This is a genomic window from Hymenobacter sp. R533113, assembly GCF_056835965.1.
The window spans coordinates 1,429,305-1,544,647 of record NZ_JAKWBD010000013.1 but is presented as its reverse complement, the minus strand read 5'-3'; the positions used below and the strand labels follow the sequence as shown (position 1 = coordinate 1,544,647).

At 54.8% G+C, this 115,343-nt stretch carries 98 protein-coding genes and 7 pseudogenes (2 of these 105 cut by a window edge); 57 read left to right on the top strand and 48 right to left on the bottom strand.

The window, feature by feature from the left end; genetic code table 11:
- Together MKZ35_RS16080 and MKZ35_RS16075 are read left to right on the top strand one after the other, a co-directional pair.
- A protein-coding gene (locus MKZ35_RS16080; protein ID WP_482514222.1) for an amino acid permease crosses the window boundary here: on the top strand, positions 1–207 show its 3' portion. 1,545 nt of this gene lie to the left of the window's left edge; only the last 207 of its 1,752 coding nucleotides appear in the window; its start codon lies beyond the left edge, outside the window; the stop codon is at positions 205–207.
- Between the two features lie 83 nt (positions 208–290).
- Positions 291–1,274, top strand: coding sequence for a lipid A deacylase LpxR family protein (locus tag MKZ35_RS16075; protein ID WP_482514221.1), 984 nt, complete (start codon positions 291–293; stop codon positions 1,272–1,274).
- A gap of 437 nt (positions 1,275–1,711) precedes the next feature.
- On the opposite strand, the gene MKZ35_RS16070 is transcribed toward MKZ35_RS16075, so the two are convergent.
- Positions 1,712–2,650: a DMT family transporter gene (locus MKZ35_RS16070; RefSeq protein WP_482514220.1), complete on the bottom strand. Its 939-nt coding sequence runs from the start codon at positions 2,648–2,650 to the stop codon at positions 1,712–1,714.
- A gap of 100 nt (positions 2,651–2,750) precedes the next feature.
- Positions 2,751–3,743, bottom strand: a complete 993-nt coding sequence (gene dusB / locus MKZ35_RS16065) for a tRNA dihydrouridine synthase DusB (RefSeq protein ID WP_482514219.1) — start codon at positions 3,741–3,743, stop codon at positions 2,751–2,753.
- Positions 3,744–3,901: 158 nt separating this feature from the next.
- Between dusB and MKZ35_RS16060 the strand changes: the two genes are divergently transcribed.
- From MKZ35_RS16060 to MKZ35_RS16045, 4 genes are all read left to right on the top strand, one after another.
- A complete protein-coding gene (locus tag MKZ35_RS16060; RefSeq protein ID WP_482514218.1) occupies positions 3,902–4,957 on the top strand; it encodes a CPBP family intramembrane glutamic endopeptidase in 1,056 nt (351 codons plus the stop codon).
- A gap of 27 nt (positions 4,958–4,984) precedes the next feature.
- Complete coding sequence (locus MKZ35_RS16055) at positions 4,985–5,956, top strand: phosphatidate cytidylyltransferase (protein ID WP_482514217.1); 972 nt, start codon at positions 4,985–4,987, stop codon at positions 5,954–5,956.
- A 317-nt stretch (positions 5,957–6,273) separates the two neighbouring features.
- Positions 6,274–7,560, top strand: coding sequence for a Glu/Leu/Phe/Val family dehydrogenase (locus tag MKZ35_RS16050; protein ID WP_482514216.1), 1,287 nt, complete (start codon positions 6,274–6,276; stop codon positions 7,558–7,560).
- A gap of 267 nt (positions 7,561–7,827) precedes the next feature.
- Positions 7,828–8,508 (top strand): phosphatidylserine decarboxylase family protein, encoded by a 681-nt coding sequence (locus MKZ35_RS16045; protein ID WP_482514215.1) that lies wholly within the window; start codon positions 7,828–7,830, stop codon positions 8,506–8,508.
- A gap of 60 nt (positions 8,509–8,568) precedes the next feature.
- Here the strand turns inward: MKZ35_RS16045 and MKZ35_RS16040 are convergent, their stop codons facing one another.
- The 3 genes and pseudogenes from MKZ35_RS16040 to ribD all read right to left on the bottom strand — a co-directional run bounded on the left by MKZ35_RS16040 (position 8,569) and on the right by ribD (position 10,775).
- Positions 8,569–9,102, bottom strand: coding sequence for a dihydrofolate reductase family protein (locus MKZ35_RS16040; RefSeq protein ID WP_482514214.1), 534 nt, complete (start codon positions 9,100–9,102; stop codon positions 8,569–8,571).
- A gap of 13 nt (positions 9,103–9,115) precedes the next feature.
- A pseudogene (locus MKZ35_RS16035) lies at positions 9,116–9,597 on the bottom strand (GAF domain-containing protein).
- 137 nt (positions 9,598–9,734) lie between these two features.
- Positions 9,735–10,775, bottom strand: coding sequence for a bifunctional diaminohydroxyphosphoribosylaminopyrimidine deaminase/5-amino-6-(5-phosphoribosylamino)uracil reductase RibD (ribD, locus tag MKZ35_RS16030; RefSeq protein ID WP_482514213.1), 1,041 nt, complete (start codon positions 10,773–10,775; stop codon positions 9,735–9,737).
- 52 nt (positions 10,776–10,827) lie between these two features.
- Here ribD and prmC point away from each other — a divergent pair, with 52 nt between their 5' ends.
- The 7 genes from prmC (at position 10,828) to rfbA (ending at position 17,988) form a co-directional block, all read left to right on the top strand.
- The gene (prmC, locus tag MKZ35_RS16025; protein ID WP_482514212.1) at positions 10,828–11,796 is read left to right on the top strand and encodes a peptide chain release factor N(5)-glutamine methyltransferase; all 969 of its coding nucleotides are present in this window, start codon (positions 10,828–10,830) and stop codon (positions 11,794–11,796) included.
- Positions 11,797–11,808: 12 nt separating this feature from the next.
- Positions 11,809–12,408 (top strand): acyltransferase, encoded by a 600-nt coding sequence (locus tag MKZ35_RS16020; protein WP_482514211.1) that lies wholly within the window; start codon positions 11,809–11,811, stop codon positions 12,406–12,408.
- Between the two features lie 29 nt (positions 12,409–12,437).
- Positions 12,438–13,733 carry a nucleotide sugar dehydrogenase gene (locus tag MKZ35_RS16015; RefSeq protein WP_482514210.1) on the top strand — a complete coding sequence of 432 codons (1,296 nt, stop codon included), beginning with the start codon at positions 12,438–12,440 and terminating at the stop codon, positions 13,731–13,733.
- Positions 13,734–13,819: 86 nt separating this feature from the next.
- Positions 13,820–14,848 carry a UDP-glucose 4-epimerase GalE gene (galE, locus tag MKZ35_RS16010; RefSeq protein ID WP_482514209.1) on the top strand — a complete coding sequence of 343 codons (1,029 nt, stop codon included), beginning with the start codon at positions 13,820–13,822 and terminating at the stop codon, positions 14,846–14,848.
- An 81-nt stretch (positions 14,849–14,929) separates the two neighbouring features.
- Positions 14,930–15,982 carry a dTDP-glucose 4,6-dehydratase gene (rfbB, locus tag MKZ35_RS16005; protein ID WP_482514208.1) on the top strand — a complete coding sequence of 351 codons (1,053 nt, stop codon included), beginning with the start codon at positions 14,930–14,932 and terminating at the stop codon, positions 15,980–15,982.
- A 66-nt stretch (positions 15,983–16,048) separates the two neighbouring features.
- Positions 16,049–17,056 (top strand): SDR family oxidoreductase, encoded by a 1,008-nt coding sequence (locus tag MKZ35_RS16000; protein WP_482514207.1) that lies wholly within the window; start codon positions 16,049–16,051, stop codon positions 17,054–17,056.
- Positions 17,057–17,109: 53 nt separating this feature from the next.
- Entirely contained in the window at positions 17,110–17,988 is an 879-nt protein-coding gene (rfbA, locus tag MKZ35_RS15995; protein WP_482514206.1) for a glucose-1-phosphate thymidylyltransferase RfbA, read from the top strand.
- Between the two features lie 73 nt (positions 17,989–18,061).
- Here the strand turns inward: rfbA and chrA are convergent.
- Together chrA and MKZ35_RS15985 are read right to left on the bottom strand one after the other, a co-directional pair.
- Positions 18,062–19,272, bottom strand: a pseudogene (gene chrA, locus MKZ35_RS15990) (chromate efflux transporter).
- 176 nt (positions 19,273–19,448) lie between these two features.
- Complete coding sequence (locus tag MKZ35_RS15985; RefSeq protein ID WP_482514205.1) at positions 19,449–20,426, bottom strand: isopenicillin N synthase family dioxygenase; 978 nt, start codon at positions 20,424–20,426, stop codon at positions 19,449–19,451.
- A 127-nt stretch (positions 20,427–20,553) separates the two neighbouring features.
- Between MKZ35_RS15985 and MKZ35_RS15980 the strand changes: the two genes are divergently transcribed.
- The 3 genes from MKZ35_RS15980 (at position 20,554) to MKZ35_RS15970 (ending at position 24,430) form a co-directional block, all read left to right on the top strand.
- Positions 20,554–21,381, top strand: a complete 828-nt coding sequence (locus MKZ35_RS15980; RefSeq protein WP_482514204.1) for a hypothetical protein — start codon at positions 20,554–20,556, stop codon at positions 21,379–21,381.
- 287 nt (positions 21,382–21,668) lie between these two features.
- Positions 21,669–23,699, top strand: coding sequence for an OmpA family protein (locus tag MKZ35_RS15975; RefSeq protein ID WP_482514203.1), 2,031 nt, complete (start codon positions 21,669–21,671; stop codon positions 23,697–23,699).
- 314 nt (positions 23,700–24,013) lie between these two features.
- Entirely contained in the window at positions 24,014–24,430 is a 417-nt protein-coding gene (locus MKZ35_RS15970; RefSeq protein ID WP_482514202.1) for a response regulator, read from the top strand.
- A 126-nt stretch (positions 24,431–24,556) separates the two neighbouring features.
- Here the strand turns inward: MKZ35_RS15970 and floA are convergent, their stop codons facing one another.
- Positions 24,557–25,558, bottom strand: a complete 1,002-nt coding sequence (gene floA / locus MKZ35_RS15965; RefSeq protein ID WP_482514201.1) for a flotillin-like protein FloA — start codon at positions 25,556–25,558, stop codon at positions 24,557–24,559.
- A gap of 84 nt (positions 25,559–25,642) precedes the next feature.
- Positions 25,643–26,209: an NfeD family protein gene (locus MKZ35_RS15960; protein ID WP_482514200.1), complete on the bottom strand. Its 567-nt coding sequence runs from the start codon at positions 26,207–26,209 to the stop codon at positions 25,643–25,645.
- A gap of 29 nt (positions 26,210–26,238) precedes the next feature.
- Between MKZ35_RS15960 and MKZ35_RS15955 the strand changes: the two genes are divergently transcribed.
- Positions 26,239–26,493 (top strand): hypothetical protein, encoded by a 255-nt coding sequence (locus tag MKZ35_RS15955; protein ID WP_482514199.1) that lies wholly within the window; start codon positions 26,239–26,241, stop codon positions 26,491–26,493.
- Between the two features lie 67 nt (positions 26,494–26,560).
- Here MKZ35_RS15955 and proS read toward each other — a convergent pair whose 3' ends face one another.
- The gene (gene proS, locus MKZ35_RS15950) at positions 26,561–28,036 is read right to left on the bottom strand and encodes a proline--tRNA ligase (RefSeq protein ID WP_482514198.1); all 1,476 of its coding nucleotides are present in this window, start codon (positions 28,034–28,036) and stop codon (positions 26,561–26,563) included.
- Between the two features lie 193 nt (positions 28,037–28,229).
- Here proS and MKZ35_RS15945 point away from each other — a divergent pair, with 193 nt between their 5' ends.
- Positions 28,230–29,411 carry a hypothetical protein gene (locus tag MKZ35_RS15945; RefSeq protein WP_482514197.1) on the top strand — a complete coding sequence of 394 codons (1,182 nt, stop codon included), beginning with the start codon at positions 28,230–28,232 and terminating at the stop codon, positions 29,409–29,411.
- 62 nt (positions 29,412–29,473) lie between these two features.
- The gene (locus tag MKZ35_RS15940; protein WP_482514196.1) at positions 29,474–31,027 is read left to right on the top strand and encodes an OmpP1/FadL family transporter; all 1,554 of its coding nucleotides are present in this window, start codon (positions 29,474–29,476) and stop codon (positions 31,025–31,027) included.
- Positions 31,028–31,123: 96 nt separating this feature from the next.
- Here the strand turns inward: MKZ35_RS15940 and MKZ35_RS15935 are convergent, their stop codons facing one another.
- Positions 31,124–32,074: a hypothetical protein gene (locus tag MKZ35_RS15935; protein WP_482514195.1), complete on the bottom strand. Its 951-nt coding sequence runs from the start codon at positions 32,072–32,074 to the stop codon at positions 31,124–31,126.
- A 185-nt stretch (positions 32,075–32,259) separates the two neighbouring features.
- Here MKZ35_RS15935 and MKZ35_RS15930 point away from each other — a divergent pair, with 185 nt between their 5' ends.
- Both MKZ35_RS15930 and MKZ35_RS15925 read left to right on the top strand, forming a co-directional pair.
- Positions 32,260–34,482, top strand: a complete 2,223-nt coding sequence (locus tag MKZ35_RS15930) for a S9 family peptidase (protein WP_482514194.1) — start codon at positions 32,260–32,262, stop codon at positions 34,480–34,482.
- A gap of 82 nt (positions 34,483–34,564) precedes the next feature.
- Positions 34,565–36,052 (top strand): energy transducer TonB, encoded by a 1,488-nt coding sequence (locus tag MKZ35_RS15925; protein ID WP_482514193.1) that lies wholly within the window; start codon positions 34,565–34,567, stop codon positions 36,050–36,052.
- A gap of 23 nt (positions 36,053–36,075) precedes the next feature.
- Here the strand turns inward: MKZ35_RS15925 and MKZ35_RS15920 are convergent, their stop codons facing one another.
- Together MKZ35_RS15920 and MKZ35_RS15915 are read right to left on the bottom strand one after the other, a co-directional pair.
- A complete protein-coding gene (locus tag MKZ35_RS15920) occupies positions 36,076–37,080 on the bottom strand; it encodes a glycosyltransferase family 2 protein (RefSeq protein ID WP_482514192.1) in 1,005 nt (334 codons plus the stop codon).
- Between the two features lie 139 nt (positions 37,081–37,219).
- Positions 37,220–39,523: a DUF6311 domain-containing protein gene (locus MKZ35_RS15915; RefSeq protein ID WP_482514191.1), complete on the bottom strand. Its 2,304-nt coding sequence runs from the start codon at positions 39,521–39,523 to the stop codon at positions 37,220–37,222.
- A gap of 177 nt (positions 39,524–39,700) precedes the next feature.
- Here MKZ35_RS15915 and MKZ35_RS15910 point away from each other — a divergent pair, with 177 nt between their 5' ends.
- The 13 genes from MKZ35_RS15910 to MKZ35_RS15850 all read left to right on the top strand — a co-directional run bounded on the left by MKZ35_RS15910 (position 39,701) and on the right by MKZ35_RS15850 (position 51,070).
- Positions 39,701–40,228 carry a hypothetical protein gene (locus MKZ35_RS15910; protein WP_482514190.1) on the top strand — a complete coding sequence of 176 codons (528 nt, stop codon included), beginning with the start codon at positions 39,701–39,703 and terminating at the stop codon, positions 40,226–40,228.
- A gap of 39 nt (positions 40,229–40,267) precedes the next feature.
- The gene (locus tag MKZ35_RS15905) at positions 40,268–40,810 is read left to right on the top strand and encodes a carbohydrate binding domain-containing protein (protein ID WP_482514189.1); all 543 of its coding nucleotides are present in this window, start codon (positions 40,268–40,270) and stop codon (positions 40,808–40,810) included.
- 173 nt (positions 40,811–40,983) lie between these two features.
- Positions 40,984–41,412 (top strand): hypothetical protein, encoded by a 429-nt coding sequence (locus MKZ35_RS15900; protein WP_482514188.1) that lies wholly within the window; start codon positions 40,984–40,986, stop codon positions 41,410–41,412.
- A gap of 110 nt (positions 41,413–41,522) precedes the next feature.
- Positions 41,523–42,524 carry a hypothetical protein gene (locus tag MKZ35_RS15895; protein WP_482514187.1) on the top strand — a complete coding sequence of 334 codons (1,002 nt, stop codon included), beginning with the start codon at positions 41,523–41,525 and terminating at the stop codon, positions 42,522–42,524.
- Between the two features lie 74 nt (positions 42,525–42,598).
- Entirely contained in the window at positions 42,599–42,748 is a 150-nt protein-coding gene (locus MKZ35_RS15890) for a hypothetical protein (protein WP_482514186.1), read from the top strand.
- A gap of 112 nt (positions 42,749–42,860) precedes the next feature.
- The gene (locus MKZ35_RS15885; RefSeq protein ID WP_482514185.1) at positions 42,861–44,351 is read left to right on the top strand and encodes a hypothetical protein; all 1,491 of its coding nucleotides are present in this window, start codon (positions 42,861–42,863) and stop codon (positions 44,349–44,351) included.
- Between the two features lie 347 nt (positions 44,352–44,698).
- A complete protein-coding gene (locus MKZ35_RS15880) occupies positions 44,699–45,457 on the top strand; it encodes an FkbM family methyltransferase (RefSeq protein WP_482514184.1) in 759 nt (252 codons plus the stop codon).
- Positions 45,458–45,549: 92 nt separating this feature from the next.
- Positions 45,550–46,080: a 3-hydroxyanthranilate 3,4-dioxygenase gene (locus MKZ35_RS15875; protein WP_482514183.1), complete on the top strand. Its 531-nt coding sequence runs from the start codon at positions 45,550–45,552 to the stop codon at positions 46,078–46,080.
- Positions 46,081–46,134: 54 nt separating this feature from the next.
- On the top strand, positions 46,135–47,421 hold the full coding sequence (gene kynU, locus MKZ35_RS15870) for a kynureninase (RefSeq protein WP_482514182.1): 1,287 nt from the start codon (positions 46,135–46,137) through the stop codon (positions 47,419–47,421).
- Positions 47,422–47,499: 78 nt separating this feature from the next.
- Positions 47,500–48,159: a hypothetical protein gene (locus MKZ35_RS15865; protein WP_482514181.1), complete on the top strand. Its 660-nt coding sequence runs from the start codon at positions 47,500–47,502 to the stop codon at positions 48,157–48,159.
- A gap of 43 nt (positions 48,160–48,202) precedes the next feature.
- The gene (locus tag MKZ35_RS15860; protein WP_482514180.1) at positions 48,203–48,793 is read left to right on the top strand and encodes an alpha-ketoglutarate-dependent dioxygenase AlkB family protein; all 591 of its coding nucleotides are present in this window, start codon (positions 48,203–48,205) and stop codon (positions 48,791–48,793) included.
- Between the two features lie 144 nt (positions 48,794–48,937).
- A complete protein-coding gene (locus MKZ35_RS15855) occupies positions 48,938–50,344 on the top strand; it encodes an FAD-dependent oxidoreductase (protein ID WP_482514179.1) in 1,407 nt (468 codons plus the stop codon).
- 333 nt (positions 50,345–50,677) lie between these two features.
- The gene (locus MKZ35_RS15850; RefSeq protein ID WP_482514771.1) at positions 50,678–51,070 is read left to right on the top strand and encodes a LytR/AlgR family response regulator transcription factor; all 393 of its coding nucleotides are present in this window, start codon (positions 50,678–50,680) and stop codon (positions 51,068–51,070) included.
- A gap of 87 nt (positions 51,071–51,157) precedes the next feature.
- On the opposite strand, the gene MKZ35_RS15845 is transcribed toward MKZ35_RS15850, so the two are convergent.
- The 5 genes from MKZ35_RS15845 to rpoN all read right to left on the bottom strand — a co-directional run bounded on the left by MKZ35_RS15845 (position 51,158) and on the right by rpoN (position 57,545).
- Positions 51,158–52,309, bottom strand: coding sequence for a response regulator (locus MKZ35_RS15845; protein ID WP_482514770.1), 1,152 nt, complete (start codon positions 52,307–52,309; stop codon positions 51,158–51,160).
- On the bottom strand, positions 52,306–54,666 hold the full coding sequence (locus tag MKZ35_RS15840; RefSeq protein ID WP_482514178.1) for a PAS domain-containing protein: 2,361 nt from the start codon (positions 54,664–54,666) through the stop codon (positions 52,306–52,308). The genes MKZ35_RS15845 and MKZ35_RS15840 overlap by 4 nt, the downstream gene beginning before the upstream one ends.
- Before the next feature lie 88 nt (positions 54,667–54,754).
- Positions 54,755–55,369 (bottom strand): hypothetical protein, encoded by a 615-nt coding sequence (locus MKZ35_RS15835; RefSeq protein ID WP_482514177.1) that lies wholly within the window; start codon positions 55,367–55,369, stop codon positions 54,755–54,757.
- Between the two features lie 74 nt (positions 55,370–55,443).
- Positions 55,444–55,932 carry a copper resistance protein NlpE gene (locus tag MKZ35_RS15830; protein WP_482514176.1) on the bottom strand — a complete coding sequence of 163 codons (489 nt, stop codon included), beginning with the start codon at positions 55,930–55,932 and terminating at the stop codon, positions 55,444–55,446.
- Between the two features lie 47 nt (positions 55,933–55,979).
- Entirely contained in the window at positions 55,980–57,545 is a 1,566-nt protein-coding gene (rpoN, locus tag MKZ35_RS15825) for an RNA polymerase factor sigma-54 (protein WP_482514175.1), read from the bottom strand.
- A gap of 192 nt (positions 57,546–57,737) precedes the next feature.
- Between rpoN and asnS the strand changes: the two are divergent.
- Positions 57,738–59,146 (top strand): annotated as a pseudogene (gene asnS, locus MKZ35_RS15820) (asparagine--tRNA ligase).
- Positions 59,147–59,351: 205 nt separating this feature from the next.
- On the opposite strand, the gene MKZ35_RS15815 reads toward asnS, so the two are convergent.
- The gene (locus MKZ35_RS15815) at positions 59,352–60,380 is read right to left on the bottom strand and encodes a hypothetical protein (protein WP_482514174.1); all 1,029 of its coding nucleotides are present in this window, start codon (positions 60,378–60,380) and stop codon (positions 59,352–59,354) included.
- 337 nt (positions 60,381–60,717) lie between these two features.
- Between MKZ35_RS15815 and MKZ35_RS15810 the strand changes: the two genes are divergently transcribed.
- The 3 genes from MKZ35_RS15810 to MKZ35_RS15800 are packed head-to-tail and all read left to right on the top strand — an operon-like array spanning position 60,718 to position 63,936.
- Positions 60,718–61,812 (top strand): HlyD family secretion protein, encoded by a 1,095-nt coding sequence (locus MKZ35_RS15810; RefSeq protein ID WP_482514173.1) that lies wholly within the window; start codon positions 60,718–60,720, stop codon positions 61,810–61,812.
- 36 nt (positions 61,813–61,848) lie between these two features.
- On the top strand, positions 61,849–62,517 hold the full coding sequence (locus tag MKZ35_RS15805) for a DUF4956 domain-containing protein (RefSeq protein ID WP_482514172.1): 669 nt from the start codon (positions 61,849–61,851) through the stop codon (positions 62,515–62,517).
- Positions 62,518–62,541: 24 nt separating this feature from the next.
- Positions 62,542–63,936 carry a TolC family protein gene (locus MKZ35_RS15800; protein ID WP_482514171.1) on the top strand — a complete coding sequence of 465 codons (1,395 nt, stop codon included), beginning with the start codon at positions 62,542–62,544 and terminating at the stop codon, positions 63,934–63,936.
- A gap of 95 nt (positions 63,937–64,031) precedes the next feature.
- Here the strand turns inward: MKZ35_RS15800 and MKZ35_RS15795 are convergent, their stop codons facing one another.
- The 4 genes from MKZ35_RS15795 to MKZ35_RS15780 all read right to left on the bottom strand — a co-directional run bounded on the left by MKZ35_RS15795 (position 64,032) and on the right by MKZ35_RS15780 (position 67,479).
- The gene (locus MKZ35_RS15795) at positions 64,032–64,277 is read right to left on the bottom strand and encodes a hypothetical protein (RefSeq protein WP_482514170.1); all 246 of its coding nucleotides are present in this window, start codon (positions 64,275–64,277) and stop codon (positions 64,032–64,034) included.
- Positions 64,278–64,347: 70 nt separating this feature from the next.
- Positions 64,348–64,827: a TolB-like translocation protein gene (locus MKZ35_RS15790; RefSeq protein ID WP_482514169.1), complete on the bottom strand. Its 480-nt coding sequence runs from the start codon at positions 64,825–64,827 to the stop codon at positions 64,348–64,350.
- Between the two features lie 57 nt (positions 64,828–64,884).
- Complete coding sequence (locus MKZ35_RS15785; protein WP_482514168.1) at positions 64,885–66,057, bottom strand: alginate O-acetyltransferase AlgX-related protein; 1,173 nt, start codon at positions 66,055–66,057, stop codon at positions 64,885–64,887.
- A 3-nt stretch (positions 66,058–66,060) separates the two neighbouring features.
- The gene (locus MKZ35_RS15780; RefSeq protein WP_482514167.1) at positions 66,061–67,479 is read right to left on the bottom strand and encodes an MBOAT family O-acyltransferase; all 1,419 of its coding nucleotides are present in this window, start codon (positions 67,477–67,479) and stop codon (positions 66,061–66,063) included.
- A gap of 338 nt (positions 67,480–67,817) precedes the next feature.
- On the opposite strand from MKZ35_RS15780, the gene uvrA reads away from it, so the two are divergent.
- Positions 67,818–70,754 (top strand): excinuclease ABC subunit UvrA, encoded by a 2,937-nt coding sequence (uvrA, locus tag MKZ35_RS15775; protein WP_482514769.1) that lies wholly within the window; start codon positions 67,818–67,820, stop codon positions 70,752–70,754.
- Between the two features lie 89 nt (positions 70,755–70,843).
- Here uvrA and MKZ35_RS15770 read toward each other — a convergent pair.
- Positions 70,844–71,856 (bottom strand): annotated as a pseudogene (locus tag MKZ35_RS15770) (IS701 family transposase).
- A 66-nt stretch (positions 71,857–71,922) separates the two neighbouring features.
- Complete coding sequence (locus MKZ35_RS15765) at positions 71,923–72,456, bottom strand: hypothetical protein (protein ID WP_482514166.1); 534 nt, start codon at positions 72,454–72,456, stop codon at positions 71,923–71,925.
- Between the two features lie 398 nt (positions 72,457–72,854).
- Between MKZ35_RS15765 and MKZ35_RS15760 the strand changes: the two genes are divergently transcribed.
- The 4 genes from MKZ35_RS15760 to MKZ35_RS15745 are packed head-to-tail and all read left to right on the top strand — an operon-like array spanning position 72,855 to position 76,429.
- Complete coding sequence (locus tag MKZ35_RS15760) at positions 72,855–73,382, top strand: RNA polymerase sigma factor (RefSeq protein WP_482514165.1); 528 nt, start codon at positions 72,855–72,857, stop codon at positions 73,380–73,382.
- Positions 73,379–74,077 (top strand): hypothetical protein, encoded by a 699-nt coding sequence (locus tag MKZ35_RS15755; protein WP_482514164.1) that lies wholly within the window; start codon positions 73,379–73,381, stop codon positions 74,075–74,077. The genes MKZ35_RS15760 and MKZ35_RS15755 overlap by 4 nt, the downstream gene beginning before the upstream one ends.
- Positions 74,074–75,009 carry a hypothetical protein gene (locus tag MKZ35_RS15750; RefSeq protein ID WP_482514163.1) on the top strand — a complete coding sequence of 312 codons (936 nt, stop codon included), beginning with the start codon at positions 74,074–74,076 and terminating at the stop codon, positions 75,007–75,009. Before MKZ35_RS15755 ends, MKZ35_RS15750 begins: the two co-directional genes overlap by 4 nt.
- A gap of 22 nt (positions 75,010–75,031) precedes the next feature.
- Complete coding sequence (locus MKZ35_RS15745; protein WP_482514162.1) at positions 75,032–76,429, top strand: hypothetical protein; 1,398 nt, start codon at positions 75,032–75,034, stop codon at positions 76,427–76,429.
- 85 nt (positions 76,430–76,514) lie between these two features.
- Here the strand turns inward: MKZ35_RS15745 and MKZ35_RS15740 are convergent, their stop codons facing one another.
- The 6 genes and pseudogenes from MKZ35_RS15740 to queA form a co-directional block, all read right to left on the bottom strand.
- Complete coding sequence (locus tag MKZ35_RS15740) at positions 76,515–77,222, bottom strand: DUF4142 domain-containing protein (protein ID WP_482514161.1); 708 nt, start codon at positions 77,220–77,222, stop codon at positions 76,515–76,517.
- A 151-nt stretch (positions 77,223–77,373) separates the two neighbouring features.
- Positions 77,374–77,616, bottom strand: coding sequence for a hypothetical protein (locus tag MKZ35_RS15735; RefSeq protein ID WP_482514160.1), 243 nt, complete (start codon positions 77,614–77,616; stop codon positions 77,374–77,376).
- A 30-nt stretch (positions 77,617–77,646) separates the two neighbouring features.
- Positions 77,647–78,026 (bottom strand): annotated as a pseudogene (locus MKZ35_RS15730) (DUF4142 domain-containing protein).
- A 435-nt stretch (positions 78,027–78,461) separates the two neighbouring features.
- Positions 78,462–79,241, bottom strand: a complete 780-nt coding sequence (locus MKZ35_RS15725; protein WP_482514159.1) for an enoyl-CoA hydratase-related protein — start codon at positions 79,239–79,241, stop codon at positions 78,462–78,464.
- A gap of 140 nt (positions 79,242–79,381) precedes the next feature.
- Positions 79,382–80,062: a 2-C-methyl-D-erythritol 4-phosphate cytidylyltransferase gene (locus MKZ35_RS15720; RefSeq protein ID WP_482514158.1), complete on the bottom strand. Its 681-nt coding sequence runs from the start codon at positions 80,060–80,062 to the stop codon at positions 79,382–79,384.
- Positions 80,063–80,198: 136 nt separating this feature from the next.
- Positions 80,199–81,248, bottom strand: coding sequence for a tRNA preQ1(34) S-adenosylmethionine ribosyltransferase-isomerase QueA (gene queA, locus MKZ35_RS15715; protein ID WP_482514157.1), 1,050 nt, complete (start codon positions 81,246–81,248; stop codon positions 80,199–80,201).
- 235 nt (positions 81,249–81,483) lie between these two features.
- On the opposite strand from queA, the gene MKZ35_RS15710 reads away from it, so the two are divergent.
- From MKZ35_RS15710 to MKZ35_RS15700, 3 genes are all read left to right on the top strand, one after another.
- Complete coding sequence (locus MKZ35_RS15710) at positions 81,484–82,749, top strand: ABC transporter permease (protein ID WP_482514156.1); 1,266 nt, start codon at positions 81,484–81,486, stop codon at positions 82,747–82,749.
- A gap of 200 nt (positions 82,750–82,949) precedes the next feature.
- Positions 82,950–83,813 carry an LOG family protein gene (locus MKZ35_RS15705; RefSeq protein WP_482514155.1) on the top strand — a complete coding sequence of 288 codons (864 nt, stop codon included), beginning with the start codon at positions 82,950–82,952 and terminating at the stop codon, positions 83,811–83,813.
- A gap of 70 nt (positions 83,814–83,883) precedes the next feature.
- A complete protein-coding gene (locus MKZ35_RS15700) occupies positions 83,884–85,059 on the top strand; it encodes a lycopene cyclase family protein (protein ID WP_482514154.1) in 1,176 nt (391 codons plus the stop codon).
- A 160-nt stretch (positions 85,060–85,219) separates the two neighbouring features.
- On the opposite strand, the gene MKZ35_RS15695 is transcribed toward MKZ35_RS15700, so the two are convergent.
- From MKZ35_RS15695 to MKZ35_RS15675, 5 genes are all read right to left on the bottom strand, one after another.
- Positions 85,220–86,218 (bottom strand): acyltransferase family protein, encoded by a 999-nt coding sequence (locus tag MKZ35_RS15695; RefSeq protein WP_482514153.1) that lies wholly within the window; start codon positions 86,216–86,218, stop codon positions 85,220–85,222.
- Between the two features lie 118 nt (positions 86,219–86,336).
- Positions 86,337–87,086 (bottom strand): ABC transporter ATP-binding protein, encoded by a 750-nt coding sequence (locus MKZ35_RS15690; protein WP_482514152.1) that lies wholly within the window; start codon positions 87,084–87,086, stop codon positions 86,337–86,339.
- 92 nt (positions 87,087–87,178) lie between these two features.
- Positions 87,179–87,400 (bottom strand): DUF2795 domain-containing protein, encoded by a 222-nt coding sequence (locus tag MKZ35_RS15685; RefSeq protein WP_019948259.1) that lies wholly within the window; start codon positions 87,398–87,400, stop codon positions 87,179–87,181.
- 139 nt (positions 87,401–87,539) lie between these two features.
- Positions 87,540–87,845, bottom strand: coding sequence for a hypothetical protein (locus tag MKZ35_RS15680; protein WP_482514151.1), 306 nt, complete (start codon positions 87,843–87,845; stop codon positions 87,540–87,542).
- Positions 87,818–88,843 (bottom strand): DUF349 domain-containing protein, encoded by a 1,026-nt coding sequence (locus tag MKZ35_RS15675; protein WP_482514150.1) that lies wholly within the window; start codon positions 88,841–88,843, stop codon positions 87,818–87,820. Before MKZ35_RS15675 ends, MKZ35_RS15680 begins: the two co-directional genes overlap by 28 nt.
- Positions 88,844–89,220: 377 nt before the next feature.
- Between MKZ35_RS15675 and ettA the strand changes: the two genes are divergently transcribed.
- Both ettA and MKZ35_RS15665 read left to right on the top strand, forming a co-directional pair.
- Positions 89,221–90,882 (top strand): energy-dependent translational throttle protein EttA, encoded by a 1,662-nt coding sequence (gene ettA / locus MKZ35_RS15670; RefSeq protein WP_482514149.1) that lies wholly within the window; start codon positions 89,221–89,223, stop codon positions 90,880–90,882.
- Between the two features lie 409 nt (positions 90,883–91,291).
- Entirely contained in the window at positions 91,292–91,957 is a 666-nt protein-coding gene (locus MKZ35_RS15665; protein WP_482514148.1) for an HNH endonuclease, read from the top strand.
- A 393-nt stretch (positions 91,958–92,350) separates the two neighbouring features.
- On the opposite strand, the gene MKZ35_RS15660 is transcribed toward MKZ35_RS15665, so the two are convergent.
- The 6 genes from MKZ35_RS15660 to MKZ35_RS15635 form a co-directional block, all read right to left on the bottom strand.
- Positions 92,351–93,829 (bottom strand): Dyp-type peroxidase, encoded by a 1,479-nt coding sequence (locus MKZ35_RS15660; protein WP_482514147.1) that lies wholly within the window; start codon positions 93,827–93,829, stop codon positions 92,351–92,353.
- A gap of 806 nt (positions 93,830–94,635) precedes the next feature.
- The gene (locus MKZ35_RS15655) at positions 94,636–95,121 is read right to left on the bottom strand and encodes a hypothetical protein (protein WP_482514146.1); all 486 of its coding nucleotides are present in this window, start codon (positions 95,119–95,121) and stop codon (positions 94,636–94,638) included.
- A gap of 11 nt (positions 95,122–95,132) precedes the next feature.
- Positions 95,133–96,233, bottom strand: a complete 1,101-nt coding sequence (locus tag MKZ35_RS15650) for a hypothetical protein (protein ID WP_482514145.1) — start codon at positions 96,231–96,233, stop codon at positions 95,133–95,135.
- Between the two features lie 124 nt (positions 96,234–96,357).
- Positions 96,358–96,852: a hypothetical protein gene (locus MKZ35_RS15645; RefSeq protein WP_482514144.1), complete on the bottom strand. Its 495-nt coding sequence runs from the start codon at positions 96,850–96,852 to the stop codon at positions 96,358–96,360.
- Entirely contained in the window at positions 96,849–97,622 is a 774-nt protein-coding gene (locus MKZ35_RS15640; RefSeq protein WP_482514143.1) for a hypothetical protein, read from the bottom strand. Before MKZ35_RS15640 ends, MKZ35_RS15645 begins: the two co-directional genes overlap by 4 nt.
- An 88-nt stretch (positions 97,623–97,710) precedes the next feature.
- Entirely contained in the window at positions 97,711–98,337 is a 627-nt protein-coding gene (locus tag MKZ35_RS15635; protein WP_482514142.1) for a helix-turn-helix transcriptional regulator, read from the bottom strand.
- A gap of 401 nt (positions 98,338–98,738) precedes the next feature.
- On the opposite strand from MKZ35_RS15635, the gene MKZ35_RS15630 reads away from it, so the two are divergent.
- The gene (locus tag MKZ35_RS15630; RefSeq protein WP_482514141.1) at positions 98,739–99,857 is read left to right on the top strand and encodes a PAS domain-containing sensor histidine kinase; all 1,119 of its coding nucleotides are present in this window, start codon (positions 98,739–98,741) and stop codon (positions 99,855–99,857) included.
- 103 nt (positions 99,858–99,960) lie between these two features.
- The gene (locus MKZ35_RS15625) at positions 99,961–100,464 is read left to right on the top strand and encodes a cupin domain-containing protein (protein WP_482514140.1); all 504 of its coding nucleotides are present in this window, start codon (positions 99,961–99,963) and stop codon (positions 100,462–100,464) included.
- Between the two features lie 96 nt (positions 100,465–100,560).
- On the opposite strand, the gene MKZ35_RS15620 is transcribed toward MKZ35_RS15625, so the two are convergent.
- Both MKZ35_RS15620 and MKZ35_RS15615 read right to left on the bottom strand, forming a co-directional pair.
- Positions 100,561–101,013, bottom strand: coding sequence for a DUF2141 domain-containing protein (locus tag MKZ35_RS15620; protein ID WP_482514139.1), 453 nt, complete (start codon positions 101,011–101,013; stop codon positions 100,561–100,563).
- Between the two features lie 156 nt (positions 101,014–101,169).
- A pseudogene (locus MKZ35_RS15615) lies at positions 101,170–102,371 on the bottom strand (acetate/propionate family kinase).
- Positions 102,372–102,665: 294 nt separating this feature from the next.
- On the opposite strand from MKZ35_RS15615, the gene MKZ35_RS15610 reads away from it, so the two are divergent.
- Complete coding sequence (locus MKZ35_RS15610) at positions 102,666–103,181, top strand: hypothetical protein (RefSeq protein WP_482514138.1); 516 nt, start codon at positions 102,666–102,668, stop codon at positions 103,179–103,181.
- A 197-nt stretch (positions 103,182–103,378) separates the two neighbouring features.
- Here the strand turns inward: MKZ35_RS15610 and pta are convergent, their stop codons facing one another.
- A complete protein-coding gene (pta, locus tag MKZ35_RS15605; RefSeq protein ID WP_482514137.1) occupies positions 103,379–105,469 on the bottom strand; it encodes a phosphate acetyltransferase in 2,091 nt (696 codons plus the stop codon).
- A gap of 235 nt (positions 105,470–105,704) precedes the next feature.
- Between pta and MKZ35_RS15600 the strand changes: the two genes are divergently transcribed.
- The 6 genes from MKZ35_RS15600 to MKZ35_RS15575 all read left to right on the top strand — a co-directional run bounded on the left by MKZ35_RS15600 (position 105,705) and on the right by MKZ35_RS15575 (position 111,826).
- Positions 105,705–106,271 carry a family 43 glycosylhydrolase gene (locus tag MKZ35_RS15600; RefSeq protein ID WP_482514768.1) on the top strand — a complete coding sequence of 189 codons (567 nt, stop codon included), beginning with the start codon at positions 105,705–105,707 and terminating at the stop codon, positions 106,269–106,271.
- A 41-nt stretch (positions 106,272–106,312) separates the two neighbouring features.
- Positions 106,313–106,735, top strand: a complete 423-nt coding sequence (locus MKZ35_RS15595) for a family 43 glycosylhydrolase (RefSeq protein ID WP_482514136.1) — start codon at positions 106,313–106,315, stop codon at positions 106,733–106,735.
- A 396-nt stretch (positions 106,736–107,131) separates the two neighbouring features.
- Positions 107,132–108,868 (top strand): serine hydrolase domain-containing protein, encoded by a 1,737-nt coding sequence (locus MKZ35_RS15590; protein WP_482514135.1) that lies wholly within the window; start codon positions 107,132–107,134, stop codon positions 108,866–108,868.
- A gap of 286 nt (positions 108,869–109,154) precedes the next feature.
- On the top strand, positions 109,155–110,399 hold the full coding sequence (locus tag MKZ35_RS15585; RefSeq protein ID WP_482514134.1) for a trehalase family glycosidase: 1,245 nt from the start codon (positions 109,155–109,157) through the stop codon (positions 110,397–110,399).
- Positions 110,396–110,689, top strand: coding sequence for a trehalase family glycosidase (locus tag MKZ35_RS15580; protein WP_482514133.1), 294 nt, complete (start codon positions 110,396–110,398; stop codon positions 110,687–110,689). Before MKZ35_RS15585 ends, MKZ35_RS15580 begins: the two co-directional genes overlap by 4 nt.
- Before the next feature lie 450 nt (positions 110,690–111,139).
- On the top strand, positions 111,140–111,826 hold the full coding sequence (locus MKZ35_RS15575) for an SOS response-associated peptidase (RefSeq protein WP_482514132.1): 687 nt from the start codon (positions 111,140–111,142) through the stop codon (positions 111,824–111,826).
- 604 nt (positions 111,827–112,430) lie between these two features.
- Here the strand turns inward: MKZ35_RS15575 and MKZ35_RS15570 are convergent.
- The 3 genes and pseudogenes from MKZ35_RS15570 to MKZ35_RS15560 all read right to left on the bottom strand — a co-directional run.
- Entirely contained in the window at positions 112,431–112,775 is a 345-nt protein-coding gene (locus MKZ35_RS15570) for a hypothetical protein (RefSeq protein WP_482514131.1), read from the bottom strand.
- A 191-nt stretch (positions 112,776–112,966) separates the two neighbouring features.
- A complete protein-coding gene (locus tag MKZ35_RS15565) occupies positions 112,967–114,556 on the bottom strand; it encodes a DUF1501 domain-containing protein (RefSeq protein WP_482514130.1) in 1,590 nt (529 codons plus the stop codon).
- 99 nt (positions 114,557–114,655) lie between these two features.
- A pseudogene (locus MKZ35_RS15560) lies at positions 114,656–115,343 on the bottom strand (DUF1800 domain-containing protein); it runs 784 nt beyond the window's last position.

The window sequence follows — 115,343 nt, the reverse complement described above, 5'->3', positions numbered from 1 at the left end:
GGCTTCTGCGTGTACCTCAGCATTGCTTCCTTCCGCAACCGGCTGTCGTTGCTGCCGGTGCTGGGCCTGCTCACCAATCTGTACCTGATGACGCAGCTGGGCGTGAGCAACTGGCTGCTGTTTTTTGCCTGGCTGGTGATGGGCCTCGGCGTGTACTTTGGCTACGGCTACAAGCATAGCAAGCTGGGCTTGAAGAAGGCTGCCTAAAGTCGTACGTATGTTCGCGGCTACGCTACCGGCACACACCAGCGTCAAACTACATAGCCAGCGGGCTGCGTACGTAATGCACTATGCGCTACTGGCTAAGCACTTTGCTACTGATTTTTACTATCGCTGAAACGAGTTGGGCCCAAAAAATGCCCCCCGACAGTAGTACTCTCAGCCCTGACCGTATTATCGCCTATTCCTTCGCCAACGACGCCTTTTTTAAGACTGACTATTACTTTACCCAAGGGATGACCCTGAATGTGGTGCTGCCCATTCTGGCTAAGTCGCCGGTGAATAAAATCCTGCTGGGGGGCAAAATGGCCGCGGTGCGCTACCATGGCATAAAGCTGTTTTACGACGGATTTACGCCCCTGCGAATACAGGATGCTTTTATCCGGGTGGGCGACCGGCCATATGCTTCCTACATTTATGCTTCGCTGTATCGCACTGCAAATCAGCCCCAGCGGCGGCAGCGACTCACCGCTGGCCTCGACCTGGGCTTTATCGGGCCAGCCGCCGGGGCCAAGGGCTTTCAAACCAAAGTACATGAGCTGCTGGATGCGCCCACGCCGCGGGGCTGGGACTTTCAGGTGCAAAACGACCTGGTGCTGGGCTATCAGGTGGCAGTCGAAAAGCAATTGGCCGCGGGGGGCAGATTTGCCGAGCTGATTGGTACGGCGCGGGCCTCTGTTGGGACGTTAAACACGCTGGCAGCCAGCGGTTTGCTGGTGCGCGCAGGCAGGATGAATCCGTATTTCAGCAACCTGGGTGTAAGCTCAAAGGCCGGACGAGCTGGGGGGCAAAAGTTTCAGATGTATGCCCAAGGCCGCCTGGAAGGACGAGTAGTAGGATACAACGCTACGATGCAGGGCGGAATGCTTAATCGCCACAATCCTTATACGCTGAAAGCCAGCCAGCTAAAGCGCGGTGTAGTGCAAGGGAGCGGCGGCTTGGTGCTCGCCTACGGTGGGGTACGCTTCGAGCCGTCGGCTACCTGGGTTTCGCCGGAGTTTCGGGGCGGGCGCACGCACCGTTGGTTTCAGCTCGACTTCTGGGGGGCTTTTTAGAGCGTGTTTAGGAATTTGCCAAACATGCTGTTTGTGTCATGCGGAGCTTGTCGAAGCATCTCTACCGCTTCGTTTGGATTACCATTGCGGTAGAGATGCTTCGACAAGCTCCGCATGACACGAAAATCAAAATCCCCAACGCGCTCTTAGTAGTTGAAGCCTAGTTGTTTGTCAGGTGCCAGAGCATAGAATATAGGCATAAAATCCGCCGCTAACCTCTGGTACGTACGTTCTGTTATGCCAAAAGCAGTGCGGAAAAGCAGACATAAATCGACTAAGTGGCGGCGCGTTATAAAAGCGAACTGGCCGTGGGGCTTAGCGCTTGCAGCCTTCACGATGCTAGGGCTGTTGGTGTGGCGCCACGGCTGGTAGTGAGAGGTGCTAGAAATACTGCCTAGTGCTACCCAAGGCAATAAAACCAGCGGCTTAAGCGCAGTTTATTTCGCTCTGTTCACCATAAAAACGCCCCCCAGAATAATGACCATCCCCAGGCAGTGCAGCAGGTTGATGGTTTCCCCATCCAATACGCCCCAGCCCAGCGCCACAATCGGCACCAGATAGGTATTGGAGCTGGCAAAAAGCGCCGTAGACTCCTGAATCAGCTTATTGAATAGCACCATCGCGACGGCCGTGCTCATGAAGGCCAACAGCGCAATGTAGCCCAGAGCCGTCCACGCGCCGGGTACGGAGGCAAGCTTCGTGAGAAAATCAGTAAAGCCGAAAAGGAAAATCAGCGCCGGCCCACCGATAAGCAAGAGGAGCAAGCTGGTAACCGCCAGCGACGACATGCCCTGCAAATGATGCTTAATGACGTTCACACTGACTCCGTAGCCCATCGTGGCCAGCACAATGTAAAGGCCGTACCAGGCATTACCCAAACCAGTAGGCGTAGCCGAGCCCCCGCTACCGCCCAGGCCCATCAGGACCACCGTGCCCACAAACCCGAGCCCGATGCCCAACGCGCGCATGGGTGTGATGCGCTGCCGGAAGAATAAGGCTCCCACCAGCAGTGTAAATACCACCGTCAGGGCGTTGAGTACGCCGGCCAGCCCCGAGGCCAGCTTGGTTTCGGCGTACGCGAAGAGGAAGGCCGGAATAAACGTGCCCACCACCCCACTTAGCAGCAGATACTTAAATCGGCCACGCTCTACGCGCCGCACATGGCGCAGCCCAAACGGCAATAGCACCAGCGCCGCAATGCTCACCCGCGTCGCGCCCAGTTCCAACGCTGAAAAAACCTCCAGCCCCTTTTTCATCAAAATAAAGGAAGTGCCCCAGATGCAGGCCAGTACAACCAGCAACACCCAGGCCGAGGCTGAAATACGTTGGACAGGCGCGATGGTAGCTGCCGGAGCAGCAGTAGTAGAAGAAGGCATTAAACGGCGTGCTGGGGGGCTTTTCTAAAGAATAATAAGAGGACGTCATGCTTCGCGCTGCTCAGCATGACCGCCTTTATTGCTTCGCTTTCGCTTCGCGCTACATTCCGACCATCACGGGCTCGGCGGCGGCTATTTCCTCCAGAATCTCCAGAATGATTTCCGGCTGCTCGGCATCTACGAGGCGACTACGCCATTGCTTGGCGCCTTCCAGACCGCGGAAATACTGGGCATAGTGGCGACGCATCTCAAATACGCCCACGCGAGGACCTTTCCACTCGATGCTCTTCTCGAAATGCATGCGGCACATGGCCACGCGCTCCTCTATCGTGGGTGGGGCTAGCTTTTCGCCGGTAGCCAGGTAGTGCTTCACTTCGCGGAAAATCCAGGGGTAGCCAATGCTGGCGCGGCCTATCATAATGCCATCCACGCCGTAACGGTCTTTATAGAGCGCCGCCTTTTCGGGCGAGTCGATGTCGCCGTTGCCGAAAATGGGAATGTGGATGCGCGGGTTATTTTTGATGCGATGAATCAGGGTCCAGTCGGCCTCACCCTTATAAAGCTGTGCGCGGGTGCGGCCGTGCACGGTGAGGGCCTCAATGCCAATATCCTGCAAACGCTCGGCTACTTCCTCTACGTTTTTGGTGTCGTCGTCCCAGCCCAAGCGGGTTTTTACCGTCACGGGCAAGTGCGTATTACGCACGACAGCCGACGTCATTTCGACCATTTTCGGAATGTCACGCAGCAGGGCGGCACCGGCACCCCGGCAGGCTACCTGCTTCACGGGGCAGCCGTAGTTGATATCAATCAGATCGGGGCCGGCGGCGGTGCTGATGGCGGCGCACTCACCCATAGTTGCCACGTCGGAGCCAAAAAGCTGAATGCCGATGGGCCGCTCATAGTCAAATACGTCGAGCTTTTTCCGGCTTTTGGCCGCGTCGCGGATCAGGCCTTCCGAGGAAATAAACTCGGTGTACATCAAATCGGCCCCGTTGGCTTTGCATACGGCCCGAAAAGGCGGGTCGGATACGTCCTCCATAGGAGCCAAAAGCAACGGGAAATCGGGCAGAGCTAAGTCGCGGATGTGTACCACAAGTAGGCGGTTAAAGGAATTTGCGCAAATTTACGACACTTCCCTTCTTTAGAAGCGAGTACGGAGAAGTGAGAGGTGAGACTTTCGCTCTACGTCAGTGAAATAGAACAACGTCTCACCTCTCACCTCTAAGCTCCCACCTCTACACTCTGACCCCAATGAAAGGTTTCGTGTCCAGTCGCTTGCACCCGTTGCTGACCCTGCTCTTGCTCGTTGGCCTGATGGTGGGCGCGCTGTGCATAGCTACTTTTTTCATTGCCGTCCTGGCCAGTAGCATCTATGGCATCGGCTTGCTGGAAATGGGCAACGTGACGCGCCAGCCCAACTCGCACCCCGATGGGTGGGCACTGCTTATGCTCAGCCAGGGACTGACGCTGTTTATTGGCTTTGCCGGTTCGGCCCTGGTGTTGGCCTGGATGCAGGGTTACCGTTGGGCCGATTATTTTGCCCCCCGCCGTCCCACACCTACCGAATGGCTGCTATTGGCCGGGGTGCTCGTCATCGTCAGCCTGCCTGCCATGTCGAGCCTGGTAGAGTGGAATGCCAAGATGCATTTCCCGCCTTTCATGCAAGGCTTTGAAGCGTGGGCCCGGCAGCTGGAAGATCAGGCGGAAGCCATGACCAAGTCGCTCACGCAGTTCAACTCCGTTACGCGCCTGCTGGTGGCCTTGCTCGTTATTGCCATTGTGCCCGCCATTAGCGAGGAGCTGGTATTTCGGGGAGTAGTGCAGCGCAACCTAGTGCGTTGGACGGGCAGTCACCACGTAGGTATCTGGCTGGCGGCGGCTATTTTCAGCGCCATTCACTTCCAGTTTTTTGGCTTCATTCCGCGCTTGGCGCTGGGTGTAATCTTTGGTTACCTGTACGCCTGGAGCGGTAATATTCTGGTGCCCATGGCGGCTCATTTCACCCAGAATGCCTTTCAGCTGTTGCTGCTGTACTTAGTGCAGCAGCGTGCCCTGACTACCGCTGCCTTCAATCCTGACTCGACGGAAAGCCTGCCGTGGCCGCTCGTGCTAATCTCGGCCTTACTCACCGCTGGAATACTCTATCATTTATATCAAAAAATGGCCCCCACCGCCGAGCCCACCGAAGTCCACACCATTGGCAGTACCGGGGTAGCCGTGCGCGCCGCCAATGCTCCCGTTCCGCAGGAGCGCCACACGCTTAGCGGCCGGGGCATCGAGGTCGATAATGACAAGTCGGCTTCCTAGCTTCACCTTTTAATTAGCCCCGCTATTTTGCCCCCCACGCCCGCCCCAGCCGAACCGATTCTGACCGACCAGCCGCCGGGCAAGAAGCCGATGTCCAACCTCGCGCAACGCGTTATTTTCGGGGCCCTGGGAGCGGCCCTATTACTCGGCTGCATCTGGTACGGCGCGTGGAGCTTCGCGGTGTTCTTTGCCCTGGTGCAGGCCAAAATGCTGCTCGAATTTTACCGTATGATGCGCCAGACCGGCTACGCGCCGGTCGCGGCTATTGGCGTAGGCGTAAGTGTGCTGCTCTTCATAGGGGTGCACTTAATAGCAGGAGCCGGTCACTACAATACGGCGGGCAATTCTGCCATTCAGATTTATAACGCTGATACTGCGGCGGGTAGTCCAGTAGCCTACTACTCTTTTGGGTTTCTGGTTCAACGGGTCTTGCTTAGTAGCCTAGTCCTCATACCAGTCCTGCTGATTTTGCGGGAAATGATCCTCTGGCCACGGTCTAAGAACCCGTTTGGCAACATTGGGGTGAATCTGCTGGGCTTGTTTTACGTGAGCATCCCGATGAGTTTGCTCAGCGTGCTGGCTTTCACCGAAGAAGGCTATGACTACCGCCGGGTTCTGGCTCTGCTTTTCCTCGTCTGGACCGCCGATACGGGTGCTTACATCGCCGGCAAAACTATGGGCAAGCACAAATTGGCCCCCAACATCTCGCCCGGCAAAACGTGGGAAGGCTGGATTGGCGGCGCGCTGCTCACGCTGGTTATGGGCTGGGCCTTAGGCTATTTGCTGCCCGATATGCCCCTCGCGCACCGCCTGGTGGCCGCCGCTGTAGTCGCCGTATTTGGCGTGCTCGGCGACTTGGCCGAATCGATGCTAAAGCGCAGTGTAGGCGTAAAGGACTCCGGCCGGATTCTGCCCGGCCACGGCGGGTTGCTCGACCGGTTCGATGCCCTGCTGCTGGTGCTGCCGGTGCTGGTGCTGCTGCAATTATTAATAGAGTAGGGGTCTTAGTTAGTATGTTCCTCGGTTTATGAGGATTAATGCCTGGAAATATTTTATATACCTCTAATTTTCAATAAGTTAATTAAAAGTCTCCACGGTTTTCAGCTGTGGAGCTAAAACCTGTTTCCACGTCTTAAACGAGGCGTAGCATCTGGATTGGGGCAATTATTGCACAGCGAAGCACCACGGCGGTTTATTTAGCGTATGCGCAAACCTAGTACCTTTGACCACCCCAAACACAAGGGGCATTTAGGGCTCCACCCGGCCTTGATGCGCCTCCAATTATAATCCCACCCTTTCTCAATCCTCCCTCTTCTATGGCTGTCACCACGGTGTACAAAGAGCCGGCCCCTATCGTGGACCGCGAAAATCCGCTGGAATCAATGATGTCGCGCTTTAACATCGCGGCTGAGATTCTGGGTTTAGACGAATCAACTTATAACGTGCTGAAAGCACCTGATAAGCAGGTAATCGTCAACATTCCTGTGACCATGGACAATGGCCAGATTCGGGTATTTGAAGGTTACCGCGTGGTGCACAACACGATTTTGGGCCCGTCGAAAGGCGGTATCCGCTACGACATGCACGTGCACCTCGACGAGGTAAAAGCCCTGGCCGCCTGGATGACCTGGAAGTGCGCCGTAGTCGATATTCCCTATGGCGGAGCCAAAGGCGGTATTATCTGCGACCCAACGAAGATGAGTGCCGGTGAAATCGAGCGGATGACCCGCGGCTACACGCTGGCGCTGAAAGATGTATTTGGCCCCGACCGTGACATTCCGGCCCCCGATATGGGTACTGGTCCGCGCGAAATGGCTTGGCTCATGGACGAATTCTCCAAGACTACGGGCGCAACTTCGCCCGCCGTCGTGACGGGCAAGCCGCTGGTAATGGGTGGCTCGCTGGGCCGGGTAGAGGCTACGGGCCGGGGTGTAATGGTGTCGGCCATTGCCGCCATGAAAAAGCTCGGTATGGACCCCACCAAGTCATCGGCAGCGGTGCAGGGCTTCGGCAACGTAGGCTCGTGGGCGGCAAAGCTGCTCTGCGAGAAAGGTGTGAAAATCAAGGGCGTATCCGATATCAGCGGTGCCTACTGGAACGAAGAAGGCATCAACATCGACGAGGCCATTGCCTACAAAAACGCGCATAATGGCCGGTTGGAAGGCTACACGGGCGCTACCTCCATGGACCCAGATGACCTGCTGATCAGCGCCGTAGATGTGCTGGTGCCCGCCGCCGTAGAGGACGTAATCACGGAGCACAACGCCGAGCAGATTCAGGCGAAGCTGATCGTGGAAGGTGCCAACGGGCCCACCTCGGCCAGCGCCGACGATATTATCAATCGCAAGGGTATCATGGTAGTGCCCGACATTCTGGCTAACTCCGGCGGCGTTACCGTATCTTACTTCGAGTGGGTGCAGAACCGCCTGGGCTACAAGTGGAGCGAGAGCATGGTGATTGAGCGCGCTGCGCGCATCATGAATGATGCTTTTGAGAAGGTGTATGCCACCAGCCAGAAATATAATGTGCCTATGCGCATCGCGGCTTATATAGTTGCTATCGATAAAGTAGCCCAGACGTACAAGTTCCGCGGCGGCTACTAAGCTCAAGCGCGTATATGCCAGTGTCGGTTTCCTTGGTTAATAGACCAAGCAGCTGAATTGTGCGTATGCAAACAGAATAGTTGTAAAACTGTCTACCTGATAGCCCGGACCATTTGGTCCGGGCTATCTTTGTCAGGCTTTTGTACATTCGTGACTAAACCTGGCAACTAAATCAGTTTCCTTATCTGTTTGATTAACTGAACCCCCATAGCCGCGCATTTTGCCGGTTGAGTTCAGTCTTAGGTCAGCGCAGCTAATCTGCGATTTATGAAGATTCACAAAGAAGGACGACGTATACTATTCTTCACGCTGCTGGCCTTGCTAGCCGTTAACTTGTTGCTGTTCCGGTTTAATAGTCGCAACGAAACCTTCAATTTTATATTTGTAGGGGCATCGGCAGTGGCATTTTTGCTGTTGCTGCAATTTTTCCGCAGTCCTTATCGCAACCTGCTCACCCACGAAGATCTGCTCATTGCCCCCGCCGATGGCAAAGTGGTCGTGATCGAAGACGTACACGAGCCTGAGTATTTTGATGATACGCGCAAGCAGATCAGCATCTTTATGTCGCCCATCAACGTGCATATCACCCGCAACCCTATATCGGGTGTGGTGCGCTATTTTAAGTATCATCCTGGCAATTACCTAGTTGCCTGGCACCCCAAAAGCAGCACCAAAAACGAGCGTACCACGGTTGTGGTGCAGTCGGAAGCTGGCCCTATGGTGCTCTTCCGGCAGATTGCCGGCGCTATGGCCCGCCGCATTGTATGGTACGTGAGCGAAGGCGACGAAGTAAGCCAGGGCGAAGAGTTCGGCTTTATTAAGTTCGGCTCCCGCGTCGACATATACGTGCCTCTGGACACCGAATTGAGAGTACAGCTCGGGGATAAAGTGAAGGGCGGCGAAACAGTCATTGCCCAGTTGAAAACGCAAACGCCAAGTCTTTTTTAGCTTGTTCATACAAGCTCTTATATTTAAAAAAGCCCCCCAGAATCATTCTGGGGGGCTTTTTTATTCAATGTTGGTTAGCTGGTAATGCAACAGTGCCATGCCGTCGGGCCAGGTATGACTGTGGAGCAGCTTAAGCGGCTGTGCGTGTTTTGGAGCCTGCCACAGCACAATGCCTTCATCTAATAGCCTCGGAACGACAAATAGCATCAACTCATCAACTAGCCCTACGGCCAGCAACGGTGCAGCAAGCTTGCTGCCGCCAATTAGCCAGATGGTGCCGCCTGCTTCCTGCCGCAATTCTCCAACAAACGCGGCTGTGTCTGTCGTCACAAATCTGACGGATGGATGCGGCGGTTTGGCGGGAGGGTTACTGGTAAAAACGTAATTAGTAAGCCCTGGATAAGGCCATTCACCAAAGGTAAGCACCTGCTCGTAGGTGGTGCGGCCCAGCAACGTGGCATCAACAGTGGCAAGAAATTCGGCATAGCCGTAGTCTTCGTCTGGCGGTGGAGCTGGCAGCCAATCCACTGAGCCGTCGGGTGAGGCGATGTACCCGTCGAGGCTGGCGGCTATGTAAAGCACGACTTTGCGCATACTGATTGCGTGTTTAAAACCAGCTTGCCATTAGCCCCGCCAACTGTTCCAACGCCTGCTGGTCGTCCTGGTCAAAGTCGTTGAGCTGGTCGCTGTCGACATCAAGTACCATGACTACCCTTCCATCCTTGCGCACCGGCACCACGATTTCCGACTTGGACTCGCTGCTGCACACAATATGACCGGGAAAGCGCGCTACGTCGGGCACAAGAAGCGTCTGAGCCTGGGCCCAGCTGGTACCACATACGCCCTTGCCGTGTCGGATACGGGTGCAGGCAATGGGTCCCTGAAAAGGCCCGAGTACCAGTTCAGCGTCTTTTACCAAGTAAGCGCCCACCCAAAAAAGCCGAAAGCTTGCTTTAAAGCGCCCATCGTGTTGGCCAAGTTGGCAATCAGGTCGGGTTCGCCAGCGGTTAGGGCTTCTATTTGGGGCAGGAGCTGACGGTATTTTTCGGCTTTGGTGAGCGTGAGGTCGAGAAGGAGTTCTTCAGCCATGAGTGTAAAATCGGGAAGTTGCTTGTAAGGTCAATTAGAGGGTCGTAGAGACGCATACCTGTGTCCGGCCGTTAAACAACCTCAACAGATATAGTAAACGCATATTGACGGCTCTACATCTGCCGGTAGCAGGCCTATTATGTGCGATAATGATGATAAATAAACAGCATATCATCGCCGAGAGTTACCTGTTCGTGCAAATGCCTGATGCCCAATTGGGGGGCAGCAATGCCCGCGCCCAGGGTTTTGGGGCTGCGCAATATGCGCGCTTCATCCCACAGCCCATCTTTTAGTAAAGACGTCAGCACGGTAGGGCCGCCTTCCACCAGCACCGATTGTATCTGACGCTCAAATAGATTGGCTAAAATGCAGGGGAATAAGTCTTCCGCTTCGGGCAGCCTGATGTAATCGATGTTGGGCCGGGTGGCCCGCTCGCGGTAGGTGTAGACCAAGGTCGGCTGCCGGCCATCCAGCAGATGATGGCTGGGGGGCAAACTGAGGTTTTTGTCGATGACTACGCGCACGGGGTTTTGGCCGGGCCAATCACGCACGTTCAGGTTTGGGTTGTCGTGCAGAGCCGTGCGGGTACCGACCAGGATAGCCTGCTCCTCGGCTCGCCACTGGTGCACCGCCACGCGGGCTAGCTCGCCACTGATTTGAATGGGCTGATAAAACCGTCCGGCCAGTAGTCCGTCGGCCGTTTCGGCCCATTTCAGGATTACATAAGGTCGTTTTTTCTCCTGAAAAGCAAAGAAGCGCCGATTCAGCCACCGGCCTTCCGCTTCCAGCACGCCCGTTTCCACGCGCACGCCGGCGGCTTGCAGCTTGTCGATGCCCCGGCCGGCTACCAGTGGGTTTGGGTCGAGGTTGCATATTACCACGTCGCGTACACCGCTGCTAATCAATAAGTCAGCGCAGGGCGGCGTTTTGCCAAAGTGGGCGCAGGGCTCCAGCGTCACGTACACGCGGCTTTCGGGCAGCAGACTTTTGTTGGCAACGGCCGCCAGGGCATTTACCTCGGCGTGCGGACCGCCGTAGCGCTCGTGCCAGCCTTCACCGATGATACGGCCCTGGTGGGTGACCACGCAGCCAACTACAGGGTTGGGGCGCGCATAGCCTAAGCCCCGCCGGGCCAAATCGAGGGCGCGGCGCATTATCAGTTCATCAAAATCACGCATACGGGGTGGGAGGAACGTAGCTTTATGGCCGAAGGTACAAACCCCGCTTCGTATGATCATCCTGGAGCTAACATGCCGCCTCACCGCCGAGCTGGGGGGCATTTATTCCGAGCAAGAAGCCGCTGCTATTGCCGGGCAGATGCTAGAGCATTACCTGGAATTGACTCCATTGAAGCGCCGTATGCAGGCCACCGAGCTGGTTCCGCCGGAGAAGGAGCAATTGATAGAAGCCGCCCAGGTTCGGCTACTGCGTCATGAGCCTCTGCAATATGTACTGGGCACAGCGCATTTCGCCGGTCTGGAGCTGGAAGTAACGCCCGTCACGCTCATTCCCCGCCCCGAAACCGAAGAGCTGGTGATGCTTATCAGTAAAGAACAGAAAAATGTCCCCCAGCTTATTATTCTGGACATCGGAACCGGCTCGGGCTGCATTCCGATTGCCCTCAGCCAGGCGCTGCCGGAAGCGCGGGTAATAGGAATAGATATTTCGGCTGAGGCGCTGGCCGTGGCCCGGCGCAATGCGGCCCGCTACGCACCGGGCGTCGAGTTTCAGCAAGTCGACATTCTGCGAGCCACGCCAACCGAAATTGCCCCCCACAGCCTGGCGGTGCTGGTGAGCAATCCGCCCTACGTGCTGGAGAGTGAGCGGCCCCAAATGCGGGCCAACGTGCTGGAATACGAACCTGCTACCGCGCTGTTTGTGCCTGATAATGACCCACTGCTTTTCTACCGCCGCATCGCTGAGCTAGGGCAGGAACTGCTGCGGCCGGGGGGCAAATTGTACTTCGAAATAAACGAGCAGTATGCGGAGGCAGTCCTCAAGCTACTCGCGGAGCTAGGGTACGCGGGGGGCAAATTCAGCAGGATATGTTTGGTAAAGACCGCATGGCGAGCGGGGTTTTCGGCGCGTAAGCATACCCTCGCTCGCGGAATCAGAACTTCTCAAAGTTGCCCTCTTAAATTTCTCAAACGTAAAAAGTCCTACCTTTGCGGGCTCAAAATCGGCGGCCTGCCGAGCTAGCTATCTGCTTTCGTGACTGATACGGTTGCTTATTTTGCTCACCCTACCGCCGTGCTCGACGACGGCTGCCGCATTGGCGCCGGGTGTCGCATCTGGCACTTCACCCACCTGATGGCGGGCTGTGAGCTAGGCGACAATTGCACCATCGGTCAGAACGTGATGATAGCTGACGGCGTCCGCCTGGGCCGCAACGTGAAAGTGCAAAACAACGTGAGCCTGTACACGGGCGTAGAGTGCGCCGACGACGTTTTTCTGGGTCCATCTGTCGTATTCACCAATGTGCGCAACCCGCGCAGTGCCGTGCCGCGCCGCCACGAATACCAGCCAACGGTGCTGGAGCGCGGCGTAAGCGTGGGGGCCAATTCTACCATTATATGCGGGGTTCGGCTCGGTGAGTACGCCTTTGTAGGTGCTGGCTCCGTAGTAACCCGCGACGTGGCTCCTTACTCCTTGGTATATGGCAATCCGGCCCGCCCCCAGGGCTGGATGAGTCCTGCTGGTCACCGCCTTACGTTCGATGTAAACAACCGTGCGACCTGCCCCGAAACCGGCGCGCAGTACGAATTAACCTTTGATAATCAGGTGCTACCTGTTATTTCAATCCAGAATTAATAAGTTAATATTTAGAATTTCCTCTCCCTGTGTACGAGCAATTACTTCAGAAAAAAGCCAAGCTAGCCGTTATCGGTCTCGGGTACGTGGGCTTGCCTATCGCCCTTGAGTTTGCCCGCAAGCTCAGCGTTATCGGCTTTGATATAAACGCCGCCCGCGTCGACCTGATGCGCAACGGCATAGATCCCAGCGGTGAGCTGGAGGCCCAGGATTTCGAGGGCTGCGACATCACGTTCACCGACTCGCTGGAAGTACTGCGTGAGGCTAACTTCTACATTGTAGCCGTGCCCACGCCCATCGACGAACACGCCATGCCCGATTTGAAGCCTCTGTTGGGCGCCTCAACCAGCGTGGGCAAAGTGCTCAAAAAGGGTGATTACGTGGTGTTTGAAAGCACCGTGTACCCTGGCTGCACCGAGGAAGACTGCATTCCAGTAATGGAAAAGCTGTCGGGCCTGTCATTTCCCCAGGATTTCAAGGTGGGCTATTCGCCCGAGCGCATCAACCCCGGCGACAAGGAGCACACGCTGACCAGCATTATCAAAGTAGTAGCAGGCTGCGATGAGGAGTCGCTGGACATCATTGCCAAGCTCTATGAGCTGGTGGTGAAAGCCGGTGTACACCGGGCCAGCAGCATCAAAGTGGCCGAAGCCGCCAAGATTATCGAGAACACCCAGCGCGACGTCAACATTGCGCTGATGAATGAGTTGTCGCTAATTTTTGACCGCATGAACATCAACACTTATGAGGTATTGGAAGCGGCTGGCACCAAGTGGAACTTCCTCAAGTTCTCGCCCGGCCTGGTAGGTGGCCACTGCATTGGAGTCGATCCTTACTACCTGACCTACAAAGCGAAGGAGTTAGGGTTTGATGCTAAGGTTATCCTTTCGGGGCGCAGTACCAACGATAATATGGGAGCTTACATCGCCCGCAAAACGGTGCAGATGATAATCAAGCAAGGGAAAGATGTAGCCAAAAGCCGGGTGCTGGTGATGGGCGCTACCTTTAAGGAAAACGTGGAAGACATTCGCAACTCCAAGGTAGCCGACGTAATTCAGGAGTTGAAAAACTTCTCGGTGAATGTGGACATCGTGGACCCCCACGCCGACTCCGACGAGCTACACCATGAGTATGGCTTCCGCCTTACGTCCGCTGAAGAAACCCGGACTGACTATGATGCCGTCATTGTAGCCGTAGGACACAAGTCCTACCTCGACAAGAACGAGGCGTATTTCAAGGCCATCACGGCCGAGAACGCCATTTTGGTTGATATTAAAGGCTTGTATCGCAGCAAGATGCAGGATCTGCACTATTGGAGCTTGTAAGATCAGTGGGCGAATGAGTGAATGGCCGGACATTCAGCTCTACATCAATCACCCATTCACTCAATCACCTATTCATCTATTCAGACATGGAAAGAACGAAAATACTGGTAACGGGCGGCGCTGGCTACATTGGCTCCCACGCGGTGGTGGAGCTGTACGAAGCAGGTTATCAACCCATTATTGTGGATAACTTCAGCAATTCTGCCGAGTCGGTGATGCTCGGGCTGGAAGAGATTCTGGGTATGAGCATTACGTGCTATGCCATCAACTGCGCTGATGAGCTAGCTCTGCGGGAGGTTTTTGCGCACGAAAAAGACGTGCGCGGTGCCATCCACTTTGCCGCTTACAAAGCCGTTGGCGAGTCGGTGCAGAAGCCGCTGGCTTACTATCAAAACAATGTTGGCTCCTTACTCACGCTCCTGAAAGTGATGCGGGAATTTGAGGTGTCGAACCTGGTGTTTTCTTCTTCCTGCACCGTGTACGGCATCCCTGATCAGTTGCCCGTGACGGAGGAAACGCCTACCAAGCCGGCCACTTCGCCGTACGGCAACACCAAGAAGGTTTGCGAGGACATATTGCGTGATGTAGTAGCTGCGCCTAATAGTGCCGTGCGCACCATTTTGCTGCGCTACTTCAATCCTATCGGCGCCCATCCTTCGGCCCTGATTGGCGAGCTGCCCCTGGGCATACCCAATAACCTAGTGCCTTTTGTGACCCAAACGGCGGCTGGTATTCGGGAGAAGCTTACCATCTTCGGCAATACCTATGACACGCCCGATGGCACCAACATCCGTGACTACATCCATGTGGTAGACTTAGCGAAGGCGCATGTGGTGGCCGTGGAGCGTCTGTTGAAGGGGGAAAGCGAGGCGGTTGAAACTTTCAATGTGGGCACCGGCCGCGGCAACAGCGTGCTGGAAGTAGTACAGACGTTTGAGAGGGCCACGGGCCAGAAACTCAATTACGTTATCGGCCCTCTCCGCCCCGGCGATGTTCCGGCCATCTATGCCGATGTAACGAAGGCTAACCAGGTGTTAGGGTTTCAGACCACAACCACCCTAGAAGAGAGCTTGGCCAGCTCCTGGAAGTGGCAGCAAAAACTAATGGGTGAATGAGTGGATAGGCCGATGAATGTTGAAGTACCCTCATCCGCCCATTCACCCATCTACCCATTCACTCATTCACCCATTGAAAACATGAAAATTATTATCACCGGCGGGGCTGGGTTTATTGGGTCGCACGTGGTGCGCCTATTTGTGGCCAAATACCCGGAGTATCAGATACTTAATCTGGATGCGCTAACGTACGCAGGCAACCTTGAAAACCTGCGCGACATAGAGCATGCGCCTAATTATCGCTTCGTAAAAGGTGACATTGCCGACCAGCAGTTTGTGGACGAGCTGTTTGCCCACGAGGAGCCCGATGCGGTGATTCACCTCGCTGCCGAGTCGCATGTGGACCGCTCCATTACCGATCCGCTGGCTTTCGTGAAAACCAATGTGCTCGGGACAGTTCATTTGCTGAACGCGGCCAAAAACCTGTGGAAACCGCTGGGGTATGAGGGCAAAACGTTCTACCACGTAAGCACCGACGAAGTATACGGCTCCCTGGAAATGGGTCCTGACATGTTCACGGAGGACACTTCCTACGACCCCCGCTCACCCTACTCCGCTTCCAAGGCCAGCTCCGACCACTTTGTGCGGGCTTGGTATCACACCTACGGCCTGCCAGTAAAGCTGAGCAATTGCTCGAATAATTACGGCCCTAACCACTTTCCTGAGAAGCTGATTCCATTGGCTATTCACCGCATCCGCACTCAGCAGCCGGTGCCCGTGTATGGTAAAGGCGAAAATGTGCGCGACTGGCTCTTCGTAAAAGATCATGCGACGGCCATCGACGCGGTATTCCATAAAGGCAAAGTGGGCGACACCTATAATATCGGGGGCGTAAACGAGTGGCAGAACCTGGAGCTGATTCATCTGCTTTGTGATGTGGTCGATGAGAAAACCGGTCAGGCCCCCGGCACTTCGCGCAAGCTTATCACCTTCGTGAAAGACCGTGCCGGCCATGATTTGCGCTACGCCATCGATTCCAGCAAGATCATGAATGAGTTGGGCTGGAAACCCTCCGTCACATTTGAGCAAGGCCTGGCCCAGACCGTAGACTGGTACTTGGAGAACACCGAGTGGCTGGAACGCGTGACCACTGGCGCCTACCAGGACTATTACCAGCAGCAATACAGTAATTAATGTTGGAAGAGGATCTGTATACAGCATGGTAGTGGCTCCTCTTTCCTTCCTCATTTTCTCGATAACGTGTACGAAACCCCCTTCCACGACCAGCCACTTGACAACCTAACCTTTTTGGTGACGGGCGGAGCTGGCTTCATTGGCTCCAATCTGGTCGAGTACCTGCTGAAGTACGGCGCCGGGCGTGTACGGGTGCTGGACAACTATTCCAATGGCTTCCGCAAAAACGTGCGTTTGTTTGAGGGGCACCCCGCGCTGGAAGTTATCGAAGGTGACATCCGGGACCCGCAGGTGTGCCGGGCGGCTTGCCGGGGGGCAAATGTGGTGTTGCATCAGGCTGCGCTAGGCTCGGTGCCGCGCTCCATTAATGACCCCATCACCAGTAATGATGTGAACGTAGGGGGATTTGTGAATATGCTGGTGGCTGCTAAAGAGGCTAACGTACAGCGTTTTGTGTATGCCGCCTCCTCCTCCACTTACGGCGACTCGCCCCACCTGCCCAAGGTAGAAGACCGCATCGGTAAGCCCCTGTCGCCGTATGCCGTGACCAAGTACGCGAATGAGCTGTACGCCGACGTGTTTGGTAAAACTTACGGGTTGCCCATTATCGGCCTGCGCTACTTCAATATTTTTGGCCCCCGGCAAGACCCAAACGGTGCCTACGCGGCCGTAATTCCGTTGTTTATTGACGCGGTTTTGCAGGGAAAAGCCCCCCGCATGAATGGCGACGGCGGCCAGACGCGCGACTTTACCTTCGTCGAAAACTGCGTACAGGCCAACATCAGAGCGGCTTTAACCACCAATCCGGCGGCGCTGAATGAGGTCTACAATATTGCCGTCGCCGACCGCACGTCGCTTAACGACCTTTTTAATATTCTCAAGGAAGAGGCCGGCTCCGACATCACCCCCGAGTACGGCCCCGACCGTCCCGGCGACATCCGCGACTCACTGGCCGATATTTCAAAAGCCAAAAACCTGCTTGGCTACGATCCTCAGATTCGTATTCGGGAAGGCTTACAGCAAACACTGGCGTGGTTTAAAGCAAACCAAGCGTTTATTCGCGAAAGCAATTAGGCACTCTAAGTGCCTCCACAGAGATTTTCTTCGATATTTAGCAAGACTAACCAATGAAAGGTATTATCCTCGCCGGTGGCTCCGGCACTCGGTTGCATCCCCTCACGCTGGCCGTTAGCAAGCAGCTTATGCCCGTGTACGACAAGCCAATGATTTATTATCCGCTATCGATTTTGATGATGGCCGGAATTCGGGACATCCTGCTGATCACGACGCCCCACGACCAAGAGCAGTTTAAGCGTCTGCTCGGCGACGGCACTAGCTTGGGATGCAACTTCCAATATGCCATTCAGGAAGTGCCCAACGGCTTGGCGCAGGCTTTCGTAATTGGCGCCGACTTTATCGGTGATGATAAAGTCGCCTTGGTATTGGGCGATAATATTTTCTATGGCGAAGGTTTGGAACAGCTGCTGCAGAACAACAGCAACCCCGACGGCGGCGTGGTGTATGCCTACCACGTAAATGACCCCGAGCGCTACGGCGTCGTGGAGTTTGATGCTGATAAGAAGGCCCTCAGCATCGAGGAAAAACCGAAAGTGCCGAAAAGCAACTACGCGGTGCCAGGGTTGTATTTTTATGATAATGAAGTGCTTGAGATTGCTCGCAATCTAAAACCCAGTCCCCGGGGCGAGTACGAAATCACGGACGTGAACCAGGAGTACCTGCGCCGCGGTAAGCTGAAGGTTGGTATTCTGGGCCGAGGCACGGCTTGGCTGGATACGGGTACGTTTGAGAGCCTGATGCAGGCCTCAGAGTTTGTGCGCGTAATTGAGCATCGGCAGGGCCTGAAGGTCGGCTCTATCGAGGAGGTTGCTTACCGGCAAGGGTTTATAACGGCTGATCAGCTACGCAAAATAGCCGAGCCCCTGCGCAAAAGCGGCTATGGCGATTACCTGATTCGCTTGCCTGAGACGCAGATGCTGGAAGAGTAAACTCGCAGAAGCAACCACTAAAAAGCCTCCCAGAATAATTCTGGGGGCTTTTTAGCTGACTGCCAGAGCAATGTTAAAGCAAAGCGCCAGCTACCAATCCAGCGCCGATAATAACATAAGACGGGATCTTATTCCACAGCAGCAGCAGAAACGTAGCGGCTACCAGTATCAGATTAACGGGTGTATCCGGCAAGGGGTGATAAAGCAGAAAGGTAGCTGCCCACACCAGGCCGGCACTCACGGCATTAATACCCTCCAGCGACGCTTTCACCACCCGGTACTGCTTGAGTTGGTCCCAGAAGCGAATCAGGAAGAAGATCAGAAAAGTGCCCGGTAGAAAAATACCCGCCGAAGCTACCAGCGCACCCAATAGCTGCCCGCTTACACCGGCCTCTTCCCGGCGCATGGCCAGCGCACCGATGTAGGAAGCAAAGGAAAAATTAGGCCCCGGCATAGCCTGCACCAACCCCAGCCCCGATAGAAACTCCGGGGCCGTGAGGTAGCGCTTGAACTCCACGAACTCCGCAAATAGCAGCGGCGCCAATACTTGCCCGCCCCCGAATACGAGGCTGCCGTTGCGGTAAAAATTCTCAAAAAGCCGCACGGGTAGCCAGCGCGTGTAATGGCCAAGTACGGCCGCGGTAATGAGTACACCCAGCCAAAGAATAAAATTGGCCCACTCAACGCGTAGGGGCTGCTTGTGCTGCACTTCAGGCAATTTACTATAGCGAAAGGCCGTAATTAGCCCCCAGCCAACAATAGCAAAGGCAATACGGCCGGCAGCTGGAAGGAATAAGCCAACATGGCCCCCGACACCATCAGGGCTACGGAGGTCTTGGTATGAATTACCTTTTCGGCGATTTTGTAAGCTGAATAAGCCACGAAGCCAATAGCAATCGGCTGTACGAATTGCACCAGTCGAGCTACCAGACTAGGGTCTAAATAGCTGATGCTGAGCGCAAAAATGGTCATGAACGTCACGGCGGGCGTCATCCAGACCAGCAGCGTGAGATAAGCCAGATTGGGGCCGCCCAGCCGAAAGCCAATAGCAGTAATGGTTTGGGTGGAGGAGGGCCCGGGCACAATCTGACACAAGGCCGTGATTTCTATCAGCTCAGCCGACGTGAGATAGCGCCGCTTATCTACCAGCAGGCGGAACATCATGGCTAGGTGCGCTTGCGGCCCACCGAAAGTGGTGAGAGCCAGCACGGCCACATCCTTCAGGAAAATAATGCCGCGTACGCGCTTGGTGCGGCTACCGCTCCGCCGGGGTGGGGGAACCAAGCTGACCTCTTCCGTTTCCACTTTTTTGGGCTTGGTAGTTTTAACAGCCAGATACGAAGGCCTTCATAGTTTGAAGAAAAGATACGGTATTACCAGAAAAAAGCCCCCCAGAAAAATACCGGGGGGCTTTTTTACCTCAAAAATGTTGGCTACCAGATACTAGCTGACAACAACGGCTACTTTTTCTTCAAGCCAAGCTCGATCAAACGCTCATTAAGAAATTCGCCGGCCGTGATATCTTCTTCCTGCTTAGGATTGTCGGGCGTAACGCAGCTTTCCAACGCCGCCAAACTCATCTCGGAGCGCGGATGCATGAAGAACGGGACCGAGAAGCGCGAAGAATTCATTTTCTCGCGGGGCGGATTGACCACGCGGTGAATGGTGCTCCGAAGTACGCCATTGGTCAGGCGCTGGAGCATGTCGCCCACGTTTACCACAATCTGGTCGGGCAGGGCCGTGATGGGAATCCACTTGCCATCCCGACGCAATACTTGCAGGCCGTCGGCCGAGGCTCCCATGAGCAGCGTAATCAGGTTGATGTCGCCGTGTTCGGCGGCCCGCACGGCATCGGCCGGCACCGCGTCGGGGTTCTCGATGGGGAAATAATGGATGGGCCGCAGAATGCTGTTGCCGTTGCGCACCTTATCGTCGAAATAATTTTCGGGCAGATTCAGATACAAAGCAATAGCCCGCAATACGTCCTTACCCGCCGCTTCCAGCGTTTTGTAGGTGGTCAGCGTGGTCTGGTGAAAGCTGGGTACTTCATTCGGCCAGATATTGTCCGGGTACTCGTTTTTGATGGGGTCGTTCGCGTCATCTACCTCTTGGCCTACGTGGTAGAATTCTTTCAGGTCGCCGGTGTTGCGGCCTTTGGCGTGCTCTTTCCCTTTACCGATATAGCCGCGCTGGCCGGCCAGCGCAGGGTTCTCGTAGCTTTGCTTGACCTCATCAGGCAGTGAGAAAAAGGATTTTACGTCGGCGTAGAGCTGGGTGGTTTGCTCTTCGGTTAAGCCGTGGTTACGCAGCGCCACGAAGCCGATGCTTTGGTAAGCATCACCGAGTTGTTGAACGAAGCGCTGCTTGCGCTCCGGGTCGCCCGACCGGAAGTCGGCTAGGTCGAGGGATGGAATTTCTTCCAGCAATGTTGGGTCCATAGCGGAAAATGAAGATACTTTTGAGCAATCATTTCGTATCCTGCAAGGTACTCAAAAATCAAATGTCATCTTTGTAGCTCAACGAGACCGGATAGTCGGCTCTTTTGGTACTATTCCACTTTTCATTATGAAAGCATCAACTTTACTCCTTAATGGCGCCATGTTACTGAGCATCGTAGCCTGCGACACAACCCGTCAGCAAACCGAAACCGCGGCTCAAACTATAGCGGAGAATACGACTCCGGGCGGTTTGTCCAGCATAGAAAAGAATGGTATTCGTCTGACGCCTTTCAATGACTCACCTAAATACCCGGAGTCGCAGATGCGGCTGAAGTCGCCGATTGCCGGCAATATGCTTGCCTCCGGCGCAGTGGCTTTTGATTACGACCTGAGCAACTTCCAGCTTACCAAAATGACCGGTGGGGTGCATGCCGAGCACATGGCAAATTCGCAGCAGGGCCAGCACATTCATAATATCGTAGATAACGAGCCCTACACCGCGCACTACACGACTGAGTTTACCAAGAATATCCCGGATGGGCAGCACGTGGTGCTTTCATTTTTGTCGCGCTCCTACCATGAGAGCCTCAAGCACCGTGGCGCCTACGACTTGCGCCTAATCAATGTAGGCTCAGCACCCGTAACGCCGCTGGGGGCCGATCTGGCGGCTCCCCACATGTTCTATAGCCGGCCCAAAGACACCTATTCGGGCAACGATACCAAGAAGGTAATGCTGGATTTTTATCTGGTTAATACGACGCTGAGCCCAGAAGGCAACAAAGTACGCGCTACCATCAACGGGACTGAGTTTATGCTGGACCAATGGCTGCCATATATGATGGAAGGCTTGCCGGCCGGCCAAAACACCGTACAGCTGGAGTTGGTCGATACGAATGGTACCGTTATTCCCGGACCTTTCAACTCTGTTACCCGCACATTTACTCTTCAGCCCTAAACAGCTGTAGCTGCTTGCTTGGCTCTTGGTAAGAAAGCCTGTTTACACTTCGTAAACAGGCTTTTTTGACGCTAATGCCTTGTGCCTCCCTTTTATAAGGATAAAGTCATAGTTTAAAAAATACTCCATTACCATCACAGTGAGTAGCTTTGGCTTAGCTTTCGCAAACTGGACAGCTTGCTGATTTTACTAAGATTGTAGTTAGGCGAAAAACGAAGCTAAGGAGGGGTCGAATGTGCTGACTCCCAATATTCTTGATGTTAAGTATGCGTATTTATAAGTGTTTTTTGACGTTGGCAGTTGTGCTGGGCTTAAGCTTACAGGCTCAGGCTCAGCATGCTGTATGGGCTAGCAAAGTAGTAGAAGTATCGTCGCAGAAGGCTGAGGGGAAAGAGGCCTTTTCGCCCGAGAAGGTACTAGGTGAGCCTAATGCCAAGCCGCTCGGCCAGGTAAGCAACGATGCCTGGATTCCCAAAAAGGAAGGCAAAGAGGAGTTTGTTGAAATTCGCTTCAGCAAGTCGCTGATTGCCCGCCAGGTGACGGTCGTGGAAAATTTCAATCCTGGTTCGGTTACTAAAATTGAATTGGTCGACACGCGGGGCGGCAAGCACCAGGTATATGAAAACAAAAATCCGGGCCCTATTCCGGAGCTGTTTCGCTCTCTGCAAGTGACTTTTGAGCCGGGCACTTACCGGACTATTGGCGTGATTGTGACCATGAACACGCTCAAGGTGAATGGCGTGAATCAGATTGATGCCATCGGTATTGCCGACGTAGTAGCCACTATGGTGAAGGAGGAATTCAAAACGACCCCCGCAGATGATAACGGCGTGTCGGCCGATTCGATGATGGTGAACCTGGGACCTGCGATCAATTCAAAATACGTTGATACCCACCCGGTTATCTCACCTGATGGTAAGACGTTGTTTTTCGCTCGTCAGGAAAGCCCGCAGAATGTGGGGGGCAGAGAAGATGTGCAGGACGTGTGGTATAGCACGCTGCGCGATGCCGCAGCCAAGTTGTGGAACCCCGCCAAGAACATAGGAGGACCAATTAACACGCCCGGCCCCAATGGCTTGGCGTCGGTTTCATCGGATGGTAATGCTGTAGTGTTGATCAACGTCTACAACCCCGATGGCTCACTTGATCCGAAAGGCTTGAGCATGGCCCGGCGTACACCCACCGGCTGGACAAAGCCGATGAAGATGGTGGTGGAGGATTTTTATAACGATGACCCCGAAAACGTTGACTTCTATCTCGCTACATCGGGCAAGGAGCTGCTGATGGCGGTAGAGCGCAAAGATGGGCAGGGTGAGCAGGATTTGTACGTAAGCTTGCTTAAGAGCGACGGTAAAACCTGGGAGAAGCCTCGCAATTTGGGTACCTCGGTGAATACCAAGAAGGCTGAGTTTGCACCGTTCCTGGCTGCCGATGGCAAAACCCTGTATTTCGCTTCGGAAGGCCATGGCGGCTACGGCAAAAGCGACATTTTTTACAGCAAGCGCCTCGACGACACCTGGACTAGCTGGACCAAGCCGCGTAATCTGGGCTCCAATATCAATTCCTCTGACTTCGACGCTTACTATACCGTGTCGGCGGCGGGAGACGATGCTTACCTGGTATCGTCGCGCAATGGAACAGAAGGCTCGCGCGATATTTTCCGCATTGGCCTCACGCCCCAGTTTCGGCCGGAGGTAGTAACCCTGGTTCGGGGTCGCGTACTGGATGCAACCACCAAAAAACCCGTTGCCGCCAAAATTCGCTATGAAAATCTGCTGACCGGCGAAGAGCTGGGCGTAGCAGAAACCAGTCCCGTAGATGGCTCCTATACGATTGTATTGCCTTCAGGAGCGCACTATGGCTACCGCGCCGAGGCGGCCAACTACATTTCCGAGAGCGACAATATCGACGTAACCGACCGGCAGAAGTACACCGAGCTTACGCAGGACCTGTATCTGATTCCGTTTACGGTGGGGCAAACCATCAAGCTGACCAACATCTTCTTTGCCCAGAGCAAGTTCCTTCTGCGGGAGAACTCATACCCGGAGCTGCAACGCCTGATCGGGATTCTGAAGGAGTACCCGAATATGGAAATCAGGCTGGAAGGCCACACCGATAACCAAGGCGACCCGGCTCTGAACGTGAAGCTGAGCCTGGACCGCGTAAATGAGGTAAAAAAGTACCTGGTGGCGCGGGGCATTTCTGCCACTCGTATCACCACAGAAGGCTTTGGGGGCAGCAAGCCCGTAGGCAGCAATGATCAGGAAGAAACGCGCCGCCTCAATCGGCGGGTGGAATTCAGGATTACGAAGAAGTAGCGTTTCGCTTATCTATAACTTCCCTTTCAAAAAAGCCCCCCAGTCTGCTGGGGGGCTTTTTTGTGGCCTGCAATTCTCGTAGTGACGTGTGACATCAGGTTCTGGAGAACCGTGAATTTGAAGTTTGGAGATTATGAGATTGTAGGCTCATCTAAACTATGATCCTACTTTTATCGTCTACTTCAGCGAGTAGCCGTACTTCAAATTAAAAACGAAAAACCAGCGTATCTCTACACAAGCAGGGCATTTGATTGTCTGAAGCAGCAATAAAGACACGCTTTTCCTACGCTGAACGCCCAATATTACCTCTGCCTGTGGATAAGATTTCTTGCACCCTCTTAGTAGACGACGACCGAATTAATAACTTTCTCAATCAGAGGCTTTTGGAAGGGCTCAACATGACGGAGAAGCTGCTTACGGCCCTGAATGGCAGGGAGGCACTTTCCCTGTTTGAGAAGGAGTGTCGGGAGGCCAACTGCCCGGCGCTGGTATTGCTCGATGTGAACATGCCCGTGATGAACGGCTTCGAGTTTCTGGAGGCCTACGACCAGCTTCCGTTTACGCCTAACGAGCCCGTCATCATCATTATGCTCACCACCTCGTTGCACCCGCGCGATGTGGCGCGCGTGCAGCAACTAGGCATTGCGGGCTTCCTGAATAAGCCATTGACAAAGGAAAAGGTGAACGATATTCTGAAAGCCCATTTTAATAGAGAGCTGCCGCAGGAATAAGGAAGAGTAGGCTTGCCCAGGCAGCACTGCCGGATTATAAAGCAAAGAGCCACCCGAACGTGAAGTGTCTGGGTGGCTCTTTATACTAAACAATACGGCAAAAGCGCTGGTTGGTGCGGCTGCTTATCAGCTTTGACGGGTCTCGTCGCGGCCGGGCTTGCTGCTGCTACTTTGCCCCCCAGGATTCGCAATGGAGTCGCGCATGTCGGTGTCCGACTGAATGTTGCGCATTTTGTAGTAGTCCATAATACCCAGGTTGCCACTGCGGAACGCTTCGGCCATAGCTTTCGGAATCTCGGCTTCGGCCTCCACTACGCGGGCTTTGGCCTCCTGCGTCTTGGCGCGGTTCTCCTGCTCCACGGCTACGGCCATAGCCCGGCGTTCTTCGGCTTTAGCTTCGGCCACTTTCAGGTCGGCCGTGGCCTGGTCAATTTGCAGCTTGGCACCGATGTTTTCGCCGATGTCGATGTCAGCAATATCAATGGAGAGAATCTCGAAGGCCGTTCCTGCGTCCAGGCCTTTGCTTAACACCAGCTTCGATATTTTATCCGGGTTTTCGAGCACCTCTTTATGGGAGCGCGACGAGCCGATACTGGTTACAATGCCTTCACCTACACGAGCCAGAATGGTTTCTTCACCCGCGCCTCCTACAAGCTGCGTGATGTTGGCGCGCACCGTAATGCGGGCTTTGGCAATAAGCTGAATGCCATCCTGCGCTACCGCCGCCACGTTGGGCGTATTAATGACTTTGGGATTTACGGAAGTGGTGACGGCCTCGAATACGTCGCGGCCGGCCAGGTCGATAGCAGTAGCTTGCTTGAAAGTGAGCGGGATATTGGCCTTATCAGCCGAAATAAGCGCTTTGATAACGCTGGGAATATTGCCGCCAGCCAAATAGTGCGTTTCCAGATCATTCGCAGTCAGCTCCAGACCAGCCTTAGTCGAGGTAATCAAAGAGTTGACGATGAGCGTGGGTGACACCTTGCGCACTCGCATGAGCACCAGCTGAAACAGGCTGACCCGCACGCCCGAGAAAATAGCCGTAATCCAGAGGCCAATAGGAAAGAAGTATAAAAAGACCAGCAGAGCTACCGCCGCGATGGCAAGCGGGACGAAGGGAAACTCCATTAAGTTGGGGCGTTAGGCGTAAGTGAAACAAGGAAAAAGCAGGCGGGGGGCTTTCTAAAGCTAAGCTTGGTACTGCTTTAAAGGTTATGCTTGCTCTACAATAATACGGTTCTGCTCGATGCCCAGAACGCGCACGGGGGTGCCGGCATCCAGAAATTCGCCCCGCGTGGCGACTTCACGCCGATCATCACCAAATAAGACAGTACCGGCCGGGCGTAGCGCCGATAGAGCCCGCCCGGTAGTGCCGGGCTGTACATCGGGGCGGCGCACATCCCGCACGTGACTGTCATTCACATCGGTGAGGGCAAACCTATGCAGATTTTTCGGTCGGAGGCCCACATACAGCATAACTCCCGCGGCTACCACTGAAAACAACAGCGCATAGTGGCCCGCGGTAGAACCCAAATCACGATAGCCCAGCCATACGCCCACCACCAGCAACCCAAAGCCGATCAGCCCGACCAAAGTAGTGCCCGGAATAAAGAGTACCTCAACTACTAAAAACAGCAAGCCAAAAAGCAACAGTAAAACAACAGTAAGCCAGTCCATAAAAAGAGAAGTTGGATGTGTTCTTAAATATACACAAAAACAAGAGCCACAGCCACGAAGGCTGGTACACGGGTGGATAGCTTTTTCGGGTAGCCAACCCACCCTCTGCCCAGCGCTTTCGTATTTGGGGCATGATGAAACAACGTGAAATAACCGACCATTCAAATACCACCTGGACCTGTGTGCAAGCCTATGCCGGCCTCGATAGCAAAACCGCCGAGCAAGCCACCAAGCTAGCCGAATCAGAAGATGGAACTGTGACAGTAGTTTGTACGCCCAGCGGCGGCGCCCAAACAGTGAGGCTAGCGCTTAATAAAGAATGGATGGAAGATCTTTCAGATGAGGAGCTTATCACTGCTATTGAGTCGGCTGGGTCTGGCAACTAGTAGAACAAACAGTAAAAAAGCCCCCCACTACAACTAGCGGGGGCTTTTTTAAGCGAAGATAATACTACTAGTAAGCTCGCGCAAAGTGGGCGCGGCGCGTGCTGGGCTTGCCAGTCACGATGCAGATGCCATCTTCATCAGGCTCGGCAAGCGCCAGGCAGCGAATGGTGGCTTTAGTTTCCTCCTTAATGCGCTCTTCCGTTTCGGACGTGCCATCGTAATGCGCTACGACAAAGCCGCCAGGGCCATCGAGCACCTGCTTGAACTCCTCGTAGCTCTCCACACGGGTAGTGTGGGTTTCGCGGAAGGTCTGGGCGCGCCGATAAATGTTGGTTTGGATGTCCTGAAGCAACTGATCGATGTTATTCACGATGTCGGCGAGCGGCAGGTTCAGCTTTTCCTTGGTATCGCGGCGGGCTACTTCTACTGTCCCGTTCTCCAAGTCGCGCATACCGATGGCCAGCCGCACGGGCACGCCTTTCAGCTCCCACTCGGCAAACTTAAAGCCGGGACGCTCCGTGTCGCGGTCGTCGAGCTTCACGCTGATGCCGCGCTCCAGCAAGCCCATCTGAATCGGCCGGATGCGCTCCTTCAGCTCCTCGAGCTGGCCGGTTTTGTAGATGGGCACGATGACCACCTGAATAGGAGCCAGCTTGGGGGGCAAAATCAGGCCGTCGTCGTCGGAGTGCGCCATAACCAAGGCGCCCATCAGGCGGGTGCTTACGCCCCAGCTCGTGCCCCACACGTACTCCAGGCCGCCTTCTTTATTAGCGAACTGCACGTCGAAGGCTTTGGCAAAATTCTGCCCCAGGAAGTGGGAAGTACCTGCCTGCAAAGCCTTGCCATCCTGCATCAAACCCTCGATGCAATACGTTTCGAGGGCGCCCGCGAAGCGCTCATTTTCCGTCTTCACGCCTTTCACCACCGGCAGCGCCATCCACTCCTCCGCAAACTCGGCGTACACGTCGAGCATCTGACGAGTTTCGGCAAGGGCTTCCTCGGCCGTAGCGTGGGCCGTATGACCTTCCTGCCACAGGAATTCGGCGGTGCGTAGAAACAGGCGCGTGCGCATTTCCCAGCGCACTACGTTGGCCCACTGGTTGATGAGTAGGGGCAGGTCGCGGTAGCTCTGAATCCAATTTTTGTAGGTGCTCCAGATGATAGCCTCCGAGGTAGGACGCACAATTAATTCCTCCTCCAACTTGGCATTCGGATCGACGCGCAACTTTCCCGGATTGTCGGGGTCTGTTTGCAACCGATAGTGCGTTACTACGGCGCATTCCTTGGCGAAGCCTTCCGCGTTTTTTTCTTCGGCTTCAAACAAACTTTTGGGCACAAACAGCGGAAAGTAAGCGTTTTCGTGGCCCGTGCGCTTGAACATATCGTCGAGCTGGCGCTGCATCTTTTCCCAGATGGCATACCCATATGGCTTGATAACCATACAACCCCGTACAGCCGAGTTCTCGGCGAGGCCGGCGCGCTTTACTAACTCATTGTACCACAGGGAATAGTCTTCGCTCCGCTTCGGCAAACTTTTACTCATTTTTGGAGTATCTTTAAATAAGCAAATCTGTTCGTACTCTGGTACAACATTTGACAATACAAAAGGCACCGTTTCGGGGCAAATTACGTTATTAAAACCCAAGCAGTCCGCTACATTAGCGGAGAAGAGCGTGGGTCCTGTTAGGTTACCCGTATTATCTACTTTCTTGGTTCACACTTTCGCGCCAGCAAACATGAAAAATTTCCTCCCAGCCTTATTGCCCGCTTTGGCCCTGCTTACGCTCGGGGGCTGCGTTGGCACATCGGCGCTCACCTCCACGGAGAGCGACGGTGTTTATTATACTTCCAAGGATAAAACCACGTTTGTGGCCTCAGCGGCATCTGCCTCGCCTGCGGAAGGTGAATACGAAGCCACAACCGATGAGGCGGCCAATCCTGACTATAATGGGAATGCTTCGTCATCAGCCGCTCGTGGTGGCTCATCAGAGTACTATGATGAGGACTATGGCTATTCGACACGTATTCGCCGCTTTCATCAACCTTATCGGGGCACAGGCTTGGGCTACTACGATTTAGCGTATACCGATCCTTTCTGGTATGGGTCTAATGCTTATTACGGCGCTTACTCGCCCTATGGTAGCTTCTACGATCCTTTCTATAGCCCCTACGCTTTTGGCGGTGGTAATTTCATTAACATTGGATTAGGCTTCGGCAATCCTTGGTCGCGCCCTTGGCGATATGGCTACGGTGGCGGCTATGGCCTCGGCTACTATGATGGTTTCAACAATGGCTACTATAACCGTCTGGGTGGTTACGGCTATGGTGGTGGCTTAGGCTATGGCGGTCTGGGCTACGGTGGTGGGTATAGCCGCAACTATACGGATAACCGCCGCAATGCAAATGTGGCCCCGCGCCGCGACCGGAGCAGCCAGGCATACACTTTAGACCGGCCGTCCAACAGCGGCCCTGTAATGTCTACCCGCAGCCGGGGTGGCAATGTGGTGGATGGCTCCGCCGCACCTGCTCCCACTACTGCCGGCCGTGGCCGTGGTCGTATTCTGAACTCGTCGGGTGACACGTCGCAGCCCACTACGCAGCCTTCGCAGCCCGGTGTGGTCACGGAATCGGCTACCAGTGCCAGCCAGCCTCGGCGGTGGCGCACGGTAGAGCCGGCTTCGAATGATGGTACTTCTTCGCCTTCTCAGACTACTCGGACTTTCCCTTCACGGCGGGAGATGCGCACCGCACCGAGTGAGCAAGTATCACGCCCGCAGCGCTCTGAGTCTTCGACATCGGAGCGTTCAACCCGGACGTATTCACAGCCTTCGCGTTCGGAATCCTATTCCGCGCCTTCATCGAGCCCCAGCAATAGTGGCGGGAGCAACAGCGGTGGAAGTCGGGGACGCATTCGCTAAGGCAACAGCGTAAGCTCAAGAATCTACGCACGCTCGTTTACACGAACTGTCTTTTTTCCTTCATGAAAAACCTGAAATACTGGCTTGGTTTGACCCTTTTGGGTTGGGCCAGCCACGCCTTTGCCCAAAGTGAAACGGATGCGCTACGGTATTCGCAGCTGCAATTCGGGGGCACATCCCGGACGCTGGGTATCGGCGGAGCCAATGTAGCCGTGGGCGCTGACCTCGGAAACTTAGTAAGTAACCCAGCTGGTCTGGGGCTTTTCCAACAGTCGGAAGTGAGCTTCACGCCAGGCCTGAGTATTGGCAGTAATACTGCTTCAGGCACCGGTTCCCAACTATCGGAGTCACGCAATGGTTTGCAGATAGCAAGCCTGGGGGCCGTTTTTGTGAACCGTCGCCCCGATGGTGATAACACCTCAGACTGGCGGGCCGGAGCCTTTGCCGTGGGCCTGAACCGAGTAAATGATTTTAACACGAGCTTCCGCTATTCGGGCACGGTTCAGGATAATCAGTCATTTTTTCAGCGCCTCCGCGAGCCCCGCCTCCTGAACGGCTCCCTGCCCCAGACGCTGGATGATATTGTCAAGCAGTACAACAATAACGAGTATCTGGATCTGGAAGGGTTAGCCTACGGCGCTTATCTAACTAATATTCAGGATAATGGGCCGGGGACGGCTGAGCGGATTGTAACGGTGCCACGCAATGGCCCCATCCAGCAGCAGGAAACGGTGGTGAACGAAGGCTCGCAAACTCAGTTTGATTTCGGCTATGGTGCCAGCTACCGGGATAAGATTTATATCGGAGGCGCCATTGGCATTGTGAATACGCGCTTCATCCAAACCCGCGAATTCAGCGAGTTCGGTACTAACCCGAACAGCGGCGTGAGTCTGACACTGCGCGATAACCTCGAAACGCGGGGTAATGGCTTCAATGCGCGGCTGGGGGCCATTTATCGGCCCAATGACCAAGTGCGGGTTGGGGCTTCCGTCCAAACGCCTACGTTCATGCAGCTCGATGATACCTATAGTACCTCCCTCACCACGAAGTTCACGCCACCCATTGAGTTCGTTAACGAAACGGGGCAGGTCATCGACCGGATTTCTGATGGGTCGGCTTCGAGTAGCGGCGAGTTCAGCTACCAACTGACTACGCCTTTCCGGGCATCAGGAGGCGTGGCAGTGCTCATCGGCAAGTATGGTTTTCTAAGCGGCGACCTGGAATATGTAAACTATCCCGGCGCACGGTTGAGAGATGATTCTGAAACTGGACTCTCTGGCTCTTTCAGTTCGCAAAATGACGCCATTACGGCCCTGTACCGCTCCACAGTGAATGTGCGCATCGGTGGCGAGGCCCGTTATAATGCATTCCGCTTTCGGCTAGGATACGCCCGCTATGGCAGCCCGTATGAAGGTAGTGGCCTAGATGGCACCCAGAACTACTTCACCGGTGGCCTTGGCATTCGCCAGAATAGGTTCTTCTTGGATGTAGCTGGTGTGTATAACACAGGTAACCAGTATTATCGGGCCTATACCCTCAACTCAGGAAATGAGCCCGTGATTGCCGTGGAAGCCAGCCGCTTCACTACTTCAGTAACCGCTGGTATTACTTTCTAGCCAGCAGTAGCTACCGCGTAAAAAAGCTGCTCCCTTAAATGGGAGCAGCTTTTTTTAATGAACCAGAAAATTTTGCCCCCCAGCCGTACCTTATGGCTACTTCGTGACGCGCACGCGCAAATCGACGGTCGGGCGGTCGGAGGTAGGCAGTTTTTCTACCAGTAGCAGGCCAGTTTGCCCCCCGGCCGTCCGAAACGCATACACTTGGTTGAGGGCCAGCGCTCTGGAGCGCGTAATAGTCGTGTTCTGTGCGTTGTCGAAAGCCGTGATAATAGCTTGCGGACTGGTTGCGCCAGTAAAGCTGGTAGGAGCAAGCAGCGTTTGCTTGAGCACCGTAATGTTTTTCGCTGGCCACGCCTTTACGCCTAATATGTTATTGTTGACAAACAGCTCATCCCTGGGCGTAACAAGAATGGGAGCGTTGCCAGCCGAGGGAAAATACAGCAAGTCAATGCGTTGCTGAAGGTTTGGGTTGGTGCGAACGGCGGTGTTCGGGAATAGTAAGCCGGCACCCAGGTCCAGAAAGCTCAGCGCACGCACACTTATGGGCGCTTGCAGGCGGGCAATGTACTCGTGGTAGGTGGCAGTCAGCGAATCGGTTTTGCGGGTTGTGAGCTGAAAACGACGACTGGCTTTGTTGCCATCAGCATCGATGACCTCGAAGCGCCAGGTTTCGCGGCCCGAAGTGGTACGGGTGCCAAAGGTGAGTTGGTAGGCAAACTTGTGAACCATAAGCAAAGAGTCGAGATAGACCACACTGTCTTTGGGGGCCTCGCCGAGGTCGTAGGGGCTGGCGTAGACAAAGGGTCTCGACTGGGGCTCATACTTCACCGTGATACGCAGGCGCTGAAGCAGGGGCCCATTAGCGGAGTCGCGGTTGTCGGCGAAGATGCGCGTGGAAAGCGTATCGCCGGGAGCCGTTACGAGGCGATTGTTGCTCACAAAGCGGGTGTTACCAACAAAGTCAATTCGTGGGCCCGAGCCGGGCTCAGAAGTGCAGGCTGCCAGCACGCTCAGCAGCGACAGAAGAAACAAAGACAGACGCATAGATAACAAAGGTCGGGGATGGTGGGCGAATGCTAACGCCCCTAAGGCAGAAGCTAGTACGCAACTGGCGGGATGGCGTCGGCTACTTTAATCCAAATTGCCCCCCAGGGTCCAAATTCTACCACCTCTTTGATTTATTGAATACCTTTAACCCACATAACTCCGCCGTCATTTTATTTCACTCTATGAAGTTTCGCTCGTTCGGGCTGGCCTTGTTGCTCACCACGGCTAGTCTTGCTTTAGTACCCCAAATTGCCCCCCAGGCCGTTGCCCAGCAAAAACAAGCCATTACCCTCGAAGATATTTGGTCCAAGCCCACCTTCCGGGCTCGTTCGGTACCCGGCTTCAATTGGATGCGCGACGGCCGCTACTATTCGGCTCTCGATGGCGGCAACCTCATACAGTCGGATGTGACTACTGGTAAGCCCGTTAGCACGTTGGTTTCTGCCCAGGATTTGCGCGTGGCCGGCAGCAACGAGCCACTAGCCGTAGATGGTTACAGCTTCAATGCCGACGAGCAAAAAATCTTATTTTGGACGGCTGAAGAACCCATTTACCGCCGCAGCTCCAAGGCCAACTATTTCGTGTTCGACCGGGCCACCAAGAAGCTGACTCCCCTCAGCGCCGGCGGCAAACAAAGCTACGCCACCTTCTCGCCCGACGGCAAGCGCGTCGCCTTCGCCCGCGACAATAACCTGTTTGTGGTTGACCTGGCCACGATGCAGGAAAAAGCCGTGACCACCGATGGCGTCGTGAACAAAATCATCAACGGCTCGGCCGACTGGGTGTACGAGGAGGAGTTTTCCTTCGCCCAGGGCTTTTTCTGGTCGCCGGATAGCCGCCAAGTGGCTTTTTACACCTTCGATGAGAGCCAGGTGCCCGAGTACAATATGCAGGAGTGGGGCGCGCTTTACCCCAAAGACTACCGCTATAAGTACCCCAAAGCCGGCGAGAAAAACTCGATAGTAAGCGTATCGGTACACGATGTGGCCGCCGGCCGCACCACCAAAATGGACGTAGGCAGCGTCGCCGACCAGTACATTCCGCGGGTGCTTTGGACCAAAACGCCCAATCTGCTCAGCATTCAGCGCATGAACCGCCTGCAGAACAAGCTGGAACTGCTGCACGCCGACGCCGCTACCGGCAAAACCCAAGTGGTACTCACCGACACCGATCCGGCTTACGTAGACGTGGCCGACGACCTGCGCTATCTCAACGACGGTAAGCAATTCATCTTTAGCAGCGAGAAGGACGGCTACCGCCACCTCTACCTGTACGATATGAAGGGCAAGCTGGTACGGCAGCTTACGAAAGGTAATTGGGAAGTAATTGGGGTGGAAGGCCTCGACGAGAAAAACGGTCAGGTGTACTTCACCAGTACCGAGGCCTCGCCCTTGCAGCGCCACCTTTACCGCGTGGGATTGAAGGGCAAAGGCAAAAACCGCTTGGGCGAAGCTGAGCGTGGGGTTGACATCGTGAACATGAGCCCCGATACTCGCTACTATCTCAACTATCACTCCGTAGCGGGCGAGCCGACCACCGTCAGCCTGCGCAACGGCCAGGACGGCAAGCTGGTGAAAGTGCTGGAAGACAATGCCGCCCTCCGCCAAACCCTGAGCCAGTATAACCTCGGCAAAGTGGAGTTTTTTGACTTCAAAACCAGTGAGGGCACTACGCTCAACGGCTGGATGATCAAGCCCGCCAACTTTGACCCCAGCAAGAAGTACCCCGTGCTCATGCACGTGTACGGCGGACCCGGCTCCCAAACCGTGCTCGATAACTCGGGCGGGGGCGTGGCATTTACCAACTACCTCTGGCATCAGATGCTGGCTCAGAATGGCTACATCGTAGTATCAGTGGATGGCCGTGGTACGGGCGCGCGGGGGGCAAAATTCAAGAAAAGCACTTACGCTAACCTTGGCAAGCTCGAAACCATCGACCAAGGCGAAGGCGCCAAATACCTAGGCACGCTGCCCTACGTGGACAAAGGGCGCATCGGTATCTGGGGCTGGAGCTTCGGCGGCTATATGACGGCCCTGGCCATGACCAAGGAGGCCGATTTGTTTAAGGCCGGTATTTCGGTAGCGCCCGTTACCAACTGGCGCTACTACGATACCGTGTATACCGAGCGTTTCCTGAAAACGCCCCAGGAAAATCCCGGCGGCTACGACGATAATTCGCCCGTGCAATTTGCGGAGCAGCTGAAGGGTAAGTACCTGCTCGTACACGGCACCGGCGACGACAACGTGCATTTCCAGAACTCCGTGGCCTGGACCGATGCCCTCGTGAAAGCCAACAAAGACTACCAGACACTTTATTACCCCAACCGCAACCACGGTATTTCGGGCGGCAACACGCGCCTGCACCTCTACCGCCAGATGACGGATTTTATACTGAAAAATCTGTAATAGGTTGTCTGGGGGGCTTTTTGTAGGATGATAGCCCTTGTCATCCTATGCTTTTCTCGTTGTTTATAAGCTGCTTTTTCCAATGGTTCGCATACCAAAAATCTTCGGCCTGGCTGGCTTGCTATTGATGGCAAGCGGATGTCAGCGCGACAAGCCGACTTCCATCGAAGCGCTGGCGCCAGAGCTGGCGCAGGCCGAGGATTTTTCGGATACCATTCCGGCGGCTACCCCGCTGGATACTAGTTCTGGCTCGTGGCACCGCTTGGCCAGGCGCACGAACCCCAATGCACCGCTATTAAGCCGGCGGAGCTTGCGTGGCACCGTCAAATTGCCCCCCGGCGTACCACCGCCACCCCAGGCGGAGCTGCATGATATTACGCTGAAAGCCAGCGAGTATTTTCGCATTGACCCTACGCAAGCCAGTGAAGTACAGGGGCGCGAAGGCACCATTGTGCGAATTCCGGCCGGCTCACTAGTAACGGAGCGCCAGGTTCCGGTCCGTGGCCCCGTATGGGTCGAGCTGAAGGAGTGCTACTCCATGGCTGATATCCTGCTCTCCAACCTCTCCACCGTATCTGACAACAACGACCTGCTCGAAACCGGCGGCATCGTGCTGGTGCAGGCGTCGGCACAGGGACAGCCGCTACAAGTGGCTGAGGGGCAAACGATTCAGATTGATATGCCTGCCCCACGCCGCCAACCGGGAATGCGCCTTTCGCGCGGGCTGGGCGACCGGCGTAAGCAGCTGCGCTGGGTAGCGCTGGCCCCGGAGGCCGAGCCAGTTGAAGATAAATTCTATACGGAGCCTGAAAAAATGCCCGCTTACGGTAAAGGCCCGGCCGATATAAATAAGCTTATCCGGTATCCCCAGCAAGCTATCGCTAACCAAACCCAGGGCCTGGTTTTCGCTGCTTTCGTGGTGGATGAGGCCGGCCGCGTGGTGAATCCCAAGATTGTGCGGGGCCTCGGCGACGGCTGCGACGAGGAGCTATTGCGTGTGCTGCGCCAGACTTCGGGCAGCTGGAAACCTGGTTTGCAGGCCGGGAAAGCCGTAAAAGTAAAAATGGTGCTGCCCGTGCGCTTTGCTTTCCACGCCGGGCTGGCCACGTCGCTTGATAGCGCCAGCAGTACCGAAACCATCGCTGACTCAAAGATGGAGTTAGCAGAAGAAATGCCCCCCAGTACGCCTAGCTTTAAAGCAGAGCCCACCGGCCGCTACTTATTCAGCAGCGCCCAGCTTGGCTGGCTCAACTGTGACCGGGTGTGGCACGCCACCGGCAACCCCGCCACCGACCTTATGGCCACCGCCGATACTGACCCTGCTACCAGCGTGTACCTCGTATTCCGGGAAGCTAAAACCCTGGTAGCTGGTCAGCCAGAAGAAGGAGGCTATGCCTTTCGTAACGTGCCGGCCAATAAGCGCGCCGTCCTCATTGGCATTCGCTACCAGAATGATATCCCGTTTGTAGCCCTACGCGAAACCACTACCGGCCGCCATGCAACCGAAGCCTTGGCTTTTCGCGAAACGATTTTGGAAGAGCTAGAGCGAATGCTGGAGAAAATAAAGTAGCCTCGCCTTACGGGAGTTGGAAGCTACTTATTGGCAACATAGGGCTGCTGGTAGCTGCCTGCCGCGTACGTAGGACCCGCCGACGTTGGGGTCTGAGGCTGCGCCGTGGGGATGTTGGTGTCAGAAATAATGTAGAGCGGCCGGTGCCGGACGTTAGCGCCAATGCGCGCGATGTATTCGCCAATAATACCGATAGCAATAAGCTGCACCCCACCCAGGAAGAGGATGCTCACCATAAGCGAAGTCCAGCCGGGGAGATATGTGTTATCAAGGAAGCGCGACCAGAAGGCGTAAAGTATAACCAGGAAAGCAATGCCGGAAACGATAAAACCACTTACGGTAGCCGCCTTCAAGGGCACTTCGGAATAAGCCGTCAGGCAGTCGATGGCTAGGTGCAGCATCATACGGTACGTCCAGGCAGTTTGCCCCCCAGCGCGTTCGGATCGGTCAAATTCGATAGCCGTCTGACGGTAGCCGATCCACGAAATCTGTCCTCGCAAAAACCGGTTGTGCTCCGGCATCTGGCGCAGCGCGTCTACTACTTTGTAGGAAATAATGCGGAAGTCGCCGGTGTCCAGTGGAATTGAGATGTTGGTGAGCTTAGCCATCACTCGATAAAACAGCTTGGAGGTGATGCGCTTAAATATGCTCTCGCCTGCCCGCCGCCGCCGCTTGGCATATACCACTTCGTAGCCTTCCTGCATTTTGCGGTGCAGCTCAGGGATCAGCTCCGGTGGGTCCTGCAAGTCGGCGTCAATAATAACGGCGGCCAGCCCGGTAGAGAGGTTCAGGCCAGCAGCTACCGCGTTTTGCTGCCCAAAATTGCGGCTGAAGTCAATGTAGCGCACCCGCTGATCGTGCTCCGCTAACTCCCTGATCAGCAACAGCGACTTATCCTGGGAGCCGTCATTCACAAAAATGAGCTCCGTTTGTCCACCCATCGAATCGATAACACTCCGTAAGCGCTTATACAGGGCCGGAATATTAGCCTCTTCGTTGAAAATTGGGATAATGATAGAGAGATCCATAAGCAAGTGAGGAAAGAACAGGCAGCTTAAGCAACTAGGGTTGTTGGACTGGCGTGATAGGGGCGCAAGGAATAATATCCCAATGATCGGGCAAAACTACTACAACTTCTGGTCAGGGCAGAAACGTTTGTTAGCGAACTCAAGGTTCTAAGGAATAGCCGTTTAGTATCAGTCGGCGTTGATTGTCAAACCAATATACATCAGTATCCAAGGGCCGGATAAGGAAGTCATCAACTAGAAGTTCACTGTTATCATATAAGACTTCCAACCGGTCTGTGCCCGGCTTCACTCGTATTGGTACGGCTACCCGCACCCAGTCGCCATCTATTTCGGTGCTATGCCGGGCGTCGGCTACCTGATGGTCTACCAGCGCGCCATTCGCATACTGCTTTACCTGCATATTGCCGTAGCCCTCGGGCATTTTGCCGTTCATCCACACGCTCACCTCATAGCGGCCCGTATCGGCTGGGGCTGGCACGGGGCCATCATATAAGACAGAAAACTTCCAATCAGGCTCGTAAAAGGCGCCCGCGCCAAGCCGGCCCCGGCGGTCTGGGCTGGTAGCAAAAGATTGGAGCATTACGCCTTTTGAAGTAGTGGCGCGCAGCCCACTAGGCCGAATCGGCAGCGTAGGCAGCAGCGTAGCCGCCTTTGCCCGCTCCTGGACTCGCGTAGTGGCAGTCAGAGCGGCCAGAGGTAATTCATAGAGCTTGACATCAGCCGACGCGACGAGGGGGCGGGCCAAACTCACCAGCCGCTGCTCCGCCGGCGACAGCACGCCGTTCGCTACCAACAGCAATAAGGGCTTATCGGAGGGAAATTGCCGCACGAGCGGCTTGCTTAGTAGCGGACTGCTTAATAGCTGCACGTGCCGCAGCACCTGATCTACGGATGGCCGCGACACGTAGCTTGAAAGCTGGGGCAGGCCCGTTGCGATGGATAAACGATGCGTTTCGGCGATGGAAGCTTCGGAGCCTGGCAGGGCAATCTTGTCGCTGCCATTGTTGAAGTAAGGTACCGGCAGAATGGCCTGAAAGTCGCTCGGCACCCGGCCAGCCCAACTCAGATAGTTAACCAAAAGGTTATTGTCCCGATCCATAAAAGCCCGCGCACCGGCTCCCTGGGCTACTTCGCGCGCTTTGGTTGAAACGTTTATCCAAGCCTCGCTGGCCCAAATAAGCAGGAGCAGCGGTAGCCAGGGCAAGGCCAGCAGCGACACGCCGTGTTGGCGCTGATACCGCCAGAGGCGAAACAGGTAGTAGGCGGCGTACGTGGTGAAAACGTAGTAAAAAGGCCAGGCAAAGCGCCCCAAAGCCCGCAGCTGCTTTATCGGCCCCAGATACTTTACCAAGCCGGAGAACCAGGGAAAGATAAAAGGCACCCCAAATGAGAACAGCAGCAGCAAGCCTGCGGCCCACAGCCCCGTATACAATGGAGTAGGCATAGCCCGGCGAAGTCGGAGCCCGTGGCTGCGGCGCTTCCACACATTTCGGATCACCCGGAAGATAGAAACCAGCGCTATACCCGTGGCCACCAACCCTACATAAGACATGGCCTCGAAGCTGATATCGCCGGTGGGCAGCAGCGCGGCCCACACCTCGCGCAGGGGTGAAAGAGCTGGCGTAAAGACTCCGCTGGGCGTTGCCATGTACACTAGGAAGCCGTAGGGGTTAGGCGGCCGGTCGGTAGTAGGATCAGTAAGCCACAGCCAGCCCCGAAAAAGCAGCAACGGTAGCAGGGCAGCCAGGGTCATGCGCCAAAGCATAGCCAGTGGGCGGGGCCGCTGGAAGCTGAGCACTAGTACATGCGCCAGCAGAAAAAAGCAACCGCAGGCCAGGAAATACACCATCACAAGCCCCATGAGCAGGCTGCTGACGCCAAAAATGACGTACCAGCGGAGTTGATTGGGTGCTTCCTGCATGCGCAGAATACAATACCACAATATTGGTACGAAGCAGGGATAGCTAAGTGACATATGCCCCCCAAGGCGCTGAATTTGAGGGGATAAAAATCCGATCAGCAAAGCCATCAAGCCGGCGTACAAAACCGGCATGCGCAAGCGTCGCAGAATGGCGTAAACCACTAAGGGCGTTGCCCATACAGCCAGCAAGGCCAACAGATTGGTGATGGCCACCGTGTGCTCGGCGGCGGGTATGCCCAGGCGTTGCAGCAGATTGATGCCTGCCGCTATCAGCGGCTGCAGGTTGGGGTAAGTAAAGTTTTCCCCAAACGGATAGTTCATCCCGCTAAAGTGGTGACCAGTATCGTAGAAAGCATAATAAGCGGTGGCATAATAGCTTTGAAGTCCATCGCCGGCCGGCAGGAAAAAGTAGTCGTTTGGATTGGCCAGTACAAAGGAGAAAAGCGCAACCAGGAGCACCGTGGCAACTACTCCAACGCCAGCCATTCCCAGCCAGTGCGCGTTTCGACGAGATATAATCATACGGAGAAGCAGAGCGCTATCAGTGATTCAAGCAAGCTGCCTACCTGATTGGTAAAATAGATAAATAACAGCTGTGGGGGCAAAACTACGGTATTGCGACCATAGCTTCCCGCAGTAGTTGTAGCGCCGCCGGCTATATTTGTTGCAGATTACATCTGCTATCACTATCCCCTTTTTATGCGCCATTTGGCTATTGGGCTCGCTCTCGTGCTGCTGACCACCGCTTGTTCGCAGAATGCCAGCGAGAAAAATTCGGCGAATACTGCCGGTCGGGTGTTGGTCGATACGAGCTTTGAAGACCTGGAGGGCTGGGTACCCGAAAACCCATCCTTGACTCAGGAAAAGGCCCATACCGGGCGTTATTCCATCAAAATAGACCCCAGTACGGAGTTCAGCTTAACCTATATCAACCAACTATATCGGCTTTCGCCCAAGCGATTTAACAAAGTGCGCCTCACGGCCTGGGGTCAACTCACGGCTCCCGGCGCGGCCGCCGTGGTATTCCAAATTACACGTGCCGACCAGACCACCGCTTTTTACGAGAAGATTGATATCAGTGAGGTAAATGCGTGGGGGCAGATAAGCCAGGTGCTGACCATGCCAGCGGTGCTGAACCCAGCAGATCAGGTGAAAATCTATCTGTGGCGCGCCACGGCTACGGCCCCTGCTTACTTGGATGACCTTACGCTCAGCGTTGAACCCTAAAAATCCCCCATAAAGTTTACGAATAATAGAAATCATAAAATGCGTATTGCTCCAGCTTCTCTAGCCTTGCTACTCAGCAGCCTACTGCTACTCAACTGCGACGGCTCTGGCTGGGAGGCTTCTGCCAATGATAAAACCTTGATAGATACCAACTTCGATGAGTTAAGAGGCTGGATTGATAATACTGCGGGCTTATTGAGTAACAAAGAAGCGCACAGCGGGCGCTACTCGCTTACTGTTGGCGGCGGGCAGGAGTACGGAATGACATTTATGTGCCCACTCGGCGAGCTTACCGCCATTAAGCCTCGCAAGCTACACGTGCAGGCTTGGGTGAAAAAGGAGGCTGCCACGCGAGCACAACTTGTGGTCGAGGTTATTAATCCGGCCACTGACGAGCGAGTATTCTGGCAGGCCGTGGATTTGTTCGAAAGCGGCATCCCTGGTAAATGGACAAAAGTAGAGACTGATCTGGTTATGCCTGATACTATTGCCTTTAACCATCTGTTGAAGATATATATGTGGGGAAACGCCGCCCCGCAACCTGTGTTCCTTGACGATTTGCACATAACCTCTGCCGACTAGGTGACAGATTCTTCAAGACCTTCTCTATAGTATATACCGTGGCTGTACCCGCGTATTCTTTCTTCAAATCAAGAATAAGGCAGTTAGCTGCGCGCTGTATGGCGGTCAGTATCAGTCTGGCTTTTGCTGCCTTAAGTAGTTGTCAGTCAAAATCCCCAGCTATTGTTTTGCAGATGGGATACGAGGACGTGCACGGGGTAGTGGAGCCAGAGCCCGAGTGGCTAACAGATACAGTCGCGCATTCTGGCCGGTGGGCTACCCAAATGCTGGCAACCGCCGACTATGCGGCAACCGTTACGAAAAGCTGGGCGGAGTTATCAAGCCCTAAGCGAATGCGCGTAGGCGGTTGGCTGTGGCTGCCGCATGGCCGCTCGCATACGGCGCTGGTGGTGCAGGTGGAGCGCAATGGCGAAACGATTTATTACCGAATTCAGCCCCTAAACGACGTAGTAAAGCGCTACAAGCAGTGGCAGTTGGTGCATCAGACCCATGTATTGCCGCCCGATATGCAGGCTACGGATCAAGTAAAAATCTATTTGTGGCAGTGGAGCTATCACTACAAGTTTTATTTCGATGACCTGTTTGTGGAAAAACTACGCTAATGCTACCGCTTAAATCGCCTGCTCTCCAATCGGCTATTAGCTGGGCACGAACCATTTCTCACAACCGTATTGCGCTTATCGGCTCAGTGCTGGTAGTGCACCTGGGTCTAGTGTTGGCTGCTTACACGGTCCTGTACACTTTCGGGATTATTCAGCAATTGCCGACCAATGAGAAGTTGATTACGTGGGATGCCGGCCTGTTTTACCGGGTATCACAAACTGGCTACGACGACGCGGCGAGCGGTATTAATGCCTTTTTCCCCTTGCTACCAGTAGTATGGCGGCTAACCGGCCTCAGTGCAACGGGGATAAGTGCGTTGAATATTGTCTGCAGTTGTGGTGGCATGGGCATCATCGCCTGGGCTTTTCACTTATCGGCCCGCCAACTCTTTGTAGTCCTTTCCGGGCCCATGCTTTTTTTTACGATGGTGCCGTATTCAGAAGCCTTTTTTATTTTGTGGGGGGCTTTTTTACTAGCTGGACTGCACCGGCACCAGTATTGGCTAGTGATTGTAGGCCTGTTGGGAGCCTGCCTTACCCGCTCCGCGGCCACCCTATTTATTCCTGCTTATCTGTTTGCTGAGCTACTCTGGTGGGGCACGCAGCCCTGGTATAAGAGCTTGTTTCGCATTACGGCCGGCGTGCTAACTATAATTAGCGCTGTTGGTATTGTAATGGTGGCTCAGTACAAGAGCCATGGTGACGCTTGGGCCTTCTATAAAGTACACTCCCTCTGGCAGCATACGTTTCGATTACCCGAATTGCCCCTTCATAGCTCAGCAGGCATCAATGTCTTGTGGCTCGATGCTTTTGCGCTACTAATAGCCTTGTGTAGCCTGCTTGGTTGCTTAGTCTTGGGAATCAAATGGTTAATCAGCGGGCTTAGTAAGGCACATAAAGGCGCCACATTTACTTCGCGGGCGGTGCTATTCTCCCTTGGCTATTGCGTTGGGGCTGGGTTCTTTATTTTGTTTTATCAAGGGGGGACCTGGTGGGGCTTGCCCGATACGTTTTGGCTTCGCCTTTCTTTGTTGTATTGCTGTGGTATACCTGGAGTTTGCCCCTCCAGCAGAAGCGTTGGTTACTCGCTGCTGTGCTTGTTGTTAGCCTAGTTATAGTTTGTGGGCTGGGCGGCCTATGGCAGTTCAATAGTTTTTACCCTGGGCAAGCCGCTGTCTATTTTGCCTTGCTGCTACTTTATGTATTGACTTACCTCACCGTAAGCTCCGGCGTGGTACCGTGGCACCGGGAAATTGCCGCCGGTCTATACCTCACTAACCTGCTGCTGCTGATCTATCTGCACACGCTCTTCGTTCAGGGCGTCTGGATTAATTAGCTTGGGTAGAATGGTGCCACCTAATTTTTGTGAAGGACTGCATTATACAAAATCGAATAAGAAGCAGCTATTGCCACCGTTACGGCAATAGCTGAAGTTATAGTCTCTACTCATGAATACTTCCACGCTTAGCTCGCGCTCTTACGCTCAACACCTCTTGAAGCGGGAGTACAGCCACACAGCCTTCTTTCTAGTTGCTTTCCTGCTGTTTTTGGTGCACGTATTTACATCGGGCCATTCTCAGCAGCATTACGATTCGGCTGTCTATTGGCAGCTGGCTGGCAGCTTCGATGTTGAGGGCACAAGAAGCTTTTCCTTTTATAATTTCAATAATGAGCTGCGCGGGTATTTACTGCCGTTACTCTACTATCCAGCTGTTCTGCTCACGCGCAATGTGTTCACTACCGATGTAATGGCGGCGCCCAAACTATTCGGCGCGCTCCAGGCAGGTCTCTTATTTGGAGTAGTATTTCCGCTGCTATGGCAGCGCGTAACCGGCCGGCTAGTGACGCCAGGGCGTCGGCTGGCTTTTATTCTAATTTGCTTCGCGTTGTGGCGGGACCATTTCAATTTTGTACTCAGTGATTTTCCGGGGCTGCTAGTATTAGCTACGGGCATACTGCTGGCCTATGGTCCCCGACCTCTATGGTATGCGCTTATCGCTGGAATGTTCACTGCCGCCGCCTTATACATTCGTCCTGTTTACATAATCACGGCTCCTCTCCTGTTTGTGCTACTATGGCAACAGAGCAGCGTGGCTGCTGGGCGCGTAGTTTCGCTTGGCGTGAGCGCACGCCTGAGCTTATTTGTGCTTGGGTGGATAGTAGTAGGGCTGCCGCAGCTTCTAATCAATAAGCATAACTTTCAATCAAATAGCTTCTTAGTACGCAGTGAGACCAACGAATATCAAGTGCAGGGAAATAAAAACTTATACCTGTGGCACCTGAATGCAGGTATCCTGATGCAGCGGTACGAGACGAATATTGGAAAAGAGTATGCTGAGCCACAGATGATCTTTGGTGATCGGGTAGGACACGCCATACATCTGCGCAATGGTGGCGGCACACAGGCTTCTTTCTTGAACTATATACGCTACGGAGGCTTTATCCTTGACTCGTATCCAGCTTATGTACGTTTTGTCAGACAGCAGCCACTGGACATGATGGCCCTATATGCCCGCCATTTCTTCAATGGGTTAGATATACTCTACACAAGCCCATATGTATCAAAGGTGCATTCCTCCGCTTCTTGGCTGTCATTAATCAACTACTCAGCGCTTTTCGTCGCTATACTAACCATCGGGCAATACTGGTACCGGTTGCGAATTGGGTCAGCGTTGGTAGTAGCCGCGTTAATAGTAGCTAGTTTAGTAGCAATCCCAACGGTGATAGAGTGTCGGTTCTTTATTGGTCTGCATGCGGTGCTACTAGCTATTGCCTGCTTTGGCAATACTATCGGAATACAGTTTCTCCGCTCGCGGAAAGTTGTTCCACTGGTAGCTGCTTATGGAATGTTTTTGATTGTGTGTTTTACACTTTCAGCTACTACCCAAGCCACTTTGGAGATGGAGCCAAAAACCATTCACTCCTACCAGAAGCCTTAAGGCTCACTGCTGTAACCTCTGAATATTTCCCATCAGCTCCAGCTCGCGCAGCCGATTCAATACTTGCGTAAGGGTGGGGGCCTCATTGTAAACAGGGGTACGGATGGAGAAGGTATCGCGCTTTACCGAAGCGAAGGAGCTAAGAGAGGCGGTACCGCGAAGGCAGAAGGTTGTGGCCGGAGTAACCGTCCGGCGGCCGCAGACTTAATACATCCAATAACGTATTAGGGCTATATCGAAGTTGTAGCTTGTTGGCTTCATCCCAAACGAGTAAGTGGAAGCACGCAAGGCATAGTTGCGTACTTTTGCCCCCTACTTATTACCTACGATAGTTTCAGAGCCCTTTCATGAAGGAGTTGGCCAAAAAGATTCTAAAACGTTTACCTATTGCTTTCACTAAAAACCAGCAATACGACCGCGATACAGAGCGGGTGTTGCATGCTGTGTGTCATGCGCGGGCAAACTGCGTGGATGTGGGCTGCCATAAGGGCGAAGTGCTGGAGCTAATACTTAAATATGCCCCCCAGGGCCAACATTTTGGCTTTGAGCCCATTCCGGATTTATACGAGAAGCTGACTACCCATTTCGCGGGCTACGCCAACTGCCATTTTTTTCAGTTGGGACTCAGCAATGTGACCGGCGAAACCTCCTTCAACTACGTGCTCACCAACCCGGCCTATAGTGGCTTTGTCAAGCGCAAATACGACAAAGCCGACGAAGTTGACACGCTGATTACGGTGCGCAAACAGCCGCTTGATCAAACTTTGCCCCCCGACACGCGCATCGACCTGATAAAAATTGATGTGGAGGGGGCGGAGCTGGAAGTATTGCAGGGCGCGGTAAAAACCATTCAGCAGAGCCGGCCCGTTATCATTTTTGAGCACGGCCTGGGCGCCTCCGATTACTATGGCACCCGACCCGAACAGGTGTATGAGCTGCTCACGGGCACTGGCAACCTACATGTGTCCACGATGGCGCGGTGGCTGGCCCGGCAGCCGGCCTTCACGCATGCGGAGTTCGTGGAGCAGTTCGAGAAGTCGCTCAATTATTATTTCATGGCTTATCCAGCGGAGAAGGCGAAGAGTAAACGGAAGGCCAGTGCCTGACCTATTGATTTTAATGAGGAAGGAAGAATTGTCGTCCTATAACTTCCTCGTTTCCCATTGATAATTCCTCATTCTTAATTCTTTATTAAAAAATGCCTCTTGCCCGTCCCTTCAATTTTCAGCAGTGGATTGATGAGCACCGTCATCTGCTAAAGCCGCCCGTGGGTAATCAGCAGGTCTTTACGGATAATAAAGACTTTATCGTGATGGTAGTGGGCGGCCCCAACGCCCGCAAAGACTACCACTACGATGAGGGCGAAGAGCTTTTTCTGCAGATCGAGGGCGACATTGTTATTAAGGTAATTGAGGACGGAAAGCCAGTGGATATTCCGGTGCGGGCTGGCGAGATGTTTCTGCTGCCGGGCGGCATACCGCATTCGCCCCGGCGCCCGGCCGGTACCGTGGGGCTGGTGCTGGAGCGCTACCGCACGGCCGGCGAGCTGGATGGATTTCTGTGGTTTTGCGAGAATTGCGGCACCAAGCTGCACGAGGAGTACGCCGAAATCACGGATATCGTGCAGCAATTGCCCCCCATCATGAACCGCTTCTGGCAATCGGAGAAGCTGCGTACCTGTAGCAACTGCGGAACGGTGATGGAGAAGCCGACACCAGTGCCTGCCTAGCGGCAGCTTATTTGGTGTCGGTCAGCAAACCCATTGTGGCTATCTTTGCTTCCGATGACCACTTTCCAAGCCACCCCCGAGTTCGCCGCCACCCTCGACGCCCAGGACTCGCTACGCCGCTTCCGCGAGCAGTTTCATATTCCGCCCGCTCCCGATGGGGGCCCCAGTATTTATTTCTGCGGCAATTCCCTGGGCTTGCAGCCGCGCACCGTGCGGGCCGCTATTGAGCAGGAGCTGGAATCGTGGGAACGGCAGGCCGTGGAAGGGCACTTTCGCGGGGTATCGCCCTGGATGCCTTACCACGAAACCCTGGCCGACTCTACGGCCCGACTGGTAGGAGCCAAGCCCTTGGAGGTCATTGTGATGAACAACCTGACTACCAACCTGCACCTGCTGCTGATTTCCTTTTACCGACCCACAGCTACGCGCTATAAGGTGCTGATGGAAGGAGGCGCTTTCCCCTCTGATCAATACGCGGTGGAGTCGCAGGTGAAGCTGCACGGCTACGCGCCCGATGAGGCCATTGTGGAGCTGCTGCCCCGGCCCGGCGAACGAACCCTGCGCACCGAGGATATTGAAGCTAAGATTCAGGAGATAGGCGATGAGCTGGCGCTGGTGCTGCTGGGGGGCATTAATTACTATACGGGCCAGGCCTTTGATATGCAGGCCATTACCCAAGCTGGGCACGCGGTGGGCGCTACGGTAGGCTTCGATTTGGCGCACGCGGCCGGCAATCTGGTCATGCGCCTGCACGACTGGGACGTAGACTTTGCCTGCTGGTGTTCTTACAAGTACCTAAACTCCGGCCCCGGCGGCGTGAGCGGCGCCTTTGTGCACGAGCGCTTCGCCAACCGGCCCGACCTGCCGCGCCTGGCGGGCTGGTGGGGCCACGATGCTTCCGAGCGCTTCCAGATGAAAAAAGGATTTAAGCCGATGGAGGGAGCAGCGGGTTGGCAATTGGCTAACGGACAGATTATCGCGCTGGCTATGCACCGCGCAGCCCTGGCTTTGGTCGACGAAGCGGGTGGTATTGCGGAGCTACGGCGCAAGAGTGAGCAGCTCACGGCTTATCTGGAGTTTGTTTTGCGCGGCCTGAATTTGCCCCCCAGTATCCTCGAAATTATTACGCCCTCCGAGCCACAGGCCCGCGGCTGCCAGCTTTCCCTGCTCGTGCACAAAGACGGCCGCGGCTTGTTCGACTACTTATCAGAGGCCGGAGTAATTGGCGATTGGCGCGAGCCCAACGTGATTCGGCTGGCGCCGGTGCCGCTGTACAACACCTTTGGGGAGGTGCAACGCGTGGGCGAACTACTGACTGCGTGGGCAGAAAGGGTGCGTTAGCTGTTCGTTTTGGAGTGAATTTACGTAGAGGAGTTTGTGGCTGTCCTTTTCTCAGCCCTCTCGTCCTTCATTACTAAGATGACCGAAGATTACGTGGCCAAAATGGGCCGCAAAACCCTCGCTGAACTTCAGCAGTATGTGAGCGGCCGCACCCAGTACCGCGAAGATGCCGTGCTGGCGGCGCTCGATGAGCTGGTCCGGCGCGGCACGCGTCACCCCGACGATGCCCACCTGCGCCCGGAGCTGGAGGCTGAAGTTCAAAAGCAGGCCGCTCAGGTAACTGAGCAGCAGCAGCGAGCCGTGGATGCCACCGCCGCCGAAGAAGCCGCGGAAACGGGACCAACCCTGTATTCACCCAGTACCATCACGCTATTCTCCGTAGTGTTCTCAATGTTGGCAGGCGGTGCTTTGTTAGCGCTAAATTTCCGCGCCCTCAAGCGGACCGGGGCTACGGTAAGGCTGGTATTATTTATAGTGGCCTACTTAATCGTCGGCGGCCTGATTTTAAATTGGGTCGTGCAACGCTATGGTCTAAACCCATGGTTTGGCGCCTTCTTCGATCTGCCGGCCATTGTGGTGTATATCTTTTGGTTTTGGCCCCGCTACGTAGGCGCTACGCCTTATCAGAGCCGTAGCTGGCTGTTGCCGTTTATCATTTGTGCAGCCATAAAAATTGGTCTGACCTTATGGGCGGCTAGTTTTCTGGCTAAGTTTCTCGGCAAGCTACCGGGGCAATAATTCGTTGCGAGGCATTGCTCTATCAACGTCATAGATAATCGCTGTGCTGCTTACCTTGCTGCCCCTACCCGACGCCGAAGTGCTGCTCAATCCGCGCTTTTTGCTCCCCAGCGCCGCCGCAGAGCTTTTTCAGGAGCTGCGCGATACTATTTCGTGGCGACACGAGCCCATCAAGCTGTTTGGGAAAGAGGTGATGCAGCCCCGCCTCACCGCCTGGCACGGCGACCCGGCCGCTCGTTACCGCTACTCCGGTCTAAGCCTGGAGCCGCAGCCCTGGACTCCGGCCTTGCAGCATCTGCGCCAACAGGTAAGCCACGCCACAGGGGCGGAGTTCAACAGCGTATTGCTCAACCTTTACCGCACGGGCCAGGATAGCATGGGCTGGCACGCCGACAACGAGCCGGAGCTGGGCCCAAACCCTGTTATTGCCTCCATAAGTCTGGGGGCTACCCGCCGTTTTCGGTTGCGGCCTGGCGCTGGCACACCTCCGTATGCTCCTGTTGGGTTGGATTTGCCCCCCGGCAGCTTGCTAGTCATGCGCGGACCCACGCAGCAGCGCTGGCAACACGCTCTGCCCAAAACGGCCCGCCCGGTGGATGCGCGTTTGAATCTGACTTTTCGGCGTATTATTTAGGCCGAGTAATCAGCCACCCGGGAAAGCATAATTGCCCCCCAGCGGTTGTTCTGGCACATTCGTTTGTCTGCCGGGCCAAATAGGTCGTAAACGAGTACTTTTGCCGCCCGTCGCTTCACTTGCCGGCTTTCAGCTTCTTTGCTTATGGGTACGCCTTCTTCCGCCGCTATGGCTACTGCCACCGATTTATCGCCTTGCACCATTATGGGAGCAGGACTGGTAGGCTCATTGCTGGCACTGTTCCTGGCGCGGCGCGGCCACATAGTGGATGTGTACGAGCGGCGCGCTGATCCGCGCCTGAGTGGGGCCTTGGAGGGAAGGTCTATTAATCTGGCTTTGTCGGATAGAGGCTGGCGGGCGCTGGAGGGCGTGGGCATCAGCGAGCAGGTGCGGCAGGTGGCCATTCCGATGTACCGGCGCGTAATGCATGATCAGCAGGGCCGCCTCACGCATCAGCCTTACGGCCGCGAAAACCAGGCTATTTATTCCGTCTCGCGCGGTGGCCTGAACCGTACGCTGCTGGACCTGACCGAAGCCGATCCACGCATCCGTATGCACTTTAATGAGCATTGCCAGCACGTCGATTTGCGCGCGCGACGCCTGGAAATGCACAACACGCTCACCGATCAGGAGCAAACCCTGCCGTTTCGGCGCCTGTTTGGGGCCGATGGCGCTTACTCGGCCGTGCGCGGTGCCATGCAGAAAACAGACCGCTACGAGTTCTCGCAGAGTTACCTGGAGTATGGCTACAAGGAATTGACCATTGAAGCGGGGCCCAACGGCGAGTGGCAGCTGGAGAAAAATGCCCTTCATATCTGGCCGCGTGGTCAGTATATGATGATTGCCCTGCCTAACCTCGATGGCTCCTTTAATTGTACCTTATTTTTTCCCTACGAAGGACAGGAGTCTTTTACCTCCCTGGAAACACCTGCGCAGGTTCAGGATTTCTTTCAGGAAAAATTTCCTGACGCGGTGCCATTTATGCCAAATCTGGCCGAGGAGTTCATTCAAAACCCAACTGGCTCTCTGATTACGGTTCGGTGTTTTCCGTGGGTACACAAGGATGAAGTAGTGCTGATCGGTGACGCCTCGCACGCCATCGTGCCCTTCTACGGACAAGGTATGAACGCCGGCTTCGAGGATTGCAGCGTGCTGGATGCTTTGCTCAATCAGTATGGCGAGGACTGGCAAATGGTATTCAGCGAGTTTCAGCGCCAGCGCAAGCCCAACGCCGACGCTATGGCTGATTTGGCCATCTATAACTTCGAGGAGATGCGCGACCGGGTAGCCGACCCGCGCTTTCTGCTCCAAAAGAAAATAGAAAGCAAGATTTCGGCTCAGTATCCCGATCAGTGGCTGCCGCTCTATGCTCAGGTCACATTTTCGGACACGCCTTATGCGGATGCCTGGGCCAACGGGCAGCGGCAGGAAAGCATTATGCAGCGCCTCATGCCGCATATCCACACCGAAGCCGATTATGATTTGCCCGTCGTGCAGGAAATGGTACGACAAGAAATGGAAAAGATTGATGCGCTTTCCAGCTTAGCCTGACGCCCATTTGTAAAAAAGCCCCCCAAAGTCAATACAGCTCCCTAATAGCAAAGCCGCCTGCTTCCTCCAGAAGCTGAAAACCCGCTTTAGTGCTAATCAAGGTACATTTCGTGAAAAAGCGCACTAATTGTTTGAGAATTGTAGGGCTTCGCCTGATTTACTGATACTTTCCAATCAATTTGCTGCTTGGTTGGATTATATCCACTGAAAAGCGACGAGTCCGATATTCTGGCCGATAATTTGGTTGACTTAACGACTACCTGTCAGCACCTTCCTCCCCTTCTACTGTCCTGTTTGTTTTGTTATGTTGCTTGAAGACATTGCTCCCCCCGCATTCTAACCTGCACCATCATTGATGACGACGAGGTTAATCGGTTAACGCTGCAACATTGCATTAGTCTTACTAAGTCTCTGCACTTGGTTGCTTCCCTAAAAGGCGGCGTAGAAGGCCTGAACTTCTTCAGCTTAGGGCGCCGCGTTGATGTGCTGTTCCTGGATGTGGAAATGCCTGATCTTAATGGTATTGAGATGATGCGCCTGCTGCCTGAGCCGCCGGAAGTAGTTTTCACAACCGCCTACGAGAGCTTCGGTATGGAGGCCTACCAGTTGAACATTGCAGATTACTTGGTCAAGCCCTTTTCCTACGAGCGCTTCCAGCAAGCCGTGCAGCGGGTAGCTGAGCGCCTGCATCCTGTCATACCAGCCGGGTTAGATGTGCGCTATTAGCATCTGCGTCGTTGGCTGAACGAAACCAGCCCGGAGCCGACCCCATTCTAGTGGGTCGGCTCCGGGCTGGTTTCGTTCAGCCGGTTTTTACGAGAGCTTCTGCCGGCGTTTGGCCAGCGCACGGAGCAGTTGCGGTAGTAGCCGAATGAGCTGTTCAGTTGCCTTCTCTCTCTCTTCCGGCATTACGTTGGAGCTTTCCAGGGTCCGGATTGGCGCCAGCAGCTCGTGCGCATGTAATACTTTAAGCGACGGCTTGATCTTGTGAACCAGGGCGGCAACCTGAGCCCAATCTGAAGCGGCGGCGGCGGCGGTGAGCTGAGCTACAACCGGTGGCGTATTTCCCAAAAACGAGTCGAGAATACTTCGCACAAAGTTCATCTGCCCGTGCGCCATCTGATACAGCTCACTTAAATCGAACAGGGGGCGAGCAGCCTGCTTATATGCCTGGTGCAGCGCGCTCATCTTTTCCAGAAGCTCCGCCTCCTCGAAAGGCTTGGTCAGGCAGTCATCCATGCCAGCGGCCAAATACTGTTCATTGGCCTTATGAAAAGCATTGGCTGTAAGAGCAATAATGGGGGTGCGTGCCCGGATAGCGTCAGCGTGCTGGCGAATTTGGGCAGTAACTTCCAGCCCACTCATGCCGGGCATCTGAATGTCCATCAGAATCAAGTCGTAGCGCTGCTCCTCAAACAGGCGGAGGGCAGCAGAGCCATTAGGAGCCGCATCTACCACTACTCCAGCGTTGCTTAATACCAGCTGAGCTACCTGGCGGTTAACGTCGTTATCTTCCACCAATAGCACGCGCATACCCTGCACCGCCGCCACGACATATTCGAGTGCCGCAGCGTCTTTGCCAGTGATGATAGTGCCCTGGGGGGCTTTTTCGAAGGTGAGTGTAAAGCTAAACGTGCTGCCGCGCCCGGGTTCACTGCACATCAGCAAGTGCCCGCCTAGCTGCTGCACCAAGCTGCTGCTAATAGTAAGACCCAGGCCCGTGCCCCCGAATCGGCGCGTCGTATCGGCGTAGGCCTGCGAGAAGCTGGCGAATATCGCCTCCTGTTTGTGGAGGGGTACGCCCAGTCCCGTGTCGCTCACCCGAAAACTGATCGTAACCGCCCTGGCCGTCTGATGGAGTAGCTGGCAAGCCAGCGTAACGCTGCCCCGATCCGTAAACTTGATGCTGTTGCTGAGCAGGTTAAGTAGTACTTGCTTGAGACGGTAAGGGTCGCTGAGTACTATAGGGTCGGTGAGGGGAGGGGTGTCACCTCGAAGCTAATACCCTTTTCCACCGCCTGAAAGGCAACGGTTTGGCCCGCTGTTTTCAGGGCTTGGCATAAGTCGAACGGGGTGCGCTCCAGCTCCAGATGCCCGGAGGTAATCTTAGCTACATCCAGCACATCATTCAGCACCCCCAGCAGGTGCTGCCCAGAGTTGCGAATAATGTCGAGGTACTCACGCTGCTGAGTGTTCAGGTCGGTGCGGGCCAGCAAACCAGCCATACCCAGCACCCCGTTCATGGGCGTGCGAATCTCATGGCTCATATTAGCCAGGAAGTTCTCCTGCGAGCGGGCCGCCGATTCGGCTATCAGCTTCGCCCGTCGTAGCTCATCCTCGGCCAGTATGCGCTCGGTTATGTCCTGCGCGTAGGCAATAACATAAGGTTGCTCGCTCGCCTCGGCTACTAAACAATTGTGATACAGTAAATAGCGCGAGTTGGCGCTGCCCAATGGCTTTACGCTCACAATACCCGATACCTCCCGCTGCTGGCGAAATGCGGCCAGATACGCTTCCAGTTCATTATCCTTTTCCACCACTAAGCCTTCCATTAGGGTTCTTCCTACCATGTTATTGACGGAGATACCCATAAGGCTTGCCAGGGCCGGATTGGCAGAGAGAATAGCGCCGTGCAGGTCATGGGTGCAAATCAGGGCCTGCGTGTACTGCATCAGGTCGCGGTACTGCTTGGCCTTGCGCTCCAGGATATGGCTAATGCGCTTTAAATCAGTAATATCGGTGCTGACGGTGAGTACCTGTACGGTGCCCTCGGGGCGAACCAACGGCCGCTTTACTACCTGATAATGACGGACCTCGCCGCTGGCCAGCGTGAAGGGCATCTCGGCTGACTGCTCCCGCCGACTAGCCAATACCTGTCGGTTGAGGATAGTAAATTGCTGCACCTCTGACAATTCGGGGGCATTTTCTGCATTCGCCTGCACCCGTGTATGATTGCTACGGCTGGCAAGGTCGTCGAAGGCCGTATTAGAAAACATAATTTCCCCCTCCTCATCATTCACATAGAGCAGATTAGGAATCGTATCTACTATCTGACGAATGAACTCCTGCTGCTCGCGCACCACTAGCTCACTGCGGCGGTGCAGTTCCTCGGCCTGATGACGCTCCGTGATATCGAGGCCGTAAGCCAGCATTAGATGCAGGGTGCCATCGGCGTGAAAAACGGGCTGAAAGCGCCGCAAGAGGTAGCGCGACCCGTCAGGACTTGCGGTTGTGTCTTCCCAATATACCTGATTCCGCTCGCGTACGGCCTGCTCGAACATTGCCCGGCGCTGTTGAGCCAGTTCTCTGGGACGCTGGCGAAAAGCACAGTACTCAAAGTCATCTTTGCCTAGTATCCATTCCCGTATCTCCGGATTCTTAATGCCCATCGGATTCACAAACAAGTATCGGTGGTGGGCATCGAACACGGCTATGTCGGCGGGCAGCTGATTGAGAACTGTTTCGTAGAACTCACGCTGTTGGGCTAGCTTCTGCTCAGCCTCCCGCCGTGCCGTAATATTGGTCAGGTATAAGCTAGCATAGCTCTCGCCGGGTACGGGGGCTACGATAAGCAGATAGTGCTCGTTGGCTACGCTTATCTCGCGCTGGTGATGAGCAGTCGTGCGGAGCGCCATCGTTACCAGGGCCACCAGCTGAGTACGCAACTCATTGGGTCCATCCTGCTTATAGATTTGCGCAAGCTGGTATGCCGCCGGGTTGGCGTACAACAGCTCACCGCCGGGCGTAAGGCGCAAAATAGGATTCGGGCTTTGCTGAGCCAACAGAGAAATGGTATTTGCGCGGGCGGTGCGGCGGTAGCGAATGGTAATGTCGCGGTAGCAAACCAGCCGGCCGGCCATCACGTCGTCGAGTACGATGTAGTCGCGCTCCAGCACCCGGCCGTCAGCCAGCAGTACTTCCTCACCCATCACCGTACGGCCAGCGTCTCTTAACTCTCTGGCCCGTGCCAGATGGGCGGCAGGATCAGGGTAATTATGCTGACTATGGACTGCCACCTCTAAGCCTGTAATACCAGACAGGCTTTCCGGCTCGTCGGCAATACCAAAAAGCTTGCAATAGGGGCGGTTGACCAAGAGCACGCGGCCATCGTTGTCCACGAGCATGATGCCCATTTGCAGGTTCTGGGCTAACGCAGTCAGCCGCGACTGATGCCGCTGCGCATTGGCCTGGGCTACCTCAAGCTCATGCCGCAGGGCGGCGAGCTCCTGTTCGGCTTCCTCCCGCCGGCGTCGCTCCTGCTGCAATTGAGTGAGCAAAGCTTCTATAGAGTTAGGGGCAGCCGATAAAGTGGAAAGGGACATGCGTGGCGAATACGACGGTTGGGTGGTCGGTAAAGATACACCAGCCCAGGCAGCGACCAAGCGCAACCATTAGCACTAAAGCAAGGACTTACAGGAAAGCAACTCCTAGCACCAAGCCCATCACCACGCTGATTCCCAGACCCAATCCGGCCCAGGCTTGGGCCGGCGTATGCGCAGCAAGGACCAGGCGGGCACTGAGGACGATAAGGGCAAGGAGCGCACTTGCCAGCAGCCACCAAAAGCCGGCCCAGCCCGCCACATTTGTAAGGTGCAGCAGTAAAAACAGCCCAAAAGAGCCCCCCACCCCCACGCCGTGGGCACTGATTTTCCAGCGCAGCGTGATAAAGAGCGTCAGCAGCACGGCCACGGTCATGCCGAGCATCATGCGGCTCAGCAGGGGAGAAAAGGGCGGCTGGTGCAGGAGGAGGGCAGCGGCCGCAAAGCTGATAGCAGCCAGCAGCAATGGTAGTGGCCGCTGGGCCCGCTCGCGCAGAAGCAGCGAATCGAGGCGGCCAAACCAGTATAAAGCGCCCGTACCTAAGGCGGGAAGTAAAAAAGTGAAGCCAAACACGACGGCCAGCACTATCCAACGGTCGGGCAAGGCAGGCTGCGCTACCGCGCCGGGCAGCTGATAGCAGACCACGTAAAACAGATAGGATGGCACCAGCAACGGATGAAACGCCAGCGAAAGGGCGGTTGCCAATGATTTATTCAACAGAGTAGAAAGTAGGATTGCGGGCCCTAAGCTACAGTGGCTTTGGCTTCTAATTCAAAAGACTAGAAGTTGCCTACCTGCGCCAGAACGTAGCGCCCGGCCAAATCGCCGGTTATTTCCTGCCCATCCAGATCAAGCTGTTGCAGGGCGCGGGGACGCATGCGGTAGTCAGTGGGGCCAGCGGCGGAGCGCCGCGTGAGCCGTACCAGATTGGCCGATACCTGCGCCCAACGGCCGGAGCTCACCTGATCGTTGTTGCCTTCCTTGGGCTGATCTAAGTAGGTCCGGCGCTCCATGTAGGTGCTGTCGGGATAGAGGTAAAGTACGGTTTCGATGCCGGCGCAGTCGGCGCAGGGCAGCAATCCCTGATAAATGCCCCCCAGACCTTCGGTAGCCACCGCTATGGAGGGAGCGCCCGTGCCGGGCGCCGCGGATCGGCCAACTATACCATCAGCCGGGAGCGATGCATCGGTGGAATCCATCGTTGAGCTGGTTGGCCGGTCGCAGGCGACAGCAAGTAAAAGCAGGCAGGGAAGCAGCAGAAGTCGCATAAGCTGAGTAGGTTAAGCGTGAAAAAAGCCCCCCAGCCGCCCCAAATCTACAACTCCTTGCGAAGTCGGGCTACCGGAATATTGAGCTGCTCGCGGTACTTGGCCACCGTGCGCCGGGCAATGTTGTAGCCGCGGGCGTTGAGCATCTTCTCCAGCTTATCATCGGAAAGCGGCTTGCCTTTGCTTTCTCCCTCGATGATTTCCTTCAGAATATGCTTCACCTCCCGCGAGCTGGCGTCCTCACCCGAATCGGTGGCAATACCTTCGGAGAAAAAGTACTTCAACGGATAGATGCCGAACTCGGTTTGCACCGACTTGCTATTTGCCACCCGACTCACGGTGGAGATGTCCATGCTGATTTCCTGGGCTATGTCCTTCAGAATCATGGGCCGCAGCTTGCTTTCGTCACCTTCCAGGAAGAACTCGCGCTGGTAGCGCACAATGGCATCCATCGTGCGCAACAGGGTCTGCTGGCGCTGCCGAATAGCATCGATAAACCAGCGGGCCGCGTCGAGCTTCTGCTTCACAAACGTAACGGCTTCCTTCATCTTCCGGTCCTTCTTCGACGCCTTATCATAGGCCTGAAACATCTCGGTATAAGCCGGCGCCACCCGCAAATCGGGAGCATTGCGCGAGTTTAGCGTCAGGTTGAACTGGCCGTTATCGTTGCTGAGAATAAAGTCAGGAATGATGTACTGAACCTTGCCCAGGCCCGTCGGACCACTGCCGCCGGGCTTGGGGTTGAGCCTCAGAATCAGAGCAATAGCCTCCTTCAACTCATCATCTTCCAGGTCGAGCCGCTGCTGAATGCGCGGGTAGTGCTTCTTGGTAAACTCGTCGTAGCACTCGCTCAGAATGCGCTCAGCGGCCTCCACCGTGTCATCTACGGGGCGGCGCTCCAGCTGAAGCAGCAGGCACTCACGTAGGTCGCGCGCCCCGATACCAGCCGGGTCGAAGGCCTGAATAATGTGCAGCACCCGCTCAATGTCGGCCGGTGTAGCCTCGATATTTTGAGCAAATGCCAGGTCGTTGGCAATAGCCGACAGGTCACGCCGGATGTAGCCGTCGCCGTCGATAGAGCCCAGCAGCTGGCGACCAATGGCGAGCTGCTTGTCACTCAGATCAGCAAAGCCTAATTGGTCAAAAAGGGAGTCGATGAGCGTAGAGCCCGTGTCGGCCAGAGGCATTTCGCGGTCGTCCTCGGCCTCGCCGGGGCCGTCGCCCTGCATTTTGTAGCCCGCAATCTCATCGTCGTTGAGATAGTCGCTCAGGTCCAGATCCTGGTTGTCCGGCGCTTCGGCGATGTCGTCTTTGGGCAGCTCCACTTCGGGCTGCTCCTCCGAGCGCTCGTCGAAATCTTCGTCGAGGGTGTTATCGTCGTTGTCGAACTCGGAGTCCGGATCGTCAAAATCCTCGTCGCTGTCGCTGTCGTCATCGTCGTGTTCCTGCTCCTCTTCATTCTCATCGCCTTCTTCCAGCGCCGGGTTTACTTCCAACTCTTCCTTAATGCGCGTCTCTAATTCCGCCGTCGGAATTTGCAGCAGCTTAATGAATTGGATCTGTTGGGGAGACAGCTTCTGCGAAAGAAGCTGCTTCATATCAAGTCGTTGCATACAAAGAAATCGCAATAAGCCCCCGCGACGGTTAAATGGGGCACTACTTCAAATGTAGCGTATTCTCTACTTGGGTTGAAGTAAAAAAGTTGAGCCCGTCAGAAAGGGCTAAAGAACAGCGCGAATTTCTGCGCTACCGAAAACCTCTACCTTTGCCCCCCATAGATTATAAACCACAGAAATCCGAGTCCGATGTCCGTCAGAAGGTCGAGCATACAACAGCTGCTTCAAAGCCAGGAGCTGGAGCGCGAGGTAACAGTAAAAGGGTGGGTGCGCACCCGCCGGGGCAATAAGTATGTGCAGTTTATCGCCCTGAACGACGGCTCCACCATCCACAATATTCAGGTAGTAGCCGACGCGGAGAAGTTTCCGGAAGAGACGTTGAAAGACGTCGCTACGGGCGCCTGCATATCGGTGCGGGGCCAGCTGGTAGCTTCTCAGGGCAAAGGCCAGGCGGTAGAAATACAAGCCGCTGAGATAGAAGTGCTCGGTACGGCGCACCCAGAAGAATATCCTTTGCAGAAGCGTGGCAACGACCAAAAAGGTATTTCCCTGGAAGCTTTGCGCGAAATAGCTCACCTGCGGCCGCGCACCAACACCTTCGGGGCGGTGCTGCGCGTGCGTCACGCCCTGGCGTTTGCCGTGCACCAGTACTTCAACGACCACGGCTTTTACTACGTGCATACGCCCATCATTACGGGCTCCGATGCCGAGGGCGCCGGCCAAATGTTTCGGGTCACAACTTTGCCCCCGAGCACCCGCCCCGTACCGCCGACGGCTCCGTGGACTATAAAGAAGACTTCTTCGGTAAGCAAACGAACCTTACCGTATCGGGCCAGCTGGAGGCGGAAGTAGCGGCTATGGCGCTAGGCAAAGTGTACACTTTCGGGCCTACTTTCCGGGCCGAGAACTCCAACACGGCCCGTCACCTGGCGGAGTTCTGGATGATTGAGCCCGAAGTGGCGTTTAACGACCTGCAGGACAACATGGACCTGGCCGAAGATTTCCTCAAAAGCCTCGTGCGCCAGGCCTTGGAGAAATGTGCCGACGACCTGCAGTTCCTCAACGACCAGTACGATAAAGAACTGCTCAATCGGCTGCGCTTCGTAATAGAGAATGACTTCCAGCGCCTCACGTATACAGAGGCCGTAGAGATTCTGAAAGTAGCCAAGCAGAAGTTCGAGTTTCCCGTGGACTGGGGCACCGACCTGCAAAGTGAGCACGAGCGCTACCTAGTAGAGAAGCATTTTAAGAAGCCTGTTATCCTGACCGATTACCCCAAGGATATAAAGGCTTTTTACATGAAGCTCAACGACGACGAGCGCACCGTGCGCGCCATGGACGTGCTGTTTCCGGGAATCGGCGAAATCATTGGGGGCTCCCAGCGCGAAGAAAACCTGGAAAAGCTGCGCACCCGCATGGAGCAGATGCACGTGGAAGAACACGAGCTATGGTGGTATCTGGAGCTGCGCAAGTTCGGAACTGCCCCCCACGCCGGTTTCGGCCTGGGCTTCGAGCGGCTGGTGCTTTTCGTGACGGGAATGGCTAATATTCGGGACGTGATTCCGTTCCCACGCTTCCCAAAGAACGCAGAATTCTAGAGTTGATAAGCTGCGCTGATCTGTAGTAATCAGGCTGATAACAAGTACCACAAACGGCCGCTTCTGCAGGAGCGGCCGTTTGTGGTACTTGTACTATATAGAACTTTTAGCCTAAGCCTAGTCGAATCGGAGTCGGCATAGATAAAGTGGCAGGAAGGTGAAACAGCTATGGCGGATTCTTTTGTTTACCGCATATTACCTGCTTTTACACGCGCGCTAATTGCTTTTTTGCGCGTTTTCGCAAAGCACGATAATAGCTAAGTACATAATACTTAGCCCTCATTGCTATCGGCAAGTGCGGAATGCCCAGCGTATTTTGAGCAAGCAGCCTATACTGCTCGTCACTAAGAGAAAATCCGAAGTCCTGACGTTTATTAATCAAGATTTCGTATAAGTCAGCTAATCCAAACTGCTTTTCTGACGGCAGATGCCATACAGCCACGTTTGTGTCGGTTTTTTCAACATTCCTAAAGAAAACCGGGTTTGTCCAGATTCTCTTTAAAAGCGTTTTTTTAGCAGAAGACGTAAATCCGTTTTTATAATACAGGTAGCTCAGTGTCTGCGCTTCTTCATTAAATTTTGGCAGACCAAGGCTGTTTCGACGTAGTAATTCTGGCCAAAGCTCAAGGAATCCTGAAAACACCAGGTTGATATTCTTAACGCTGGCTAGAAAAAACTCGCCTAAATGGTAGCCTGGAATATCATTGATTCTTCTATTCAAAAGTTCTCCATATAACTTCTTCATATCCAGTTTGCTGAGGCCGTTAATTACTTCCTCCGGAGGGCACTCATATTCAAAGGATAGAAAGCCCTTGCTATTACCAGCTTCAACGAATAATTCGTCGGTGGCCCTAAGAAAGATACAGTCTGAGTCTAATACCAGATAATTATCATTGTCATTCTTGTTATTGTTGGCTATGTATTCAAGAATTGAAAATTCGTAAAACTGATTTTGAAATGTTTCGAAATACCCTTTAGGTGTTTTGTATTTAAAATCAGTAAAAACTACGTCAACTTGTAATTCAGTAAGCAAATCGCTTACGTTTTTGCCATCTACCTCAGGAAGGTGTTTTACATTAGTAAAAAGGATGTGCTTCTCGTTTTTATTAAAACGTCTGCTGGTTGCAAAAAATAAAGTAAGGCAACGCCAATATATGTTTTGATGACTCTGGCTGGATGATTTCTGTCCTGTTTGCGGAAAGATACTTTCTTCCCCTTTTTTATCAGCACACAACCAAGTGCATATAAAATTCATAGTAAGTGATTTTAGTTTGATACTACGGAGTAATACAGCAGCTCTACGGGCTGAGTATAGTGCAAGATACGTAGAGAGGTATATTATTAGTTTAAGTCGTACTCAAAAGCATAGAGCATATCCAGCTCTGCTGTCTGTGGAGTAGCCTGATACAAAGAGCAAGGTTATTATTTTACCCTATTTATCCACAATCTAAGCTAAAGCACTGATCGGGTTTTTGGCGTAGTTGTTGGTCTATTTTATTCAAGAAGTAATATATAATAATTTCAAGAAAATACTTATTGGTGCTGACGCTTAATCGTACGGCCGCTTTCTTATGGTTAAAGCATTCTTAACAAGAAACTTACTCCTGGCGGCGACCCCATTAGTTGTCCTAACCACGGCCATTGAGCTAACGCCTGCTGCCCTTCCCTACACCATTCAAACTACCAGCTTAGTGATGCCGGTGAGCGAATGGACGTTGAGCCGGGCGCAGAATGGCAATCTTATTTCTACGCTGAAAGACAACCGGACGGGGCGGTTGAGCGCTTTTTCGGCCTCCGTATTCCAACGGGGCTACCAAGCGAATTTTCAGCTTAATCCGAAGCTATTTCATCTGCCCCAGCTAAGCAAAGGGGACACTGTAGCCAGCATGTACTCCAACCAAGATCATGAACGGTTGGTGGAATTGCAGGGAGAGTTGGCTGTGCAGCAGGCCGAGTTAGATCTTGTTAGCTCAGGGCAGAAGTCTGCGGACGTAGAGGGCGTGGCAAACCAGCTGGCCTTAGCTAAGCAGGAGCTATCTAGTCAGCAGGTAGTAACTGAGCGGGCCGGGGCCCTGCACCAGGATTCGCTAACGTCCCGGCAGGATTATGAGCTGGCGGTAAATATGTTGCGCGTGCGCGAATTGAATGTAAACATGATCGAGGCTGGTTTCAAATCGGCCACTACTGGGGGAAAGCCCGAGCAGATTCGCGTCATTCGCACCCGCATTAGGTCGTTGCAGCAACAGATTCATCACCTTCAGCAAGGCTTAAAAGACCTCACGCTGGTCTCGCCGGTTTCGGGGACCGTGCTTTTACAGAAGGCGGCAGCTAATCCGACGGAAGAGGTTTTGGTCTCCGTAGCTGATAACTCCGCTTACGTCGCGCTTCTGCCCATTAATTATCTGGAAAGAAACTATGTCCAGTTAGGGCAAAAAATAGAAGTAGCCATTACTGGCACCACGCAAACCGCAGTGGGTAAAATCATCGGTATCGATAACACGGTCCAGATCGTGGATGGCCGGCAGGCATTCTTCGTCACTGCCCTGATTGATGAAATAAATGCCCCCCTGGTTCCTGGTATGATTGTGCGAACCACTGTTTCGTGCCAACCTATTTCCTTAAGAAACCACGTAGCCCGCACGGCAGAAGCAATTTTTGTCTACTAAATACCGGCTGTTACCTCGGATTGAGCTTTTCATTTTATGCAGCAGGACGTTCAGACAGTTTTCGATTTCTCTATCACGGTTCGGGAAGTACTAGGCAATACGCTATGGGCCATGCTCTGTGGCCTACTAATTTCCTTCTTCTATGTACTGGCTTTCCGCAAAGGAAGCTACTCAGTCAATCTGATTAAGTCCATTGTAATGCTGACCATGATTACGGCTTTCGTGATGATGGTAGTAGGCGACAACCTGGCCCAAGCCTTTAGTATGGTGGGTATCTTATCCATCATCCGGTTCCGCACGGCCATGAAGGGCGCCCAGGATTTTATGTTTCTCTTCTTCGCCCTTGCTATTGGCCTGGCCTGTGGAGAGGGCTTGTATTCAGTGGCTTTGGTTGGGTGCCTGCTCATTGGCATAGTTACTACTGGTATGGCCTACGGTTTGGCTAACACCCGCCAAGAGGACTTTGTACTGACGGTTATTCGCAAGGCTACGCTGAGTAAAGAAAGCGATTACACCGCCATTCTGGAGTCTTTCTGTAAACGCTACAAAGTGGTGAGCACGCAGGCATCCACCTTGAAAAGTGGCTCGCTGACGCAGTTTTCTTACTCAGCTAACTTAAAAAATACGGGTAGCAATGGTGCCTTGGTCGAGGCTTTGCAAGCAGTAGAGGGAGTGAAGCAGGTGATACTTGCCTTGGAAGAATAGCCGATTTTAGCCCTACGCTTATTTATGCCTAACGTCTTGTTGCTGCTACTTGCTGGCTGGAAATTCTTACTTCGCCAGGGCCAATTACCTGTTCTCGCGTCTTCCAAAAAATACGGGGTTGGACTACTGCTTTGCTTGCTAGGTCATACGGCTCTGGGCCAAAAAACCTGGACGCTAGCCGAGTGCCTGGACTTTGCGCAAACCCATAACCTGCAGATTCAGCAGGCCGGCTTGCTCCAGGATAAGAGCATAGTGCAGCTTAACTCGGCCAAAAATGCCTTTTTGCCTACGGTAAATGCCCGGGTACGCACAACAGGTAACTGGGGCTTCCTGATTGATCCATCTACTAACGAGCTTTCGGACCAATTCAATTTTGGTAATCAGGCGGCCGTGAACTTCAATCTGAACGTCTTTAACTCCTTTGCTAGTTCTTACCAAGTAAAGCTGCGCGATCAACAAGTAGCAGCCGCTACGTACGCTTCTCAGGCAAACAAAAACAGTATTTCGCTAGAAGTACTTTATTCTTTTCTGCAGGTGCTACTCAGTCAGGAGCAATTGGCAAACTCCCGACAGCGGGGGGCTTTTTTGCGGGAGCAGCACCGAAATGTAAGGGCCCAGATGGATAGGGGAGTACTCAGCAAACGAGATGGACTGAGTTTGCAGGCGCAGATTGCGGAAGAAGACCTGATAGCTATTTATGCAGAAAACAGCGTCGAGAAGGCGCTTTTTACGTTACGGCAGGTAATGGGACTGCCACTGACAGATGAGCTGGCCATCCAGCCCGTCAATATTCCCGATACCTGGCTAACGACGGAGCGCACCAGTAAAGAAGTGCTGGCTACCTCAGTGCCAGTAATGCCCGATCTGAAGGCGGCAGAAGCCCAGATTCAAGCAGCGCAATATGCTGGACAGGTACTACGGGCTAGCTATAAACCGAGCCTGGCGGTTACGGGCCAACTGGGAACGCGCACGTCTAATTATAAGCCCGAGGGTTTTAACACGCAAGTACTCGACAATCTGAACCGCCGGGTAGGATTAGCCTTGAATGTTCCGCTTTTCAACCGCTTTCAGCTGCGCAGCACCGACCAACTGACCAAGCTGGAGGTAGCGTCGGCAAAGCTCAATTATCAGCAAGTAGACCAAGAGCTTAAAGGTAAAGTGCTGAGTGCCTGGCTGGACTATAGGGCTGCGGCCAAAAAATACCAAGCGCTTCAACTTCAGCAGGCCATTATCGGCGAAGAGCACCGCTATGCGACCAAGCTATTGGCGGCGGGAGGCATTGATGCTGTGCAGTATAGCATTACGCGCAGCCGACTAATAACCGCGCAATCTGAGCTGGTGCAGGCTAAGTATGAGTGTTTTTTCAAGCATCAGATGATAGCCTTCTACCAGGGGGAACCACTCGCGCTTACTTTTTAGGTCTATACCCTAACAAGTGAGTAAGCGCAGGGTCTCTCATATAGCTTTCGCGGCACGCTTGCAAAAGCTTAGATAGGCACCAGGATGAGCTGCAGTTAGCAATAATTCCGCAGTTCCTTGTCATCTACTGCTACCAGTGCGTCTAGCCTCAGTTTGAAGCCGTCTTGCAGGCGCAGGTACTCTACTTTATTCTTTATAAACAGGTCGCTGATAATGCCTTGGTAGGTGCTGGGGGGCGTATTGGGCTCCAAGCAGTAGGTGAGCGTGCAGGGCTGACTGGTAGTAGCGCGGGCTTCCAGCTCGTCGTAGAAGGAGCAGCTGATGGGTTGGTAGGTTTTCATAGGAGGTATAACGTAAGCGGCCCTGTTTGGTGATCAAACAGGGCCGCTTACTCAAGGTTGAGATTCCAACCTAATGTTTGCTTTTACCGTGGCCTTTACCACCATGACCTTTGCCGGGATGGCCGCCACTCTGCTGCACCACAATCACGTTGCCGGCCGGATACGCCGGACGCATCTTTTTGGCCTGGCCGGGGGGCATTCCGTGCGGATGACCCGCCTTGGGATATTTCACTTTATGCTCCCGAACCAGGACCCAGGGCTGAGCACCGATGTAGTTAATAACCACCGGGTGAAAGCTGTTGGGGTTATAATTTGAAATAGTGGTTACCCGTTTCCATTTGCCCTCACGCTGCACCACGTAGTGCTTATCGCGCAGGTCGTAGTAGCCGCCTACCTCAGGGATGTAATAATACTGCGTGCCGGCCGGGGCCGCCGGACCCCAGGAGGGCGAGTTGATATTAATATTAACCTGAGCTTGAGCGGGCTCAGCAACGCCGAGCAGGAACAAGGCAAATGCGCCGGTAAGCGCAAATTTAAATCGTGAAGACATAGAGAGAGGCTGTAGGGTGAAGGAATTGTCCTACTCTCGACAAGAACGAAGCCAAACCTAAGGGGTGCTCAGGGCCTGAAGGGCCTCAGCTGCAAAGCTATGATCAAGCTCAGCCAGATTGTGCTCCGTGAATAGCACCAAAAACACGTCGTGCGCGGCCAGCTGAGCGCGTCGGTCGAGGAGGGCAACTTGCGACTCACCCTGAATTTTGCCCCCCAGCTTACGCCACACCACTTCCTGGTTGTAGTACCAGAAGTGGGAATCCTGGGCGAATAGGGAATCGAGGTAGGGGTAAAATTCAATAAAGCTGTACACGAAACTGTCGCCGACTACCAGCAGGTGAGGTTGGCGCTGATGGGACTTGGGGGCTTGAAACACGATGTTAGGGTAAGCCAGCGGCCCGGCGCCCGGTGTCCAGATGAGGTTCAAGGCTTTGGCAATATCATTATCGGTGTAGCGCGGCGTGGTCGACACTTCCAGGCTGGCGGAGTGAAAGTCGGGTAAGTCGAATTGCCCACGCTGCTCCATGTAGCGGAAAAGCGTGTCGGCGGCCAGCGTGGCTCCGTAACCGCTCCAGTGAATACCAACGCGGGTGAAAAGCGGGTAGGAGGCAGTGTCTTTCCACTGCCGGAACAGGGCGCTGAAGTCCAGTAGGTTGATGCCGCTGTTGCGCATTTGCCGGGCGTAGGCCTCGTAGTTGGACGTGCGCACCCACTGGTTGCGGTACTTAGCCGGCAGGTATTCCGGAAAGAACGAGGCCTTGCTGGGCGCAATAACAAATAGCAGCAGTTTGCCGCGCCGCGCCAGCGTATCCTGCAAGGCCCGCAACTGGCTGACATTGGCCTGAACCACGTTTTCGCCCACAAAATCCTGCCCCAGATACGCTTGAATAGGCGATTCTTCAAACAGCATTCCGTCCTTGCCCAGCAGCACGTTCTGCACCTTGGCTTCGCCGAAAAGAGAGTAGGCTACTTGATTGCGCGGCCGGATAAACCAGTGGCGGAAACCAAGATGATCAGCCAGGTAGCGTTCCAGGGCGGATTGGTAGGTGTTGTCGCGCAGCCCAGCCCAGGTAAGCGCCGGCTTAGGAGCCAACTCCGCGTAGCCGCCCAACGAGCCCGCCCGAAAAATCTTAACGTTGAGCAGAGTTTGAATGGGGGGCAAAAACAGCAGCGCCAACGCACCTAGCAGGGCCAACCGTTTCAGTAAAGTAGGGCGGGGAGTAGGCACGCGCTAAAACCTGAAGTAGATGAACGGATTGAACGTGCTGCCTAGTAAGTAGCTCACACTGAGTACGAACAGTAAGCCGGTGAGCAGGCTCAGGCCCGCCGCCTGCCGCACCCGGTAAGGCTGAGCCGTGAACATGCTCACCTCCCAGCGCTTTACCCGAGGCAAGGTGGCGGCGAAGGAAAACAGCGTAGCCAGCACCAGCGTCAGGCCCAACTCCCGGCTTATAGCGGGCCATTGCTGCCAGCTGCCACTTACCATTTGCTGCAAATAAGCCATAGCTCCACCAAGGCTGTCGGCCCGAAATAGCACCCAGCCCACTACGACAACTACAAACGTCGGCACCGCGCTCAGCACTCCCAGCCGGCGCGAGATGCGCAGCCACACCAGCCGGTCGAGGATGAGAAAAAAGCCGTGAAATGCCCCCCAGGCAATAAAATTCCAGGCCGCGCCATGCCAGAAGCCGGAAAGCAAGAATACCGTCCAGAGGTTGACGTACAGGCGGGCCGGCTTTACCCGATTGCCCCCCAGCGGAATGTAGAGGTAGTCGCGCATCCAGCGGCCAAGCGTGATGTGCCAGCGCTGCCAGAACTCGGTGATGCTACGCGAGATGTACGGATTGTTGAAGTTTTCGGGAAATTGAAATCCTATCATGCGCCCGATGCCGATAGCCATATCAGAGTAGCCGGAGAAGTCGAAGTAAATCTGGAAGGTGTACGCTACCGCGCCCAGCCAGGCCAGCGGCGCTGACATCTCCGCCGGATTGAGCGCAAAAATTCGGTCGGCTTCCTGGCCTAAGGTGTTAGCAAGTAGCACTTTCTTAGCTAAGCCAACCACAAAGCGAAACAAGCCAGCCAGCTTATGGTCGACGGTGTCGAAGGCGCTCCGATCCTGGAGCTGATCGGCGATTTCATGGAAGCGCACAATGGGGCCAGCAATCATCTTCGGAAACAGCATGATGTACAACATGAAGTCCCAGAAGCTGCGCAGCGGCCGATTCACGCCCCGGTACACGTCAATAGAATACGTGAGCTTCTCGAAGGTGAAAAAGGAGATGCCGATGGGCAGTACTACTTTCTCCCAGGTGAGCGCCGGGCCACCCAACGCCTTTTGTACAGCCCCAAAATTTTCGAGAAAGAAGTTAGCGTACTTGAAATAAAAGAGCATTCCTACATTGAGAATAATGCTCAAAATCAAATAGATACGCTTCTGCCAGCCCACGGCCTCAGCCATTAGGCGGATGAGAAAGAAGTTGAGCACCACCGAGCCGATGAACAAAGCCAGAAAATGCAGCCCGCCCCAGGCATAAAATAGGAGACTAGCCGTGAGTGCCACAACGTTCTTGAACCGGGCCGGCACCAGGTAATAGCAGAGCAGAAACGCGGGGAAGAAGTAGAATAGAAACAGCGTGCTGCTGAAAACCATGGAGGGAAGCTAAAATCAGGCGGCAAGGTAAGAATTTGCCCCCCAGCCGCTCGCTAGTGAAGTCTTTTTCAAATTCGCTTTCAACAGACCGTCATGCAGAAGCGAAGCTGAAGCGTCTGGCGTGTGGTCATTGTGGTGCGTTCTATCAACTAGAACGCACCACAACGACCGCACGCGAGATGCTTGGGCTCCGCCTCTGCATGACGGTTTAGAAAATTAGATTTTAGTTCCCTCAATATCTGTGTTTATTCTACTAAACCCTCTGGCAAATAAGCTATTCTGAATAGCGAAAGGGTGGAGTTTTGCCTACCTTTGCGGACTTATTCGATTCGCGCTGCATGGCTAAGAAAACATCTGCTTCCGTACCCGCTCCTGCTCCCGAAATTGCCCCCCAGCTTCCCGCTGTTGTTGCCGCCAACGGCCACGCGGCTGATGTGGAGGCGCCTTTCATTGAGGTGTACGGAGCGCGGGAACACAACCTGAAAAACGTTTCGGTTCAGATTCCAAGGGGCAAGCTGGTCGTGTTCACAGGAATTTCGGGCTCGGGCAAATCGTCGCTGGCTTTTGATACGATTTATGCCGAAGGGCAGCGTCGCTACATGGAGACGTTTTCGGCTTATGCCCGCTCCTTTATGGGCGGCCTGGAGCGGCCCGACGTGGACAAGATTGAGGGCCTGTCGCCGGTAATCAGCATTGAGCAGAAGACCACTTCGCGCAACCCGCGCTCCACGGTAGGCACCATCACCGAGATTTACGACTTCCTGCGTCTGCTCTACGCCCGCACGGCCGAGGCGTTCAGCTACGCCACCGGCGCTAAGATGATCCGGCAAAGCGACGAGCAGATTATTAACTACATTCTCAAGCACTTCAACGAGAAAAAACTGGTGGTGCTGGCCCCCGTCGTGAAGGGCCGTAAAGGCCACTATCGGGAGCTGTTTCAGCAGATTGCCAAGCTCGGCTTCGCCAAAGTGCGCGTGGATGGCGAGCTGCTCGACCTGACGCCCAAAATGCAGGTGGACCGCTACAAAATCCACGACATCGAAATCGTCATCGACCGATTGGTGGTGAAAACTGAGGATAGGTTCCGGTTGTCGGGCTCGGTGCAGAACGCGCTGACCCACGGCAAAGGCACCATGCTCGTGCTGGACCCGGATTCCAAGAAAACACAGTTTTTCTCGCGCTTTCTCATGGACCCCACCACCGGCATCGCCTACGACGACCCGGCCCCGAACACTTTCTCTTTCAACTCGCCCTACGGCGCTTGCCCTACCTGCAACGGCCTGGGCGAAGTGCAGCAAATCACCGAAGACAGCGTATTGCCCGATAAGAAGCTGAGTATCAGTCGGGGCGGAATTGCCCCCCTGGGTGAGTACCGCGACATCTGGATTTTTCAGCAGCTTCAGCTCATTCTCAAAAAGCAGAAGTTCAGCCTGTCCACACCCATCGACAAGCTGCCCGAGGAGCTAGTGAATCGGCTGCTCTACGGTATGCCCGAGGACGAAGACGCGGACCCTAAAAAGGCGAATTACACCGAGCCTTTTGAGGGCATTATTCCTTTTCTACGCCGCCAGATGGAGTCCGACTCCGAAAATATCCGCGCCTGGATTCAGGAGTACACCCAGGCCAGCGAGTGCCCCGAGTGCCGCGGCTACCGCCTGAAAAAAGAGTCATTGCACTTCCTGATCGACAGCAAAAACATCGGTGAGCTGTCGGTGATGGACATTAACCAGCTCAGTCAGTGGTTTGTGGGTTTGGAGGGGCGGCTCACGGAGCGGCAGAACGTCATTGGGCGGGAGCTGCTCAAGGAATTGCGTAAGCGCATTGGCTTCCTGCTGGAAGTAGGCCTGGAATACCTGAGTCTGCACCGCTCGGTGCGCACGCTGTCGGGGGGCGAATCGCAGCGTATTCGCCTGGCTACTCAGATTGGTACCCAACTCGTGGGCGTGCTCTACATTATGGATGAGCCCAGCATTGGCCTGCACCAGCGTGATAATGAGCGCCTGATCAAGGCCTTGCAGCACCTGCGCGACATCGGCAACTCGGTGATTGTGGTGGAGCACGATAAGGATATGATCATGAGCGCCGACCATGTGCTGGACATCGGACCGGGCGCGGGCATTCATGGGGGGCATATTGTGGCCGAAGGCCCGCCTACTGAAATCTTTAAATCGGGCAGCCTGACCTCGCAGTACCTGAGTGGGGAGCGCCACATTGAGTTGCGCAAGAAAAAGCGCAAGGGCGAAGGCAACACGCTCACGCTTAAGGGTGCCACGGGCCACAACCTAAAGAACGTAACCGTAAAATTCCCGCTCGGTAAGCTGGTGGCGGTGACGGGTGTGTCGGGCTCGGGTAAGTCCTCGCTCATCCACGATACGCTGTATCCGATTCTGAATCAGTTCTTTTTCAACGCCAAACGCGATCCGCTGCCCTACGCCAGCATTGAGGGGTTGGAGCTGGTTGATAAAGTAATTGAGGTAGATCAGTCGCCTATCGGGCGGACACCGCGCTCGAATCCGGCGACCTATACGGGGGTGTTCACCGAGATTCGCAGCCTGTTCGCTTCGTTGCCGGAGGCTAAAATCCGGGGCTACGGACCCGGCCGCTTCTCCTTCAACGTGAAGGGCGGGCGCTGCGAAACCTGCGAGGGTGCCGGCCTGCGTACCATCGAGATGAACTTCCTACCCGACGTGCACGTGCCCTGCGAAACCTGCAAAGGCCGCCGCTACAACCGCGAGACGTTAGAAGTGCGCTTCAAAGGCAAAAGCATCACCGACGTGCTCGACCTGACGGTGGAAAAAGCCGTGGAGTATTTCGAGAATCAGCCCCGCATCATTCGCAAGATTCAGGTGCTGAATGAGGTAGGTCTGGGCTACCTGACTTTGGGCCAGCAGGCCACCACGCTCTCGGGCGGAGAAGCCCAGCGGGTAAAGCTGGCTACCGAACTTGGCAAAAAAGATACCGGCAAAACCTTCTACATCCTCGACGAGCCAACCACGGGTCTGCACTTTGAGGACATTCGCCACCTCTCCGACGTGCTGCAAAAGCTGGTGGATAAGGGCAACACCGTCCTCATCATAGAGCACAACCTCGACCTGATTAAAGTAGCCGACCACGTTATTGATCTGGGCCCTGAAGGCGGCGGCGGCGGCGGTACTATTGTGGCCCAGGGCACGCCGGAGCAGGTAGCGAAGACCAACAAAGGCTATACTGGTAAGTTTTTGGCTGAAGAGTTGAAAGTGAGCAAGTACGCTGAGGAGAAGAAGGTCCTATCATAACGTCTGGTAGCCTTATGAGTAGCTGTCAAACAAAAAGTAAAAAAGCCCCCCATGCAGTGCATGGGGGGCTTTTTTAGCTCAATTAGGACTTACGCACTTGCGGGGAGCAGGGCAGGAATGAGGGGCTTGGCGAGCAGCTGGCTCAAGTAGGGAGCCCATTGGTGCTGGTGGGCCTGATAAATCGTTTGGGCCGTTGATCGGGCAAACTCGCGCAGGGACACCCACGCCAGGTAGCAGCAGGCCAGATGGTTGCGCTGGGCCTGGGCACGGCGGCACTGGCATTTCTCGGCCCCGGTCAGCTGCTTGAAGCTGCGGTGAAACTCTTCCACCTGCCAGCGGGTGCGGGTGGTGGCCTCGACCAGCGGTTGGGTAAGCGTAAAGGCGAAGTTGTTGGTCACGACCCATTCAATGTCGCCGTTTGGGGCGACCAGCCGGAACAAGCGCACCGCAAACGGCACCTTCTGCAAGCGTACTTCCAAGCCGGTGCTCCACCCACCCGGCGGCGGGGCTACGTCGGCCAGGGACTGGTAGCCCCCTCTTTGCTGGCACTCACTAACCGGTTGCTTTTCAGGGTCGTGAAAAACGTCCAACCGGCCCGCTGAATCAGCTTCAGGTTGTCGCTGCCGCTGTACCAGGCATCGAACAGGAGCGTGCGGGCCTGAATTTTATTTTCCGCCACGACGTGGGCGAACATGGCCTGGAAATGCTCGTTTTTGGTCAGGCCATCCAGCTCCGGGGCATAGACGCGGTAGTCCAGGGGCAGAAAATCCCCGGCCTGTCCGCTGCTGTGGACCAGGTTAACCAGGCAGATGCCGGTGACCAGGCCATGTTCGTTGCCCGAATACTGGCGTTTGGCTACTTCAATGAAGCGACTGTAGCGCTTGTCCTGCACGCTATCATCGACCAGCAAAAAGGCCTCCGGCGAGTCGTGGAGCAAGGGCAAGACCAACTCGCGCAACTGCGTGGGCGAAAACGAGCTGCGGCGCAGAAATCGGTTCACTTGATCGTGGCTCACCTGCGACAGGTGCTCGGCCAAGTGCGTACACGTATAATTGCGGGGCGTACTAAGCAGGTACTCGATGTAAGTCGCTTGCGTCACCATAAAGCCAGGCTTTTTCTCAAGTTACTACTAAGTGCGTAAGTCCTATCAATAACTGATGGTAGTAACCTAATGCAATACCTCAGCTTGAGTAGTAACGAATAGGGGCGTAGTCTGCCCGGCAACGGTTGCGTACGTGGTGGTTCCCACAGACTTACCATCAATTAACAACTCACACTGTACCTGATACCCTATGCCAGAGCCAGCAGGTGATGCCTGCTCCTCCCAGATGGTGACCGTGATTTTCGGTCTGATTACGTCAGGGTAAGTGACGATAGAGGCCAACTGCACTTCTTTAAGCGCGGAAGTGATTGTTTGTTCATGATGCTGGGTATTAGCCTCCAGGAGCTTGTAGGCAGAATTTCCTTGTGACACAACCCGCTCGTAGTCTACCGTGATATTGGGGGAGATGGTTGGCAGCCGAAAAGTATCACCCAACGCTTTGAGATAGTAGCGCACCGCGACGGTGTGCATTTTGAGTGGAGCTGCCACCACCCGCACGGGCTCGGTTGGCTGGGGGGCATTTTCTTCTTGGTCGCAACTGGTAGCCAGTAGGGCAAGGGCGGCAAACGCTAGCATCCGCAGAGTAGATAAAGGCAGCATAAGAGTAGGGGAGAAAAGAGTAAGAGGATAAGAAGTAAGTGCACAGCTCTGATCCTAGCTGCAGGTATGCTTTCAAGGAAATGACGTTACCGATGGCGATGGCTTCAGGGTGCAGCGGCTGCCTAGCAGGCAAATCGGCTTGGCTTCTAATCCGCTTCCAAGCTGCTCGCTGGTATGCTAGAGTGGAGGCAACCGGAAGAATGGTTGGTCGGGCTTAAGTAAATTTTTGCGCGCCGCTACACCACCTATATCCTGCACTTATGGATTCACCTGTCTGCTATGAGGGCTGATGTCAGCAGATGAGCTGGCCGGAAAAAATATTTTTCATCTGGACCAACCTTCTGTACCCAGCTTTACACTTTAGATCGAATTTCAACTTAGCAGCCGCTCCTTTGCTTTTGCCGCCCGAAGAACAGCGCTTACTAACTGCCTGCCTGACCCAGGACCGGCAGGCGCAGTATCAGCTGTACCAGCGCTACAAGACGGCTATGTTCTCCACGGCCCTGCGCATACTGGGGCACAACCGGGAGCTAGCGCAGGATGCCTTGCAGGAGGCTTTTGTGGAGGTATTCCAGCACCTCATCGACTTCCGCCAGCAGTCGACGCTGGGGGCCTGGATCAAAACCATTGTGGTGCGGCGGGCTCTGCTTACTCTGCGGCGCGAGCAGCGCATGGAGGTCTACGACCAGGATCGTCACCCTGAACCGCTGGTGGCCTGGCACGACAACCTGACCGGCGAGGCTCTCGACAAAGCCATCGGCGAACTGCCCGCGGGCTACCGGGCCGTGTTCTGCATGGTAGAAGTGGAAGGCTACGCCCACCGCGAAGTAGCCGAACTGCTTGACATCACGGAAGGCACCAGCAAGTCGCAGCTCTATCACGCCAAGCGCCTGCTCCAACGCAAACTACATTACCTATACTCATGAGCCAGACTCCTAAAATACCCGAGGCTGGTGGGCATAACCTACAACGAGCCCTGAACAGCCTGCCCACCCATGAACCCGACCTGGACACGTGGTCCCGGATTGAGGGGCAGTTAGCGGACCATGAGGCGCTTTCTGACCTTGTTTCTACTCTTCCCGCGCACGAGCCGGATGAAATGCTGTGGGATGCCATTGCCGCTCGCCTTGATGAGCGCGCTCCGGCTACTGCCTCGCCTATACCAGCGGAACCGGCTAAAGTCCGGCTCATGTGGCCTGCTCATACACTCCGCCGGCTAATAGCTATAGCGGCTAGTGTGCTGATACTATTGGGAGTATGGTGGCAGCAGCGCCCAACAACAGAGCCCGCGGCTGCTTCTGGCCTCCGCGAAACAGTAGCTTTCAGCGAGGAAGTAATAGCCGCTCCGCTGCCTTCAGCAGTCCTAGTTTCGGAGGATCCGCTGGAGCAAGAAGGACAAGCGTTTATCGATGCACACTGTTCGTCGCTGCCCACGGTGTGCCAATCGGGAGAGTTCAAATCCTTGCGCACCCAACTGACGGAGCTGGAAGAAGAAGAAGAAAAGCTGCGTCAGGATGCCCGGCGCTTCGGTGAGTCGCCGGAGCTGCTGCGCCAACAGGCCCAGCTGATTAGCCTAAAAGCCACCGTTACCCGCGAACTGGTTCAACTCCTTATCTCATGATGTTTCTCTTTATTTCATCCCGAACATGGCTGCGCTTCCGGCTGCTGGCCGCACTGCTGGGGCTGCTGGCGCCGGAGGTGCGGGCCCAGCAAAAAGTGCAGGTCGTGACGCGTACCCTGGAGCAAAGCTGGAATTGCCCCCCAGGCACGACGGTGAACATCCGAGCCGAAAAAGCCACCGTGCGGGTGCAGGGCTGGAATAAGCCAACGGTGCAAGTGGTGCTACGCCTAACGGCCCGCCACCCCGAGCGGACTGTAGCCGAACAGGACCTGCCAGTGGCCCAGTACCGCCTGCAGCAAAGCGGCAATACGATCTACCTAGTCAACTTTTTCACCCTGCCCGCCGGTGCCCCGGCCGTACGCAGCGACCTGCGAGCTGAATATACCGTGCTGATGCCCGCCGGCAGCCCCATCCAGATAGTGAATACCTACGGCCAAACCGAGCTGACCGACCTCACGGGCCAGCAGGAGTTGGAGCAGAGCTTCGGCAAGATTGCCCTGCGCAACCTGCGCGGCGCCCTCACCGTCACGGCCCGCTACACCGACCTGATGGCCAGTAACATACAAGCCAAATTTATTTGCGAAGCCACCAAGTCGGCGGTGCAGGCGCAGGAGCTGGGGGGCAATTGTACGGTGAGCAACTACTTCGGGAGCATTCGCCTGCAGCTCGCCGCTACGCTGAGCAAGCTAACGGTAGTAGCCGACCGCACGGAGGTCATGATCAGCGCGCCGCAGCCCGAGCTATTCGCGTATCAGCTGGCCGTGCAGCAGGGCACGCTTACGGTGCCAACGGCTTACGCTGCCAGCAAAAAAGGCTCTGCCAGCCGCGCATCCTTGACCGTGTCGGCTGCCGCGTCGCGCCCGGTAGTGCGCGTGAGCACCTCCTACGCGCCTCTGACTTTGCAAACGCAGCCCCTCGCGCCTCAACTTTAATTCACCCCTGTCTCACCCATTTATGTCTTACTTGTATTCCTGCCGCCGCTATCGGCACCTGCTTTGGGTAGGCCTGTTATCAATTGGCTCCTGCTTCCGGGCTACGGCCCAAACTGCTCCTGTTCCCGCCGACACCACGCGCCTGAGCTACGGCGAAGAAATAGTGGCAACGCCCCCAGCCGAGGCTTCGCTGCGCGTGCAACCGGAAGACCGCGGCCTCTGGAAGCTGGGGCTGAACAACTTTGCCCTGTCAAGCGGTGGAACCGGCCCCTACTACCTTCGTCTGGGGGGGCATTTGGCCTACGAGCGCCGAGTCGGCAGCCCCGGCTGGACGGTACTGGGCGAGGTGAGTCCGGCTTTTACCCGCTACCGCGCCGCGCCTATTGCCACCGTGCAACGGGGGCTGAGCGTGCGCACGCAAGTAGCGGGGCGCTACTACTACAACCTGGAGCGACGCTTGCGCTTGGGCCGCAACACCAGCAACTTCTCGGCAAACTACGTATCCGCGACGCTGGGTGCTGGTTTGGGGCGGCAGGCACGCGAGACACCGTTTTATTCTCTCAGTCCCAACGGACGTTGGGTAAGAGCAGACGCGGCGGTACTCTACGGCTTGCAGCGCCGGCTGGGCCGCTACGGGTTTCTTAATGCCAATGTCGGCGTAAGCAGCTTGCTATCATTGCGTAAGCCGGAGGTGGCGGCCAACGGCAGCTTGCGGGTAGGATTGGCGCTCGGCTCCGGGCCAGCTACTCCATATGCGCGTCGGGGCGTTCCCTTTGATAAAGATGAGGCGCTACAGCCGCAGGCCTATGCCGGCGTGCAGCTGGGGGCAACCGAATATCGGGTACGATACTCGGAGCGTAACCCGTACCGTGGAATGACGGTTTCTCCCCCCAGAAGTGGCTATGGAGGATACAGTCAGAGTATAGTGGGAACTTACGTTTACGCGGGCTATTACCTGCGTCCCCGCCTGGCCGCGCAGCTGGGCATGCAGCGGCAAACTATAGAAACTCCCTCAAGTACCGTTGATGCTGACTCCCAAAGCTTTTCCAGCAAAAGCAATACGGAAGAACGTGACCTGGCCCTGCCCGCCTTGCTGCGCTACTCCCTCACGCGCTCCTTTCTGCGACGGGTGCAGTTCGACGCCATGGGTGGCCTGGTGCCCGTGTGGTCATCGGTGCGCTATGAGGAGCAGCAATTCACCAACGGGCAGCTTACGGATGAATATGGTTTTCGGCGCAGCACGTTTGGGATGCACGCCTCCTTGGGCCTGAACGCGAGCTACGGTTTTGGGCGTCGTCGCCGGGTTCAAGCCACCAGCGAATGGGTAATGACCAAGGATTTGCGCAGCAATTTTCAGAGTTTCAACTCCTTGCGGGGCGGTGCCAGCCTGGGGCTGCGCTACCGCTTTGGCTACCGATAAAAAATTAGCTTTCGGATGATAAATAAAAAGCCCCCCAGAAATGATCTAGGGGGCTTTTTTGTAAAAAAATATGGAAGGTTTCTGCTTACATTTTCATGTCAGCGTGTTGCTTCGACTTATCCAAGTGCTTCTGGATTACAGGCGTGGTCTTGGTAATGAAGCCTTGCAAGTCAGCGTCCTTAGTCATGGCTTTGTGGGCCTGCATGGTATTAAGCGTCTTCTGGTGGTCGGTTACCATTTGCTGCATAAAGCGTTGCTCTAGCTGCGGACCCGAAAGCGTACGCATTTGAGCAGCAATGGCTTTGTGCTCAGCATCCATGTCGGTGGGTAGGGTTACGTTCTTCTTCTGGGCAATAACCTTCAGATCAGCCGTCGACTTTGTATGATCGGTGATCATCATGTTCGCGTGGTCTTTGGCCATACCCGTTGCCCCTTTTTCAAGCACCAGACGGCTGAGCTGCATCTCGTTCTGGTCGCTGTGCGCGGCCGACTTCATGAACCCCGGGTCGTCTTTGTGCGGAGCCATAGGACCGTTCGGGTCGGCGCCATTTGCATTCATGCCAGGATCGGTGCCGGCCGCCGCGGCCGATCCACCGGCCATCGTATCGGAAGGCATGGTGGTGGTTGCGCCGGCATCGCCGTCAGTAGCGGCATTCATGTAGTTGTCGCCGGCATTGCCACCAGCTTCCTCCGAATCAGTGGGCGTGTCAGTAGTGGCGGTTTTTTCGTTGCTGCAAGCGCTGGTAGCCAGTAGCATGCCTGCGAACAGCAGGCTCATGATGGTACGTTTCATAGCGGTAAGAAAAGGGGTGGAATGGTTGAGCTTGTAACTTGAAAAAATAGGTCTGCCGCCAATCCTCGACTTATTATGTCAGCGATTAGCGGCAGAAAACAGCTGAACAAAAGTTCAGAGCTAGTAGTGTACGAACCAGATTATCCGAAGGTTAGTCGTTGTCGAGAGCTTCAACCGAATCGGCGTCGGCAGTAACGGTAGCGCCTTCCTCGTTGTCGATGACGGTAGCGTCGGCTTGTACACCGCCTTGCTCGGCGGCCTCTTCCTGGCCAATTACGGCCTCGCCAGCTGTGCCATCGGTGCGGGTTTCGGTGTTGCCCCCACAGCTAGCCAGCGATAAAGCAGCGAATAAGGCAAGAACAGAGAATATGCGGTGTATGGGGAAATGGAACATGGGTTAAAATTCAGATAAACAATGAAAAATTTAAGGCAAGTCTTCTAGTTGGTTTTCCACGGTGTCTACATTTTCCTGATGCTGCTCAAGCGTGGGAAGGAATTTGGCGGCAAAGCCACGGATGTCGCCATCGTAAGCGTCTTTGCTCATCTCCTCGAACGCATCCACGTCATTTTTGTGCGCCTCCAGCAGCATTTCTATGTACCGCTTATCGAACTGCGTACCAGTCAGGGCACTTAGGTCGGCATATTGTTTTTGCTGGTCGCTGCCTAGTCCGCTGGGCAGGACCAGATTTTTTGCTGCGCTAAGTTTCGCAGGGCATTGCTTACCTGCCCATGCTGCTGTACCAGGCGTTGCGCTAAGTTGCGAACCGCAGGTGTGGCAGCCTTTTGCTGGGCCAGCTTGCTCATTTCCAGCTCCAACATGCCACTGCTGGCGGCGTTTACCATAAACTCCGCATCGCGCTCCTGCCGCTCCGTCACGGCCGCCTCGCCAATGCGCTTTTCGTTTTGAAACTTGGCTTCCGCTACCGGATCTTTTTGGCCTGCATCGGGTGAGCAGGCACCCAATACAACGCAGCATCCGAGGAGCAGAAAGCGGGCAGAAGACATAGCGCACAAATAGTTAAAGCGGTTGAAAATTAGCTATTGCCTATACGGTAGCCTCGTCAGGTGGTTATCAGAGCTAGTTGAAATACAATGGAATATAGAGCCTTTCGCACATCCGGGGGCTTTTCTCGATAGTTAGTCATTGCGAAATCAACTAGCCGAGGACCAAAGCAAAAGCGCCACATTACAGTAAGGCAGCGCTTTTTGGAGGTTGAAATTGTAGCTTAATGCATGCAATTAAGCCCCGCGAAACTGAGGCTTGCGCTTCTCCAGAAACGCTTGTACGCCCTCCCGGTAATCATCCGACTCACCCGCAATCTGTTGGCAATACGCCTCGTAGTCCAGCATTTCGTCGAGCGTGGAGGCACTGGCTTTGTTCAGCATCTGCTTGATCAGGCCAATGGATTTGGTAGGCGCCGCCGCATAGCGCGCCGCCAGCGCGTAGGTAGCCTCGTCGAGCTGCTCCGGTGCCACCACCTGGTTTACCAGGCCCAGCCGCAACGCTTCCTCGGCCGATACTTTGGAGCCCAGCGTACAGAGCTCAAACGCCTTTAGGGTACCCACCAGGCGCGGCAAAAAGTACGACGAGCCCGAGTCCGGTACCAACCCAATATTGATGAAAACCTCAATCAGCGAGGCGTCGGTGGAGGCAATCAGCGCGTCGCAGGCCAGCGCCAAGGAGCAGCCGGCTCCGGCCGCTACCCCATTCAGCCGCCCGATAATTGGCTTCGGCAGGGTGCGCATGGCCCGGATAATAGGGTTGTAGCGCTTATGCAGAGAGTCATAAAAAGACCGTTTCTCTTCCCCCTGCGCGGCCTTCAAATCCTGGCCTGAGCAAAATGCCCGCCCGGCGCCGGTGAGTACCACCGCCCGCACCGTGGCGTCGCGCGCCACCTGCTTCAGCGCATCTTGCAGCTCGTAGCTCTGCGGGTCGTTGAAGGCATTGAATACATCGGGCCGGTTGAGGGTAATGGTCGCAACACCGTCGCGCACCTCGTAGAGCAGGCAGGTATACATATCTAGTAGAGAAAACCGTGGGAATAAAAGGTGAGGGCGAAAGTAGCGCGGAAATCCGTTCCGCGTCGAGCATAGCGAGAATCCAGTACCCCACTACCGCGTAGTTTCGCGCTGCCCTCAACGCGGAACGGATTTCCGCGCTACCGACTACGCAGAATAGCTTCCGCCAGCATCATATCCTCCGGAGTCGTGATCTTGAGGTTACGATAGTCGCCTTCTACCAGATGAATAGGATGCAGATCTTCCACTACGCTCGCGTCGTCGGTGAAAGTGGGCAGCTCGGGCAGTCTGTAAGCGCGCCGCAGTAGCTCCAGCTCAAAGCACTGCGGCGTCTGCACTAAGCGCAGGCGGGAGCGGTCCATAGCGTAGGAGCCTTCTTTTGAAAGCCCACGCACCGAATCTTTGGGTGCTACGGCGGCTATGGCCGCGCCGTGCTCAGCAGCGGCAGCATACGTATTTTCAATGACCGTCGCCGACACCAGCGGCCGCACGCCATCGTGCACGGCCACTATGCCCTCGGTATAAGAAGCCAGATGTTTTAGCCCATTGCGCACCGAAGCCCACCGGGAATGCCCCCCACCGACCACCGCGTGCGGAATCGAGACCTGATGCCGGGTGCAGAGGTGGTGCCACGTATCGAACTGGTCGGGGGGCAAAACCACCACGAACTGCTGCACGCCCAGGCTGGTTTCGGCGAAGCGGCGCAGGGTGTGCAGCAATACTGGCTCGCCCAGCAGTTCCAGAAATTGCTTCGGCTGACCGGCGCCCATGCGCGTGCCGCTGCCACCCGCCACAAGTATAGCAAACCTGGTATCAGACATGAGAAGTGAGTACTGAGAGATGAGATTCAGGAGTTGAGGAAGAGGCAACAAAAAGCCCGGCCACCAAAGGTAGCCGGGCAATGCGGAAGGCAAACAACAAAGTCTCGCCTCTCACTTCTCTGTACTCACTTCTAACTTACAGAATTAACATCGCGTCGCCGTAGCTGAAGAAGCGGTACTTCTCTTTGATAGCTACTTTGTAGGCTTCAGCTAAAAGGTCGTAGCCAGCAAAGGCAGCCGTCATCATCATCAGTGTGCTCTCCGGCGTATGGAAGTTGGTGAGCAGGGTATTGGCGATTTTGAACTCGTACGGAGGAAAGATAAACCGGTCGGTCCAGCCTTGGTTGGCTTTCAGCCGGTTGTGCGCCGATACGGACGACTCCAGCGCCCGCATGGTAGTGGTGCCTACCGAGCAAACGCGCTTTTTAGCATCCAGCGCCTTATTTACAACAATGGCAGCCTCCGCAGGCACAATAAAGTTCTCGGAGTCCATTTTGTGCTTGGTTAGGTCTTCCACGTCCACGGGACGGAAAGTGCCTAAACCGACATGCAGCGTGACGGCGGTAGTTTCTACCCCTTTGATTTCCAGGCGCTTCAATACCTCGCGGGTAAAGTGCAGACCCGCCGAAGGAGCGGCTACAGCACCAATGTGCTTGGCATAAATGGTCTGATAGCGCTCTTTGTCAGCCGGCTCAGCATCGCGGGTGATAGCCTCGCGGGGCAGGGGCGTTTCGCCTAAGTCGTGCAAGGCTTTGTAAAACTCCTCGTCGGGTCCATCAAACAAAAACTTGATAGTACGGCCCCGGGACGTGGTGTTGTCGATAACCTCGGCTACCATGTCGCTTTCGCCGAAGTACAATTTGTTGCCTACCCGGATTTTACGGGCCGGATCAACCAGCACGTCCCACAGGTGGCTTTCCTTGTTCAGCTCACGCAGCAAAAAAACTTCAATTTTGGCGCCCGTCTTTTCTTTATTGCCATATAGCCGCGCCGGAAACACCTTCGTGTCATTCATTACGAATACGTCGCCGTCATTGAAATACTCAATGATGTCTTTGAAAATACGGTGTTCGATTTTGCCACTATCGCGGTGTAGTACCATCAGGCGCGACTCGTCGCGGTTTTTGGCCGGGTGCTGCGCCAGCAGGTTCTCGGGCAGGTCAAATTTAAACTCGGACAGTTTCATGGTCGGATATAGGCAATAGGAGGGAAGCTAACAAAAATTTCAGGGGGCAAAAGTACGTAGAATGGCCGGATTAATCGTTATTTTTCGCCCGGAATCGAGGTGAAGTGGTGAGATGGTGAAATAGTGAGTTTGACGTTCTTAAGGCGCATCCTGCGTTAATGGTGTAGCCAGAACATCAAACTCACCATTTCATTACTCACCACTTCACCATCTCACCATCTTACAAACTCACCATATGCTCGCCCTGCGCTTGACCCTGGAAAGCTTCCGCTTCGCGTGGCAAGCTCTCAAATCCAATTTGCTGCGCACCATTCTCTCGTTGCTGGGCGTCACGGTGGGCATTTTTGCTATCATCGCCGTTTTTACCGTCGTCGATTCGCTGGAGTCTAACATCCGGCAGAGCATGGATTTTCTGGGCGAAAAGGTGATTTACGTGGGCAAGTGGCCCTGGAAGTTTGAGCCTAATCAGCCCTGGTGGAAATACTTCAACCGCCCTGTGCCCACCCAGCGCGAATTTCGCTCTATCGAACGTACGCTTGACCCCAATAGCCATATGGGTGTGGCCCTTATGGCTAACACCGGCGGTAATACGTTGAAGGCAGGTACCAATAGCCTCACTGACTGTAACTTGCAGGGCGTGAGCTATGAATTTCAGCAGGTTTCAAAAGTGCCCATTGCTGAAGGACGCTACTTTACCCCCCAGGAAATGGATCTCGCTCGCAACGTAGCCATTGTGGGGGCCGACATTGCCGAAAACCTGTTTGGCGGCAGTTCGGCGCTAGGCCGCGAGTTCACAGCCCGTGGGCGCAAATTCACGGTGATTGGGATAATGAAAAAAGAGGGAAAAAAGCTAATCGATACTCCCAGCAATGATGCTAACTGTCTGATTCCCTTCGGAATGTTCAGTCAAATTTTTGCTATCAATAATGGCAGCGGCATGGGAGGTGTAACGCCCAGTATTATCGTAAAAGGCCGCGAGGACGATCAGAATCTCACTAATCTGGAATCGGAGCTGCAGGGGGCTCTGCGTAATATTCGGGGTCTTAAACCCCGCGAGGAAGACAATTTTGCCCTGAACCGGCCCGAAATGTTTGGGGAGCTTATCTCCAAGCTATTCTCTGTGATTGGGGTAGCCGGCGCCGTTATTGGCAGCTTCGCTATGCTGGTGGGGGGCTTTGGTATCGCCAATATTATGTTTGTGTCGGTGAAGGAGCGCACCAACATTATTGGCATTCAGAAGTCGCTGGGGGCCAAAAATTACTTTATCCTATTTCAGTTTCTATTCGAGGCCATCTTTCTGTGCCTGATTGGCGGCGCGGCCGGCATTTTTCTGGTCTTTCTGATTACGATGATCCCGCAGGAATCCTTGCCCTTGTTTCTTTCGGCCGGCAACGTGACACTAGGGCTTACCGTATCGGTGGTCATTGGTATTTTGGCCGGCATCATTCCAGCGGTCCTGGCTTCCAATCTCGACCCGGTTATTGCCATCCGCTCGAAGTAGAACAGGTGGAGCAAATAAGCTCCTCATCTTGCACAACAAAGCCAAACTCCTATCTTGCACGCCCCTGTTTTGGGTGGAGGGCATTTGCGCGTTTCAGACGCCAGACTTCTAATTATTTCTCTTTTTATCTTTAAAAACGGGCCCGCGGCACCAAAAAGTGCTTGCTAATTCCCATAAGCGGGCTCAAAAACGCAGTACCAATGACTAAGCTTAAAAAAACCAGTCGGACTAAAGTCCACGACGAAAGCCTGAATGCAGGCAGTGGGCAGACCATCAGTCAGCCTAATGTGAACGACAACAAGGTGACTTCCATCAGCGAAATTCGGGAGCAAACCAGCGGCCAGCGCACCCTGCAGCTCGATGATGAGCAGCGCATCCGGCGCGCGTTCGTCGATAAGGACTGGAACGAGATTAAGATTGCCGACTCCTGGCAGATCTTTAAGGTGATGGCCGAGTTCGTGGAAGGCTTCGAGAAGATGAGCAAGATTGGCCCCTGCGTGTCCATTTTTGGCTCGGCCCGTACCAAGCCCGATAACCCCTACTACCAGATGGCCGAGGAAATCGCGGCCAAGCTCGTGCGCCACGGCTACGGCGTAATCACGGGCGGCGGACCTGGCATTATGGAGGCTGGTAATAAAGGTGCTCGCTCAGAAGGTGGCCGTTCGGTAGGCCTCAACATTGAGCTGCCCTTCGAGCAGTTTCACAACATCTACATCGACCCCGATAAGGTTATCAACTTCGACTACTTCTTCGTGCGCAAGGTGATGTTCGTGAAGTATGCCCAAGGCTTTATCGGTATGCCCGGCGGCTTCGGCACTTTAGATGAGTTGTTTGAGGCCATTACGCTGATTCAGACCAAGAAAATTGGGCGTTTCCCTATCGTGTTGGTAGGTTCACGGTATTGGGAAGGCATGTTTAAGTGGATTGAGGAGGTGATGCTGCACGAGGAGCACAACATCTCCGCCGAGGACATGCAGCTGGTGCAAATCGTGGATGACGCTGCTTCAGCGGTAAAAATCATCGACGATTTCTATTCTAAGTATCTGCTCTCTCCAAACTTCTAATCCTAAACAAGCTCAGGTAATAAGCCGTTATTTGAACCGGCGACGGAAATACTTCCGTCGCCGGTTTTTTGTGTCCGTGCAAGCTGATTTCGACTATTTGATAGTGGGTGGTGGGGCCGCCGGCCTAAGCCTGGCGTATGCGCTGGCTCAGGAGCCACACCTGCGCGACAAGCGGGTGCTCCTGCTGGAGCCAGCCGCTAAAGACCAGAATGACCGTACCTGGTCGTTCTGGGCCGATGCGCCCTCGCCGTTTGACAGTATTGTGGCCCACGAATGGCAACAGCTGGCCTTTCGCAGCCCGGGGTTCGAGCAGGTTTTCCCACTCAGCCGCCACCGCTACAAGATGATTCGCGGACTGGATTTCTACCAGTTTGTGCATGCCGCTCTGGCCGCTACTCCACAGTTTACGCGGGTACGCGCCACCGTCAATAGCCTCGAAAATTTGCCCCCCAACGGCGTGGTGGCGCATACTTCCGCCGGAAATTTTACAGCTAGATACGCCTTCGATAGTCGCCCGCCGGTTATAAACAAGCAGCCGGATAAGCACCGCTATCTACTTCAGCATTTTGTGGGCTGGGAAGTGGAAACCGACCAGGATGTATTCGACCCCGAGACTGTAGAGTTTATGGATTTCCGGGGGCCACAATACCATGAGCCGCGCTTTATGTATGTGCTGCCTTTCAGCAAGCGCCGGGCGCTAGTTGAGTACACCCTGTTCTCAGGCGAGCTACTGCCCAAAGCTGCCTACGAGGCGGCTATGCACGACTACCTGACTACCACGCTCGGCGTGAAAAACTATCATATAGAGGCGGAAGAGGTAGGCGCTATTCCGATGACCGACCATCCGCTGCCGGCTCGTCAGGGGGCAAATATTGTTAATTTGGGTACCCGCGCCGGTCGGGCCAAGCCGAGTACCGGCTATGCTTTCAAGCGCATTCAGGCGCACACGGCCCGCTTGGTAGAGGCACTGGCTACCACCGGTGCCCCGCCGCCCGATCTTACCGGCGACCAGTGGCAATTTCGTTTCTTCGACACGTTGTTGCTCGATATCATGCAGCGCCGGGGCGAAACCACCCGCGACATTTTCACCGAGTTATTTCAGCATAACCCAGTGGAGCGCATCTTCGACTTCCTGGATGAGCGTACTTCCTGGGTCGAGAACTTTCAGGTGATGAACTCCGTGACGCCGTGGCCGTTTCTGCGCTCCATTGGGCAGGTGCTGCGAGACCGGCCAGGGCGACGTTAACCTGGTCTTTGATTTTTAAAGTAACGTAGGTAATAAAATACGCCCCGCTTTCTCGCAAGAAAGCGGGGCGTATCAGTTACGACCAAGTGCGGACCTTTTTAGGCTTCTATATCTGCTACTTGCAGATAAGGTTTATACTGTGCGCTTGCGATGATACAGCTTACACCTTTACTATTCTATAAACCTGGCTTATCATTTTTTGGTAATAAATTGAAATTATATAAGTTGCTATTAATGCTATAACAATGACACCAAGCATTGGCAGCGTACTGAGGTACCTTTGTGCAAGGATTAAAATTATTATATGTAACAGATAGAGGGAGAACGAAATGGACCCTGTGAAAACGAAAAATCTATTTACCTGTTTTATGTTTAATTTGTATACCCAAATAGCTATTGAAGAATATCCGATTAAAGAAGGAACGTCATTTATCATTTTCCCTACATATCCACCTTTAAGAGCTAAGGTGCCGTATATTATGCAGTTTACAATGCCTATTAATAAAATATAAATAGGCTTTATTTTAAAATTAATTTTATAATCATTTTTAACAAGCTTGGCAGCTATGACCATGCCTAATGCAAATTCCCACAAGTATTGTAGGAAAAAGCTTTGCCATATTCTTTCAGCTGACTTATCTATGGATACGACTAGCACTATCCAGATCAGGCTTATAACGGAGCAGGTAAGTATAAAGCGTGCTGTGCTTAATCTTTCTGCTATAAATATTAATGCATAAAAAGCAATATAAAATTGCAGTATCATCGAAATAAACCATAATTGATATCCGTATGAAGACATGATGCTTTCATCGAACATTTTGTATAAAAAAACATGACCTCCAATAGTGTAAAAAGAGTTTTTATAAATAGGTATGAAAAATGAGATTGCAGCTATAATAAATATGGCTACAATATAAGGTACATATACTTTAACAACTCTCTTTTTAAGATAATCAAAATAAGTTAAAGGTTTATTCAAATGGGATATGTACATTCCTAAGCCAGACAATAAGATGAATAAATGCACACCGGCACCCCCAAAAAGTATAAGGTTGTCGAAAGGGCTTGGCAGATTGAGCTCTTGTGAAAAATGATAAACAATTATAGTAAAAATCGAATAGCCTTTTAGGAACTCAATGATTTCAAGCCTTTTCATAGTCGGACTATTTGTTATTTATTGTTTGAGCAAGTGTAATTATTTTAATTACTCTCAGCGACAAATGTGTGATAAAAATTAAAATGGAATTAACAAACACACAAAACCTCAAAACGAGCTATTGAACAAGCTCATTGCTCAGGCTTGCTTCGCTTTCCAAATATGCTTTTGCCCCCCACACGCTCTCTGGCGTCAACACTTCCAGCGCTGGCTTCAGTAGCGACAAATTCAGCAGATAGCCAGTCATGGGGGGCAAATTGTCGAGGTCGTGGGTGATGCAGAGTACGGTTTTGCCAGCCTCTAGCACCCAGTTTTGGAGCAGATCAAAAACCCGGCGGCGATAATACACGTCGAGTTGCTGCGTGGGCTCGTCGAGGAGGTAAAGCCGGGCGTCTTGCAAGGCTAATTGAGCCAGCCACACTAGCTGCTGCTCGCCACCGGAGAGCAGGGTAAAGTCGCGGTGAGCGAGATGAGCGGCGCCCACGCGGGCCAGCCCCGCATCAGCTTCGGCATAATCGGTGGGACCATAGGCACTTAGGAAGCGCTGGTGGCGGAAGCGACCCATTACCACCAATTCGCGCACTTCAATGGGGAAGCTTACCGTATTGCGCTGGGGCAAGTGGGCCAATAAACCACTGGCGGCTGGGTGGCGCTCCATGCGTAAGTCTTGGCCAAATACGTGCACGCTGCCTTGGTAGGGTATTCGGCCGGTTAGCGCTCTGAAAAGAGTGCTTTTGCCACAGCCATTATGCCCCACAATGGCCACGAAAGCCGGCGCTGGTACGCATAAAAAAAGGTTGCGGAGCAGAACACGCTGTTCATACCCCGCAACCAGATTTTCTATATAGAGCGGTGAGAGGGAAGACATGAGAAGTAAGAATCGTTGGATATTAGACTAGCTTGCTCAGCTGATCAAACAATAAATCTCACTTCTCACCTCTCTGTACTCACTTCTAAGTTTTAGTACTCGTCTTCGTTAAACATGAAGTCTTCCTTGGTCGGATAATCCGGCCATACTTCTTCGATATTCTCGTAGGGTTGGCCGTCATCCTCCAATGCCTGCAGGTTTTCCACCACTTCCATCGGGGCACCCGAGCGGATGGAGTAATCAATCAGTTCATCCTTGGTGGCGGGCCAGGGGGCATCTTCCAGATAGGAAGCAAGTTCCAGAGTCCAATACATAATGGTGTGCAACAAAAAAGTGGGCAAAATGAAGTTGTAAACAGCCAGTGAGCAAAAACCCGGCCGGCCGAAAACGCCTGCCAAAGCGGCGCAATGGCATTTGCTTCCCGACAACGTAAAAAAGGCGGTAAGGTTCAGTCTAAGCAGGTAAGCGCTGACGTAATAGCTCGATAAGGTCGGTTTTTGTTCGAATTTTTCGCTCAAACCCCTTGATTTTTCCTTCCAGCATATTGCGGAACGTTTCATTGCCGGGCGAGTCGCTGAGCTTGCCCAGGTTTTCCTGCAGTACTTCCTGCTCCTGCTTGTCGTACTTAATGAAGTCGCGGAGGGCCTGCACGCGGGCGTTTATCTTGTCTTCGGGCGAGCCGGCTTCGGGCGCATTGGGCTGGCGCTTGCGGATAAAGTGCTCCAGGGCGCTCATCTCAAACACTTTGTCGCAGGCCATGATGAACTGCTCCCATACTCTGTCCGACTCTTCACCGCGTACCGGGCCCACTTTTTCCAGGCCGCCTGCAGCTCCTTTGCACGCGCTACCGCCGCCGACATGGGCTGATTGAGTAGCGCCTCGGCCTCGGCAACCAAGGCGCGCTTGCGGCTCAGGTTGTCGTCCATGTAGCCGTCTTTGGCGTCTACCCGCTTGGTGCTGATGTGTTCCTTCAAACGGTCGAAGAAGTGGTTGTGAGCCGCCCGGAAGCGCGTCCACAGTTCATTTGCTTGCTTACGGGGCAAGGAGCCGCCTGCTTCTTTCCAGTCTTGCTGCAATTGCTTGAGCTGGCGAGTGGTCTCTTCGTAGTCTTCGGAATTCTGGATGGCTTCCGACTTGCGAATCAGGTCGCGGTACTTGTCTACCACCCGGTTAGACATGGCCTTTTTATCGGCCAAGAATTCCTTTTTGCGTACGAAAAACTGATCCACGGCTTCGCGGAAACGGTTTTCCAGTTCCTCAGTGAGGTGCTTTTCTACGGGGCCGGTCTTTATCCAGGCCTGGCGCAGCTCCTGCAGCTTTTCACCGGCAGTTTGCCAATCGATGCTGTCGCGCAGGGCTTCAGCCTCTTGGATCAGGGTGATTTTGGTGTTCAGGTTCTTCTCGCGGTTGCGAGCTACGGTTACCTTGATGCCTTCCTCAGCTTCGGTAAGGCGGTGGTGCAGGGTCTCGAAGTCGCCTAGGGCATCATAAGAAGCCATCTGCTCCTTTAGGTGCAGGGCCTTCATCAGGAAAGAGCCCTTATTCTCCGATTCCTCAATCTTGGCTAGTAAGTCTTCTACCTTGGCCCGAAAGCTCTCAAAACGCTGCGCAAAGTACTGAAGCGAAGCATCCGCGGATTCTTTAACCTGTCCAACCTGGCGGGCTGGTAGATCCATAAACGAGCGTAGCCACACTTGGTCGCCCTCGACGTAGCCGTAGCGCCGGGCTTCGGCCAGCAGGTGATCTTGTGGTTCCATACTAATAATAATAACGCGAAAGCGGCTAGGTGGTGGGGTCGGAAGGGTAAAGAAACGGTATTAGCTGACTACAAGTTTACGGGATGGCGAGCACATTCGCTGCCTGTGAAACCCTGGGTTTAAACGGCGGAAACTTTGGGTAGGCTGCCTACCTTTGGCAGGTCGGTAGTGTTAACCAGCGTTATCTGAACCGAACGTAAGCCAACGCCGCAAGGTTAGGCCACGGGCAATACGGGTAGCTTGCAACGGCATAAAACACTGAGAGCTGTTTAAAATCAGAACGTCAGATCCAGCATGACCGCCTTTCGATAACCCTTAAAAGCCCCCTGGCTTGACCCACCAGCTTTAACATCCAAAAAAGCCCCCCACAACTCCCTATGAGCGAAACGATCATCTTCTCCATGGCCGGCGTGACCAAAGTGTATCCGCCCCAGAAACAGGTTCTCAAAAACATCTACCTCTCGTTTTTCTACGGGGCCAAAATCGGCGTGCTCGGTCTCAACGGCTCAGGTAAGTCGTCGCTGCTGAAAGTGATTGCCGGCGTTGATAAGCAGATTCAGGGCGAGGTGGTGTTCTCGCCGGGCTACTCGGTGGGCTACCTGGAGCAAGAGCCGCAGCTTGACCCCACCAAGACGGTGATGGAAGTGGTGCAGGAAGGCGCCGCCGAAACCGTAGCGCTGCTTAAAGAATTCGACGAAATAAACGAAGCTTTCGGGGCTGAAGACGCCGACTTCGACAAGCTGCTGGAGCGCCAAGGCGTGGTGCAGGAGCGCCTGGATCAGCTCGACGCCTGGAACCTGGACAGCAAGCTGGAACGCGCCATGGACGCGCTGCGCACCCCCGACGGCGACGCCATCATTGGCAACCTCTCGGGCGGTGAAAAGCGCCGCGTAGCCCTCTGCCGTCTGCTGCTGCAAGAACCCGACGTGCTATTACTCGACGAGCCCACCAACCACCTCGACGCCGAAAGCGTGCTGTGGCTGGAGCAGCATTTGCAGCAGTACAAAGGCACTGTAATCGCCGTTACCCACGACCGCTACTTCCTCGACAACGTGGCTGGCTGGATTCTGGAGCTGGACCGCGGCGAGGGCATTCCGTGGAAAGGCAACTACTCGTCGTGGCTGGAGCAGAAGTCGAACCGCCTGGCCCAAGAAGAGAAAACCGAGAGCAAGCGCCAGAAAACCTTGCAGCGGGAGCTGGAGTGGGTGCGCATGTCGCCCAAAGCCCGTCAGGCCAAGAGTAAGGCCCGCGTGGCCGGCTACGACAAGATGATGAGTGCCGATGTGAAGGAAAAAGAGCAGAAGCTGGAGCTGTTCATCCCTGACGGTCCGCGCCTGGGTGGGCAGGTAATTGAAGCCCATAACATTTCCAAAGCCTTCGGCGACAAGCTTTTATTCGAAAACCTGAGCTTTGCTCTGCCCCAGGGCGGCATCGTGGGCATCATCGGGCCGAACGGGGCCGGTAAATCCACACTATTCCGCCTCATTACCGACCAACTGGAGGCCGACGCCGGCACCTTCGAAGTGGGCCCCACGGTACAGACGGCCTACGTCGATCAACAGCACGACACCCTGGACCCCGCCAAGTCGGTATTCGAGACGATTTCGGGCGGCACTGAGACCATGCTGCTGGCGGGTCGGCCGGTGAATGCCCGCGCCTACGTGAGTAACTTCAACTTCCGCGGCGGCGACCAGGAAAAGAAAGTGGGTAGCCTCTCCGGCGGGGAGCGCAACCGCGTGCACCTGGCCACTACGCTGAAGCAGGGGGCAAATTTGCTCCTGCTCGACGAGCCCACCAACGACCTGGACGTAAATGCCATCCGGGCCTTGGAAGATGCTCTGGAAAACTTTGCCGGCTGCGCCGTCATCATCAGCCACGACCGCTGGTTCCTCGACCGCTTAGCTACGCACATTCTGGCCTTTGAAGGTAACTCAGAAGTGGTCTGGTTTGAGGGCAATTTCTCGGATTATGAGGAGGCCAAGAAGAAGCGTTTGGGTGATGTAGAGCCGAAGCGGGTGCGGTATAAGAAGCTGGGATAATCAGCTGCAATCATGAGCTTAAGATTACAAGGAAGTCCCAACTACTTAGGTGGTTGGGCTTTTTTGTGTATGACTAATTGGTAGTATATTACTTCGCTGCTTCCGCCAACTTCGTGCCCTTGCCATTCCTCGATACCTACCGCAGCCGCTTCCTAAAACTGCGCGTAGCCCGCAGCCGTCAGCATGGAGAAGCTCCCTATAAGCCGGCGCTGCTGCTAGCTGTACTGGAAGGTATAGAGGACGGCAGCATCCGGAATAATTGTATCTGTATTACCCCGGAGCTGCTAGCCGCTTTCCGTAGTATCTGCCGCGACTTGAGCACCTCAGCTTTATTCCGAGCCAACGATTTCTCTTTGCCTTTTACCATCTCACCGGCGACGGGGTTTGGCACCTGCGCACCCAGCCGAGAATGGAAGTGCTGCTTACCGCTTCGCGTTCGGTCAAGAGCTTCCGCAGCCTGCGCGACACGATTGAGTACGCCTATCTGGATATTGAGCTGTGGGAACTGCTACGGGAGCCAATTGCTTGCGAAGAGCTGCGTCAAACTTTGCTCAGTCGTTACTTTCCTCAAACACGCTTCCACTACCAGCCCGCTGCCGGCATCCAGGCTGTGCAGGCCATTCGGCGGCAGATACTGGAGGAGCCAGCCGCCGTGTACCGCACCTACGTAGCCGCTGCTGATGAGCTGGATATTGCCGTGCGTAGTAGCTTGTTTAAAAGGATGGTAGTGGAAGCTTACGACCATACCTGCGCCATTTCGGGCCTGAGGTTAGTAAGTATCCAGAGCGCCGCCCTCAATCCGCTGCTCGACGCCTGCCACATTGTGCCTTGGGCCGTGAGCCACGACGATACGCTCCCCAACGGTTTAGCTCTGACGCCCACCCTACATCGCGCCTTCGACCGGCACCTGCTTCGCATTGACGAGGACTATCGTGTAAGAGTGGCTACGTCTTTCCATGAACTGAGTGGCGCTACCCACGGCCTTCTACAGTTTGATGGCCAACAACTGCGGTTACCAGAGAGGCAAGAGTGGTGGCCGGGACGAGAAAATTTACGGCAACGGGTGGTTGGGTGAAGATGCGTAAGAGTCAGCAAAAAACACCTTAGCTGAGCAGCATCGCATCATGGCGAAGTTGGAGTAACTACTGGGGTACCGCGACGGGCTGGAGCAGCGCATCCGCGAAAGCGCCCGCCTAGCCGAGCAGCTTCTACAAACGGCCCTGTGGGAGGTCCTAACCCCGCTGGCGCGCCGCCGAGATGGCCGAGCCAGCGCCGCAACGGGTAGGAGCGCCGGGCGAGCAGCTGTTTATGGAAGGCTGGTGGAAGAAGGTCGGGCATAAAAAAGCCCCCAGCGCCGCGCAGCGGCGCCTGGGGGCTTTTTTATATTCGTCCGGCATTATAAGGAGCCTGGTCTACGCCGCGCGGCATCTATAGCCGCCTGAGCCGCGACGCTAAGTCGGATAAGAGCTTATTTGCCCCCCGCCAGCGCTTCCAGCCCGCTCATCGAAGGCGCGTAGAAATACTCGCCCCCGCGCAGCTTCACAAACTCCTCGAACACGGCCTGGCGGCAGCCGGGCGCGCCGTAAGTGTAGTTGAAGCGCAGCTTATCCCGCTCGCCCTGCCCAATGATGGGGTCGAGGCCGGTGGCGGGGTCTTGCTTGAGAAACCGGGCGTTGTTGGCCCAGAACTTCTGGATGAATTCGTACTGCTGGGCGATGTTGCGCTGAAAGCACATGAAGAGCAAGCCCACAGTGTCGCCGTCTTCCTTTTGAGCTTCGGCGGGGTCGCCGTAGGGAATGCCGCGGCGGGTGAGGCGGCGCAGCGGCTCCTGCTCGTCGCCGGTTTCGTGGCGCGGGTTCACCTTGCGGATGTGGGCGTGGAAAGGGCAGCGCTGACCCTCCGCATCATGCTTATAGTCAAAGTTGTTGGCAATCGGGTTGATAAGCCCTTCGCTGCCGCGCTCCACCACTGGGGTGCCGTCCTCGTAGCGCCCGACCAGCATAGCGCCGGCCCGCTCCTCGTCGCCCTCGGCCAAGCCCAGGCGCTGGGCCAGCTTTTCTTCGGCCTCCTTGAAGGCCCGCACGTGCTGCTCCAGCTTGCGAAACACAAAAAAGCTGCCCTGACCCTGACCCAGCGGATCGGGCACCAATACTAATTCTTCGGGCACCGCCCTGGGGTCCCAACGGTCGATGTCCTCGGCCAGCGGGTTGTCTTTGGCCCCCACCGGCTGATGATTAGGCATATCGTTGGCCAGATACACCGGCTGACTCACGCCATCGGCGTAGCCAAAGTGCTCGATGCCGTTGCCATCGTCGTTGCGCAGGGCGTGGCCCCATTCCAGCACATGGATTTTGCCTACTTCCGTAATTATGTCAGCGTCGGCGGCCGTAACGAACTGATTGGATACAGCCCGAACCGTGTGCTGGAGGTGCTCAAAGTCGTCGTCGGCCAGGATAAGCAGGGCGTGGATCGACGTCGGGTCGGTGGTGCCTTCCGCAAACCAGCCGGGCTCCCAGGTTTCGGGCGCAGGGTCGGTTAGCAGCTGCTTGGTTTCGGGGGCGCGCATCCCGCGTGGGAAAGCGGGCGGCAGCGGCGGCTGGGCTACCTGCTCCGGCTCTTCGGGCAAGGTTTGCCCCAAAGCCTCCAGACCGGCCGCCGTAAAGAGCAGCATGGCAAATAAGTCGCCGGGGATGTGAAACTGCTTGAAGCGCAGCGTGTCCTGGAGCTGCTTGGCCGTGGAGGTGATGCTGATGGGTCCGTACCCGTTTAGGCTATCCTGGAGCCAGGTGCGGACGCTATCCAGGTCGGGACCGAACTCGATAAACAGGAAGGCGGCGTGGTCGCGGCCGTGCCCTTTGAGGATGTTGCCTTGCACGTCGGCATACTGGGTAATAGCTTCCTCATAGGAGGGAAGCTCAGTGCTGGCTAGCTTGGGGGTGTCTAACATGAGAGTAGGGGTTTAGGAAAGTATAGATAATTAAGGATCAGGCTGTCACGCCTCAGCAGCGCCGTGCAAAGCAGGGCCTTGAAATTGCCCCCCGGTACCAGCTGTAATCTTTAGAGAAGCTCCCGTAGCGGCGTAAGCGGTGGGTTGGGGTGAGCGGGATGGAGGAGGTCGACTATTGCATAAATCGTGTCTTTGGTGGGGACCATTGATTTTCACGGGCATGAAGCAATGCTGCCGAACTATTTTATGACCAGATCCGCCTTGGTCTTAGCAAATAGGCTGAACGGTACCTAGGCTGGCGGCTTCGCTGACCTATCCACGCTGGGATGCCGACAGAATAAATCTGCCAAGTTTTTGTCGTACCCACTATTGAGGGCTCTATTTAGCCGGTGGCACAACTACCAGCCCCGCATGTTGCGAGTACCAGCAGTTGCCTCGAACATCAATAACAGTAACTGGTTGAAAAACAGACAGAAGAGCGCCAGTGCAGTAGGTGGTTTAATACAGGCGCGAGTAACATAGCCAGTTATATAGTCAAGCTTGGCAGGGGTGCGGAGGCCGCCAAATTGCGGAATTCATCCCGGCTTCGCCTCCGTGCCAGCACTGAACTTTGTGCGCTTCCACCTCTGGGTAAGTACAGGACACGCGGCGGTCAGGTAGTATATCATTTCCATGACTACCGCACGGCCCGCGCACCAAAAAAGCCCCCCACGCAACGCGCCGGAAGCACAGCTTTCGTAACCGGCAACCGAAGTACAGCGCGGCAAGCGCGGGGCGCAGACAACCTAGCTTACCTTGGCTGCTAGTTATGTATCCGCCTCCAAGTCGTCAATGGCCGACGTTATCTTATTGATTTTAGCAGTCAAGCGGGGATTAGGCTCTCCTAAAGCCTCATTGACGGATTTGAGTCTTTCCAACGCCGTCTTGGTATGATCTACTGCCTTTTTAAGGCCATCGAGCCGCAGTTCCTTCGCGCTGCTGTTCGCTTGTTTTGTCACGCCTTGTATAAGCTGAATCTGCTTCTGTAATTCATCTTTACGCTGCCCGATTCTGAACAAGGCGTCTTTTATTACCGCAATGTCTACGTCAATAATTGCCGCGGCAGCAATGGTATCCAGAGGGCCGGCATTTACCGGAGATTTTTTGATGTAGAGCTTTAGCAAGTCATTTACCTGCTGCCGCTGGGGGGCTTTTTCACTCTTGATGGCATCTTCGGCCGCCTCCAACAATTGCATCAGCGCGTCGGCCCATTCGGCCAGGAGTAGCAGGTTGTTCCAGTCTATGTTCGGCATAGCAGTAAGCGTTAGTCCTTGTTGGTTTCAATCTTGTCGATGAAGGCCTTCAGCTCCTGGGCCGCGACGATTACTTCCTGAAAAGAAACGGAGCGACTCTCTTTCAGCACGGCCGTTTTGAGGCTGCCATGGGCCCGCGCCCACACCTGGGCTAAGTGGGTGCTTTTGGTAAATAAGCTGCGGCGTTGGCTGGTGCCGGTTCTGATGGCAGCTAGCTGCGCCTGCACCTCATCATAGCGCGGTTGCAACCGGTTGACGTCGGTGGCCCTTTGCAGCCAGAATGCCTCCCGCTTACTCAGGAGTGCAAGCGTGGCGCTGAGTTCAGAAGGAGCCGCTGAGATAGCGGCCGGAATGGCTTTATCGGCCGCCTTCATTGGCCTCATCAGCTGCTCCAGCTGTTGGGTCCGGCGTGGGGTAGCAGGTTTATACGCTACGTTCTCAAAAGCCACGATGTAGGCTACCATCGTATCGGCCAGCGTCTGGCGCTGGTGCAGGTCCTGATAGGACTGGAGCGTAAGCTGGTTTTGATCAGTGATAAACACCTCCTGAATATCGGCGGCCGCGCTATCAATCCTCGCCAGGTCAGCGAAGTTGGCCTTTAGAATAGCGGCCGTCTTTTGAATAGCAGCATCAGCCGGCTGCACTGCTTCTTTCAGGGAATTGAGGGTGCGTATAGTTTGAACATAGCCCGAAATTGCTTTCACGCCTTCCGCCGCTCCTTGTACGCCTAAGCTAACACTGGGACCAAATGCGGTGGAGATGCCGGCTATCGCATCCGCTACTTTTTTAATGGATTCCTGACCTTTGAGGTTGGCATCGGCTACCTCGACCAAGGTAGCCGAATAGGCATCTAGCGCCTTCAATACCTCCTGAATAGCGGCTGCCTGCTGGCGCAGTATTTTTTGCTGGGTTTGCAGCTGTTGCCGCTGCTCGGGGGCTAACTCCTGCTTGGCCGCTAGCCCTAGTTGCGTGGTGGCGTGATCAAGGCCAAGCGTGAGCGCAGAAGTCATCTCCGTAGTTGCCTTTGCAAAAGGATTCACGTCGGGCACTTTGCAGCCTTGCAGGGGCAATAGTAGCAGCAGCAGCGGCAGAAATAGCTTGAGGTTTCTCATAGGAGGTAAGATGAAGCGAAAAAGCCGTTGAAGCGTAAGCGCTTACGCTTCAGCGAGCAGTGAGCTGGTTGATGGTCTTCTTTGGTATAGAAGTGGTGACCCTAATGGAGGAGCAAGAGCTTCACTATTTGTTCTTATCAGCTGGCGCGGGCTTAATACCGACGTTGCGGATGTTCACGAAGCGGCACAGCGTATCGAACCAGAACGGGGCGCCGAGCATTAGGGCAAAGGCGGTGAGCAGCCAACTGAATATTATGTTCCAAAGCGTGGAAGGGAAAAGAAAAATGGTGTCGCCAAGCAGCTGCGAAGCTCCTGTTTCCTCGTTCAGCTTCCACCGCTGGGCATAGGGTGGCATCTTGTAGTCGTCGGCAGTGGGCGCCCAGGTAACCGGAAAGGGGGTGCGGTACACGCGCCGGGGCTGGCCGGAAGTTGAGTCAATAACAGTCGTGGTATCGACTGGTATCACTTCCCGGTTGTTCCACCGCAAATACCCCAACGGCAGCCCTACCTGGGGCACGGCGGCCAGCGTCTTTTTAAGTTCGGCATCTGCTGTTTTCAGCAAAATGCTCCACTCTCGCTCTCGGTTGCGGTACTGCCTTGCTTGGGCTGTATCATTCAAATTAAAATCGAGCCCAACAGGCCGGGCTCCTGGGTTGCGGTCACGCCGGCTGCCACTAGCTTCGCGCGGGCCTCTGCATTGTTGGAATCAGCTAAGAAGCGGCTCAGTCGTACCGTGTCTACATCGGCCAGGATGGCGACCAAAAAGCCCCCCAAGAAGAGATACTTGCGGTTATCGCGCTTGTAGCGACCGGTTAGCCGCTCGCCGAAATCGTGAAACCAGGATTCCAGATTGCGTAGCAGCGCGGCGCTTTGTTCCTCAGAACTACTCCCCACGCTGATGGCATTAGCATAAAGAGTTCTCAGTGTGCCTGTGAAGGTGGAAGTAGGGTCCGGCGTTGCAGGAGTTGGGTTCGTAGAATTAGATTCTGCAGCAACCGGATTCGTAGCAACAACTGGCAGCTTATCGAGCCCGGCCTTGAACTGCGCAATTGGTGTTTGGCTGTCGTCTGGCGCTTCCCCAACCACACAGGCAATGATGGTTTGCGCGAATAAAGTCTCGCTGATGTAAGCCGGATGCAACGATGCCTTGCCAAAAAAGGATACGGTCTTTTCCGTTTTCGGCGATGATATTGACTTAATGGTATCGGCTGCATAAAACTTGGAGTGAATATCCGTTCCAAGCACTTCCTTTAGTCGGTCGTGCAGGTACTCCCCGCGCGTATTCAGGACTCCGGCCGGCAGCTCCACCAAAGAAAGCGTCAGCTGACTAAACAGCAGGTACAGCGTGACCAGTGCAATGGCCGTGTCGAAAAGCGGGCTGTCGAACATGGTAAGGCAACTAATGGGAGGAAAGGCGAATGAGCTGCATAAATGAGGGTTCTATTGTCCAGTAATACCTCCGTGCCAGCACTGAACTTTACGCCGTTACCCAGCCCTCCCGCACGGCCTGCACCACCAGCCCCACCAGGGTTTTGGTCCCGGCCTTTTGCAGCAAGGCTCGGCGGTGGCTTTCCACCGTGCGCACGCTCAGAAACAGACGATCGGCAATTTCTTGGTTGCAGCAGTCGGCTACCACCAGGCGCAATACCTCCAGCTCGCGGCGGCTGAAAGGCGTGCAAGGCTCCACGCGACGCTTGGTCAGGGCCGGGTAGAAGCTGGTAGTATCGAGGGTGCTAAGTAAGCCGCCGACGCACTTGACCACCTCCGTGGGCGTGGCGTTGCGCGGGAGCAAGGGGTAGCCGGTTTGGGCCAAGCAATGGCGCACGGCGGCCGGCTGGCGCGGCCCTGTGAGGATAAGCAGCTGCTGGTGGTTGCCTTGGGTACGCAGCTGTAGCAACAAGGGCAAGATGCTGGAGTCGGCGGGGGTAGCGTCGGCAATGACGAGTGCAAAGCGCTGCTGCGCCAACAGCGGCAGTAGCTGATCCTGATTGGGAAGAACACGAATGGTTAGGGCTGGCCAGGTTTCATGTAGCACAGCAATCAGGCCCAGGCGATGCAACGTGGGCGGAGCGGCAACCAGTACCGTCCCAGAGATAATGGCCATATAAGTTGCTAAGTCAATTCATGGATAAAAATGAAGTGGTATAGCAAAAGGTGGATAGGGAGGAGCGCGGATAAAGGAGCTATGCGATTAGTTGAATATAAGCTATTTACCTGTCCAAGTCAACTATTTTTTATTGGTAAAGGTAAAGTTCATATTAGAATGATTAAATCACATAGCCATCCTCTATTGTTTCAAGCGCTAGTAACTCGCTATGCCCGGCGGTGTACCACAGATTGGATCTGCGTATTCCAGGGAATAGGATTGTGAGGTCAGTTACTTTTGTCATTGCGTTTCGCAAGCCCTATATTTCCTATACCTTCCTTCACCGCTTTCCATTGGGAAATACTTCCTAGATGGCCGTTGCATACACTAGCCGGCAGCTTTCTCCTTCTATGACTCTCATGCTTGACCCTGTCCCGTTTTTTCAGGACTTAGTGGAAGATATCCACCAGGTTTTTTTCGTGTATGACCCTGCCGCGAACCAAGTGGTATTCGTGAATGCGGCTTACGAACGCCTCTTGGGCGGGCACCGCGACCAGGTGAACCAGGAACTGCCAGGGCTGCTGGCCCGCCTTCACCCCGACGACCGGCCTTACCTGGTGAATTGCTGGCAGCGCTGGCAGCGTGGCCGGCTGGAAGAGAAGGAGGTGGAATTCCGACTTCTTGCCCCCGATGGCACGGAGCAATGGTTTCAGCTAAGGCCTCACCATCAGCAAACCGGACCCGAGCAGCGCTTGCTGGGGGGCTTTTTGGACGATATTACCGGGCAGAAAGAGTATATGGCCAACGTTGATAAGTTCAACGCCAAGAAAAACGCTACCCTCGAAATCCTCTCTCACGACCTGGCTGGGCCATTTATTATGTTGCAGCAGCTGGCCGAATACATGGGCGAGCAAGTTGGATCATTGCAGAATGAGCACCTCAACGAGATGATCCGTATTATGCAGACCACCTGCCGGGAAAGCGTTGACCTCATCCGCGACTTCGTGGATCAGGAGTTTCTGGACTCGGCCAACGTGGAGCTGAAGACGGAGCGGGTCGATATTGTGGAGCGCACGCGGCAAATGATGGAGAGCTACGAGCAGTCGGAGTCATTAATGGCTAAGCACTTCCAGCTAATTGCCCCCCAGGAGCCTGTTTACATTAAGCTGGACGTCAATAAGTTTATGCAGGTGCTCAACAACCTGCTATCGAACGCGGTCAAGTTTACGCCCGATGGCGGCCATATAACCGTGACGGTGGCACCCGAACCCAACGCCGTGCGCTTCACCGTGGCCGACGACGGCATTGGCATTCCGCAGGCTTTGCAGGCAGGCTTGTTTGAGCGTTTTACCAAGGCTCGTCGGCCCGGCCTGCGCGGCGAAAAGACCACGGGGCTGGGCATGTCCATTATTAAAACCATCGTAGAGCTGCACCGGGGCCGTATCTGGTTTGAAAGCGAGGAGGGCAAGGGCAGCACGTTCTACATAGCGCTGCCGCTTGATCTGGCCTCACAGGCCAATGAGCAACAAAAGCCCTAAAAGCTTAGCTCGCCGGGTTGATTAAGCTACTCCTGCACTCCTGCATTGTAAGCGGTATATTATTTGAGCAGGCGTAGTATCCGTATTCTTACCTATTTCTTCTATGTCGACAGATTCTCAAAAGCAGACCCTTTTTCAGCAAACCGGGCAGCAACTACAGGAACAGGGTTTTGCTATCGATAAGCAAGATCAGTCGCGCCCGTGGGGGGGCTTTTTTGTTATCAATGAAGAGCAGGCACAAGCCTTTGCCGATGCCTATTTTGATGGCATGGCCGTGGAAGAGTTGCGCATTTCGGGTAAGCTAAGCCCTAAAATTCTGATTGTAGCGCCCCAGAAACGGCTGTCGTGGCAGTACCACCACCGCCGCGCCGAGGTGTGGAAGGTGCTGCAAGGCCCCGTGGGCGTAGTTACCAGCCTTACCGACAAAGAAGGTGAGTTAAAAACCTTTGCTAACGGCCAGCTTATCACCTTAAAGCAAGGCGAGCGTCATCGGCTAGTCGGCCTCGACGATTGGGGCGTACTGGCCGAAATCTGGCAGCACACGGATGCCACGCAACCTTCTGATGAAGACGACATCGTGCGCGTGCAGGATGATTTTGGCCGCTAATCAGGAAGCTAAATCGTAGACCTGGCAGCACCTTAAAAGGGAGGGCCCACGCTGTAAAATCAGCGTGGGCCCTCCCTTTTATGTGAAATCAAGCTGTTATTTTTTCATTGAAATGGTCACGACTTTGGCGCCATTCACTTGAAACTTACACTCGTCGAACTCAGGAGCCCTCATAGTAGGCCACACGTTATTGGAGAAGGCGTAAGGCTCGGTAGGAATACCCAAAAAGTTGCGGTCCACCAAGTCGTTCTCGTTCATGTCTTGCGTAAGAGCTACAGCCCATTCGCCATTGGGCAGGTCGAGGGGTAACGTTATTTGTTTGCTGCCGGCGGGCTTCACATACTTAAGCATCGTGTAGTTGCCCCGCTTCAGAAAATTCTCCTTCACGTTGTAGAAGTACAGCTTCAGCGTAGCTTTGGTAGAAGGTAGGTCGGTCACGACTACACTTACCGGGGAGGTGTTAGCAGAAGCGGAGGCGCTGCTAGGAGCAGTAGAGGCAGCTGGCAAAGCAGTTGCAAGAGCAATCAGAGCGACTTCAAAAAACATCATAAGGCTAGTGGTAAGGAGGAATCAGCAATGAAGCAAATGCACGTTTCTACCCTGTTTTGATACCGCGCCAAACAAATCGTTGAGGCTGAGCGGCTTCTAGGCGTTGGGCATACAGGGCACAGCGCCAATAAGTTTCCTGTTGATCCACATGCTGTTTTATGCTGACTGCACTAAGGCAACGCTTTGCCGGGCAATTTCAAGCTCCTCATTTGTGGGGATAACCAGGATCTTCACCCGCGCGTCCGCTTGGTTTATTTCGTGCAGCTCTTTCCTGCGCTCCTCGTTGCGCGCTTCATCGAGATGAAGGCCCAGAAACTCCAGGTTACGGCAGACGAGGGCGCGAATGCGGGCGTCGTTTTCGCCTACGCCGGCCGTGAATACCACGGCGTCGAGGCCGTTGAGCGCGGCGGCGTAGGCCCCGATATACTTCTGGATGCGGTAGGCGTAGAGGTCGTAGGCCAGCACGGCGGCCGGGTCGCCGGCCAGTAGGGCCTTGGTAATGTCGCGCATGTCGCTGAAGCCGGTGAGGCCCAGCATACCGCTGTTTTTGTTGAGTAGCGCCTGCACCTGGGCCGGTTCGTAGCCGCGCTCCTGTATCAGGTGAAAAATGACCGAAGGATCGAGGTCGCCGGAGCGCGTGCCCATCACCAAGCCACTAAGCGGCCCAAAACCCATGCTGGTATCCACGGATTTGCCCCCCAGCACGGCCGCCATGCTACAGCCATTGCCCAGGTGAATGGTAATGATTTTGGCTGCTGAATTACTCAGATAATCAGCGGCTTGGGTAGCCACGTAGCGGTGACTGGTGCCGTGAAAGCCATAGGCCCGAATGCCGAACTCGGTATAAAATGAAGCGGGCAGCGCGTAGTGGAAAGCCTTGGGGGCAAAGTTTGGTGAAAAGCCGTGTCGAACACCGCTACTTGCCGGGCCTGAGGAAACAGGTTTTCGGCCACCTCAATACCCAGATAATTGGCCGGATTGTGCAGGGGCGCCAGGGAAAACAGCCGCTTAATTTCGGCCTTCACTTCCGGCGTGATAAGCGCAGTAGCGGCAAAGGCCTCGCCGCCGTGCACCACCCGATGCCCGACTACATCAATCTCCCGCGGGTCGCGGATGACGCCTTGCTCCGGCGCAGTGAGCAGGGCGACTACTTCCCGCAGTCCGGCTTCGTGGTCGGGGAGGGACATGGCGCGCTGGCTGACCTGCTCTTGCTCGGCGGTGAAAACTTTATGAGTGATGGTGGCATCGGCCAGGCCAATGCGCTCGACCAGACCGCTACATACGGGCTGCTCGGCGGGCCAGCGAAACAGCTGATATTTAATAGAGGAACTGCCGGAATTGATGACGAAGATGTTCATGTAATTACCATACGCATCGGCTGCGGTTTGTTGGGCGACAGCACTGGTTTTTTGCTTGCGTCTGGTGTAGATTGAAGAGCAATAGTAGGATCAGAACCACGAAAATCTATACGCATGTGGCTTAACGAACCCACCCCGCATCTCCACTTAATAGCCTGGCCTATAGCATCCCAGTAGCAGGCTTGGTTGGTATGCTACCCGCTACTTACTTGCGTACTGAGAAGAAACACCCGCTATTCAAGCAACCCGCCAATAGCGGGTATCTAAATGTTAAGCGCAATTTAATTTTAACCTATGGGAGTTACAATACATTTTGAAGGACAACTTTCTTCTCCTACAAATTATGACAACGTTATAGAAATAGCTAAGCGATTTGCAGAGTTGAATAGGTTGGATTATTTTTTCTTTAAGGAAGAAAATAAAATTTTAGAAAGGGTTAAAGACGAAAAGGATTGGAACTATGAAGGTTCCACTAAAGGCATCCAAATCCAGCCTGACGAAAACTCTGAGCCTTTGATATTAGAGTTTGACGAGAAGTTTTATTTACAAGAATACTGTAAGACTCAATTTGCTGACATTAGCATTCATATACTTATTGTTGACCTACTTCGACTAATTGAACCATATTTTGAAATCCTTACTGTTGACGACGAAGGCGAGTATTGGGAAACTTTTGATATTAGTATACTTCAAGAACACCTTGACAACTGTTTCGCAGCAATTGAAGATGCGAAAAGTGAAGACCCTACGGCAGATGGTCCGTTTAAGCTGGAAAGCGGTAGAATTATAGACTTAGTGCAAGGTGAATAAAAAGCGCCTAACAGTTTGTTATTAAAATTGTGGTTGGATGTTAAGTATTCAACTACAAGTCGCTGTTCGCCTTAGTAACTAATTAAAACTGACGTTTTTTAATTTCTACAACTTCATAAACAATCTAAATTTACAGGAAAAAACTACCCCCGACTCAATATAAGCGAGGGTAATTGTTTTTAAATTAGTTCTTCCTTTTAACGCTGAGCCTGAATAGCGGTAATAATGACCGTATTCACCACATCTTCCACCGTACAGCCCCGGCTTAAATCATTCACCGGCTTATTCAATCCCTGCAACACCGGCCCGATGGCCAACGCGCCCGTCTCGCGCTGCACGGCTTTATAGGTGTTATTGCCCGTGTTCAGGTCGGGGAAGATGAGCACGCTGGCCTGGCCGGCAACGGTGGAGTCGGGCAGCTTCTGGCGGCCCACGATGGGGTCGACGGCGGCGTCGTACTGGATGGGACCTTCCACTTGCAGGTCGGGGCGGAGCTGGTGCACGAGCTGGGTGGCGCGGCGTACTTTCTCTACTTCCGCGCCCTCGCCGGAGGTGCCCGAAGAGTAAGACAGCATGGCCACGCGGGGCTCGATGCCGAAACGGAGGCTGCTTTCGGCCGAGGAAATGGCAATTTCGGCCAGCTGCTCGGCGGTGGGGTTGGGGTTCACGGCGCAGTCGCCGAATACGGCCACGCGGTCGGGCAGACACATAAAAAATACCGACGACACCACCGATACGCCCGGCTTGGTTTTGATAAACTGCAAGGCTGGCCGGATGGTGTGCTGGGTGGTGTGCACGGCCCCCGATACCATACCGTCGGCGTGGCCCTGGTATACCATCATGGTGCCGAAGTACGACACGTCCGTCATCATGTCGCGGGCCATGTCGAGGTTCACGTTTTTGGCGCGGCGCAGCTCGTACAGGGTTTCGGCGTACTCGGCAAAGCGCGGCGCGTGGGCCGGGTCGAGCAGTTGGATGCGGTTGAGGTCGAGGCTCAACCCCAGGCGGTTGACGGCGGCCGTAATGGCGGCCGGGTCGCCGAGAATGGTGAGGTCCACGACGTCGAGCTGCTGAAGGCGGGCGGCGGCGCGCAGAATCCGGTCGTCGTTGCCCTCGGGCAGCACAATATGGCGGCGCTGGCTTTTGGCCCACTGCATGAGCTGGTACTGAAACATATGCGGCGTCATGCCCTCCGGCTGGAACGTGACCAGCTTTTCTTCCAGCGCGGCCACATCCACGTACTGCTCGAAGGTGCGGATGGCCAGCTCAATCTTCTTCGGGTTATCGGGTGAAATGCGCGACTGAATAGCACCTATCTGGGTGGTAGTGAGGAAGGTACCCGTCGCGACAGCCAAGATGGGGATTACGGTTTCGAGGCCTTCCAGCAGGCGCACCATGTACTCGTCGGGCACGATGTCGCCGGTGAGCACGATGCCCGCCACTTTTGGAAAGTTAGCTGAGGCATTGGCTTGCAAAGCGCCCAGAATAATATCGGCCCGGTCGCCGGGCGTCACAATGAGCACGTTCTCCTTGATGCGGCGCAGGAAGTTGGGCACCTGCATGGCCCCGGTGATGAAATTGTCGACTTGGTTACTGAGCAGGTGTTCGCCGAGCAATAATTTGCCCCCCAGTTGCTCCTGAATCTCCTGCATGCTGGGGCTGCGCAGGCTTTGGTTTTCGGGAATGACGGTCAGGCCGATGCCCGCCGGTAATTGACCCCCAAGCAGCTGGTGGACCTCGTTGGTCTGGCTGGGAGGCATTTTATTGACCAGTACGGCCAGCACGGGCACCTCCCGCGCCTCGAAGTTGCGCAGCACGGTTAGGGCCGCGCTTACGACCTGGGCGGTGGTTTTACCCTCGCCCGAAATGACCAGAATAGCGGGCGCGCCCAGGTTTTTGGCAATGGAAATATTGGCGTCGAACTCAAACGCCGTTCCCGCCCCCAGAAAGTCGCTGCCTTCCACCACCAGAAAGTCGTACTGCGCTTCCAGGGCCTTGAATTTGCGGATTATGTGGTCAATAATCTCGCCTTGCGTATCGCCCTCTACGAGGCGCATAGCCGCCGGGCGAGTGTAGGCGTAAGCGTCATAGTATGTTATCGGCAGCCCAAAATGACTGATGATGGTCTCGATGTGGGCGTCTTTTTTCTCGGTGGGCTCAAAGTTGATGATGGGCTTGAAGTAGCCGACTTTGGGCGTTTTGCGCAGCAGCATATTAATTAAGCCCAATGAGACGAGCGACTTGCCGCTGTACGGCTCGGCGGCGGCAATAAAAACGGTTTTGGTCATAGTGCGGAAGCAAGGGTAGCTGTTCCTCTACGGTTCGGAAGCGAAATGAGGCGGAACAGAATTGTGGTTACGGAGCGAACAATGAGGGTAAGTAGTCACAGACTGTCATGCTTAATCTAGCGCCCGCTTGTCGAAGCATGACAGTCTACAAATAATAACCATCAACCCTAAACAATGGCTACTGTCGCGTTTCCAGCGTATTTAAAGGAGCTTAGCCCATCAGCTATAGTTCTTTATTTTACCTAAGCACTGCCCCTATGCTAGCCAAAATGCCCCCAGTACCTATACCAATCCCATTCTCAACGAGGACTTTCCCGACCCGACCATCATCCGGGCCGATGATGGGTATTATTACGCTTATGGCACCCAAACCAAGTGGCGTAGCCAGCTGATCATCAACATTCAGGTGGCGCGCTCCCACAACCTGATTGACTGGGAACTGCTGGGTGATGCGCTGCCGCAGAAGCCCACCTGGGCCGATACCACCCAAAAGCTGTGGGCGCCCCACGTGAGCGAACATGATGGGCTTTACTACCTCTACTATTCGGCGTTGCCGAACGGCGCTACGGAAGGTCTTTGTCTGGCGGTAGCAGTAGCTGATGCACCCGCCGGTCCGTTTGTGGATATTGGTAAGCCGTTGCTCTGCGGGGAAAGCTTCATCAATATCGACCCGATGAGCTTCGACGACCCGGCCACGGGTAAGCGCTTGCTGTACTGGGGCTCGGGATTTGGGCCTATCAAAGTGCGGGAGCTGGCTCCCGACCGCGTGTCTTTTGCCCCCAAAGCCTTGCCCTCGACCTGATTCAGCCCGTACCGGATGAGGCCCCGAATAACTATCAGCGTTTGATAGAGGGCGCGTGGGTAATTCTGCGCGATGACTGGTATTACCTGTTTTACTCCGGTAATAACTGCTGTGGCCCCGATGCCCACTACGGGGTGCTGGTGGCGCGCTCGCGCAGTGCCACCGGCCCCTTCGAAACCTTGCCCCAAGCCACCGGCAATCCTAATAGTATGTTGCTGGAAGGCAATAAGCAATGGTACGCGCCCGGCCACAACTCCGTCGTGACCGACAGCGCTGGCCACGACTGGCTGGCTTACCACGCCATCGATCCTCGGCAGCCCACCTTTGACGCCATCGACGCCGACCAGGGCTACTCCCGCCGCATCATGCTCCTCGACCGGCTGGAATACCACGATGGCTGGCCGCGCCTATTGAGCGGCGGCACTCCTTCGCATCAGGCCCAGCCAGCCCCGATTACAAAATAAATAGCTTAGAAAAAGCCCCCAGGCCTTGCTGCTGTGCACGTCATTTAGCTACCCAAAGACGTGCGCAGCAGCAAGGCCTGGGGGGCTTTTTTGTCTGCTCTAATCGCGCTGAAAGGTGGCGCTTCGATACTGTAGTTGAACTCAACGCTATGTCACTTCAGGCATAACTTGCTAAGCATAGAATAATATAATTTATATATGTAATCACTTGTCTTTGTTAAAATATATACCATCAGGTTTTCAGACAAATAGGCTAGTTGATACCATGAAAAATTTATAATTATCATCGGATTATTAACCCGCTAATCTTGGAATTGTGGAATAAAAATGGCGTAACAACAAGCGCTGCACTGCGGCAGAAACGAGCTTGTTGGCTACCCCTTTTTACTCCCTTTTTTGAAGAAACTCTACACGCTCGTTTTACTGCTGCTTTCGTTGCGGGCTGGGGCCCAAACGGGCGTGCCGGTGCCCGAACTCGCCCACTTTGATACCGCCATTCAGCAGTTTGTGCGGCGGTGGGATGTGCTGGGCGCATCGGTAGCGCTTAGCCGGGGCGATAAGCTCGTGTACGCCCGTGCTTTCGGCTACGCCGACCAGGCCCGCACCACTCCGCTGCAACCGCACCATCTGATGCGGGTGGCCAGCTTGTCGAAGCCCATCACGGCGATGGCCATTATGAAGCTGGTGGAGGAAGGCCGCCTCGATCTCGCTCACAAAGCGTTCGGGCCGGAGGGCTACCTGTCGGATACTTATTACACGCAGGTTATCAACGACCGCCGCATCTATGATATCACGGTGCAGCAATTGCTGGAGCACAGCGCCGGCTGGGACCGGGAGAAAAGCTGCGACGGTTTTGCCAGCTGCGACCCCATCGATTTTCCCGAGCATGTGGCCAGGGTAATGAACGTGCCCAACCCCGTAGGCGATACCACCCTAGTACGCTTTATGTTGAGCCAAGGCCTGAACTTTCGGCCCGGAGCCCGCTATGCCTATTCTAATATCGGCTACTTGGTGCTGGGCAAGATAATAGAAGCCGTTACCCTGCAACCGTACGAGGCCTGGGTGCGCGCCCACCTGCTGCTGCCCAGCGGCGTACGTGAAGCTCACCTGGGGCGCAACTTGTTGGTAGATAAGCAGGAGCGCGAAGCCGAGTACGGCAGCCACTTCCAGCAAGCCTCCTGCTATGGCACCGGCAAAGTGGTGCCCGCGGCCTACGGCGGCTGCAACGTAGAAGCCATGAACGCCCACGGCGGCTGGATATTCACCGCCCGCGACCTCACGCGCCTGCTCATGGCCGTGGATGGCTCGCCAGAAAAGCCAGGCTTGCTGAGCGCTGCTACTATCGCCACGATGGTAGAGCCCTCCGCCGTAAATGCGCGGTACGCGAAAGGCTGGCAGGTAAACTCCGCCGGCAACCGCTGGCACAGCGGCTGCCTCGATGGCACGGCCACATACTTGGTGCGCGCTGAAAAAGGCTACACCTGGACTATCCTGCTGAATACCAGGCGCGACGATGCCGCCTTCTGGGCTGATCTGGACCGCCTGGGCTGGGCCTGCGTTCGGGGCGCTACCGCTTGGCCCGCCCATCATCTGGTCGGCCCCGACCAGAACGCGGCTCAGCTTACGGGCACTGCGTTGAATAAAACGAGCACCTTGCTGAAGTGGGCCAATGGCACCGGCAACCGCCGCTTAGTACTCATGAAAGCCGATAGTCCCGTCGATGACTTTCCCCTTGATGGCACCGATTACGCCCCGAATCCACGCTTTGGCAAAGGATTGGCTTTGGCCGGTGGCAGCTTCGTGGTAGCCGATGGCGAGGCCGATACGGTAATGGTCAAAAACCTGGACCCAAACCGGGCTTACTTCGTGCGGGTCGTGGAGTACGCCAAATCGGAGACGACCAGCCATCAGTCGCTCTATGCGCTGGAGGAGAATGCCACGATGATTTTGAATGAGCATCTGGCTGAGCCTTACCTGGTTGCTGCCCAGCCCGCGCTACAGATGGAGCCCAATTCGGCTTACACTGAGCTGGCCATACAATTAATGCCGGCTTCGCTTTCCAACGATGCTCATTACCTGTCAGGTGGAATTTTGCCCCCGGCTCCGCTTCCCCGGCGCTGGAGTCATCCGTGAATCAGCAGAGCCGCTTCCGCGAATCGGGACGCGCGGTGCTGCACTTGTTTACAAAGTAGTACGCGACGGGCGCGCTAACTTGCCCATTAGTAACAGCTGCATTATTCACGCAAAAAAGCCCCCCAGGTAGATTCTGGGGGGCTTTTTTGTGTAGGAGTCAACCCAGGAGGATACGCAGTATCTTACGCTTTGCTTTGCCGCCCGGCGGAGAGGTTGCTCATCAGGCCCGGCGGAAATAATTAGGCTTACGTACTTTTTAAGCACCTGCCGCATTACGCCCATTCCTATGAAAAGACGGTTGCTCTTGCTTCTGCTGTTTCCGCTGCTTATCAGCGCCCACGCCCAACAACTTTCACCCCGGCAGCTGTATCTGGGCTTGTTTGAGGAGGTACAGTTGGGCCGCGTATATACCGACAACAAAACCTTCGTGGATGCGCTGCCCAAGGAGACACCAGCGGCTATCATGCAGGCGTATGCGCAGCAGAAGAGTAGGCCAGACTTCCAGCTCAAAGCGTTTGTCGATACTTACTTTTTGCCCCCCACGGCTGCTACTACGCTGTATCAGAGCAATGTAGGGGCCGGGCTGCGGGCGCACATCGATACGCTGTGGACGGTGTTGGCCCGCCCGGCCGATGCTGGGGGGCAAATTTCGTCCCTGGTGCCCTTGCCTCACCCCTACATTGTGCCTGGGGGGCGTTTTAGGGAGGTGTATTACTGGGATTCGTATTTTACGATGCTGGGTCTGCAGGAAGATGGCCAAACCACGCTCATCCGGCATATGCTGGACAACTTCGCTTACCTGATCGGGAAGTACGGGTTTGTGCCCAACGGCAACCGGACCTACTACCTTACCCGCTCCCAGCCGCCGTTTTTCTCGCTTATGGTTGGCTTGCTGGCGCAAAGCCAAGGCGACACGGTAGTGGTGCGCTACCAGGCGCCACTGCTGCGCGAGTACGCGTACTGGATGACCGGCGCCGACTCGCTCGCCCCTGGGCAAGCCAGCCGTACGGCAGTCAGAATGCCCTCCGGCCAGGTGCTCAACCGCTATTGGGATGCCAGCGACCAGCCCCGCGAGGAGTCATATAGGGAAGATGTGACGACCGCCCGCGAGAGCAAGCAGCCGGCCGCCACTTTTTACCGCAACGTGCGCGCGGCGGCGGCCTCCGGCTGGGATTTCAGCACGCGCTGGTTCGACGACTCGGGGCAGCTGGCGTCCATCCAAACCATTAATCTGGTGCCGGTCGATTTGAATTGTCTGCTGTATAACCTGGAAAAAACCCTGGCCCGCACCTACGAGCTGCAAGGCAAACCGGAGCTGGCCCGCAGCTATCAGCAGAAAGCCGCGGGGCGCAAAAAGGCCATTCTGGCGTATTGCTGGGATAAAAATGCCGGCTGGTTTATGGATTACAACTGGGTGCAGGGGCGGCGCTCAACTGTGCGTAGCCTGGCGGGCGTTTTCCCGCTCACTTTTGAGCTGGCGACGGCCCAGCAGGCCCGGCAAGTAGCATCGGGGCTAAAAAAGACTTTTTGAAACCAGGCGGCCTGCTTACTACCCTGAACAGTAGTGGGCAACAATGGGACGCGCCCAACGCCTGGGCCCCGCTGCAATACATGGCCATTCGGGGCCTTGAAAATTATCGTCAGCGGAAACTGGCCCGCACTATTGCCAGTCGCTGGGTGAGCCTGAACAGCCGGGTATTTCAGCAAACGGGTAAGCTGCTGGAGAAATATAATGTGGTGAATACCAGTCTGGAAGCTGGTGGGGAGAATACCCCCTACAAGACGGGTTTGGCTGGACTAACGGGGTGCTGCTCAAGCTGATGAATACCTATAAGCTGGAAGAAAAGAAGCAACCGTAAAGCCAGGGAGTGCGCGGTAAAACGCTGCCATCTAGCTCCTTTGGTTCGGATGCAGCACAGATAATTGCTTGCCGTTGAATATAGGGTGCTCCCTTCGTTGTCCCAGACCAGATTGGCAACTGCTAGGAGCCGGTAGCACACTAATGCCAGCCCAGCAACGACTAGTAGGCGAAGCGCAAGCGGCTGATCCATAGGGGCGGGGCTGAAGTACTGATTAAGGGCACGCTTTGGGTTACGGCAGCGGCTGTAGCGTGCCAGAATTGAGCGGCTGCAAAAAAGCCCCCCAACTACTAAACAAGCCATATACTCGTCGGTGGGAGCTTACACAACCTCTGCCCGCGGGCCGGCGTAACCAGCTAAGTACTTCCGATGCCCTGCTAAGGAATTTCTCCCACTTATTATCTGCCAGCTTATGTGCGGCCGCTATACATTTATCTCGCCGGCTCCTGCTATTGAAGAGCGTTTTGACGCCCGGTTTACCGAAGAAATGCCCCCCAACTACAACGCGGCGCCTTCCCAGCAGCTGCCCATTATCATGAATACTGCCCCCGGCCAGATTCAACTGGTGCAGTGGGGATTGGTGCCAGGGTGGGTAAAAGACATTAAAACAGCCCTCAAGCCCATCAACGCCCGCGCCGAGACGCTAGCCGAAAAGCCGTCGTTTCGGCAATTGCTCCAGCGCAAGCGCTGCCTGGTGCTGGCCGACAGCTTTTACGAGTGGCAGCAGGTAGCGCCGCCCGCCGGTGACAAGGGCAAAAAAGCCAAGGTGCCCCACCGTATTTTGCTGCGCAACGAGCAGCCCTTTGCCTTCGCTGGCCTCTGGGACGAGTGGGCCGACCGCGAAACGGGCGAGGTGCTGCCTACTTTTACCATTATCACCACCGAGCCCAACGATCTGATGGCCAGCCTGCACAACCGCATGCCCGTAATACTACCAGACCGGGAAGCGGAGCTGGCCTGGCTCGACGATGGCGTATCAGTAGGTGAGCACCAACACTTGCTTCGCCCGTACGCCCCCGAGCTGATGCAGGAGTACATAGTGAGTACGCTCGTCAATTCTCCCGCGCACAACGACCCTGACGTGCTAACTGCTGCTTAATAGTAACGCGGTTTTTAGCCACAATGGCTGCTGTGGTGTAGCAGCATCAGGCTGCAACCAGTTCGTATGCTAACCCAGTACAGAAACCAGCAACAAAAAAGCCCCCCAGATTGTGTCTGGGGAGCTTTTTTGTTGCTGGTTATTTAGTAGATGGTGCGAACAAGCGGCCGACCTTGGCGGTGAGGGGCTTTTTTGTGTTTGTACTGTGCTTTAATAGGCTTGCGCTTGGCGTAGGGCCCAATAAAAGTAGGGGCTGAAGTGGCCGGAGGTTGTATCGCGGCAGTTACCGTACCAACTGTTTCGCCTAGAGCCATAAACAGCAGAGCACCAAAAAGTAGTAAGTATTTGTGTGGCATAGGAAGTGAGAAAAAGTGGGAGTGGCTGGGTCGGGTATACTGATTATCCTAAACATAGGAAACGTATATGCATTATAAAAAATATTTGCTTATTTATATTAAATACTCCATTTATTTTTTTCCTTGTGCCGAGCTGTACTGCTCAGCCACGTAGCCGACAGCCACAAAAAAGCCCCCCAGAATCTATCTGGGGGGCTTTTTTGTGATACAAGGAAAAATCCCTGTTTTCTTTATGGCAAGCTAAACGCCTACGAATGCTGACCAGGCTGCGGCTTAGCGGCAGGCTTGGCTGGCTTATTTGGCTTGTTATCTTCCACGGGCTCGGCCGAAGTATCGTGGTCGTCGGCGGCATCTACGGCCTTATTCACTACCACCACGGCTACGGCAGCAATGGCCGCGATACCCAAGATAAGCTGCGTAGTGGTGAAGCGCTGGGCTGTTTTTTTCAACAATGCTCCTCCGTGCTTGAGCAGGTCGTCAATACGGTCGTGGTCGCCCTGGAAGATAACGTGGTAGGCGCTTTCGAGCGTCCGGGTGATGTCTTCGGGCAGAATTTTTTCCAGCTGAGTTTCTAGTTGTGATTGGTTTTCCATAACGGAGGTTAGCGAGACAAATGAAAGGTCGATACATGAATGTGGCTAGGCCACTGGCAAACATGTACGCAAAAAGTCGTGCGCAGTTACTGACCCTACCTCATTGGTTTTTACTGAAGCGGCTTTGAACAGGCTATTTAGCAATAAGAAGCAAGTCCTGAGGACTCATAGCTTACTCCGTTAAGGCTTTTTTATTTTAACACCGCTACCAACCGGGAGCTGGTGCGGCTGCCTTCCTGAACGTGGCAGTAATAGGAGCCACTAGCTAGCGTATGCACGTCCAGCTCCAACTTCTGTGCGCCTTTGGGCAAGCGCCGGTCTACTAGGCGTAGCACCTCCCGACCTACCATATCAAATAGCAGCACCTGCACGTGGCCACCATTGGCCTCAAAGGTAATGGTTGAGTAATCTCGTACCGGATTGGGATACACGCTGAAGCCGGCTACGCTTACTTCGGTGGCCGGGGTAGTGCCGGTTACCACGCCGGGACGCAATACCGGAACGTACGGCAGCTGCCCCGTGCTGGAAGGTAGCAGGGCGTTAAGTGTAGTTTGGGGCACAAAAAACCAATCTTTCAGAATGCTGGCGTAGATGCTGCGAAAATCAAACTGCATGGGTACATTGTCGTTCACGCTCGCATTGGTAGGCAGCAACGGATTGGTGCCGTGAATAATAGGGTTGACGCTAGTGCCAAATACGATGAGCGGTGCCGCTGCGCCATGGTCGGTGCCTTTGCTGGAGTTTGACTTAATGCGCCGTCCAAATTCGGAGAAGGTCATGCCCACCACCCGATCCTGCACCCGCAGCCGTTGCAAGTCATCCTGAAAGGCTTCCAGTGCCTGCGAAATTCGGCCCAGCAGGGTTGCGTGCGTACCGGTGGCGGTGCTACCCGTAGCGGAAACTTGGGCGGCATGCGTGTCAAATCCCCCCAGGTTGCAGACATATACCCTGGTTTGCAGACCACCCGCTACGAGCTGGGCCACAATCTTTAGTTGATCAGCCAGCGTGTTCTGGCCGGCTGCGGGGTACAGGGCCGACAAGTTCTGGGCCTTGCTGGCGGCCAGCTTTATGCTGGAAGTATACACTTGGGTTTGTTGCACCACCTGCCGAATAAAGGTCAGCTCGTGGCCAGCCGGAGTATTCGGAGCCGTATCGACGCCCCCGGAGAGCAGTTGGTAAAACGAGGAGGTGCTGGCTATCGCCATGCCCATGTTCACGGTAGGTCCCTGCACGCAGTTGCTCACCACCGAGCCAATACTGATTGCCAGCGGGTCAGGGTTATCAGCGCTGGGGAAGCCGGTCGGAAAGCCTGGGTACTCACCCTCAAGGTAACGGCCCGCCCACCCAGAAGTAATCGTGACGTTGGAGTCGGAGCCGGAAGTCCAGATGTCGGTGGCGCGGAAGTGGCTGAAGTTTGGGTTAGGATACCCTACGCTCTGCACCACGCCAATCTGCCCGTTCGCATACATATTCCGGATGCTGGCCATGGCCGGATGAATACCGGTGGCCGCCGTCAGGCGCAGTACTTCGCCTTCAGCAATAGCAATATCGGGCCGGGCCCGCATCAGCGATGAGTACTGATCGAGGGGGATAATCATGTTTAGCCCATCATTGCCACCATTAAGCTGAATAAGCACCAGCACCCGGTCGGTTTGCGTAACTCCGCCCGTCAGCTCATACAACTCGGGCGAGTACCCGTAGGCTCCAATAGGAAAGCCCCCCATTAGGGCCGGTAATACTGCCGCGGTAGCCGTTGTCTGGAGAAAATCTCTGCGTTTCATAAAGGGATGACCTAAGGAGTAGAGGGACGGAAAGTGGGTAGCAGAGTGGTACTTAGTCGCTTGGGTAGGCTGAGCCATAGTCACTCTACCAAGCACCTATCAGCTAAGATGATATTCGGCCAGGCCCATCATTGCCCGGAGCAGCGCTTGCAGCTTGGTCATCACGGCGGCTTTTTTGACCGCCGTAGTTGGGGCAGCTAAGTAAGCGTTCCATTCCACGGTCCACTCAAAGTCGGGCAGCCCTGGTAGCAGCGTGTCTTTCAGGAAAGCCAGCTGGGTGCTGGTCAGCGGAATAGGCAGCAACAGCTTCGCGTATTCGGCTACGAGTTGGGTGGGGTCGGCTGCAACGGTAGGGGGCAGCGTCAGCGTTACAGCAACGGGGTCGATAGCAAGCTTGAAGCCATTGCGCGTTACGCCAGCACCAATGAGCAAATCAGTAAGCTGGTTGCGGCGGGGCAGCGTCACGGCATTAATCCACATTTCGTGAAACTGGGGCGTTTGGTAGTAAGCGGGCCAACCAGCCACGTTGGGTGGGTCGCCGAGGGACTGCTGCTGCACGGTGGTTTGCCCATTGAGATAGTCCCACATGCCATACTGCGCTACCACACTCGACGCCGCCGGAAAGGCTGCCTGCAGCTGCCGGCAGGCCGTCACGGAGAAGTCTAGGGGGCTTTTTATGAGGCAGCCCATAGTTGCCGAATCAAAAAATGCTCGCTGGTCAGCAGAGCCCGGAGCACGGGCGCCACTTCGTAGTTATTCTGCACGAGAAGCGTAGCCATAGGCTGAA

Bases quoted from the DNA above. Each gene is read 5' to 3' on its own strand.
- MKZ35_RS16075 (WP_482514221.1), top strand. From the start codon at position 291: ATGCGCTACTGGCTAAGCACTTTGCTACTGATTTTTACTATCGCTGAA.
- MKZ35_RS16070 (WP_482514220.1), bottom strand. From the start codon at position 2,650: ATGCCTTCTTCTACTACTGCTGCTCCGGCAGCTACCATCGCGCCTGTC.
- MKZ35_RS16060 (WP_482514218.1), top strand. From the start codon at position 3,902: ATGAAAGGTTTCGTGTCCAGTCGCTTGCACCCGTTGCTGACCCTGCTC.
- MKZ35_RS16050 (WP_482514216.1), top strand. From the start codon at position 6,274: ATGGCTGTCACCACGGTGTACAAAGAGCCGGCCCCTATCGTGGACCGC.
- MKZ35_RS16045 (WP_482514215.1), top strand. From the start codon at position 7,828: ATGAAGATTCACAAAGAAGGACGACGTATACTATTCTTCACGCTGCTG.
- MKZ35_RS16040 (WP_482514214.1), bottom strand. From the start codon at position 9,102: ATGCGCAAAGTCGTGCTTTACATAGCCGCCAGCCTCGACGGGTACATC.
- ribD (WP_482514213.1), bottom strand. From the start codon at position 10,775: ATGCGTGATTTTGATGAACTGATAATGCGCCGCGCCCTCGATTTGGCC.
- prmC (WP_482514212.1), top strand. From the start codon at position 10,828: ATGATCATCCTGGAGCTAACATGCCGCCTCACCGCCGAGCTGGGGGGC.
- galE (WP_482514209.1), top strand. From the start codon at position 13,820: ATGGAAAGAACGAAAATACTGGTAACGGGCGGCGCTGGCTACATTGGC.
- rfbB (WP_482514208.1), top strand. From the start codon at position 14,930: ATGAAAATTATTATCACCGGCGGGGCTGGGTTTATTGGGTCGCACGTG.
- rfbA (WP_482514206.1), top strand. From the start codon at position 17,110: ATGAAAGGTATTATCCTCGCCGGTGGCTCCGGCACTCGGTTGCATCCC.
- MKZ35_RS15985 (WP_482514205.1), bottom strand. From the start codon at position 20,426: ATGGACCCAACATTGCTGGAAGAAATTCCATCCCTCGACCTAGCCGAC.
- MKZ35_RS15980 (WP_482514204.1), top strand. From the start codon at position 20,554: ATGAAAGCATCAACTTTACTCCTTAATGGCGCCATGTTACTGAGCATC.
- floA (WP_482514201.1), bottom strand. From the start codon at position 25,558: ATGGAGTTTCCCTTCGTCCCGCTTGCCATCGCGGCGGTAGCTCTGCTG.
- MKZ35_RS15955 (WP_482514199.1), top strand. From the start codon at position 26,239: ATGATGAAACAACGTGAAATAACCGACCATTCAAATACCACCTGGACC.
- proS (WP_482514198.1), bottom strand. From the start codon at position 28,036: ATGAGTAAAAGTTTGCCGAAGCGGAGCGAAGACTATTCCCTGTGGTAC.
- MKZ35_RS15945 (WP_482514197.1), top strand. From the start codon at position 28,230: ATGAAAAATTTCCTCCCAGCCTTATTGCCCGCTTTGGCCCTGCTTACG.
- MKZ35_RS15940 (WP_482514196.1), top strand. From the start codon at position 29,474: ATGAAAAACCTGAAATACTGGCTTGGTTTGACCCTTTTGGGTTGGGCC.
- MKZ35_RS15935 (WP_482514195.1), bottom strand. From the start codon at position 32,074: ATGCGTCTGTCTTTGTTTCTTCTGTCGCTGCTGAGCGTGCTGGCAGCC.
- MKZ35_RS15930 (WP_482514194.1), top strand. From the start codon at position 32,260: ATGAAGTTTCGCTCGTTCGGGCTGGCCTTGTTGCTCACCACGGCTAGT.
- MKZ35_RS15925 (WP_482514193.1), top strand. From the start codon at position 34,565: ATGGTTCGCATACCAAAAATCTTCGGCCTGGCTGGCTTGCTATTGATG.
- MKZ35_RS15920 (WP_482514192.1), bottom strand. From the start codon at position 37,080: ATGGATCTCTCTATCATTATCCCAATTTTCAACGAAGAGGCTAATATT.
- MKZ35_RS15915 (WP_482514191.1), bottom strand. From the start codon at position 39,523: ATGATTATATCTCGTCGAAACGCGCACTGGCTGGGAATGGCTGGCGTT.
- MKZ35_RS15910 (WP_482514190.1), top strand. From the start codon at position 39,701: ATGCGCCATTTGGCTATTGGGCTCGCTCTCGTGCTGCTGACCACCGCT.
- MKZ35_RS15905 (WP_482514189.1), top strand. From the start codon at position 40,268: ATGCGTATTGCTCCAGCTTCTCTAGCCTTGCTACTCAGCAGCCTACTG.
- MKZ35_RS15900 (WP_482514188.1), top strand. From the start codon at position 40,984: ATGGGATACGAGGACGTGCACGGGGTAGTGGAGCCAGAGCCCGAGTGG.
- MKZ35_RS15885 (WP_482514185.1), top strand. From the start codon at position 42,861: ATGAATACTTCCACGCTTAGCTCGCGCTCTTACGCTCAACACCTCTTG.
- MKZ35_RS15880 (WP_482514184.1), top strand. From the start codon at position 44,699: ATGAAGGAGTTGGCCAAAAAGATTCTAAAACGTTTACCTATTGCTTTC.
- MKZ35_RS15875 (WP_482514183.1), top strand. From the start codon at position 45,550: ATGCCTCTTGCCCGTCCCTTCAATTTTCAGCAGTGGATTGATGAGCAC.
- kynU (WP_482514182.1), top strand. From the start codon at position 46,135: ATGACCACTTTCCAAGCCACCCCCGAGTTCGCCGCCACCCTCGACGCC.
- MKZ35_RS15865 (WP_482514181.1), top strand. From the start codon at position 47,500: ATGACCGAAGATTACGTGGCCAAAATGGGCCGCAAAACCCTCGCTGAA.
- MKZ35_RS15855 (WP_482514179.1), top strand. From the start codon at position 48,938: ATGGGTACGCCTTCTTCCGCCGCTATGGCTACTGCCACCGATTTATCG.
- MKZ35_RS15840 (WP_482514178.1), bottom strand. From the start codon at position 54,666: ATGTCCCTTTCCACTTTATCGGCTGCCCCTAACTCTATAGAAGCTTTG.
- MKZ35_RS15830 (WP_482514176.1), bottom strand. From the start codon at position 55,932: ATGCGACTTCTGCTGCTTCCCTGCCTGCTTTTACTTGCTGTCGCCTGC.
- rpoN (WP_482514175.1), bottom strand. From the start codon at position 57,545: ATGCAACGACTTGATATGAAGCAGCTTCTTTCGCAGAAGCTGTCTCCC.
- MKZ35_RS15810 (WP_482514173.1), top strand. From the start codon at position 60,718: ATGGTTAAAGCATTCTTAACAAGAAACTTACTCCTGGCGGCGACCCCA.
- MKZ35_RS15805 (WP_482514172.1), top strand. From the start codon at position 61,849: ATGCAGCAGGACGTTCAGACAGTTTTCGATTTCTCTATCACGGTTCGG.
- MKZ35_RS15800 (WP_482514171.1), top strand. From the start codon at position 62,542: ATGCCTAACGTCTTGTTGCTGCTACTTGCTGGCTGGAAATTCTTACTT.
- MKZ35_RS15795 (WP_482514170.1), bottom strand. From the start codon at position 64,277: ATGAAAACCTACCAACCCATCAGCTGCTCCTTCTACGACGAGCTGGAA.
- MKZ35_RS15790 (WP_482514169.1), bottom strand. From the start codon at position 64,827: ATGTCTTCACGATTTAAATTTGCGCTTACCGGCGCATTTGCCTTGTTC.
- MKZ35_RS15780 (WP_482514167.1), bottom strand. From the start codon at position 67,479: ATGGTTTTCAGCAGCACGCTGTTTCTATTCTACTTCTTCCCCGCGTTT.
- uvrA (WP_482514769.1), top strand. From the start codon at position 67,818: ATGGCTAAGAAAACATCTGCTTCCGTACCCGCTCCTGCTCCCGAAATT.
- MKZ35_RS15765 (WP_482514166.1), bottom strand. From the start codon at position 72,456: ATGCTGCCTTTATCTACTCTGCGGATGCTAGCGTTTGCCGCCCTTGCC.
- MKZ35_RS15755 (WP_482514164.1), top strand. From the start codon at position 73,379: ATGAGCCAGACTCCTAAAATACCCGAGGCTGGTGGGCATAACCTACAA.
- MKZ35_RS15750 (WP_482514163.1), top strand. From the start codon at position 74,074: ATGATGTTTCTCTTTATTTCATCCCGAACATGGCTGCGCTTCCGGCTG.
- MKZ35_RS15745 (WP_482514162.1), top strand. From the start codon at position 75,032: ATGTCTTACTTGTATTCCTGCCGCCGCTATCGGCACCTGCTTTGGGTA.
- MKZ35_RS15740 (WP_482514161.1), bottom strand. From the start codon at position 77,222: ATGAAACGTACCATCATGAGCCTGCTGTTCGCAGGCATGCTACTGGCT.
- MKZ35_RS15735 (WP_482514160.1), bottom strand. From the start codon at position 77,616: ATGTTCCATTTCCCCATACACCGCATATTCTCTGTTCTTGCCTTATTC.
- MKZ35_RS15725 (WP_482514159.1), bottom strand. From the start codon at position 79,241: ATGTATACCTGCCTGCTCTACGAGGTGCGCGACGGTGTTGCGACCATT.
- MKZ35_RS15720 (WP_482514158.1), bottom strand. From the start codon at position 80,062: ATGTCTGATACCAGGTTTGCTATACTTGTGGCGGGTGGCAGCGGCACG.
- queA (WP_482514157.1), bottom strand. From the start codon at position 81,248: ATGAAACTGTCCGAGTTTAAATTTGACCTGCCCGAGAACCTGCTGGCG.
- MKZ35_RS15710 (WP_482514156.1), top strand. From the start codon at position 81,484: ATGCTCGCCCTGCGCTTGACCCTGGAAAGCTTCCGCTTCGCGTGGCAA.
- MKZ35_RS15705 (WP_482514155.1), top strand. From the start codon at position 82,950: ATGACTAAGCTTAAAAAAACCAGTCGGACTAAAGTCCACGACGAAAGC.
- MKZ35_RS15695 (WP_482514153.1), bottom strand. From the start codon at position 86,218: ATGAAAAGGCTTGAAATCATTGAGTTCCTAAAAGGCTATTCGATTTTT.
- MKZ35_RS15690 (WP_482514152.1), bottom strand. From the start codon at position 87,086: ATGTCTTCCCTCTCACCGCTCTATATAGAAAATCTGGTTGCGGGGTAT.
- MKZ35_RS15685 (WP_019948259.1), bottom strand. From the start codon at position 87,400: ATGTATTGGACTCTGGAACTTGCTTCCTATCTGGAAGATGCCCCCTGG.
- MKZ35_RS15680 (WP_482514151.1), bottom strand. From the start codon at position 87,845: ATGGCCTGCGACAAAGTGTTTGAGATGAGCGCCCTGGAGCACTTTATC.
- MKZ35_RS15675 (WP_482514150.1), bottom strand. From the start codon at position 88,843: ATGGAACCACAAGATCACCTGCTGGCCGAAGCCCGGCGCTACGGCTAC.
- ettA (WP_482514149.1), top strand. From the start codon at position 89,221: ATGAGCGAAACGATCATCTTCTCCATGGCCGGCGTGACCAAAGTGTAT.
- MKZ35_RS15665 (WP_482514148.1), top strand. From the start codon at position 91,292: ATGGAAGTGCTGCTTACCGCTTCGCGTTCGGTCAAGAGCTTCCGCAGC.
- MKZ35_RS15660 (WP_482514147.1), bottom strand. From the start codon at position 93,829: ATGTTAGACACCCCCAAGCTAGCCAGCACTGAGCTTCCCTCCTATGAG.
- MKZ35_RS15655 (WP_482514146.1), bottom strand. From the start codon at position 95,121: ATGCCGAACATAGACTGGAACAACCTGCTACTCCTGGCCGAATGGGCC.
- MKZ35_RS15650 (WP_482514145.1), bottom strand. From the start codon at position 96,233: ATGAGAAACCTCAAGCTATTTCTGCCGCTGCTGCTGCTACTATTGCCC.
- MKZ35_RS15640 (WP_482514143.1), bottom strand. From the start codon at position 97,622: ATGTTCGACAGCCCGCTTTTCGACACGGCCATTGCACTGGTCACGCTG.
- MKZ35_RS15635 (WP_482514142.1), bottom strand. From the start codon at position 98,337: ATGGCCATTATCTCTGGGACGGTACTGGTTGCCGCTCCGCCCACGTTG.
- MKZ35_RS15630 (WP_482514141.1), top strand. From the start codon at position 98,739: ATGCTTGACCCTGTCCCGTTTTTTCAGGACTTAGTGGAAGATATCCAC.
- MKZ35_RS15625 (WP_482514140.1), top strand. From the start codon at position 99,961: ATGTCGACAGATTCTCAAAAGCAGACCCTTTTTCAGCAAACCGGGCAG.
- MKZ35_RS15620 (WP_482514139.1), bottom strand. From the start codon at position 101,013: ATGATGTTTTTTGAAGTCGCTCTGATTGCTCTTGCAACTGCTTTGCCA.
- MKZ35_RS15610 (WP_482514138.1), top strand. From the start codon at position 102,666: ATGGGAGTTACAATACATTTTGAAGGACAACTTTCTTCTCCTACAAAT.
- pta (WP_482514137.1), bottom strand. From the start codon at position 105,469: ATGACCAAAACCGTTTTTATTGCCGCCGCCGAGCCGTACAGCGGCAAG.
- MKZ35_RS15585 (WP_482514134.1), top strand. From the start codon at position 109,155: ATGAAAAGACGGTTGCTCTTGCTTCTGCTGTTTCCGCTGCTTATCAGC.
- MKZ35_RS15575 (WP_482514132.1), top strand. From the start codon at position 111,140: ATGTGCGGCCGCTATACATTTATCTCGCCGGCTCCTGCTATTGAAGAG.
- MKZ35_RS15570 (WP_482514131.1), bottom strand. From the start codon at position 112,775: ATGGAAAACCAATCACAACTAGAAACTCAGCTGGAAAAAATTCTGCCC.
- MKZ35_RS15565 (WP_482514130.1), bottom strand. From the start codon at position 114,556: ATGAAACGCAGAGATTTTCTCCAGACAACGGCTACCGCGGCAGTATTA.